The 114,459-nt window shown below is 69.3% G+C and carries 102 protein-coding genes, 2 tRNA genes, 1 pseudogene and 1 riboswitch (2 of these 106 running past the window's edge); of the genes and pseudogenes, 52 read left to right on the top strand and 53 right to left on the bottom strand.

From position 1 onward, the window contains the following. The 8 genes from rnpA to ACIRQH_RS07795 all read left to right on the top strand — a co-directional run. Positions 1-44: the 3' portion of a ribonuclease P protein component gene (gene rnpA / locus ACIRQH_RS07830; protein WP_358816842.1), read on the top strand. The gene continues 328 nt to the left of window position 1, outside the view; 44 of the gene's 372 nt are visible here — the last part of the coding sequence; its start codon lies off the left edge, out of view; the stop codon is at positions 42-44. Beyond that, a complete protein-coding gene (yidD, locus tag ACIRQH_RS07825) occupies positions 41-394 on the top strand; it encodes a membrane protein insertion efficiency factor YidD (RefSeq protein ID WP_081218337.1) in 354 nt (117 codons plus the stop codon). The genes rnpA and yidD overlap by 4 nt, the downstream gene beginning before the upstream one ends. A gap of 3 nt (positions 395-397) precedes the next feature. Further along, a complete protein-coding gene (gene yidC / locus ACIRQH_RS07820) occupies positions 398-1,672 on the top strand; it encodes a membrane protein insertase YidC (RefSeq protein ID WP_358816841.1) in 1,275 nt (424 codons plus the stop codon). 15 nt (positions 1,673-1,687) lie between these two features. Further along, on the top strand, positions 1,688-2,197 hold the full coding sequence (locus tag ACIRQH_RS07815; protein WP_358816840.1) for a R3H domain-containing nucleic acid-binding protein: 510 nt from the start codon (positions 1,688-1,690) through the stop codon (positions 2,195-2,197). Positions 2,198-2,399: 202 nt separating this feature from the next. Further along, complete coding sequence (gene rsmG / locus ACIRQH_RS07810) at positions 2,400-3,116, top strand: 16S rRNA (guanine(527)-N(7))-methyltransferase RsmG (RefSeq protein ID WP_358816839.1); 717 nt, start codon at positions 2,400-2,402, stop codon at positions 3,114-3,116. Positions 3,117-3,479: 363 nt separating this feature from the next. Then, entirely contained in the window at positions 3,480-4,553 is a 1,074-nt protein-coding gene (locus tag ACIRQH_RS07805) for a ParA family protein (RefSeq protein WP_388868506.1), read from the top strand. Then, positions 4,550-5,644 carry a ParB/RepB/Spo0J family partition protein gene (locus ACIRQH_RS07800; protein ID WP_388868297.1) on the top strand — a complete coding sequence of 365 codons (1,095 nt, stop codon included), beginning with the start codon at positions 4,550-4,552 and terminating at the stop codon, positions 5,642-5,644. The genes ACIRQH_RS07805 and ACIRQH_RS07800 overlap by 4 nt, the downstream gene beginning before the upstream one ends. 327 nt (positions 5,645-5,971) lie before the next feature. Then, positions 5,972-6,589 carry a GNAT family N-acetyltransferase gene (locus tag ACIRQH_RS07795; protein WP_358816837.1) on the top strand — a complete coding sequence of 206 codons (618 nt, stop codon included), beginning with the start codon at positions 5,972-5,974 and terminating at the stop codon, positions 6,587-6,589. Positions 6,590-6,745: 156 nt separating this feature from the next. On the opposite strand, the gene trxA is transcribed toward ACIRQH_RS07795, so the two are convergent. The 4 genes from trxA to sigM all read right to left on the bottom strand — a co-directional run bounded on the left by trxA (position 6,746) and on the right by sigM (position 9,893). Continuing rightward, positions 6,746-7,078, bottom strand: coding sequence for a thioredoxin (trxA, locus tag ACIRQH_RS07790; RefSeq protein ID WP_081218330.1), 333 nt, complete (start codon positions 7,076-7,078; stop codon positions 6,746-6,748). 43 nt (positions 7,079-7,121) lie between these two features. Next, on the bottom strand, positions 7,122-8,087 hold the full coding sequence (trxB, locus tag ACIRQH_RS07785) for a thioredoxin-disulfide reductase (RefSeq protein WP_387315529.1): 966 nt from the start codon (positions 8,085-8,087) through the stop codon (positions 7,122-7,124). A 238-nt stretch (positions 8,088-8,325) separates the two neighbouring features. After that, complete coding sequence (locus tag ACIRQH_RS07780) at positions 8,326-9,222, bottom strand: anti-sigma factor family protein (RefSeq protein WP_388868288.1); 897 nt, start codon at positions 9,220-9,222, stop codon at positions 8,326-8,328. Continuing rightward, positions 9,219-9,893 carry an RNA polymerase sigma factor SigM gene (gene sigM, locus ACIRQH_RS07775; protein ID WP_404225008.1) on the bottom strand — a complete coding sequence of 225 codons (675 nt, stop codon included), beginning with the start codon at positions 9,891-9,893 and terminating at the stop codon, positions 9,219-9,221. The genes ACIRQH_RS07780 and sigM overlap by 4 nt, the downstream gene beginning before the upstream one ends. Here sigM and ACIRQH_RS07770 point away from each other — a divergent pair. Continuing rightward, positions 9,849-9,989, top strand: coding sequence for a hypothetical protein (locus tag ACIRQH_RS07770; RefSeq protein WP_404225031.1), 141 nt, complete (start codon positions 9,849-9,851; stop codon positions 9,987-9,989). The two genes, sigM and ACIRQH_RS07770, sit on opposite strands and share 45 nt — an antisense overlap. Here ACIRQH_RS07770 and ACIRQH_RS07765 read toward each other — a convergent pair. The 3 genes from ACIRQH_RS07765 to ACIRQH_RS07755 all read right to left on the bottom strand — a co-directional run bounded on the left by ACIRQH_RS07765 (position 9,979) and on the right by ACIRQH_RS07755 (position 16,532). Continuing rightward, positions 9,979-11,700, bottom strand: a complete 1,722-nt coding sequence (locus tag ACIRQH_RS07765) for a serine/threonine protein kinase (protein ID WP_404224712.1) — start codon at positions 11,698-11,700, stop codon at positions 9,979-9,981. The genes ACIRQH_RS07770 and ACIRQH_RS07765 overlap by 11 nt on opposite strands. A 118-nt stretch (positions 11,701-11,818) precedes the next feature. Beyond that, the gene (gene murJ / locus ACIRQH_RS07760; RefSeq protein ID WP_388930086.1) at positions 11,819-14,065 is read right to left on the bottom strand and encodes a murein biosynthesis integral membrane protein MurJ; all 2,247 of its coding nucleotides are present in this window, start codon (positions 14,063-14,065) and stop codon (positions 11,819-11,821) included. Between the two features lie 46 nt (positions 14,066-14,111). Further along, a complete protein-coding gene (locus ACIRQH_RS07755; RefSeq protein WP_404224710.1) occupies positions 14,112-16,532 on the bottom strand; it encodes a DUF6049 family protein in 2,421 nt (806 codons plus the stop codon). 221 nt (positions 16,533-16,753) lie between these two features. Here ACIRQH_RS07755 and ACIRQH_RS07750 point away from each other — a divergent pair, with 221 nt between their 5' ends. Then, entirely contained in the window at positions 16,754-18,220 is a 1,467-nt protein-coding gene (locus tag ACIRQH_RS07750; RefSeq protein WP_388868277.1) for a CCA tRNA nucleotidyltransferase, read from the top strand. A 104-nt stretch (positions 18,221-18,324) separates the two neighbouring features. Here ACIRQH_RS07750 and ACIRQH_RS07745 read toward each other — a convergent pair whose 3' ends face one another. The 4 genes from ACIRQH_RS07745 to ACIRQH_RS07730 form a co-directional block, all read right to left on the bottom strand. Then, the gene (locus ACIRQH_RS07745) at positions 18,325-18,825 is read right to left on the bottom strand and encodes a hypothetical protein (RefSeq protein ID WP_404224708.1); all 501 of its coding nucleotides are present in this window, start codon (positions 18,823-18,825) and stop codon (positions 18,325-18,327) included. A gap of 114 nt (positions 18,826-18,939) precedes the next feature. Next, complete coding sequence (locus tag ACIRQH_RS07740; RefSeq protein WP_358818877.1) at positions 18,940-20,202, bottom strand: MFS transporter; 1,263 nt, start codon at positions 20,200-20,202, stop codon at positions 18,940-18,942. Positions 20,203-20,283: 81 nt separating this feature from the next. Further along, positions 20,284-21,366 carry an inositol-3-phosphate synthase gene (locus ACIRQH_RS07735; RefSeq protein WP_388868271.1) on the bottom strand — a complete coding sequence of 361 codons (1,083 nt, stop codon included), beginning with the start codon at positions 21,364-21,366 and terminating at the stop codon, positions 20,284-20,286. A gap of 43 nt (positions 21,367-21,409) precedes the next feature. Then, positions 21,410-22,093 carry a PadR family transcriptional regulator gene (locus ACIRQH_RS07730; protein WP_355872091.1) on the bottom strand — a complete coding sequence of 228 codons (684 nt, stop codon included), beginning with the start codon at positions 22,091-22,093 and terminating at the stop codon, positions 21,410-21,412. A gap of 374 nt (positions 22,094-22,467) precedes the next feature. Here ACIRQH_RS07730 and ACIRQH_RS07725 point away from each other — a divergent pair, with 374 nt between their 5' ends. Beyond that, the gene (locus ACIRQH_RS07725; protein ID WP_358818875.1) at positions 22,468-25,194 is read left to right on the top strand and encodes a transglycosylase domain-containing protein; all 2,727 of its coding nucleotides are present in this window, start codon (positions 22,468-22,470) and stop codon (positions 25,192-25,194) included. Between the two features lie 118 nt (positions 25,195-25,312). After that, positions 25,313-26,821, top strand: coding sequence for a glycosyltransferase family 87 protein (locus tag ACIRQH_RS07720; RefSeq protein ID WP_388868268.1), 1,509 nt, complete (start codon positions 25,313-25,315; stop codon positions 26,819-26,821). A gap of 95 nt (positions 26,822-26,916) precedes the next feature. Here ACIRQH_RS07720 and ACIRQH_RS07715 read toward each other — a convergent pair whose 3' ends face one another. The 3 genes from ACIRQH_RS07715 to ACIRQH_RS07705 all read right to left on the bottom strand — a co-directional run bounded on the left by ACIRQH_RS07715 (position 26,917) and on the right by ACIRQH_RS07705 (position 29,674). Next, on the bottom strand, positions 26,917-27,948 hold the full coding sequence (locus tag ACIRQH_RS07715) for an alanine racemase (RefSeq protein WP_081218316.1): 1,032 nt from the start codon (positions 27,946-27,948) through the stop codon (positions 26,917-26,919). Between the two features lie 129 nt (positions 27,949-28,077). Next, a complete protein-coding gene (gene femX / locus ACIRQH_RS07710; protein ID WP_358818874.1) occupies positions 28,078-29,199 on the bottom strand; it encodes a peptidoglycan bridge formation glycyltransferase FemX in 1,122 nt (373 codons plus the stop codon). Positions 29,200-29,362: 163 nt separating this feature from the next. Beyond that, positions 29,363-29,674 (bottom strand): hypothetical protein, encoded by a 312-nt coding sequence (locus tag ACIRQH_RS07705; protein WP_358818873.1) that lies wholly within the window; start codon positions 29,672-29,674, stop codon positions 29,363-29,365. A 288-nt stretch (positions 29,675-29,962) separates the two neighbouring features. Between ACIRQH_RS07705 and rpsF the strand changes: the two genes are divergently transcribed. From rpsF to rplI, 4 genes are all read left to right on the top strand, one after another. After that, positions 29,963-30,253, top strand: coding sequence for a 30S ribosomal protein S6 (gene rpsF / locus ACIRQH_RS07700; protein WP_358818872.1), 291 nt, complete (start codon positions 29,963-29,965; stop codon positions 30,251-30,253). A gap of 77 nt (positions 30,254-30,330) precedes the next feature. Then, entirely contained in the window at positions 30,331-30,942 is a 612-nt protein-coding gene (locus ACIRQH_RS07695) for a single-stranded DNA-binding protein (RefSeq protein WP_404224704.1), read from the top strand. Between the two features lie 57 nt (positions 30,943-30,999). Then, positions 31,000-31,236 carry a 30S ribosomal protein S18 gene (gene rpsR / locus ACIRQH_RS07690; protein WP_003949403.1) on the top strand — a complete coding sequence of 79 codons (237 nt, stop codon included), beginning with the start codon at positions 31,000-31,002 and terminating at the stop codon, positions 31,234-31,236. An 18-nt stretch (positions 31,237-31,254) separates the two neighbouring features. Then, complete coding sequence (rplI, locus tag ACIRQH_RS07685; protein WP_358818870.1) at positions 31,255-31,701, top strand: 50S ribosomal protein L9; 447 nt, start codon at positions 31,255-31,257, stop codon at positions 31,699-31,701. A 164-nt stretch (positions 31,702-31,865) separates the two neighbouring features. Here rplI and ACIRQH_RS07680 read toward each other — a convergent pair whose 3' ends face one another. Next, positions 31,866-33,203, bottom strand: a complete 1,338-nt coding sequence (locus ACIRQH_RS07680) for an MATE family efflux transporter (protein ID WP_404224701.1) — start codon at positions 33,201-33,203, stop codon at positions 31,866-31,868. A 460-nt stretch (positions 33,204-33,663) separates the two neighbouring features. Here ACIRQH_RS07680 and dnaB point away from each other — a divergent pair, with 460 nt between their 5' ends. Together dnaB and ACIRQH_RS07670 are read left to right on the top strand one after the other, a co-directional pair. Then, positions 33,664-35,139: a replicative DNA helicase gene (gene dnaB, locus ACIRQH_RS07675; RefSeq protein ID WP_358818868.1), complete on the top strand. Its 1,476-nt coding sequence runs from the start codon at positions 33,664-33,666 to the stop codon at positions 35,137-35,139. Between the two features lie 71 nt (positions 35,140-35,210). Continuing rightward, on the top strand, positions 35,211-36,596 hold the full coding sequence (locus ACIRQH_RS07670) for a serine hydrolase domain-containing protein (RefSeq protein ID WP_404224699.1): 1,386 nt from the start codon (positions 35,211-35,213) through the stop codon (positions 36,594-36,596). Between the two features lie 143 nt (positions 36,597-36,739). Here ACIRQH_RS07670 and ACIRQH_RS07665 read toward each other — a convergent pair whose 3' ends face one another. After that, positions 36,740-37,192, bottom strand: a complete 453-nt coding sequence (locus ACIRQH_RS07665; protein WP_404224697.1) for a GNAT family N-acetyltransferase — start codon at positions 37,190-37,192, stop codon at positions 36,740-36,742. 9 nt (positions 37,193-37,201) lie between these two features. Beyond that, on the bottom strand, positions 37,202-37,690 hold the full coding sequence (locus ACIRQH_RS07660) for a MarR family transcriptional regulator (protein WP_358818865.1): 489 nt from the start codon (positions 37,688-37,690) through the stop codon (positions 37,202-37,204). A 140-nt stretch (positions 37,691-37,830) separates the two neighbouring features. Here ACIRQH_RS07660 and ACIRQH_RS07655 point away from each other — a divergent pair, with 140 nt between their 5' ends. Together ACIRQH_RS07655 and ACIRQH_RS07650 are read left to right on the top strand one after the other, a co-directional pair. Next, entirely contained in the window at positions 37,831-39,039 is a 1,209-nt protein-coding gene (locus tag ACIRQH_RS07655; protein WP_388868253.1) for an MFS transporter, read from the top strand. A gap of 97 nt (positions 39,040-39,136) precedes the next feature. Beyond that, on the top strand, positions 39,137-39,562 hold the full coding sequence (locus ACIRQH_RS07650; protein ID WP_358818863.1) for a heme-binding protein: 426 nt from the start codon (positions 39,137-39,139) through the stop codon (positions 39,560-39,562). Positions 39,563-39,665: 103 nt separating this feature from the next. Here the strand turns inward: ACIRQH_RS07650 and ACIRQH_RS07645 are convergent, their stop codons facing one another. Continuing rightward, complete coding sequence (locus ACIRQH_RS07645) at positions 39,666-40,532, bottom strand: GNAT family N-acetyltransferase (RefSeq protein ID WP_404224694.1); 867 nt, start codon at positions 40,530-40,532, stop codon at positions 39,666-39,668. A 794-nt stretch (positions 40,533-41,326) separates the two neighbouring features. Here ACIRQH_RS07645 and ACIRQH_RS07640 point away from each other — a divergent pair. Beyond that, positions 41,327-43,075 carry a globin domain-containing protein gene (locus tag ACIRQH_RS07640; RefSeq protein ID WP_404224692.1) on the top strand — a complete coding sequence of 583 codons (1,749 nt, stop codon included), beginning with the start codon at positions 41,327-41,329 and terminating at the stop codon, positions 43,073-43,075. Between the two features lie 35 nt (positions 43,076-43,110). Here the strand turns inward: ACIRQH_RS07640 and ACIRQH_RS07635 are convergent, their stop codons facing one another. The 5 genes from ACIRQH_RS07635 to ACIRQH_RS07615 all read right to left on the bottom strand — a co-directional run bounded on the left by ACIRQH_RS07635 (position 43,111) and on the right by ACIRQH_RS07615 (position 46,885). Then, positions 43,111-43,593 carry an NUDIX hydrolase gene (locus tag ACIRQH_RS07635; RefSeq protein ID WP_358818860.1) on the bottom strand — a complete coding sequence of 161 codons (483 nt, stop codon included), beginning with the start codon at positions 43,591-43,593 and terminating at the stop codon, positions 43,111-43,113. Positions 43,594-43,695: 102 nt separating this feature from the next. Further along, positions 43,696-44,601, bottom strand: coding sequence for a LysR family transcriptional regulator (locus tag ACIRQH_RS07630; RefSeq protein WP_358818859.1), 906 nt, complete (start codon positions 44,599-44,601; stop codon positions 43,696-43,698). 215 nt (positions 44,602-44,816) lie between these two features. Next, positions 44,817-46,004, bottom strand: coding sequence for a cystathionine gamma-lyase (locus ACIRQH_RS07625; protein WP_388868240.1), 1,188 nt, complete (start codon positions 46,002-46,004; stop codon positions 44,817-44,819). Next, complete coding sequence (locus ACIRQH_RS07620) at positions 46,001-46,492, bottom strand: low molecular weight protein-tyrosine-phosphatase (RefSeq protein ID WP_404224689.1); 492 nt, start codon at positions 46,490-46,492, stop codon at positions 46,001-46,003. Before ACIRQH_RS07620 ends, ACIRQH_RS07625 begins: the two co-directional genes overlap by 4 nt. Before the next feature lie 9 nt (positions 46,493-46,501). Further along, on the bottom strand, positions 46,502-46,885 hold the full coding sequence (locus tag ACIRQH_RS07615; RefSeq protein WP_358818856.1) for a phage holin family protein: 384 nt from the start codon (positions 46,883-46,885) through the stop codon (positions 46,502-46,504). 82 nt (positions 46,886-46,967) lie between these two features. Here ACIRQH_RS07615 and ACIRQH_RS07610 point away from each other — a divergent pair, with 82 nt between their 5' ends. The 4 genes from ACIRQH_RS07610 (at position 46,968) to ACIRQH_RS07595 (ending at position 49,496) form a co-directional block, all read left to right on the top strand. Continuing rightward, the gene (locus tag ACIRQH_RS07610; protein WP_358818885.1) at positions 46,968-47,285 is read left to right on the top strand and encodes a cupin domain-containing protein; all 318 of its coding nucleotides are present in this window, start codon (positions 46,968-46,970) and stop codon (positions 47,283-47,285) included. A gap of 164 nt (positions 47,286-47,449) precedes the next feature. Continuing rightward, positions 47,450-47,662, top strand: coding sequence for a DUF5326 family protein (locus ACIRQH_RS07605; protein WP_267051322.1), 213 nt, complete (start codon positions 47,450-47,452; stop codon positions 47,660-47,662). A 560-nt stretch (positions 47,663-48,222) separates the two neighbouring features. Further along, positions 48,223-48,960 carry an IclR family transcriptional regulator gene (locus tag ACIRQH_RS07600; RefSeq protein ID WP_388868503.1) on the top strand — a complete coding sequence of 246 codons (738 nt, stop codon included), beginning with the start codon at positions 48,223-48,225 and terminating at the stop codon, positions 48,958-48,960. A gap of 98 nt (positions 48,961-49,058) precedes the next feature. After that, the gene (locus tag ACIRQH_RS07595; RefSeq protein WP_081218297.1) at positions 49,059-49,496 is read left to right on the top strand and encodes an SsgA family sporulation/cell division regulator; all 438 of its coding nucleotides are present in this window, start codon (positions 49,059-49,061) and stop codon (positions 49,494-49,496) included. An 89-nt stretch (positions 49,497-49,585) separates the two neighbouring features. Here ACIRQH_RS07595 and ACIRQH_RS07590 read toward each other — a convergent pair whose 3' ends face one another. Then, on the bottom strand, positions 49,586-51,211 hold the full coding sequence (locus ACIRQH_RS07590) for a YibE/F family protein (protein WP_404224686.1): 1,626 nt from the start codon (positions 51,209-51,211) through the stop codon (positions 49,586-49,588). A gap of 71 nt (positions 51,212-51,282) precedes the next feature. Continuing rightward, positions 51,283-51,439, top strand: a riboswitch (TPP riboswitch). Between ACIRQH_RS07590 and thiC the strand changes: the two genes are divergently transcribed. Next, positions 51,432-53,252, top strand: coding sequence for a phosphomethylpyrimidine synthase ThiC (thiC, locus tag ACIRQH_RS07585; RefSeq protein WP_358818854.1), 1,821 nt, complete (start codon positions 51,432-51,434; stop codon positions 53,250-53,252). (Overlaps the previous riboswitch by 8 nt.) A gap of 88 nt (positions 53,253-53,340) precedes the next feature. Here thiC and ACIRQH_RS07580 read toward each other — a convergent pair whose 3' ends face one another. Next, entirely contained in the window at positions 53,341-53,736 is a 396-nt protein-coding gene (locus tag ACIRQH_RS07580; RefSeq protein WP_358818853.1) for a VOC family protein, read from the bottom strand. Continuing rightward, the gene (locus ACIRQH_RS07575) at positions 53,733-54,095 is read right to left on the bottom strand and encodes a DUF1801 domain-containing protein (RefSeq protein ID WP_404224684.1); all 363 of its coding nucleotides are present in this window, start codon (positions 54,093-54,095) and stop codon (positions 53,733-53,735) included. Before ACIRQH_RS07575 ends, ACIRQH_RS07580 begins: the two co-directional genes overlap by 4 nt. 182 nt (positions 54,096-54,277) lie before the next feature. Here ACIRQH_RS07575 and ACIRQH_RS07570 point away from each other — a divergent pair, with 182 nt between their 5' ends. Continuing rightward, complete coding sequence (locus ACIRQH_RS07570) at positions 54,278-55,165, top strand: LysR family transcriptional regulator (protein WP_388930069.1); 888 nt, start codon at positions 54,278-54,280, stop codon at positions 55,163-55,165. Positions 55,166-55,310: 145 nt separating this feature from the next. Next, on the top strand, positions 55,311-56,843 hold the full coding sequence (locus ACIRQH_RS07565) for a VWA domain-containing protein (RefSeq protein WP_404224682.1): 1,533 nt from the start codon (positions 55,311-55,313) through the stop codon (positions 56,841-56,843). Between the two features lie 127 nt (positions 56,844-56,970). Here ACIRQH_RS07565 and ACIRQH_RS07560 read toward each other — a convergent pair whose 3' ends face one another. From ACIRQH_RS07560 to ACIRQH_RS07550, 3 genes are all read right to left on the bottom strand, one after another. Next, a complete protein-coding gene (locus tag ACIRQH_RS07560) occupies positions 56,971-57,834 on the bottom strand; it encodes a hypothetical protein (protein ID WP_404224680.1) in 864 nt (287 codons plus the stop codon). A gap of 181 nt (positions 57,835-58,015) precedes the next feature. Further along, positions 58,016-59,182 (bottom strand): metallophosphoesterase, encoded by a 1,167-nt coding sequence (locus tag ACIRQH_RS07555; RefSeq protein ID WP_388930208.1) that lies wholly within the window; start codon positions 59,180-59,182, stop codon positions 58,016-58,018. Between the two features lie 186 nt (positions 59,183-59,368). Next, the gene (locus ACIRQH_RS07550; RefSeq protein ID WP_358818847.1) at positions 59,369-60,481 is read right to left on the bottom strand and encodes a LacI family DNA-binding transcriptional regulator; all 1,113 of its coding nucleotides are present in this window, start codon (positions 60,479-60,481) and stop codon (positions 59,369-59,371) included. A 468-nt stretch (positions 60,482-60,949) separates the two neighbouring features. On the opposite strand from ACIRQH_RS07550, the gene hisC reads away from it, so the two are divergent. The 6 genes from hisC (at position 60,950) to ACIRQH_RS07520 (ending at position 71,628) form a co-directional block, all read left to right on the top strand. Beyond that, positions 60,950-62,026 carry a histidinol-phosphate transaminase gene (hisC, locus tag ACIRQH_RS07545; RefSeq protein WP_358818846.1) on the top strand — a complete coding sequence of 359 codons (1,077 nt, stop codon included), beginning with the start codon at positions 60,950-60,952 and terminating at the stop codon, positions 62,024-62,026. 386 nt (positions 62,027-62,412) lie between these two features. Continuing rightward, positions 62,413-63,921, top strand: coding sequence for a cytochrome ubiquinol oxidase subunit I (locus tag ACIRQH_RS07540; RefSeq protein WP_358818845.1), 1,509 nt, complete (start codon positions 62,413-62,415; stop codon positions 63,919-63,921). Between the two features lie 20 nt (positions 63,922-63,941). Then, positions 63,942-64,949: a cytochrome d ubiquinol oxidase subunit II gene (gene cydB, locus ACIRQH_RS07535; RefSeq protein ID WP_404224677.1), complete on the top strand. Its 1,008-nt coding sequence runs from the start codon at positions 63,942-63,944 to the stop codon at positions 64,947-64,949. Positions 64,950-65,001: 52 nt separating this feature from the next. Beyond that, positions 65,002-68,550, top strand: a complete 3,549-nt coding sequence (gene cydD, locus ACIRQH_RS07530; protein ID WP_404224675.1) for a thiol reductant ABC exporter subunit CydD — start codon at positions 65,002-65,004, stop codon at positions 68,548-68,550. A 182-nt stretch (positions 68,551-68,732) separates the two neighbouring features. After that, positions 68,733-70,454, top strand: a complete 1,722-nt coding sequence (locus tag ACIRQH_RS07525; protein WP_388868208.1) for a GAF domain-containing protein — start codon at positions 68,733-68,735, stop codon at positions 70,452-70,454. 130 nt (positions 70,455-70,584) lie between these two features. Beyond that, positions 70,585-71,628: a M23 family metallopeptidase gene (locus ACIRQH_RS07520; RefSeq protein ID WP_404224672.1), complete on the top strand. Its 1,044-nt coding sequence runs from the start codon at positions 70,585-70,587 to the stop codon at positions 71,626-71,628. A 164-nt stretch (positions 71,629-71,792) separates the two neighbouring features. Here ACIRQH_RS07520 and ACIRQH_RS07515 read toward each other — a convergent pair whose 3' ends face one another. The 7 genes from ACIRQH_RS07515 to ACIRQH_RS07485 all read right to left on the bottom strand — a co-directional run bounded on the left by ACIRQH_RS07515 (position 71,793) and on the right by ACIRQH_RS07485 (position 79,212). Then, positions 71,793-72,680: a Cof-type HAD-IIB family hydrolase gene (locus ACIRQH_RS07515; RefSeq protein WP_404224670.1), complete on the bottom strand. Its 888-nt coding sequence runs from the start codon at positions 72,678-72,680 to the stop codon at positions 71,793-71,795. Positions 72,681-72,798: 118 nt separating this feature from the next. Continuing rightward, positions 72,799-73,701, bottom strand: coding sequence for an LLM class flavin-dependent oxidoreductase (locus tag ACIRQH_RS07510; protein WP_388868202.1), 903 nt, complete (start codon positions 73,699-73,701; stop codon positions 72,799-72,801). A 173-nt stretch (positions 73,702-73,874) separates the two neighbouring features. Further along, positions 73,875-74,423, bottom strand: coding sequence for an RNA 2'-phosphotransferase (locus ACIRQH_RS07505; RefSeq protein ID WP_404224668.1), 549 nt, complete (start codon positions 74,421-74,423; stop codon positions 73,875-73,877). A gap of 182 nt (positions 74,424-74,605) precedes the next feature. Next, the gene (locus ACIRQH_RS07500; protein ID WP_404224666.1) at positions 74,606-75,550 is read right to left on the bottom strand and encodes a MerR family transcriptional regulator; all 945 of its coding nucleotides are present in this window, start codon (positions 75,548-75,550) and stop codon (positions 74,606-74,608) included. 64 nt (positions 75,551-75,614) lie between these two features. Next, on the bottom strand, positions 75,615-76,544 hold the full coding sequence (locus ACIRQH_RS07495) for a metal-dependent hydrolase (protein WP_404224664.1): 930 nt from the start codon (positions 76,542-76,544) through the stop codon (positions 75,615-75,617). A gap of 59 nt (positions 76,545-76,603) precedes the next feature. After that, entirely contained in the window at positions 76,604-78,373 is a 1,770-nt protein-coding gene (locus tag ACIRQH_RS07490; protein ID WP_404224662.1) for an SDR family oxidoreductase, read from the bottom strand. After that, entirely contained in the window at positions 78,370-79,212 is an 843-nt protein-coding gene (locus ACIRQH_RS07485) for a M24 family metallopeptidase (RefSeq protein WP_404224660.1), read from the bottom strand. Before ACIRQH_RS07485 ends, ACIRQH_RS07490 begins: the two co-directional genes overlap by 4 nt. A 256-nt stretch (positions 79,213-79,468) precedes the next feature. On the opposite strand from ACIRQH_RS07485, the gene ACIRQH_RS07480 reads away from it, so the two are divergent. The 6 genes from ACIRQH_RS07480 (at position 79,469) to ACIRQH_RS07455 (ending at position 83,849) form a co-directional block, all read left to right on the top strand. Further along, positions 79,469-80,485: an ABC transporter ATP-binding protein gene (locus ACIRQH_RS07480; RefSeq protein ID WP_358818882.1), complete on the top strand. Its 1,017-nt coding sequence runs from the start codon at positions 79,469-79,471 to the stop codon at positions 80,483-80,485. Then, positions 80,475-81,380 carry an ABC transporter permease subunit gene (locus tag ACIRQH_RS07475; RefSeq protein WP_358818834.1) on the top strand — a complete coding sequence of 302 codons (906 nt, stop codon included), beginning with the start codon at positions 80,475-80,477 and terminating at the stop codon, positions 81,378-81,380. Before ACIRQH_RS07480 ends, ACIRQH_RS07475 begins: the two co-directional genes overlap by 11 nt. After that, entirely contained in the window at positions 81,377-82,288 is a 912-nt protein-coding gene (locus ACIRQH_RS07470) for an ABC transporter ATP-binding protein (protein ID WP_356432900.1), read from the top strand. Before ACIRQH_RS07475 ends, ACIRQH_RS07470 begins: the two co-directional genes overlap by 4 nt. Before the next feature lie 10 nt (positions 82,289-82,298). Beyond that, the gene (locus tag ACIRQH_RS07465) at positions 82,299-83,018 is read left to right on the top strand and encodes an ABC transporter permease (protein ID WP_358818833.1); all 720 of its coding nucleotides are present in this window, start codon (positions 82,299-82,301) and stop codon (positions 83,016-83,018) included. 207 nt (positions 83,019-83,225) lie between these two features. Next, positions 83,226-83,489: a hypothetical protein gene (locus tag ACIRQH_RS07460; protein ID WP_358818832.1), complete on the top strand. Its 264-nt coding sequence runs from the start codon at positions 83,226-83,228 to the stop codon at positions 83,487-83,489. Positions 83,490-83,762: 273 nt separating this feature from the next. Continuing rightward, positions 83,763-83,849: transfer RNA gene (locus ACIRQH_RS07455), tRNA-Ser, on the top strand. A 115-nt stretch (positions 83,850-83,964) separates the two neighbouring features. Here the strand turns inward: ACIRQH_RS07455 and ACIRQH_RS07450 are convergent. From ACIRQH_RS07450 to ACIRQH_RS07410, 9 genes are all read right to left on the bottom strand, one after another. After that, a complete protein-coding gene (locus tag ACIRQH_RS07450) occupies positions 83,965-84,819 on the bottom strand; it encodes an HAD family hydrolase (RefSeq protein ID WP_358818831.1) in 855 nt (284 codons plus the stop codon). After that, positions 84,816-86,093, bottom strand: a complete 1,278-nt coding sequence (gene serS / locus ACIRQH_RS07445; protein WP_358818830.1) for a serine--tRNA ligase — start codon at positions 86,091-86,093, stop codon at positions 84,816-84,818. Before serS ends, ACIRQH_RS07450 begins: the two co-directional genes overlap by 4 nt. A gap of 657 nt (positions 86,094-86,750) precedes the next feature. Further along, positions 86,751-87,686: a prephenate dehydratase gene (gene pheA / locus ACIRQH_RS07440; protein ID WP_358818829.1), complete on the bottom strand. Its 936-nt coding sequence runs from the start codon at positions 87,684-87,686 to the stop codon at positions 86,751-86,753. 139 nt (positions 87,687-87,825) lie between these two features. Then, positions 87,826-89,190, bottom strand: a complete 1,365-nt coding sequence (efeB, locus tag ACIRQH_RS07435) for an iron uptake transporter deferrochelatase/peroxidase subunit (RefSeq protein ID WP_388930058.1) — start codon at positions 89,188-89,190, stop codon at positions 87,826-87,828. Between the two features lie 8 nt (positions 89,191-89,198). Continuing rightward, the gene (locus ACIRQH_RS07430; RefSeq protein ID WP_404224656.1) at positions 89,199-91,301 is read right to left on the bottom strand and encodes a copper resistance CopC/CopD family protein; all 2,103 of its coding nucleotides are present in this window, start codon (positions 91,299-91,301) and stop codon (positions 89,199-89,201) included. Positions 91,302-91,314: 13 nt separating this feature from the next. Then, positions 91,315-91,815 carry a copper chaperone PCu(A)C gene (locus ACIRQH_RS07425; RefSeq protein ID WP_404224654.1) on the bottom strand — a complete coding sequence of 167 codons (501 nt, stop codon included), beginning with the start codon at positions 91,813-91,815 and terminating at the stop codon, positions 91,315-91,317. Beyond that, complete coding sequence (locus ACIRQH_RS07420; protein ID WP_388868175.1) at positions 91,812-92,465, bottom strand: SCO family protein; 654 nt, start codon at positions 92,463-92,465, stop codon at positions 91,812-91,814. The genes ACIRQH_RS07425 and ACIRQH_RS07420 overlap by 4 nt, the downstream gene beginning before the upstream one ends. Before the next feature lie 199 nt (positions 92,466-92,664). Next, the gene (locus tag ACIRQH_RS07415) at positions 92,665-93,408 is read right to left on the bottom strand and encodes a YcnI family protein (RefSeq protein WP_404224652.1); all 744 of its coding nucleotides are present in this window, start codon (positions 93,406-93,408) and stop codon (positions 92,665-92,667) included. A gap of 213 nt (positions 93,409-93,621) precedes the next feature. Beyond that, on the bottom strand, positions 93,622-94,458 hold the full coding sequence (locus ACIRQH_RS07410) for a hypothetical protein (RefSeq protein ID WP_388868169.1): 837 nt from the start codon (positions 94,456-94,458) through the stop codon (positions 93,622-93,624). Between the two features lie 252 nt (positions 94,459-94,710). Between ACIRQH_RS07410 and ACIRQH_RS07405 the strand changes: the two genes are divergently transcribed. Next, positions 94,711-95,166 carry an ATP-binding protein gene (locus ACIRQH_RS07405; RefSeq protein ID WP_358818822.1) on the top strand — a complete coding sequence of 152 codons (456 nt, stop codon included), beginning with the start codon at positions 94,711-94,713 and terminating at the stop codon, positions 95,164-95,166. A 16-nt stretch (positions 95,167-95,182) separates the two neighbouring features. Here ACIRQH_RS07405 and ACIRQH_RS07400 read toward each other — a convergent pair whose 3' ends face one another. From ACIRQH_RS07400 to ACIRQH_RS07385, 4 genes are all read right to left on the bottom strand, one after another. Continuing rightward, a complete protein-coding gene (locus ACIRQH_RS07400; protein ID WP_404224650.1) occupies positions 95,183-96,715 on the bottom strand; it encodes an MFS transporter in 1,533 nt (510 codons plus the stop codon). Positions 96,716-96,868: 153 nt separating this feature from the next. Continuing rightward, positions 96,869-98,290: a PLP-dependent aminotransferase family protein gene (locus tag ACIRQH_RS07395; protein ID WP_388930052.1), complete on the bottom strand. Its 1,422-nt coding sequence runs from the start codon at positions 98,288-98,290 to the stop codon at positions 96,869-96,871. Between the two features lie 161 nt (positions 98,291-98,451). Then, positions 98,452-99,939 carry an aminopeptidase P family protein gene (locus tag ACIRQH_RS07390; RefSeq protein WP_388868161.1) on the bottom strand — a complete coding sequence of 496 codons (1,488 nt, stop codon included), beginning with the start codon at positions 99,937-99,939 and terminating at the stop codon, positions 98,452-98,454. A 99-nt stretch (positions 99,940-100,038) separates the two neighbouring features. After that, on the bottom strand, positions 100,039-101,550 hold the full coding sequence (locus tag ACIRQH_RS07385; protein WP_358818880.1) for a PP2C family protein-serine/threonine phosphatase: 1,512 nt from the start codon (positions 101,548-101,550) through the stop codon (positions 100,039-100,041). 483 nt (positions 101,551-102,033) lie between these two features. Here ACIRQH_RS07385 and ACIRQH_RS07380 point away from each other — a divergent pair, with 483 nt between their 5' ends. After that, a complete protein-coding gene (locus ACIRQH_RS07380; RefSeq protein ID WP_358818819.1) occupies positions 102,034-102,699 on the top strand; it encodes a bifunctional DNA primase/polymerase in 666 nt (221 codons plus the stop codon). Between the two features lie 131 nt (positions 102,700-102,830). Continuing rightward, positions 102,831-103,340: a hypothetical protein gene (locus ACIRQH_RS07375; RefSeq protein WP_388868158.1), complete on the top strand. Its 510-nt coding sequence runs from the start codon at positions 102,831-102,833 to the stop codon at positions 103,338-103,340. 233 nt (positions 103,341-103,573) lie between these two features. Here ACIRQH_RS07375 and ACIRQH_RS07370 read toward each other — a convergent pair whose 3' ends face one another. The 3 genes from ACIRQH_RS07370 to ACIRQH_RS07360 form a co-directional block, all read right to left on the bottom strand. Beyond that, complete coding sequence (locus ACIRQH_RS07370; protein WP_404224648.1) at positions 103,574-104,539, bottom strand: DUF5926 family protein; 966 nt, start codon at positions 104,537-104,539, stop codon at positions 103,574-103,576. 128 nt (positions 104,540-104,667) lie between these two features. Beyond that, complete coding sequence (locus tag ACIRQH_RS07365) at positions 104,668-105,297, bottom strand: ATP-binding protein (protein ID WP_404224646.1); 630 nt, start codon at positions 105,295-105,297, stop codon at positions 104,668-104,670. Between the two features lie 127 nt (positions 105,298-105,424). Continuing rightward, complete coding sequence (locus ACIRQH_RS07360; RefSeq protein ID WP_358818815.1) at positions 105,425-106,234, bottom strand: glycerophosphodiester phosphodiesterase; 810 nt, start codon at positions 106,232-106,234, stop codon at positions 105,425-105,427. 256 nt (positions 106,235-106,490) lie between these two features. Between ACIRQH_RS07360 and ACIRQH_RS07355 the strand changes: the two genes are divergently transcribed. After that, positions 106,491-108,008 carry a S1C family serine protease gene (locus ACIRQH_RS07355; RefSeq protein WP_388930047.1) on the top strand — a complete coding sequence of 506 codons (1,518 nt, stop codon included), beginning with the start codon at positions 106,491-106,493 and terminating at the stop codon, positions 108,006-108,008. Positions 108,009-108,071: 63 nt separating this feature from the next. Continuing rightward, positions 108,072-108,158, top strand: a tRNA-Ser gene (locus ACIRQH_RS07350). Positions 108,159-108,270: 112 nt separating this feature from the next. On the opposite strand, the gene ACIRQH_RS07345 is transcribed toward ACIRQH_RS07350, so the two are convergent. Further along, positions 108,271-109,146: a bifunctional DNA primase/polymerase gene (locus ACIRQH_RS07345; RefSeq protein WP_388868152.1), complete on the bottom strand. Its 876-nt coding sequence runs from the start codon at positions 109,144-109,146 to the stop codon at positions 108,271-108,273. A gap of 383 nt (positions 109,147-109,529) precedes the next feature. On the opposite strand from ACIRQH_RS07345, the gene ACIRQH_RS07340 reads away from it, so the two are divergent. From ACIRQH_RS07340 to ACIRQH_RS07310, 7 genes and pseudogenes are all read left to right on the top strand, one after another. After that, positions 109,530-109,838, top strand: a complete 309-nt coding sequence (locus ACIRQH_RS07340) for a hypothetical protein (protein WP_388868149.1) — start codon at positions 109,530-109,532, stop codon at positions 109,836-109,838. 279 nt (positions 109,839-110,117) lie between these two features. Continuing rightward, positions 110,118-111,314 carry an acyl-CoA dehydrogenase family protein gene (locus tag ACIRQH_RS07335; RefSeq protein ID WP_404224643.1) on the top strand — a complete coding sequence of 399 codons (1,197 nt, stop codon included), beginning with the start codon at positions 110,118-110,120 and terminating at the stop codon, positions 111,312-111,314. Between the two features lie 72 nt (positions 111,315-111,386). Beyond that, positions 111,387-111,533 carry a hypothetical protein gene (locus ACIRQH_RS07330; RefSeq protein ID WP_388868143.1) on the top strand — a complete coding sequence of 49 codons (147 nt, stop codon included), beginning with the start codon at positions 111,387-111,389 and terminating at the stop codon, positions 111,531-111,533. Continuing rightward, positions 111,530-112,675 (top strand): bifunctional MaoC family dehydratase N-terminal/OB-fold nucleic acid binding domain-containing protein, encoded by a 1,146-nt coding sequence (locus ACIRQH_RS07325; RefSeq protein WP_404224641.1) that lies wholly within the window; start codon positions 111,530-111,532, stop codon positions 112,673-112,675. The genes ACIRQH_RS07330 and ACIRQH_RS07325 overlap by 4 nt, the downstream gene beginning before the upstream one ends. 1 nt (position 112,676) lies before the next feature. After that, the gene (locus tag ACIRQH_RS07320) at positions 112,677-113,762 is read left to right on the top strand and encodes an acyl-CoA dehydrogenase family protein (RefSeq protein WP_404224639.1); all 1,086 of its coding nucleotides are present in this window, start codon (positions 112,677-112,679) and stop codon (positions 113,760-113,762) included. Positions 113,763-113,890: 128 nt separating this feature from the next. Then, a pseudogene (locus ACIRQH_RS07315) lies at positions 113,891-114,253 on the top strand (acyl dehydratase); the annotation flags it as partial. A 170-nt stretch (positions 114,254-114,423) separates the two neighbouring features. Continuing rightward, positions 114,424-114,459, top strand: partial view of a lipid-transfer protein gene (locus tag ACIRQH_RS07310; RefSeq protein WP_358818808.1) — the start only. Its footprint extends 1,131 nt past the window's final position; only the first 36 of its 1,167 coding nucleotides appear in the window; its start codon is at positions 114,424-114,426; its stop codon lies beyond the right edge, outside the window.

Genomic DNA, 114,459 nt, shown 5'->3' with positions numbered 1-114,459 from the left:
TGGATGCCGCCATCGAGCGGCTACTGGGAGGGGGCGCGCGATGAAGTACCCACTGCTTGCTCTGATCAAGATCTATCAGTGGACGATCAGCCCGTTGCTCGGGCCGGTCTGCAAGTACTACCCGTCGTGCTCCCACTACGGCTACACAGCCATCGACCGGCACGGTGCGATCAAGGGAACGGCACTTACCGCCTGGCGCATCCTCCGGTGCAATCCGTGGTCGCTGGGCGGTGTGGACCATGTTCCGCAACGCAAGCGTCCGCGGTGGCACGAATTGCTGCGTAACGCCTGGCGTGCACGCAAGGGCGGGAACTCCGCCGCCGAACCGGCCACCGGGGAGACCACTGCCCCGAGCCCGGCCGCCGAGACCCCGTCCCATGCTCAAGGAGCCTGATTAGTGGACACGATTGCCAGTCTTTTCAGCTTCATCACGACACCCGTTTCCTGGGTCATCGTCCAGTTCCACTCCGTGTACGGGCAGATCTTCGGCCCTGACACGGGCTGGGCCTGGGGCTTGTCCATCGTGTCCCTGGTGATTTTGATCCGTATCTGCCTGATCCCGCTCTTTGTGAAGCAGATCAAGGCCACTCGGGCCATGCAGACGCTGCAGCCCGAGATGAAGAAGATCCAGGAGCGCTACAAGAACGACAAGCAGCGCCAGTCCGAAGAGATGATGAAGCTGTACAAGGAGTCGGGTACCAACCCGCTCTCCTCGTGCCTTCCCATCCTGGCCCAGTCGCCGTTCTTCTTCGCCCTGTACCACGTGCTCAACGGCATCGCGACGGGCAAGACGATCGGCGTCATCGACGATCAGCTGCTCGCCAGCGCACGTCAGGCCCACATCTTCGGTGCCCCGCTCGCCGCGAAGTTCACGGACAGCGCCGACAAGGTCGCTGCTCTTGGTGCCACGATCACGGACGTCCGAGTCGTCACCGCGATCATGATCGTGATGATGTCGGGTTCGCAGTTCTACACCCAGCGTCAGCTGATGACGAAGAACGTCGACACCACGGTGAAGACGCCCTTCATGCAGCAGCAGAAGATGCTGATGTACGTCTTCCCGGTCATGTTCGCCGTCTTCGGCATCAACTTCCCGGTCGGTGTCCTCGTCTACTGGCTGACCACCAACGTGTGGACCATGGGCCAGCAGATGTACGTCATCCGCAACAACCCGACCCCGGGTTCGAAGGCTCAGGCCGCCTACCTGGAGCGCCTGCAGAAGCACGTCACGAGCCACGGCAAGACACGCCGGCGCAGCGAGAAGGCCATCGTCAAGGCCATCGTCTCGAAGGGCCGCGACCGCAACGAGTTCGAGCGCAAGTTCATCAACGGTCTCACCAAGGCGGGTCTCGTGGCCCAGCCCGACGGGGTCGTGACGAAGGGTGACAGCGCGACGGTCGTAGAGACCGAGGACGGCACCACGACGACGGCTCCGGCGGCTCCCAAGCGTCAGCAGCCGAAGCGGCAGTCCAAGTCGCAGCGCCAGTCGGCCGTGACCGCCGGCGGGGCCAAACCCGAGGACGAGTCCGAACCGAAGACGTCGCTGAGCAAGTCCGACGAGCCACAGGACGCCAAGCCCTCCGCGGCGAAGCCCGCCGCCGGTACCCGCAGCAAGGCCCAGTCCGGACAGCGCAAGGGCCCACAGCGGCCCAAGTCCCCGTCCAAGAAGTAAGAAGGAGTCCATCCCGTGACGGAAGGCACCACCTCCGCCGCCGCTGAGGGCGACACCCTGACCCGCCTGGAGCAGGAAGGCGAGATCGCGGCGGACTACCTCGAGGGTCTGCTCGACATCGCCGACCTCGACGGCGACATCGACATGGACGTCGAGGCCGACCGCGCCGCTGTCTCGATCATCAGCGACTCGGCCGGCCGCGACCTGCAGAAGCTGGTCGGCCGCGACGGCGAGGTGCTGGAGGCACTCCAGGAGCTCACGCGTCTGGCCGTGCACCGGGAGACCGGGGACCGCAGCCGGCTGATGCTGGACATCGCGGGCTTCCGCGCTCAGAAGCGTGAGGAGCTCTCCGAGCTGGGAGCCAAGGCCGCCGCCGAGGTCAAGAGCTCCGGCGAGCCGGTCAAGATGGACCCGATGACGCCCTTCGAGCGCAAGGTGGTGCACGACGCGGTCAAGGCCGCGGGCCTGCGCAGCGAGTCCGAGGGCGAGGAGCCGCAGCGCTTCGTCGTCGTGCTCCCCGCCTGATCGGTACGTACGCTCCCTCGGCCCCGTCTGTTGCGCAGACGGGGCCGAACTTTGTCAGCCTGGTAGTCCCCCTGAAGCTGTGTCCCCTACGTGGAACGCCGGCCGCGGTACCCGCACCTGCGGTCCTCGACAGCTGTTAGTCCCTGGTAGTCCTGGTGATCAGCGCCCAGAGCGCTCAAGCGGTACGGAAGGACGGTCCCCCGTGACGGAGGCAGCGGAGCTTCCCCCCGCGCCGGAGCAGGCGCGCGAGGTATTCGGCGATCGCTTCACGGACGCGGTCCGGTACGCGGAGCTGCTGGCCGAGGCGGGAGTGCAGCGCGGGCTGATCGGGCCCCGTGAGGTGCCCCGGCTCTGGGAGCGGCACCTGCTGAACTGCGCGGTGCTCTCCGAGGTCGTGCCCGAGGGTGTGACCGTGTGCGACGTCGGCTCCGGTGCCGGACTGCCCGGTATCCCGCTGGCGCTCGTCAGGGAAGACCTCAAGATCACACTGCTTGAGCCGCTTCTGCGCCGGACGACTTTCCTCACCGAGGTCGTGGAACTCCTCGGACTTGACCATGTGACCGTCGTGCGCGGCCGGGCCGAGGAGGTCATGGGCACGCTCCAACCGGTGCACGTGGTGACGGCCCGGGCGGTCGCCCCGCTCGACCGGCTCGCCGCCTGGGGAATCCCGCTGCTCCGCCCCTACGGCGAGATGCTCGCCCTCAAGGGGGATACGGCCGAGGAGGAGCTGAAGGCCGCTTCCACCGCGCTCAGCAAGCTCGGTGCGGTGGAGACCTCCGTTCTGCATGTGGGCGAGGGGGTCGTGGACCCGCTGTCCACCGTCGTGCGCGTCGAAGTGGGCGAGAGTCCCGGCGGTGTGCGTTTCGCTGCCAAGCGGGCCAAGGCTGCCAGGACGGGTCGAACGCGCCGCCGCCGCTGACGACGGGCGGTATCGACACCTCTGCTCCCGGTTCCCTGGGTAAGGGAGCCGGGAGTTCTGCTGTCTCGTGGAGAGGAGTTCTTTGTCACTCCCGCGGAGCCGTCCTCGGGGCGAGCCGTACTCCACACAAGCAGCCAAACCTCCCCATCTCGGAGTGTCGCGCCGCGATGGCCCGAGCGGCTAGGCATCGTGTTTCACGTGAAACGTCGCTCACTGTTGCACGGCATCATCAGTCGCGGCCGCGCTGCGGCCGAACCTCGCGACCGAAAGCCTCTCGGTTCACTCGGAGAGGGTGCGGAGTTGTCCACAGAGGTGGATTTCTCCACAGAACAACGGGCCTCGCTGGTTCACGACCCCGATCGCATGGGAGGCTCTGTTCATTGCGAGCCTGAAGTCGAGGAGAGTGAATCCTTGCGGTCCGACGCCAACATCGCGGGACCGATGACCGATCCGGTCCCCGGTCCCCGTACCGAGTCGATGGGGGAGGATGTTTCACGTGAAACACCGCCCCCTATGGACGACACTCCCATCGGTCGTGCTGCCCAACTGGCTGTGGAGGCGCTAGGTCGCGCCGGCGAGGGCCTGCCACGGCCCGAGCAGACCCGAGTCATGGTGGTCGCCAACCAGAAGGGTGGGGTGGGTAAGACCACGACCACGGTCAATCTTGCTGCCTCGCTGGCCCTGCACGGCGGCCGCGTCCTGGTGATCGACCTCGACCCTCAGGGCAATGCCTCCACCGCGCTGGGCATCGACCATCACGCCGAGGTCCCGTCGATCTACGACGTGCTGATCGACAGCAGGCCGCTCTCCGAAGTGGTTCAGGCGGTCCCTGATGTCGAGGGTCTGTTCTGCGCTCCCGCGACGATCGATCTCGCCGGTGCGGAGATCGAGCTGGTGTCGCTGGTGGCTCGCGAGAGTCGACTGGAACGGGCGATCCTGGCGTACGAGCAGCCGCTGGACTACATCCTCATCGACTGCCCGCCGTCGCTCGGTCTGCTGACCGTCAACGCACTCGTCGCCGGCGCCGAGGTCCTCATCCCCATCCAGTGCGAGTACTACGCACTGGAAGGTCTGGGCCAGCTTCTGCGCAACGTCGACCTGGTGCGCGGGCACCTCAACCCCAACCTTCACGTCTCGACGATTCTGCTCACCATGTACGACGGCCGGACGCGTCTGGCGTCCCAGGTCGCGGATGAGGTGCGCAGCCACTTCGGCAAAGAGGTACTGCGGACGAGCATTCCGCGCTCGGTCCGCATCTCCGAGGCTCCGAGCTACGGGCAGACGGTCCTGACCTACGATCCGGGTTCGAGCGGTGCTCTCTCGTACCTGGAGGCCGCCCGAGAGATCGCCCTCCGCGGAGCCGGAGTGTCGTACGACGCACAACATGCCCATGCGGGCGCACGGAACGATCGGAACACGGTGGAGGGGATCCAGTGAGCGAGCGACGAAGGGGGCTGGGACGGGGTCTTGGCGCATTGATCCCCGCGGCTCCGACAGGTGAGCGTGTGGGCGGTTCAGGGAGCGGGGCGTCCATGACGCCGGCTTCCGGCCCCGTCCTCACCGCGGAGCGCGGGGTGGCGGCGGCCAAGGTGACGACACTGCCGCCTGTTTCACATGAAACCGAGGAGCCGTCGTCGAGCGGGTCTGCGGATGAGTTGCAGGCGCCGGTCGGTGTTCACTTCGCCGAGCTGCCCCTGGACTTCATCACTCCGAACCCGCGCCAGCCGCGTGAGGTCTTCGACGAGGACGCCCTGGCCGAACTCGTCACCTCCATCAAGGAGGTCGGGCTCCTCCAGCCGGTCGTCGTGCGGCAGGTCGGTCCGTCGCGCTTCGAGCTCATCATGGGTGAGCGGCGCTTCCGGGCCTGTCGCGAGGCGGGACTTGAGGCCATTCCCGCGATCGTCCGTGCCACGGACGACGAGAAGCTCCTCCTGGACGCGTTGCTGGAGAACCTGCACCGTGCCCAGCTGAACCCGCTGGAAGAGGCAGCCGCCTACGACCAGCTGCTCAAGGACTTCAACTGCACGCACGACCAGCTGGCCGACCGGATCGGACGCTCCCGTCCGCAGGTCTCCAACACGCTGCGTCTGCTGAAGCTCTCGCCGTCCGTTCAGCGTCGTGTCGCCGCCGGGGTTCTCTCCGCCGGTCACGCGCGTGCCCTCCTCTCCGTCGACGACTCGGAGGAGCAGGACCGCCTGGCCCACCGCATCGTGGCCGAGGGCCTCTCGGTGCGAGCCGTGGAGGAGATCGTCACCCTCATGGGGTCGCGTCCGCAGTCGGCTCAGCGTGCCAAGGGTCCGCGGGCCGGCGGCCGGGTCTCTCCCGCGTTGAGTGAGCTGGCGACCCGTCTGTCGGATCGCTTCGAGACGCGGGTGAAGGTCGACCTGGGGCAGAAGAAGGGCAAGATCACTGTCGAGTTCGCTTCGATGGAAGACCTTGAACGCATCCTCGGCTCCTTCGCTCCTGGCGAGGGACCGGTCCTTCAGAAGAGCCTTCTGGACGACGGTTCCGACGACACGGAGGCCTGAGTCGGCTTCCGGTGGACCGATCTCTGGTCGGTCCACCGGCGCGGAGCGGGCCGTGTCCGGTGCTCACCGGACACGGCCCGCTCTTTGCTTTCTGTCGGTATCGATGGAATCGCATCGTGGATACGATGCGATGGGTATGGCGCATTCACCTGGCAGCACCTTCATAGGGGAGGCGGGGGCCATGCACACCGTGAGCCGTACCGGACTGGTCACCGCAGGGCTGGGCCTGGGGGCCGTCGGAGGGTTCGTCGGCAGCCTGCTCAAGGAGCGGAGCCATCTGACATCCGCCCGTGACGCCGCGGGGGAAGGAAGCGAGGAAGATCCTTCATGGGGCGTCGGCTCGTACCGCTCACGCTGGACAACCTTCCGGACCTTCCCCAGCGTTGTCGGTCGTGTGTCTTCTGGGAGCTGGATCCCGTCAGTGGTGAGGCCGCGGTAAAGGCGGGCACGGCAGCCTCGGAGAAGGAGGCGTGGATCTCCGCGGTGCTGCTGGACTGGGGATCCTGTGGCCGGGTGGTCTACGTGGACGACGTCCCGGTGGGCTTTATCCTCTACGCGCCGCCGGCGTACGTCCCCCGGTCCACGGCGTTCTCCACAAGCCCTGTGTCGCCGGACGCGGTTCAGCTCATCACGTCGTTCATCATGCCGGGGTACCAGGGGCAGGGGCTGGGCAGAGTGATGGTCCAGACGGTCGCCAAGGATCTGCTCCAGCGAGGCTTCAAAGCGATCGAGGCTTTCGGCGACGCTCGGTGGAAGGAGCCGGCCTGTGTGCTCCCTGCCGACCACCTTCTCGCGGTGGGATTCAAGACGGTGCGGCCCCATCCCACCTACCCTCGCCTGAGGCTGGAGCTGCGGACGGCGCTCTCCTGGAAGGAAGACGTGGAGATGGCGCTGGACCGCCTTCTCGGAGCCGTACAGAAGGAACCGGTCCTCCGCCCCCTGTGACGTCCGTTGGGGGCGTGTCGCCTGATTGCGCCGGCCCCCCGGGCACCACTAACACCGCGAGCGGCGCGAGGCGGGACAAGCAAAGGGGCCGACCTCTTCAGGTCGGCCCCTTCGTGTTTCACGTGAAACATGCGCCGCGTGGGCGGACGCCTTCGACTACTCGGCGATGAAGTCCTCGAGGTCCCGCACGATCGCGGCCTTCGGCTTCGCGCCGACGATGGTCTTGGCGACCTCGCCACCCTGGTAGACGTTCAGGGTCGGGATCGACATGACGCCGTACTTGGCGGCCGTGCCCGGGTTCTCGTCAATGTTGAGCTTGACGATCTCGATCTTGTCGCCGTACTCGGCGGCGATGGCCTCCAGCGACGGGGCGATCTGACGGCAGGGGCCGCACCAGGCGGCCCAGAAGTCCACCAGAACGGGCTTGTCGTTCTTGAGGACGTCCTGCTCGAAGGAGTCGTCAGTCACGTTCTTCAGGGTGCCGGCCACGGCGGGCTCCTTAATTCGTTGTTGCGGTGGGGCGGACGGGGGATCAGACGGTGGCGGCCGCGGTGGCCGCCTCGCTGTCGGCGAGGGCAGCGAGGTAGCGCTCGGCGTCGAGGGCGGCGGAGCAGCCGGTGCCGGCCGCAGTGATCGCCTGGCGGTAGGTGTGGTCGACGACGTCACCGGCGCCGAAGACACCGGTCAGGTTCGTCCGGGTCGACGGCGCGGCGACCTTCAGGTAGCCCTCACCGTCGAGGTCGAGCTGACCCTTGAAGAGCTCGGTGCGGGGGTCGTGACCGATCGCGATGAACAGACCTGTCACCGGCAGGTCCGAGGTCTCACCGGTCTTGAGGTTGCGCAGCGTCAGGCCGGCGAGCTTCGGGTCGCCCTTGATCTCGGCCACCTCGCTGTCCCACACGAACTTGATCTTCGGGTCGGCGAAGGCGCGCTCCTGCATCGCCTTGGAAGCACGGAGGCTGTCCCGGCGGTGCACGATGGTCACGGACTTCGCGAAGCGCGAGAGGAAGGTGGCCTCCTCCATCGCGGTGTCGCCACCACCGATCACGGCGATGTCCTGGTCCTTGAAGAAGAAGCCGTCACAGGTGGCGCACCAGGAGACACCACGTCCGGAGAGCGTGTCCTCGTTGGGAAGACCGAGCTTGCGGTGCTGCGATCCTGTGGTGACGATGACGGCCTTGGCGCGGTGCACCGTACCGGCGGTGTCCGTGACGGTCTTGATCTCACCCGTCAGGTCGACGGCGACCACGTCGTCCGGGACCAGCTCAGCACCGAAGCGCTCGGCCTGGGCACGCATGTTGTCCATCAGGTCCGGGCCCATGACACCGTCCTGGAAGCCGGGGAAGTTCTCCACCTCGGTGGTGTTCATCAGCGCACCGCCTGCGGTGACGGCGCCCTCGAAGACCAGCGGCTTCAGCGACGCGCGCGCGGTGTAGAGCGCCGCCGTGTAGCCGGCGGGCCCGGACCCGATGATGATCACGTTACGGACGTCGCTCACGGCTTCATTCCTCGTCTCTGGAGACTGCTGCGTTCCGGTGGGAGCCTCACTCAGTACTCTCACCCCACCCAACGGATCCTAAGGGGCTTCAATTCCCGCTGTGTCCGGGCACACGGAGATGGGCTTCCGCACAGAGATACCAAGCGCCATCCGGGCAGGAGGGCACCCGATTCCCCGGGCGCCCTGAAGGGGGCTCCGGGATGTCTGAGTGGTGTCGGGAACTGCTTGGCCAGCGCGCTCAGGACCGGGCGTACGACCGCGTCAGCAGCAGTTTGCCGGGCTTCGGGGAGGCCTGCGTCGCGCAGGAGGCATCGACGATGCGGGCCGTGACCTTCCTGCTGTCGGAAGGGTCGGTCAGCACGAGAAGGAACACGTCCTTCCCCCGGTACGTGCCCGCTTCGGCGCCGAGAAGGGTTCCACTGTCTCCGGCACCCTGCTCGACGCAGTCCGGAACGGGAAGCGTGGGTGTCATGAAAGTGCCGACGCCGCCGTCCTCCGACTGCGCACCCCATGGCTTGGCACTGCCGGAGGGTGCGGGTGCCTTCTTGTTCTTCGCGAGAAGGTCCGAGACGTCGCTCTTCAGTGACCCTTCAGAGAAGGTGTCCTGCGCGTTCGACTCCTGCTGACGGGCGCTGGGGTTGTCCTTGTCGGAGTCGTCACCACCCAGCGTCTGCACGAGGATGACGCTCACTCCCAGCGCGGCGGCGGCAAAAGCGGTACCGAGGAGCGCGATCGTTCCGCGTCGGCCGCGGCGGGCCCGATGGGGACGGCCCGGTCCGGTCCCGGCGCGCGGATGGCCGGAGGGGCGATCCGTCGTCGATGTTTCACGTGAAACATGAGTGTCGGGAGCGTCCGTGACCGAGGCCTCATCGGGTGCCGTCGCACTCAACAGGGCTTCCGCGGCCAACGCGGCATCGATCCGCCCGGCCACATCGTCCGGCATGCGTGGAGGGCCGGGCAGGGTGCCGAGCAGCCCCCGGATCTCCTCCAGGGAGTCGTACACGTCGGCGCAGAGGGCGCAGTCGTCGAGATGCCGCCGCACGTCATGCGATCGGGACGGCGGAAGCAGACCTTCGGTGAGGTCGGAGATCTCGGCGACGTCCGGGTGCCCGGTCGTATCCGTCGTGGATGTCACGCTCGCCCACCTCCGCCCTTCACAGCAGCTGAATCGCTCGGCCCCGCGTCACGGGGGCCCGCGTCGTGCGGCCCCGCTGCCGGTGGGACGGATGTCCCCTGCGTCCGGTTCCTTCCCCCGCCCGACTTCTTCGTCCCCTCCTCGTCCGTGCTCTCCGTCCGGAGATGTGTGAGGAGGGGGAGGAGTCTGGCTCTGCCACGAGCACAGCGGCTCTTCACGGTGCCGGTCGGCACATCGAGCACGCGAGCCGCCTCCGCCACGGGATAGCCCTGCATGTCCACCAGGACGAGGGCGGCACGCTGGTCGGCGGGGAGCGTGCTCAGCGCGGCTATGAGTTCGCGGTGCAGGTCGTTGCGTTCGGCCGGAGCGGAAGCCGACTCGTGCGGTTCTAGGAGCTGCTCCAGGCGCTGGGTGTCGTCGACGGGGGAGGTCCGCCTTGACGCTGCCTTGCGGGCCCGGTCCAGGCACGCGTTCACCGTGATGCGGTGCAGCCAGGTCGTGACGGCCGACTGTCCGCGGAAGGTGTGCGCGGCCCGGTAGGCGGAGACGAGGGCGTCCTGGACGGCGTCAGCGGCCTCCTCGCGGTCTCCCAGCGTTCGCAGAGCCACGGCCCAGAGGCGGTCGCGATGACGTCTTACAAGCTCGCCGAAGGCATCAGGATCGCCGGCCACGTGACGGGCGAGGAGATCCTGATCGCTTGCTTCACCGAACGCGGCTTCATCGGCCATCGGACCCCCTCCCCCTCGTCTACGAGCGTCAGCCGGTGAACTTCACGTCCGTGACGGCTTGTTTGTAGCCGGCGCTGCTGTAGCCGTCGCTGGGAGCGTTCGGCACGTCGGTGATCCACAGGAGGACGTACTGCGTCTTCACCGACTTGGACGCCTTCACCTCCATCGTGGTGCCGGTCGTGGTGGCCGTGCCGATCTCCTTCAGCCCGTCGACGGATGTCGCGGGCGCCAGAGAATCGGCTGCGTAGAGGTGGACGGTCGTGTGGTCGCCCGCGTAACGAAGCCCTATCGAGGCGCCCGACAGCGCCTGGGCCGAACCCAGGTCGTAGACGATGCCCACGCCGGGCTTGTACGGCGCGAGCTTGGGTCCGGCGTTGTATTTCTTGGTGCGCCAGTACGTGTTGCTGTCTCCGTCGAAGGTCTTGGCCACGTCTCCGGCGGCCTGCGCGGAACCCTCGGCCACGTACTCCTGCGCTTGCTGGATCTTGATCGGCCTGACCGGCTTGGTCTGGTCGCCGTTCTTGTCGTTGCCGTCCGTCGTGTGCGTCTGCTTGGTGTCGTCGGACTTGTTGCCCCGGTCCATCAGCGCGTCGGCGAGCTGCCAGCTGCCCAGCCCCAGCGCGGCGATGAGCAGCGCGGACACGGCCCACTTGAGAGCCTTGCCGGTGCGGCTGTGCAGCGGCGGGGGCGGGGCCGCCACGGGCTGAGTGGCGCCGGGAGGTCCCTGGCGGCCGTAGGTGCCCTGCTGGTACGACGTGCGCTGGTACTCGGGCGGGGCGGTGAACGCGGGCTCCGGCGGGCGGATGCGGGGCATCTCGCTGATCGCCTTTACGAGCTCCTCCGGAGTCGTGCACGGAGACTCGTGCCGGGAAGCGGTCGCACCGTCGTTGGCGAGCGCGCGCATGGCGAGCTCCGACAGGCCGCGGTGGACTCCGGCGCGCACCTGGTCGGGTGCGATCAGGCCGACACCCTTGGGCAGCCCCGAGAGGCCGTAGGCATCGCTCTCGTACGGCCAGCGCTGGGTGAGCGAGGCGTACAGGAGTGCGCCGATCGCCTCGGTGTCCGTGCGCTGGGGAATATCGGAACTGATCCCACGCAGCGCGGCGTTCACGGCGAGCCCGCGGAGGCGCCACTGACCGGACGACGTGCGCAGCACAGCACCTGGCGTGAGACGCAGATGGGCGAGGCCCTCGCGGTGCGCGGCCGCCATCGCCTGGGAGACCTGACTGACCATCTGGTAGGCCTCGTGCACCTCGAGGGGGCCAGAGGCGAGGAGTGCGGTCAGCTCTGTGGCGTCCGGCAGCCATTCGTGGACCACATAGACGAGGTCGTTCTCCTCGACGGCGTCCAGGACCTGGACGAAGCGTGGATCGCCCAGCAGGGCCGAGGAACGGGCCGCCGCGAGTACAGAACGGGCCCTCGGATGGTCGGCGGGCAGCAGATGGACACCGACGGCACGGCGGAGCTTCTCGTCCACCGCACGCCAACTGCTGAAACCCTCCAGACGGGTGACGCACTCTTCGAGGCGATAGCGCCTCGCGAGTTTGTGACCACTGTGCAGTTCGGGCGGTGAGGCCTTTCCGGGACTCTCGGTCCCGCCGCTCCCCTGTGCCTCTTCGCTGTCCGTTTCCCGCTCCCGCTCCCGGTCCTGGGCCACCCCGTCGGACGTGGACTGGTCCGCCTTCGCGGTCAGCGGTTCGTCACCGCTGTTGTCTGCCACGTCGACGGCAGACGTGCTCCGTTCCGCCACCGTCGTCCCTGCCTCCCCATCCATTGCGCACTGTCCGACGCAGAAACCAATTGTGCCCACAGTCCGGCGCTATGCACGACACGCGGCGACGGACGATGGTTGTGCGCTTACCCCCGCCTCAGCGCCCCAGGCGCCCGCGGACCATTCCGACCATCGAATTGAGCTCTTCGATACGCATCTTGCGCGCCGCGACGTAGAACACGCCCAGCAGGGCGATCGATCCGGCGACGAGTGCCGCGATCGAGCCGATCGCCCCGTGTCCGAGAACCCGGGTGATGGCGAAGCCGACGGCGCCGCCAGCCACGGCGCCCGGGATGGACGCCAGGCAGAGACGCGCGTACGTACGCAGCACTCGCGCGCCGTCCAGGTCGCCGCCCAGCCGCCTGCGCAGCCGCTGCCAGGCCACTCCGACACCCACGGCGTACGCCAGACCGTAGGCGCCGGCCATGCCGACGACGGCCCACTGGGCGGGCAGCACCACGTAACAGACGGCGGACGCGGCGGCGTTGACGCCGGCCACGATGACCGTGTTGTAGAACGGCGTGCGGGTGTCCTCGTAGGCGTAGAAGCCGCGCAGGATCACGTACTGCACCGAGAACGGGATGAGACCGAGCGCGAAGGCCATGAGCACGTAGCCCTGGGACTCGGCGGCCTGAAGGCCGCTGGAGCCGAAGAGCAGGGTGCACATGGGGATGCCCAGGGCGATGAACATGAAGGACACGGGGACGATCGCCACCGCCGAAGTCCGCAGACCCTGAGAGATGTCGTCGCGTACAGCGCCCGGGTCACCGTCGTGGGCCGCTCGCGAGATGCGCGGAAGCATGGCCGCCATGACGGACACCGTGATGATCGCCTGGGGCATGCCCCAGATCAGCTGGGCGTTGGAGTAGGCCAGGATGCCCGTTCCGCCCTTGCCGGAGGCCTTCTGCGCCGCGGTCGCGAGCTGGGTGACGACCAGGACACCCGCCTGGTTGGCGAGGACGAAGAGCACAGTCCACTTGGCGAGCTGCACCGCCTTGCCGAGACCGTGGCCCCGCCAGTCGAAGCGCGGACGGAACCGGAAGCCGGCCTCGCGGAGGTACGGAACCATCGCCACGGCCTGCACGACGAGGCCGAGCAGGGTGCCGATGCCCAGGAGGCGGATGCCGTCCGGCGGGATGTTGCTCACCGTCATGCCGGAGTGCCGCGCGGTCCCGTAGACCCAGAGGAACGTTCCGAAGGTGAAGATCATGACGATGTTGTTCAGGACCGGGGTCCACATCATCGCGCCGAACTTCCCGCGGGCGTTGAGGATCTGGCCCATGACCACGTGGACGCCCATGAAGAAGATCGTGGGCAGGCAGTACCGGGCGAAGGTGACGGCGACGTTGTTGGCCGCCGGATTGCTCGCGATGGAGTCCGACATCAGTTGGATCAGCAGCGGCGCAATGAAGACCGCAGCGGCGACGATTACACCCAGCGCAACCATGACGAGCGTCAGCAGGCGGTTGGCGTACGCCTCGCCCCCGTCGTCGTCTTCTTTCATGGATCGCACCAGTTGGGGCACGAACACGGAGTTGAGTCCGCCGCCCACCGTCAGGATGTAGATCATCGTCGGCAGCGTGTACGCGACGGTCCAGGCGTCACCAAGTGTCGCCGCGCCGAGAGCGGCCGTGATGATCATGGTGCGGACGAAGCCGGTGAGACGGGACACCAGGGTGCCCGCCGCCATCACCGCGCTGGACTTCAGCAAGCTCGAGGACCGGCTGCCCGGCTTTGCGGCCGCAGCCGGTGGCGGGGCCATCGGGGGCTCGGCGACAGGCGGAGCCGGCTCGGGAGCCGGGGCCGGAACGCCGGTCGGGGCATAGGCGTTGCGGACGCCACCCTGCTGCTGGTCGCGGAAGAGGTGCGCGAAAGCGTCGGGTTCATGCTGCTCCTCGCCTGCCTGGGTGACCAGGTCGTCCACCCCCACGTACTGGGTGGTCCGGGCGTCGTCGCCGTACGGCAGGTGCCGCGTCGGCCCCGCCGGCTCGGGAGGGGGCGTCTGGGCCCACACTCTCGGGTCGGGGGCGTATTGCGGCGTGGGCGGCTGGGCGTAGAGCGGCTGCTGAGGGTAGTACGAGCCGGGGGGCGGCGGAGGGTGCGCGGCGCGGTCGTAGAGCGCCTCCGCCACCGGGTCCTGCGCCGAGAGGTCCTGCCCTCGGTAGGGATCCTGGTCGTAGGCGTCCTGGAGGTACATGTCCGCGGGATGCCCCGGCGGCATCCGGCCGGGTTCCGGCGTGCCCTCGGGGTAGCCGGAGCGGCCCGCGTCCTGGTCCGGGTACTCCTCGGGATAACCCGAGGACCCCGCGCCCTGGCCGCGGTCACCGTCGTACGGCGCGTTCATGGTTACCCCACCTCATCGTCCCCGGGCCCACCGGCCACGACATCGTTCAACGGTCCACTCTCTCACCCGTGCCGGACGGGTCGGCGCTTTCCGATGCGGTGTCCGGCGTCGGGTCACTCGGGTGCTCCGGGTCGTCAGCCCCCGCCTTCGGGCCGGACATGCTCTCAGGACCGGCCTCGGAGTCGTCGGTGTTCTCCGTCTCTACGGTGCCGTCCGCGTCCTTGTTCACGTCCTCGTCCTCCGGACCGTCCTCCGGGCCCTCCTCGGTCTGCCGGGCCGCCGCGCGCTTGCGCTGCGTGTACATCCGGAAACCGGCGAGCACGAGGAGCAGGACACCGCCTCCGATGACGAGCATGACCGTGGAGGTGATCTCGGTGACCTTGACCTCGAAGGGCACGGGATCGCCATAGGGCTGCCCGTCCTCGGTGTAGAGCTGCGCGACGACCTTCACCGGGCCGTTGGCCTTGGTGGAGGTGGGGAACTTCACCGACTGACTGTGCTCACCCGCGACCTTGATCGACTGCTCGTAGTACGGGCCGTTGCCGATCTTGAGACGGGTCGGCTGCTGCGAGGTGAGGCGCAGCGTGAGGTGGTCGACACCCTGGACGAGGTTGTTCTGGACGGTGACGGGGATCGTGGCGCTACGACCGGAGAGCTGCGCGTCCGACTTCTCGATCAGATGCACCAGCCCGGTGAGCCCGTCCAAGTAGGAGTCCACACCGTCGCGGAAGGCCTTGCCCTCGGCGGGCCGGCCGCGCCAAGACGTCGACATCCCTCGGTCTATGGCCAGGCCGAACGGCGTGACCACGCGCGACCTGTCGGTCAGGATCACCTTGAACTTGTCGAGCTTGGTCTGCGTGCTCTGCATCCAGTCGAAGGCCGAGGCCGGCAGTTGCTGATTCTTCAGGGCGGACGGGTACGAAGAGGCGGAGGGCACCCGCGTGGTGGCGCCCGGGTCCGGCTTGGCCTTGGCGGCAGCCGCCAGCCCCTGCAACTCGGACCAGCTCCCCTGCTGGAGCGTCCTCAGTGCCTCGGCCATGGTCTGCGCCTGGCTGGCGGTGGGCATACGCTGCGGCGCGACGACGATGCTGCGCTGGTCCGCGTCCTGGAGGTTGATCATCAAGCTCTGAGCGAGGAACTTCTGGACGGCGAGTGTGGAACTGCCGGCCTTGAGCATGTCGCCCTGGAACGCGGTCGACAGCCGCTCGTCCGCGACGACCGCCGTCGTGCCGCCCCCGATGGGCCGGGCGGCACTCGGCGTGTACGCCAGTCCGCCCGTCTCACGCAGACTGTCGCTGCGGGCGATCACCTTGTCCGCCCCTGCCGAAGTCGCCACATTCACGATGGACGGGTCGATCGCCCCGTCCACCGGCCAGGTGAAGTCCGTATTGGGCTTCACGTGGACGATCGAGTCGACCGTGTCGGAAGCCACATCGGTGGCGTCTTTCAGGCGGCTCAGGGAGCCGGTGATTTTGCCGCTGTGGGCGAGAGACGCGATATCGGGGTCGGCGAAGGGGAGCGCGACGATCTTCTGTCCCTGGACCGTCTTCTCCAGTTTGTCGAGCCAGGCCTTGGCCAACGCCCGGTTCTTCTCGCTTCCGGCCACGGTCGTGCCGTCGGCCTGCTGGACGCGGTAGCCGCCCCTCATGGCATCGACCGAGGCCAGCACATCCGGGTCCAGCACCCACGTGACGTCGAGCCCACTGCCCAGCGACAGGAGCTGGTCCAGCCGGCCGCCCGGGGCGATCTCCTTGGCCAGGTCGTCGTTCTTGAAGACACGCGTCTGCTGCTCGTCCGAGCCGGTCTCGGCCGTGAGGTGCACCGAGGAGATCAGCGGCCAGAGGTACGTCGTCTTCGTCTTAGTGTCCGCCGCGTCGGGCTGCCACGGAAGGAACGTCCGCTTGATGCCGAGCACCTGGTCCCACTGCTGGGCCGTCGTCCGGCCCGTGAGCGAGACACCCACCTGGTAGACCCCGTCGTCACCCAGGTCGAGATCCTTGACGGGTACCGAGATGCTGAAGTTATGCGAGCTGCCCGCGGTGAGCCGGGCGACCTTCTCGACGTACTTGCCGCCGACCTCCGCAGCATCGAGACCCGGCTGGAAGCTGGTGAGCTTCGCGGCGGTGTCGATGGCGGAGCGTGTGGTCAGCGGGGACGAGCCCACACGGATCCCCACGTGGGCGTCGGTGACGGTCTGCTTGGTCCTGTTGGTGACCGAACCGGAGACCGTGACCGTGTCGCCGTCCGTGGGCGCACTGGGGCTCAGCGAGTCGATACTGACGTCCACCCCGCCCGACCCCGCGGCATCGGCCACAGAGGCCTTCTCAGCGGCTTGTGCGGGCGCGCTGAGGGGCAGCTGTAGCAGCCCGGCCAGCAACGGCGCTCCGGCCAGCAGTACACCGCTGCGCCGGAGCCACCGACGGGCAGGTGAGGGACTCGTCCCCTGGAAGTCTGCCGCCTCGGCCACGCGCTCGCCCGTCCCTCGTCGTCGTCAGTGGTCGTCGGAATGTGCGTCCACGCATGGTAACGATGCGCGCTGAGGGTAAGTGCCGCGGAGTGGTCCACAAGATCGGCGGAGAGCGCCGACTGTCCTGTATGTGGGCCTATCTATGCCCGTGAAAAGGGGGACGGCGGTACAAGTTTTATCGAGGCGCTTCCCGGCGTCCCGGCCACGTACCCTTTTCTGTTGTGCCGAACGCCAATGAAGACAATCCCAGCGCCCTGAGTCAGGTGCAGCGCCGCGCGGTGAGTGAACTGTTGCGGGTGTCCCCTGTCGCCGACGAGCTCGCCCGCCGTTTCCAGGAGGCGGGGTTCTCGCTCGCCCTGGTCGGTGGCTCGGTCCGGGACGCGCTCCTCGGCCGGCTCGGCAATGACCTGGACTTCACGACGGACGCCAGGCCCGAGGACGTGCTGAAGATCGTCCGGCCGTGGGCGGACGCCGTGTGGGAGGTCGGGATCGCCTTCGGCACTGTGGGTGCGCAGAAGGATGCCCGCGTGGGTGATGTGGAGCAGGCGTTCCAGATCGAGATCACCACCTATCGCTCCGAGGCGTACGACCGGACCTCACGCAAGCCGGAGGTGTCCTACGGCGACTCCATCGAGGAAGACCTCGTCCGTCGGGACTTCACCGTGAACGCGATGGCTGTCGCGCTGCCGGAGAAGGAGTTCATCGACCCCCACGGCGGACTGGAGGACCTGGATGCGCGCGTACTGCGCACCCCCGGCACTCCGGAGGCCTCCTTCTCCGACGATCCGCTGCGCATGATGCGGGCCGCACGGTTCGCCGCGCAGCTCGACTTCGAGGTGGCGCCCGAGGTCGTTTCGGCCATGACGGACATGGCGGCACGTATCGAGATCGTCTCTGCGGAGCGGGTGCGGGACGAGCTGAACAAGCTCATCTTGTCCGCCCACCCCCGCAAGGGCCTCACGCTGCTCGTCGACACGGGCCTCGCCGAGTACGTGCTGCCTGAGCTTCCCGCGTTGCGGCTCGAGAGTGATGAGCACCATCGTCACAAGGATGTGTACGAGCACACACTGATCGTCCTGGAACAGGCGATGGCGCTGGAGGAGGACGGGCCCGACCTGGTCCTCCGGCTCGCCGCACTGCTGCACGACATCGGGAAGCCGCGGACCCGTCGCTTCGAGGACGACGGCCGGGTCTCGTTCCACCACCACGAGGTCGTCGGCGCCAAGATGACCAAGAAGCGGATGACGGCGCTCAAGTACTCGAACGACCTCGTGAAGGACGTCTCGGATCTGGTCGAGCTGCATCTGCGGTTCCACGGCTACGGCACCGGCGAGTGGACCGACTCGGCCGTGCGGCGCTACGTGCGAGATGCCGGGCCGCTCCTCGGTCGCCTTCACAAGCTGACCCGTTCCGACTGCACCACACGGAACAAGCGCCGCGCTGCCGCCCTCTCCAGGGCCTACGACGGACTGGAGGATCGCATCGGCCAGCTCCAGGAACAGGAAGAACTCGACGCGATCCGTCCGGACCTCGACGGCAACCAGATCATGGAGATCCTGGACATCGGACCTGGTCCCGCGATCGGGCAGGCGTACAAGTTCCTGCTGGAGCTGCGTCTGGAGAACGGCCCGATGGGGCATGATGCGGCGACTGCGGCACTCAAGGAGTGGTGGGCCGAACAGAGCTGAGGCACGACGCCCGTCGTCGATGTTTCACGTGAAACATCGACGACGGACAATGCGGCGGGGCGGTGTTTCACGTGAAACACCGCCCCGCCGCATAAGCAGGGGACCTACTTCGCGGAGTACTCCGACAGGCAGAGGGTGAAGTCGTCGCTGCCGCCCGTCTCCGTGTACTCGGCGTACTTGGTGCGGTCGCAGCCAGAGTTGTCGCTCTTCTTCTGGGCCACCTTGTACTTCGCCTTGGAGTTGCTGCAGTCGATGACCTTCAGGCCCGGGTCCGTGGCATTGTCCGGATTGCTGATGCTCATGCAGTCGCCGACCTTCGCCGTGTCCGGGTCGTGTCGGCTCGCCAGCCACCCCACGCCGGCGGCTATGACCGCACAGACGACGATGCCGATCCGCAGGTACTGCTTGAAGCCCCGCTTAGGGCGCTGCGGCGTGACCGGGGCGAAGCCGGCGGTCTGCTGCTGGGGGAAGCCAGGCTGGCCGGGCTGCTGCGGGTAACCCTGCGGCGGCTGTTGGCCGTACGGGTTCTGGCCCTGGGGCGGCGGGCCGTAAGGCTGCTGGCCCTGAGCGAACGGGTTCTGGCCCTGAGGCGGCGGTGTGGTCACTGGGAGTCCCCCCATTGGAACGCTGGCGCGTGGCGCGTATAAGACGCACGTAAGTTATCGGGCCCCAGTGACAACGCAGTAGCCAGGATTGGCTCTGTGGCACTGATGTGACACTTACTGAAGTTCAAAGCGAGCCAAAGCGGCTGCAATGCATGCGTAGATCGCCGCCACCGTCGCGACGAGGGCTGTCGACCGGCCGTCAGAAGGCAGCATCAGCGCGGCCACTCCGGCCGCTCCCACGAACGCGACATTGAACAGGACGTCGTAGATGGAGAAGATCCGGCCGCGGAAGCCGTCGTCCACCGAGGACTGCACGATCGTGTCCGTAGCGATCTTCGCGCCCTGAGTGGTCACTCCCAGCACGAAGGCGGCGACCAGTACCGGTGTGGGCGCGAAAGGAAGGCAGAGCGCGGGTTCCAGGATCGCGGCGGCAGCGGCGCAGACGGCGATCCAGCGGCCGGGGCCCAGCCGCCCTGCCGCCCAAGGGGTCACCAGGGCCGCGACGAAGAACCCTGCCCCCGAGACGCCCACGGCGACGCCCAGGAGGGCGAGCCCGTCGTCCGATCCGGACGCCCACGCATAGCGGCAGAGCATCAGCAGCATGACGGTCAGGGCGCCGTAGCAGAAGCGCATGAGCGTCATCGCCATCAGCGCCCAGGCCGCCTCCCGCCGCGGGGGCTGGGCGAGGTGACGTACACCTGCGGCGAGACCGCGTGCTGTGCCGGCGAGAGCCTGGGCGATACGGAGGTGGACCAATTCGCGATCAGGTCCGAGGAGTTCCGGAGCGATGCGGGTCGCGGCGAGGGCGGCGCAGAGATACAGAGAGGCTCCGACGAGGACCACCGCCGCGTCGGAGTCCGCGACGAGCAGTCGTACGGCGAACGCGATTCCTCCGCCCATGGTCGCGGCCAGTGTTCCGGCGGTGGGGGAAAGGGAGTTGGCCAGCACCAGCCGATCGGCGTCGACGACACGGGGAAGTGAGGCCGACAGCCCGGCCAGGACGAAGCGGTTGACCGCCGTGACGCAGAGCGCCGAGAGGTAGAAGAGCCAGTCGGGGACATGGCTCAACATCAGAACGGCGGTCACGCACGCGAGCGCTGTGCGCAGGAGATTGCCGTACAGAAAAACCTGCCGACGGCGCCACCGGTCCAACAGGACACCCGCGAAGGGGCCGATGAGGGAGTACGGAAGCAGCAAAACCGCCATGGCGGAGGCGATGGAGGCCGCCGAGGTCTGGTTCTCCGGGGAGAAGACGACGTAGGTGGCGAGCGCGACCTGGAAGACACCGTCGGCGCCCTGTGACAGCAGCCGTACGCCGAGCAGGCGCCTGAATCCCTGGAAGCTCAGGAGGACGCGCAGATCACGCACGACAGCCATGGCGCACAGCCTCACATACGGGGAAGGTCCCCGAGCACAGTGCCCGGGGACCTTCGACAGCAAGCACGAAAGAGCTGTGCTTTAGCGCTCGACCTCGCCCTTGATGAACTTCTCGACGTTGGCGAAGGCCTCGTCGTCGAAGTACTGGACCGGCGGGGACTTCATGAAGTAGCTCGACGCGGAGAGGATCGGGCCGCCGATGCCGCGGTCCTTCGCGATCTTCGCGGCGCGCAGGGCGTCGATGATGACACCGGCCGAGTTCGGGGAGTCCCAGACCTCGAGCTTGTACTCCAGGTTCAGCGGGACGTCACCGAAGGCACGGCCCTCGAGGCGGACGTACGCCCACTTGCGGTCGTCGAGCCAGGCCACGTAGTCCGACGGACCGATGTGGACGTTCTTCTCGCCCATGTCGCGGTCGGGGATCTGCGAGGTGACGGCCTGCGTCTTCGAGATCTTCTTGGACTCGAGGCGGTCGCGCTCCAGCATGTTCTTGAAGTCCATGTTGCCGCCGACGTTGAGCTGCATGGTGCGCTCAAGACGGACACCGCGGTCCTCGAACAGCTTCGCCATCACACGGTGCGTGATGGTCGCGCCGACCTGCGACTTGATGTCGTCGCCGACGATCGGGACGCCCGCCTCGGTGAACTTGTCCGCCCACTCCTTGGTGCCGGCGATGAAGACCGGGAGAGCGTTGACGAAGGCGACCTTGGCGTCGATGGCGCACTGGGCGTAGAACTTCGCCGCGGCCTCGGAACCGACGGGCAGGTAGCAGATCAGGACGTCGACCTGCTTGTCCTTGAGGACCTGGACCACGTCGACCGCGGCCTCGGCGGACTCCTCGATGGTCATGCGGTAGTACTTACCGAGACCGTCCAGGGTGTGGCCGCGCTGAACCGTGACGCCCTTGTTCGGGACGTCGCAGATCTTGATGGTGTTGTTCTCACTGGCACCGATGGCGTCGGAGAGGTCGAGGCCGACCTTCTTCGCGTCGACGTCGAACGCGGCGACGAACTCGATGTCACGGACGTGGTAGTCGCCGAACTGGACGTGCATCAGGCCGGGTACCTTGGTCGCCGGGTCGGCGTCCTTGTAGTACTCGACGCCCTGAACCAGCGAGGCGGCGCAGTTGCCTACGCCGACGATGGCTACGCGAACCGAACCCATTCCGGTTGCTCCCTGTGTCTATCGGTGAAACCCCGGATGGGTCTCACGTTGCGGTGTCGTCGGACGGATCCGGCCGGGTGCTGTCCCGGTGCCGGGGCAGGCCGCCCGTCTCTCCAGATGTGTTGTCCTGCTGAGCGGAGCCTTCGGAGGCGGAGGTCTTGATGTCCCGTCCGGCTCGCTCACTCTCGATGAGCTCGTTCAGCCAGCGCACTTCGCGCTCCACGGACTCCATTCCGTGGCGCTGGAGCTCAAGCGTGTAGTCGTCGAGGCGCTCCCGGGTGCGCGCCAGTGAGGCGCGCATCTTCTCGAGGCGCTCCTCCAGACGGCTGCGGCGACCTTCCAGTACGCGCATGCGTACATCGCGTGAAGTCTGCCCGAAGAAGGCGAAGCGAGCAGCGAAGTGCTCGTCCTCGTAGGCGTCGGGCCCCGTCTGCGCGAGAAGTTCCTCGAAGTGATCCTTACCTTCTGCCGTCAATCGATAGACGATCTTGGCGCGACGTCCCGCGAGCGTTGCCGTGAGGGCGTCTTCAGGTGTGGATCCTGATTCCTCGATCAACCAGCCGTTGGCGACCAGCGTCTTGAGGCAGGGGTAGAGCGTTCCGTAGCTGAAGGCACGGAAGACACCCAGTGACGTGTTGAGTCGTTTGCGCAGCTCATAGCCGTGCATCGGGGACTCGCGGAGCAGGCCGAGTACGGCGAACTCGAGGATCCCGGCACGCCGGCTCATCGTCGCCTCCTCCCTGTCGCTGCCTCGTCGGCACGACGTTTATGCCGCGCTGATGTATCGACTCGATACATCAGCACGATAGAACGCCTCTGCGGATGCGACAAGAGGGGCCATGGTGAACGGCGTCACATCACTGATTCATACGAAGCAAGTTGCCTGATTTGGGGTGAACTTCGGTGCTAGGCAGGTTTTGACGGTGCGTAGTCTGTGCGGCATGCACACCACCGGGAACCGAGTGACGACTGAGGACGTCATCGTCTTTGGTGCAGTACGGGTGAATGCGCGATCGATCGCATCCGTACTTCGGGGGGACCGGAAACCAGCCGCCGTTTCCAGGCGCGCAAAGGTGCGCCTGCCCGAGGAGTAATCGTTCGATGAGCGAGCACCGTCGCAAACCGTCGCAGCCGCAGGGCGGCGGACGTGCCGCGGCCCGACGCGGTCAGCCCGACCCGTCCGCAGGCCGCCGCGCGGCACCGCGAGGCGCCACCGGGTCTCCTTCCGACTCCTACGAGTCGGGGGGTGAAGAGCGCCCGTACGGCAGTCGTGCCGAGGCACGGCGAGCCGCACAGAAAGGCAGCGGCGGCCGTCGCCGAGCCGCCGAGGGCGCCGGACGTGGCGGCCCCGGAGGCCCTGGAGGTGGGGGCGGCCGACGTGGTGGTCCCCCGGGGCCCAGCGGGCCGGGACGCGGTCGTGGCCGCGCCCCTGAACCCTCCAAGAAGCGCATCATCGACTACCCGCGCGCCGGCAAGTACGGCGCCGCGCGCTGGGTGCCGTCCTGGAAGCTCGTGACGGGCCTCTTCATCGGCTTCTGCGGCAGCCTTGTCGCGGTCGCAGGTGTCGCGTACGCCCTGGTGGGCGTCCCGGACGAAGCCAAGACCGCGACGGCGCAGAACAACGTCTACTACTGGTCGAACGGCGATCAGATGGTCGCGACGGGTGGTGAGACCAACCGCCAGATCATCGGCTACGCGCAGATCCCCAAGGAGATGCGGTACGCGGTCATGTCGGCCGAGAACAAGACGTTCGAGGACGACAGCGGCGTCGACCCGATGGGTATCGCCCGTGCCTTCGTGAACATGGCCAAGGGCGGTCAGACACAGGGTGGTTCCACCATCACCCAGCAGTACGTGAAGAACGCCATGCTGGACGATCAGTCGCAGACGATCTCCCGCAAGTTCAAGGAGCTGTTCGTCTCCGTCAAGGTCGGTGCCTCGGTGCCGAAGGAAGACATCATGGCCGGCTACCTGAACTCGGCCTACTACGGACGGAACGCCTACGGTATCCAGGCTGCCGCGCGCGCCTACTTCAACGAGGAAGCCACAAAGCTGGACCCGAGCCAGTGTGCCTTCCTGGCGGCCGTGCTGAAGGGTGCCACCTACTACGACCCCGCCGGTTCACCGTCGATCGACCCGGCCGCCACGGCGGCGAACAACCGCAAGCGCGCGGAGTCCCGCTGGAAGTGGATTCTCGACGAAGAGGTGAAGGACAAGCGCCTGACACCGGCGGAGCGCGGCAAGTACACCAAGTTCCCCGATCCTCAGAGCCCGCGGTCGAACGCCGCGCTGGGCGGGCAGATCGGCTACCTGGTCGACCTGGCCAACTCGTACATCGTCAACAACAGCGACAAGACCGGGATCACCGAGACCAAGCTCCGGCAGGGCGGCTACGAGATCCACACGACCTTCGAGAAGAAGAAGGTCGACGCCCTCGAGGCCTCGGTGAAGAAGGTGCAGAAGGCCAACATCAAGGAGAAGCTGCGCCCGAAGACGGACAAATACGTCCAGTTCGGTGGAGCATCCGTCAACCCCGCGAATGGCGCCATCGAGGCCATTTACGGCGGCACGGACGCGACGAAGCACTTCACCAACAACGCCGACCAGACAGGCGCGCAGGTGGGCTCGACGTTCAAGCCCTTCGTTCTGGCGGCGGCCATGACCTGGGGCGCCAGGAATCCTGACGGGCTCAAGGATCAGGCGCAGGACGATCGCACCATCGTGTCCCCGAAGAGTCTCTACAGCGGCAAGAACAAGCTGAAGATCAAGGACTACGACGGGACGGACTGGCAGGACGACAAGGGCAAGGAGTGGCTGCAGCAGAACGACGGCCAGCAGTCGTACAACCCTCCGAGCTACAAGATCGACCTGCGTGAGGCGATGCGTGAGTCCGTCAACTCCGCCTATGTGCAACTGGGCATGGATGTCGGCCTCGACAAGGTGAAGGACTCTGTTCTTCGCGCCGGCATCAAGGAATCCAGCCTCGCCAGCTCCAGGTTCCCGTCCTTCTCCCTGGGCACCTCGTCCCCGAGTGCGATCCGCATGGCAGGGGCGTACGCCACCTTCGCGGCCAGCGGCCAGCAGCGTGACCCGTACTCGGTCGAGAAAATCACGAACAAGGACGGCAACGTCTTCCAGCACGATGACGTCGAGAAGACCCAGGAGGCCTTCACCTCGAAGGTCGCCGACAACGTCACCGACGTACTGAAGACCGTGGTCGAGAAGGGCACCGGCACCAACGCCCAGCTGAAGGGCCGCCAGGTCGCGGGCAAGACCGGTACGACGGACGGCAACAAGTCCGCCTGGTTCGTCGGCTACACCCCGCAGCTTTCCACGGCGATCAGCATGTACCGCCTGGACGACGACGAGACGAAGAAGGACCGCAAGTTCCTTCAGATGTACGGCACGGGTGGCGAGAAGACCATCCACGGCGCCTCGTTCCCGTCACAGATCTGGCGGGACTACATGGAGGTCGCGCTCAAGGGCGAGAAGGCGGAACCCTTCCCCAAGCCCGAAGAGATCGGCACGGTGCTCAACGACACCCCGAGCCCGACGCCGACCCCGACGGTCAGCGAGAGCGAGTCTGCGAGCCCGACCCCGACCCCGACGCCGACTCCGACGCTCACGTCACCTTCGCCCTCGGCGAGTGAGACCTGCGGCAAGTTCGACTGGTCCTGCAGCAACAATGGCGGGACGGACAACGGTGGCACCGACAACGGTGGCACCGACGGAGGCGTGACCTCGACGCCGACGGAGTCCGCGACCGACGGGACCAGCAGAGGAAACACCAACGGCAATAACGGGGGCCTCTTCGGGGGCACTGGATAGTCGTCACCGTGTGTGTTTCACGTGAAACACACCGTTTCACGTGAAACGGGGGCCGTCGCACCGATCAGGTGCGGCGGCCCTCAGCGCATTCCTGGACGCGTACGGCAGGATGTGCGGCATGCCCAGTGCAGAGACGACGCGCGTGAGCGCGCACGAGCCGGAGCTGGTGCGGCCGACCAAGGATGACGAGGTCGCCGCCAGCGGCAGCGAGCTGATCGGCGGCCCCATCGGGCGACGAGCCCTGCTCGGGACGTCCTGGTGGACGCCCGTGCGGGTCGTCGCCCTGATCGCGATCGGCGTGTTCGCCCTCGGCATGGTCCAGAAACTGCCCTGCTATGACGGGGGCTGGTTCTTCGGGGCCAGTTCGCAGTACACGCATGCGTGCTACTCGGACATCCCGCACCTCTACCAGGGCCGTGGATTCGCCGATGGGCTCGTGCCCTACTTCGACAAGCTCCCCGGTGACATGGACTACCTCGAGTACCCGGTGCTGACCGGCGTGTTCATGGAGGTCGCGGCCTGGCTCACCCCGGGAAGCGGGAGCATCCAGGACCAGGAGCAGATCTACTGGATGGTCAACGCGGGAATGCTGATGGTGTGTGCGGCGGTCATCGCCGTGTGCGCCGCCCGCACCCACCGCCGGCGCCCCTGGGACGGCCTTCTGGTGGCTCTCGCGCCTGCCTTCGCGCTCACGGCCACCATCAACTGGGATCTCCTCGCTGTGGCCCTCCTGGCCGCCGCGATGCTGATGTGGTCGCGGGGGCGCGCCCTGGCCTTCGGCATCCTGGTCGGACTCGCCACTGCAGCCAAGTTCTATCCGTTCCTGGTGCTCGGTCCGCTGTTCCTGCTGTGCTGGCGTGCCGGAAAATGGCGTGAGTTCGGAACGGCGCTTCTCGGGGCCGTCGGTGCCTGGCTCGTGGTGAACCTTCCGGTCATGTACTTCGCGCCCGAAGGGTGGTCGAAGTTCTACACCTTCAGCCAGGAGCGCGGGGTCGACTTCGGTTCCGTCTTCCTGTTCATCTCACAGTGGCTGAAGATCACGATCACCCCCGACACGGCCAACACGTGGGCGCTGGTCATGATGCTGCTCCTCTGTGCGGGGCTGAGCGCCGTCACGCTCACAGCCCCCCGCAGGCCCCGATTCGCACAGCTCGCGTTCCTGATCGTCGCGGCCTTCATCCTGACGAACAAGGTCTACTCACCGCAGTACGTGCTGTGGCTGGTCCCTCTCGCCGCACTGGCCCGGCCGCGCTGGCGGGACTTCCTGATCTGGCAGGCATGCGAGGTCGCGTACTTCCTGGGCATCTGGATGTACCTCGCGTACACGACCAGCGGGGACGCTCACAAGGGTCTGCCGACCGACGGGTACCAAGTCGCGATCGCCGTCCACCTGTTGGGGACGCTCTACCTCTGTGCGGTGGTGCTCCGGGACATCTTCATGCCCGAACGCGACGTGGTGCGGCGAGCCGGCGACGACGATCCGTCGGGCGGGATCCTGGATGGCGCCGAGGACGTGTTCGTCCTGGGCGCGGCGGCCCATCCACCGCGGCACGCGGCGCACTTCGACGGGCAGCCCCCGGTCGAGTGGGGTGGCAGGAGTGGGCCTCCTGGAGGCAGTTCGCTCTGAGCGAACAGACTCGGGAGAGGTCATGCGAAAGGCCGTCCACGGAGCCCGTGGACGGCCTTTCGCATGCGTTGGAGCGGTACGGAACGGATTCGGTGTCAGCGCTCGACGACCCGGTCGTACTGCGTCGTGGTGTGCCGCAGGTGTGCCACGAGTTCGTCGCCGACCTTCGGCTCCGAGGCGTCGGAGGGCACGAAGAGGATCGACACCTGCATGTGCGGGGGCTCCGCGAACCAGCGCTGCTTGCCCGCCCAGACGAACGGCGCGAGGTTGCGGTTCACCGTGGCCAGGCCGGCGCGAGCGACGCCCTTGGCGCGCGGCATGACGCCGTGCAGCGCCTTGGGGGCCTCCAGGCCGACCCCGTGCGACGTACCGCCCGCCACGACCACGAGCCAGCCGTCAGAGGCGGCCTTCTGCTGCCGGTAGCCGAAGCGGTCGCCCTTGGATACGCGTGTGACGTCCAGGACGGCTCCGCGGTACTCGGTGGCCTCGTGGTCTCCCAGCCACAGCCGCGTGCCGATGCGGGCGCGGAAGCGGGTCTGCGGGAACTGCTGCTGAAGTCGAGCGAGTTCGTCCGCCTTGAGGTGGCTGACGAACATCGTGTGCAGCGGCAGGCGGGCCGCACGGAGGCGGTCCATCCAGCCGATGACCTCCTCGACGGCGTCCGAGCCGTCGGTGCGGTCCAGCGGCAGGTGGATGGCGAAACCCTCAAGCCGCACGTTCTCGATGGCGGCGTGCAGATGCGGCAGGTCCTGCTCGCTCACCCCGTGCCGCTTCATCGAGGACATGACCTCGATGACCACGCGGGCTCCCACGAGACCGTAGACGCCGTCGATGGACGACACCGATCGGATGACACGGTCGGGCAGCGGCACGGGCTCCTCGCCACGCCTGAACGGCGTCAGCACCAGGAGGTCGCCGCCGAACCAGTCCTTGATCCGGGCAGCCTCGTACGTGGTGCCCACGGCGAGGATGTCCGACCCCAGACGGGTGGCCTCGTCCGCGAGCCGTTCGTGGCCGAAGCCGTAGCCGTTGCCCTTGCAGACGGGGACCAGCCCCGGAAACTGCTCGGACACCTGCTTGTGGTGTGCCCGCCAGCGCGCGGTGTCGACGTAGAGCGTGAGCGCCATGGCCGGTCCCGGAACCTTTCTCGTGGCTGCCGTGTGTTCAGAGGTACGAAAGGCGATTGTCGCTGATTTGCCGGACCGATGGGGAGGTGCCGGGCCGGATCAGGGGCCGGGCACGTGTTCCGGGTCGGTTCAGCGACGCGACATGTAGATGTCGAGTGCCTTGTGGAGCAGCTTGTTGAGCGGGAAGTCCCACTCGCCGAGGTACTCGGCCGCCTCGCCGCCGGTGCCCACCTTGAACTGGATGAGGCCGAAGAGGTGGTCGGTCTCGTCCAGCGAGTCGGAGATGCCGCGCAGGTCGTAGACCGTGGCGCCCAGCGCGTACGAGTCGCACAGCATGCGCCACTGCATCGCGTTCGAGGGTCGGACCTCGCGACCGATGTTGTCCGAGGCGCCGTAGGAGTACCAGACGTGGCCGCCCACGACGAGCATCGTCGCCGCTGAGAGGTTCACGCCGTTGTGGCGCGCGAAGTACAACCGCATGCGGTTCGGGTCCTCGGTGTTGAGGGCCGTCCACATGCGCTGGAAGTACGACAGCGGGCGCGGCCGGAAGTGGTCGCGGACCGCGGTGATCTCGTAGAGCCGCTGCCACTCCTCCAGGTCGTGGTAGCCACCCTGGACGACCTCGACCCCGGCCTTCTCGGCCTTCTTGATGTTGCGGCGCCAGAGCTGGTTGAAGTTCTTGTGGACCTCTTCCAGCGAGCGGTTGGCGAGCGGCACCTGGAAGACGTAGCGGGGCTGGACGTCACCGAAGCCGGCGCCGCCGTCCTCGCCCTGCTGCCAGCCCATGCGGCGCAGTTTGTCGGCCACCTCGAAGGCCCGCGGTTCGATGAAGTCGGCCTCGATGTCGCGCAGGCGCTTCACGTCCGGGTTCTGGATGCCGCCCTTGATGGATGTGGCCTCCCAGCGCCGGATGATCACCGGCGGGCCCATCTTCACGGAGAAGGCGCCCTGTTGCTTGAGATGCGCGAGCATCGGCTGAAGCCAGTCGTCCAGGTTCGGCGCGAACCAGTTGATGACCGGGCCCTCGGGAAGGTAGGCCAGGTAGCGCTTGATCTTGGGCAGCTGGCGGTACAGCACCAGGCCCGCGCCGACCATCTCGCCGGTCCTGTCGTCGAACCAACCGAGGTTCTCGGAGCGCCATTCGGCCTTTACGTCTGCCCATGCGGGGACCTGCATGTGACTGGCCGCGGGCAGGCTCTGGAGGTACGCCAGATGTTGCTCACGGCTGATGGTCCTCAGGGTCAGGCTCATTAGGGGCGCTCCTCGGGCTGGTGTGTCCCCATGGGTACAAGGGCTCCGGCTCTCGCGCCGAAGCCTACTGCGCCCTGCGAGCGCCCCGTCTGGCCGTATGGAACCTGAGCCCCGGGAAGAGAGCGTGGAGCGTCCCGGGGTCAGGGGAAAACGGACGTTCGACTCAGAACGTCCCGCCGAAGAGGCCGCCGTGGGCCAGACCGAGGTAGAAGCCGACCCCTGAGAGGCCGAGTCCCAGGATCAGCCCGAAGCGCTCCCGGGTCGTCACGGAGATGAACTGCCCGTAGGCGCCGCTGAGGATCCCGAGGAGGCCGGCCCAGGAGCTGATCAGATGGAGGCTGTGGAACATCGACGTGACGAAGGCCAGGATCCCGAGCACCAGAGTCACCGCGAGCAAGGTGTCCTGGAGGGGATGGGGCTTGCCGTCCGTGGCGAAGAGTGAGCCGGTGGTGTTCGGTCGCAATACCTGTGCCATAAGGCACCTCCTGCGGAAGGCGGCGCATCGTAGCGCCATACACACCCGATGTGTACAGACTGGGGGTCAACCCGGTCGGATTTCAACCGGAAGCCGGGGTGCAGGTACTCTGTACTCTCTGCACCGGTGTCTGCCCAGGCTCATGGCCAGGTCACGACAGGGATTGCCGCTCGGTTTCACCGACGGGGACCCCGATTGTCAGTGGCGGCCGATACCGTTGCGTACGCATCACAACCCTCCTGCCACGGAACGACCGTGGCCGCTGAGTCCAAAGGAGGTGGGTTCCACATGCGTCACTACGAAGTGATGGTCATCCTCGACCCCGAGCTGGAGGAGCGCGCTGTCGCTCCCCTGATCGAGAACTTCCTCTCCGTCGTCCGTGAGGGCGCCGGAAAGGTCGAAAAGGTCGACACCTGGGGCCGTCGTCGTCTCTCGTACGAGATCAAGAAGAAGCCCGAGGGCATCTACTCGGTCATCGACCTGCAGGCCGAGCCTGCGGTCGTCAAGGAGCTCGACCGCCAGATGAACCTGAACGAGTCGGTCCTCCGGACCAAGGTCCTCCGTCCCGAGACTCACTGAGCTTTCCAGCTCAGCTGAACTCGGGCATCGAGTAGCAGCACCAGCAGCCAGCAGCAAACCCGCCGAGAGGTACCCCCATGGCAGGCGAGACCGTCATCACGGTTGTCGGCAATCTTGTCGACGACCCCGAGCTGCGCTTCACCCCTTCCGGTGCGGCGGTCGCGAAGTTCCGTGTCGCGTCCACTCCCCGCACCTTCGACCGCCAGACCAACGAGTGGAAGGACGGCGAGAGCCTGTTCCTGACCTGCTCGGTTTGGCGTCAGGCGGCGGAGAACGTCGCAGAGTCGCTCCAGCGAGGCATGCGCGTCATCGTGCAGGGCCGGCTGAAGCAGCGGTCCTACGAGGACCGTGAGGGCGTCAAGCGCACGGTCTACGAGCTGGACGTCGAGGAAGTCGGCGCCAGCCTGAAGAGCGCCACGGCCAAGGTCACCAAGACCACAGGTCGAAGTGGCCAGGGCGGCCAGGGTGGTTACGGCGGCGGCGGTGGCGGCGGCCAGCAGGGCGGTGGCTGGGGCGGTGGCTCCGGCAGCGCTCCGCAGGGCGCCGGCGCTCCCGCCGACGACCCCTGGGCGACCGGCGCTCCCGCCGGTGGCAACCAGGGCGGCGGCGGTGGCGGTGGCGGCTGGGGCGGGAACTCCGGCGGTGCCGGCGGTTCCGGCGGCGGCTACTCGGACGAGCCCCCCTTCTAGGCCCTCGGGCCGAGGGTGGGTCGTACCCCCACTTCTTGATCACACAGGAGATACACCATGGCGAAGCCGCCTGTGCGCAAGCCGAAGAAGAAGGTCTGCGCTTTCTGCAAGGACAAGGTCACGTACGTGGACTACAAGGACACGAACATGCTGCGGAAGTTCATTTCCGACCGCGGCAAGATCCGTGCCCGCCGCGTGACCGGCAACTGCACGCAGCACCAGCGTGACGTCGCCACGGCTGTGAAGAACAGCCGTGAGATGGCGCTGCTGCCCTACACGTCCACCGCGCGATAAGGGAAGGGTGACCGACAAATGAAGATCATCCTCACCCACGAGGTCTCCGGCCTCGGTGCCGCGGGCCACGTCGTCGACGTCAAGGACGGCTACGCTCGCAACTACCTGATCCCGCGGAACTTTGCGATCCGCTGGACCAAGGGCGGCGAGAAGGACGTCGAGCAGATTCGTCGTGCTCGCAAGATCCACGAGATCGCCACCATCGAGCAGGCCAACGAGATCAAGGCCCGCCTCGAAGGTGTCAAGGTCCGCCTGGCCGTTCGCTCCGGCGACGCCGGTCGTCTCTTCGGTTCCGTCACCCCGGCCGACGTCGCTTCGGCGATCAAGGCTTCCGGTGGCCCCGAGGTCGACAAGCGCCGCATCGAGCTGGGCTCGCCCATCAAGACCCTGGGCGCCCACGAGACGTCCGTGCGTCTGCACCCCGAGGTTGCCGCCAAGGTCAACATCGAGGTTGTCGCTGCCTGAGTGCAGCGCTCGGCATAGCTGAGAGAAGGGCCGCATCCCTCGGGATGCGGCCCTTTGCGTTGCTGCGATCGGATCGTGGAGAGCCCCCACCTTCGGCTGGTGTGCCGTTTCACGTGAAACCCGTCGTCGTTTCACGTGAAACGACGACTTAGATCAATGCGCTGTCAGCGCGTTGCGCCTGTGACGATCCAGCGGCCCGAGCGCGAACGCAGCCACAGGGTCAGCATGCGCATCGCCATCATCAGTGCCATCGCTCCCCAGAGCGCGGTCAGTCCGCCGCCGAGCCCCGGAACGAGCAGGGCGACAGGCGCGAAGACCGCCAGCGTCAACAGCATCGCGCGGGCCAGATACGGTCCGTCCCCGGCACCCATCAGGACTCCGTCCAGCACGAAGGCGACGCCGCAGATCGGCTGCACGAGCGCCACGACCACCAGGGCCGGCAGCGCCGCATCCTGCACACCCGCGTCGCCGCTGAACAAGGGAAGGAACACGGAGCGCGTCGCGACGACCAGCACACCGAGGACGGTACCGGTGGCGATGCCCCACTGGATCATGCGTCGGCAGGCATCGCGGGCGCCGAGTGTGTCGCCCGCGCCCAAAGAGCGTCCGATGATGGCCTGGCCCGCGATGGCGATGGCGTCGAGAGCGAAAGCGAGCAAGCTCCACAGCGACAGGATGATCTGGTGTGCGGCCATGTCGGCGTCCCCCAGCCGAGCGGCGACGGCCGTGGCGATCAGCAGGATCGCCCTGAGTGACAGCGTACGGACGAGCAGGGGCGCCCCGGCCTGTGCGCAGGCACGTATCCCTCCGGCGTCGGGTCGAAGGGACGCGCTGTGTTTCCGGGCTCCTCGCACGACGACATAGAGGTAGACGGCGGCCATGCCCCACTGAGCGATGACGGTGCCCCATGCGGAGCCGGCGATACCGAGGCCGACTCCGTAGACGAGGAGTCCGTTGAGGGCCGCGTTGGCGACGAAGCCGCCGACGGCGACATAGAGCGGAGTCCGTGTGTCCTGAAGCCCACGCAGTACCCCTGTGGCGGCGAGCACGACGAGCATGGCGGGAATGCCGAACGCCGAGATCCGCAGATACGTCGTTGCGTACGGAGCTGCGGTGTCGGAGGCACCGAAGAGCGTCATCAGGGACGGCGCCGTGGGGAGAGTGACGGTGATGACGGCCACACCGATGAGCAGGGCGAGCCAGATGCCGTCCATCCCCTGTTTGATCGCGGCTCCGAGATCACCGGCGCCGACGCGGCGGGCGACGGCCGCGGTGGTGGCGTATGCGAGGAAGACGAAGACGCCGACGGCCGTCATGAGGAGAGCGGAGGCGACGCCGAGGCCGGCCAGTTGGGCGGTGCCCAGATGGCCGACGATGGCGCTGTCGGCCATGACGAAAAGAGGCTCGGCGACGAGGGCGCCGAAGGCCGGAACGGCCAGCGTGACGATCTCTCGATCGTGCCGACGTCGGACGGTCCTGGACGCCGCGGGAGCCTGTGTCATGAGCACCAATCTAATCTTCCACAGGTAAGAGATGCAATTACCAAAGGACCCTTACCGTGAGCTTGGCACGGCGTGTCGCGCCGGACCGTTTGAAGCGATCTTGATCCGACAGGAAAAGTTTTTCTTCTGCACAGCCGGTGGACGGGAAAGTCGCAGCTCAGAGCATGTCCTCCGAGAGGGGTGAGGGCTTGTTCACAGGGCTGTCCACCGAGTCGTGCACAGGTTTTGTGGGGTTCTCCACAGCATCGGAGCCGTCGTCCACATGGCCTGTGGATAACCAGATTGGCTGACGGTGCCCGCGGGCCTAACGTGGTGCGGCACCCGTTCTCTCCTCCGTGCTCGGAATCCACGCAAAAACGACGCCTGAGAAGCGGAGTTGGGCAGCTCAGTTGTCAGTGCCGTGCCGTAGAAATATGGGGCACGGCTAGGTCCGCTCCGGCGGACGGGAGGAGGTGGCTCGGTGAGTATTTCCGAGCCCTTGGACGACCCCTGGGCGGACAGTGGTCCCAGTGATCGTCTACCTTCGTCCCGCCGGCGTGGCAGCGGCGGCCGAGGCCGCGACGAGCAGCACGACCGCGATCGGGACAATGGCTCGTGGGAGAGCGGCGGTTCGTCGTTCGAGCGGGTCCCCCCGCAGGACCTGGACGCCGAACAGTCCGTCCTGGGCGGCATGCTCCTGTCGAAGGACGCGATCGCCGACGTGGTCGAGGTTCTCAAGGGTCACGACTTCTACCGGCCGGCGCACGAGACGATCTACGGGTCGATCCTCGACCTGTACGCGAAGGGCGAGCCTGCCGACCCCATCACGGTCGCGGCCGAGCTCACCAAGCGCGGCGAGATCACCAAGGTCGGCGGCGCACCGTATCTGCACACGCTGGTGCAGACCGTCCCGACCGCGGCGAACGCCGAGTACTACGCGGAGATCGTGCACGAGCGCGCGGTCCTCCGGCGTCTGGTCGAGGCAGGCACCCGCATCACCCAGATGGGATACGCGGCCGACGGCGACGTCGACGAGATCGTCAACAGCGCCCAGGCCGAGATCTACGCCGTCACCGAGCAGCGCACCACCGAGGACTATCTGCCGCTCGGCGACATCATGGAGGGCGCGCTCGATGAGATCGAGGCGATCGGATCCCGCTCGGGGGAGATGACCGGTGTGCCGACCGGCTTCACCGACCTCGACTCCCTCACGAATGGTCTGCACCCAGGCCAGATGATCATCATCGCGGCCCGTCCCGCCATGGGTAAGTCGACGCTGGCTCTGGACTTCGCCCGGGCCTGTTCCATCAAGCACAACATGCCGAGCGTGATCTTCTCGCTCGAAATGGGGCGCAACGAGATCGCGATGCGCCTGCTCTCCGCCGAGGCGCGCGTGGCTCTGCACCACATGCGGTCGGGCACGATGACCGACGAGGACTGGACCCGGCTGGCCCGCCGTATGCCGGACGTCTCGGCCGCACCGCTCTTCATCGACGACTCCCCGAACCTGTCGATGATGGAGATCCGCGCCAAATGCCGCCGCCTCAAGCAGCGCAGCGACCTGAAGCTCGTCATCATCGACTACCTCCAGTTGATGCAGTCGGGCGGCAAGCGTTCCGAGAGCCGCCAGCAGGAGGTGTCCGACATGTCGCGAAACCTGAAGCTCCTCGCCAAGGAGCTGGAGCTGCCGGTGATCGCGCTGTCGCAGCTGAACCGTGGCCCCGAGCAGCGCACCGACAAGAAGCCCATGGTCTCCGACCTGCGTGAATCCGGCTCCATCGAGCAGGACGCGGACATGGTCATCCTGCTCCATCGCGAGGACGCGTACGAGAAGGAGTCGCCGCGCGCCGGCGAGGCCGACATCATCGTCGGCAAGCACCGTAACGGCCCCACCGCGACGATCACGGTGGCCTTCCAAGGCCACTACTCCCGCTTCGTGGACATGGCACAGACCTGATCCGGAAGTCTGTGGAGCCACGCCGGACAAATCCGCTCGACGTCCGGTGACAGGACGGGTGGACTGGTGCCATGACGACACCTCAGGACGATCTGCTCCCCGGCACGCGCCGAGCCCTACTGCACCGCATCGCCGTCGCGCAGAGCGAGGGCCGGGCGCCGTCCCTCGTCGCGGCCGTGGTCCGCGGAGGGAAGGCCGTGTGGCATGGGGCGCGGACCTCGGTGGATGGTCACGGGCCGGACGAGAACGTGCAGTACCGGATCGGTTCCATCACCAAGACGTTCACGGCCGTGCTCGTACTGCGGCTGAGGGACGAAGGTCTCCTGGACCTCGGCGACCCATTGGAGAAGCATCTGCCGGGGACCGGCGTGGGAGAGATCACCATCGCTCAACTCCTCGCGCACACCGGGGGGTTGGCTGCCGAGTCGCCCGCACCCTGGTGGGAGCGCACACCCGGCTCGCTCCGTCCCGATCTTGCCGACGTGCTGGGCGAGCAGCCCTTCCGGCACCCCGCCGGCCGGCGCCACCACTACTCGAATCCCGGCTACACACTGCTCGGCGCCCTCGTGGAGGAAGTACGAGGTGCTCCCTGGGAGGACGTGCTGCGCCGCGAGGTGCTCGAACCACTCGGCCTGCACCGTACGAGCGGGTGCCCGCAAGCTCCTCACGCGGGCGGCTGGGCGGTCCATCCCTGGGCCGACGCGATGATGCCCGAGCCCGCGGAGGACCTCGGGCGGATGGCTCCGGCCGGACAGCTGTGGTCCACCACTGGGGACTTGGCCCGCTTCGCCGCCTTCCTGGTCGAGGGCGACGACCGGGTGCTGAGCGCGGAGTCGGTGCGGGACATGCGGGCGCCCGCGGCTCCGTCCGAGACCGCGGACCTGGCGGTAGGAACCTCCTACGGTCTCGCGATGCAGATCCTGCATCGTGACGGACGGACCCTGGTCGGGCATTCCGGATCCCTGCCGGGCTTCCTCGCTGGACTGGTGATCAGCGTGGACGACGACGTGGCGGCCATTGTGCTGTCCAACTGCACTTCAGGTCCCGCCACGTTCACCGTCGCCGCCGACCTGGTGCGGATCGTCGCGGACGCGGAGCCGAGGATCCCCGAACCCTGGCGGCCGATGGCCGAGGTCGACCGTGCGGTCCTGGAACTCGCGGGTCAGTGGTACTGGGGGACACATCCCTTTGGTCTGCGCGTGCCGGCGGCCGGAGGGCTGGTGCTGGGGCCGCTGTCCGGCATCGGCCGAGGTGCCCGCTTCAAGGCGAACGGAGACGGGACGTGGACCGGGCTCGACGGTTACTACGCTGGAGAGCTTCTGCGGTCCGTCCGGCGGGATGACGGCTCGGTGAGTCATCTGGACCTCGGGTCGTTCGTGTTCACACGTCAGCCGTACGACGAGGAGGCCCCGGTGCCCGGTGGAGTGGACGTGGATGGCTGGCGGGGGATCCGGTAGGGACCGCGTTGGAGGGGTGGCCTGTTTCACGTGAAACAGGCCACCCCTTCGCATGAGGGGGATGGGGAGCCGGCGCCTTGAATGGCCGTCGCGTGTGCTCTGTGGCGCGCGCGAGGGGCCATTCAATATCCCGGCTCCTTGCTTCAGAGCGACCGTTTGAAGCCGACGTGAGACGCCTCGAAGCCCAGCCGTTCATAGAAGCGGTGGGCGTCGGTGCGGGAGGCGTCGGAGGTGAGCTGGACCAACTGGCAGTCCTGGCGGCGGGATTCCTCGATCGCCCACTCGATGAGCTGCGTACCGAGACCGCTCCCGCGCTCATCTGCGTGAATGCGAACGCCCTCGATGACCGAGCGCGTCGCTCCCTTTCGGGAGAGCCCAGGAATCACCGTGAGCTGCAGAGTGCCGACGACGCGCCCCTCTCGGGCGGCGACGACGACGTGCTGGTTCGGGTCGGCACTCAGACGCTCCAAGGCGCCCAGGTACGGGGTCAGGTCGTCGGGTGATTCCCGCCGCGCGCCCAACGGGTCGTCGGCAAGCATCGCGACGATTGCGGGCACGTCGGCGGCGCCGGCGGCTCGTATTTCAAGATCTGCCATGAGCGCACCCTACGAGGACACGCCTACCGAAGGCATCGGCTGTACGGGCACGCTCGCCGACTCCACGACGCGGACCAGCGGTGCCAGTTCCGGATTCTCGGCGGCGTCGTCGAGCGCCTCACGAAGGGCGGCGTCGTTGGTCGGCCGTGCCGCGGCGAGCAGCTCCAGGCCCGTCTCGCTGACGTTCGTGTAGATGCCGCGGCGGTCGGTCGGGCAGAGATAGCGGGCGAGCAGCCCTCGGTCCTCGAGGCGGGTGACCAGACGTGTGGTGGCGCTCTGGCTCAGCACGACCGCGTCCGCGACCTGCTTCATCTGCAGATGGCCGCCCTCGCCATCGTGCTGCCGGCTGAGCACGTCGAGCAGGGAGTACTCGCGCACGCTGAGCCCGTGATGGGCCTGCAAGGCCCGCTCGATGTGCGCCTCGATCCTCCCGTGCAGCAGGGAGAGTGCGCACCATCCCTGAGCGAGGGCGGTGAGCGCGGGGTCCGTGGCTGTCATGGCGTTTCCTCCGTACCGGAGCGGCTGAAACCAGGATAGAGCACGAACGCAATAGCCCGCTGTTGCTCATAGCCCGCGTGTGCAACTATTGTGAACGCACGCAAAGCGCTCCTGCAATCTTCTGGAAGGTGGACCCCACCATGCCTCTCGCGCTTCTGGCCCTCGCGATCGGGGCCTTCGGAATCGGAACGACCGAGTTCGTCATCATGGGCGTCCTGCCCGAGGTCGCCGGAGACTTCGGCGTCTCCATCCCCACCGCCGGACTGCTGGTCACCGGCTATGCACTCGGAGTGGTGATCGGAGCGCCGATCATGACCGCACTGGGCACGAAGGTGTCCCGCAAGCGAATGCTGATGGCGCTGATGGGGCTCTTCGTCCTCGGGAACCTGATCTCCGCCGTGGCTCCGGTCTTCGGCCTGATGCTCGTAGGTCGGGTGGTCGCCTCCCTCGCCCACGGTGCCTTCTTCGGCATCGGATCCGTGGTCGCCGCCGAACTCGTCGCGCCCGAGAAGAAGGCCGGCGCGATCGCGATGATGTTCAGCGGCCTCACGATCGCCAACGTCGTCGGTGTACCGCTGGGCACGCTGATCGGACAGTCCGCGGGCTGGCGGGTCACGTTCGCGGGCGTCGCGGTGCTCGGACTGATCGGGCTGGTGGGCATCGCCAAGCTTGTCCCGGAGATGCCGAAGCCCGAGGGCGTGCACCTGCGCCATGAGCTGGCCGCCTTCAAGAACGTCCAGGTGCTGCTCGCCATGGCGATGACCGTGCTCGGTTTCGGCGGAGTCTTCGCCGCCATCACCTACATCGCACCGATGATGACGAACGTGGCGGGCTTCGCCGACGGATCCGTCACCTGGCTGCTCGTCCTCTTCGGTCTCGGCATGGTCGGAGGCAACCTCGTCGGGGGCAGGTTCGCCGACCGCGCCCTGATGCCGATGCTGTACGTGTCCCTCGGCGGCCTCGCCGTTGTGCTGGCCCTGTTCACCGTCACCGCACACAACAAGATCCTCGCGGCCGTCACGATCGCTCTGATCGGAGCTCTCGGCTTCGCGACCGTTCCCCCGCTGCAGAAGCGCGTACTCGACCAGGCGCACGGCGCCCCCACGCTCGCTTCGGCCGTGAACATCGGCGCCTTCAACCTCGGCAACGCTCTCTCGGCCTGGCTCGGCGGGATCGTGATCGCCGCCGGTCTCGGCTACACAGCCCCCAACTGGGTCGGCGCTGTTCTCGCCGCCGGCGCACTCGTCCTGGCCGTCCTCTCGGCTGCTCTGGAGCGGCGGGCAGCCGCCCGCGGCACTGTCGTCGCCGACGGGACTCCCGCGGATCAGCGGACTGCCGTCCACTCCTGAGCGGAAGCGAGTCGGCCCGGGCAAGGGCCGTCCCAGGGCCGTGGAATCAGCACCGTCTCAACACCCGGAACAGAACACCCCACAAGGAGAAGCCCCAATGAGCACAACCGTCACCGCTGTCGCCCCCCTGACCATCGAGGATGCCGAGGTCCTCGTGACCGCGGCTCGGCGTGCCGCCGAGACCGCCGGCGTGCGAGTCAGCGTCACCGTTCTCGACGCCGGCGGGCACCTGCTCGCCTTCCGTCGCGATGATCAGGCCGTCCTGATCTCGGGCGAGACCAGCACCCGCAAGGCCTACACAGCCCTTCAGCTGGGCTCGGCCACCGCCGATCTGGTCGACGCCGTGCAGCCGGGCGGTCTCTTCCACACCCTGCCGACCGCGCTTGACCGTCCCCTCCTGTTCATCGCGGGTGGCGTGCCCCTGCACCGCGAAGGCCGTCTGATCGGTGCGATCGGAGTAGGCGGCGGCATGCCCGACCAGGACCACGGCTTCGCCGTCGCCGCGGTCGAGTCCCTCGTCTGACCTCAGGCTGTCGCTGCACCCTCCGGGCGCTCGACAGACCAGAAGTGCCGGATCCCACCATGCGTCGGGGGTCCGGCACTTCTGTCGTGACCTGGGGTGCGTTCTAGCCGGCGGCCACCGTGAGCGGTGCGAAGCGACGCGTCCAGTCGCCCGGCAGATCAGGGATCCCATACGTCATCACCGAGTTGAACGACAGGGAGGCCAGCCCGCGCTCCTTCAGCCAGGCCAGCAGTTCCTCGTGCCGTACGTCGATGTCGGTGCGCAGCGGGCCGTCGGTGTGGGCGGCGAGGGAAGCGATGAGAGCCTTCGCCGTTCCGGTGTCCATGGCGACCAGAGGCCCCACGACGTGGTTGTCGAGGTTGGGCCAGGCCGACGCGTAGCCGATGATGCGGCCGTGCTCCTCGGCCACCCGCAATTGGGCGGCGAACGCCGGCAGCCGAGTGATCATGGGGGTCCGGTCGGTTCCGAAGACCTCCTCGTCAAGCCTGAGGATGGCGGTGAGGTCCTCGGCCGTGGCCGGGCGCGTGGAGACCCCTGGATCCGGGCCGCCGGGGCTGAACACTCCACGGACCATCTCGGCCCGGCCGCTGACTTTGAACCCCAACTCGTCGTACAGCGGACGGCCGTACACCGTGGCGTGCAGGGTCAGCGGTGTGGTCCCCATCTCGGCGATGACATGCCGCATCAAGCGTCGGCCGACGCCCTGTCGTGAGTGCCGCTCGGCGACCAGGACCATGCCGATCGCCGCCAGTTCAGGACGCTCGGGCGGTCCGTATCTGGTCACCACGCAAGCGGCGACGAGGCCACCGGCGGGGTCGTCGATGCCGTACCCCGTTCCTGCCGTGAGCAACAGGCTCCATTTGTGTTCCTCTCGGGGCCAGCCCCGGTCCTCGGACAAGTCGGCACAGGCGGAGAGGTCACGGCGCGTCAGGCGGCGAACGGCCAGAGCGGTGAGTGGTGAGGTCGACACGCACGTCAGGCTGTCTGACGTGGCCCTCTTTCGTCCACCGCTTTCCCGGCGCCCAACCACATGCCGCCAGCTGTGGACCAAGTAGCGCGCGAGTGGACGTTTCACGTGAAACGTCCACCCGCTAGGCGCGCTGCCACTCGGCGGGGGTGCTCAACTCGGCGGCGAAGGTGCAGATCGCGAACCGGCTCTGTGAAGAGTTCGGGATGAGCCGAACCGCCTGCATCGCCTACGGCGCCCCCCGCTTAGACAGAGGCCTTTTCGGTGTCGCCCCGGCGTCCGTCGCGTTCAATGCGGATCGGCGTCCGCGCCGTCTCGCCACTCACTCCCCGTGAGCCAGAATCTGTGGGACGCCTATCAATTGGTCTACCACGCACGGTAATTGAGGTAATTGACGGTTCCGGCACTCCTTCATTCGCGAAGAGCGAAGAGGGGACTTGTGCAGGGACCTACTGCCGGTATGGTCGACTCCGGTTCGCGTCCGCCGAGATGTGTACACGTCGTGGTGGAACGAACGCAGGCCAAAGCAGCGTAACGGGATGGAGAGATCGAAGACCCGTATTTTCCGTTATGCGGTCGGGTGTAGACCCGGAGTGGGATGCTGCCGTGAGCGCAGTGCGGCCAATGTCACATTCTCGCCTTACTTGTCCGTACAGGGTGAGAATCCGGGTTCAATGTGGCCGCATTGGGTCAACGGGACTCGGGAAAGAGAACACGCCGTCTGCGGGGGAAAGCAGGCATCTTCCGATCGTGGAGGTGCGCAGACCGACCGAAAGATGTTCGAGGCGAGGCAGAACATGGACGCTCCGACCACCACGTCGGCCGACAACGGCACTTCAGGCGGCAACGGCGGGGGCGGCTGGTTCACACCACGCAAGGAGCCCGAGGCTCCCAGCGGGGACCAGGCGCCGTCGGACGGCCGCCGGCTGGCCGCGATGCGCCCGATGGGCCGTTCGGCCGCGGTGCCCGAGGAACAGGCACAAGCCGCCCCCCAGCAGGCAGCCCCTGAGCAGGAAACGTCCGCGCAGGAACGAATATCCACAGGCGAAGCAGCCATGGCTCGGCACGGCGCAGGTCCGGCGTTCCACTCGGGAGCTCCGGCAGCGACACGGCCCGACGGGACGCCCCACCGCACCCTGGGCCCTCACGAGTCGGCGCTGTCCGGGACGCGTCCTTCGCCGTCGACACAGCCCGAGACGGGCCCTCTGCCAGCATCGCGTTCGGGGGCCCGGCAGTTCGAGCCGGAGCCCGCTCACGAAGCCGTACGGCACCGCTCCGGTGCCGGACAGCCGGAGCGCCACGCTGCGCGGCCCTCAGAGGTCTCCGGGTCCGGAGGCGGGGCCACGCAGCCGTTCCGCGGCGCGCCCGCGCCCGACGTCCGGCCGGAGCCGCGAGCGCAGGCACCGCAGCCCGCTGCCGCGCCTCGGCCGTCCCCCGACGCCGTGCTGGTCCGCCGGACCATGGCGGAGGTCGGCCCGGTCGCCGACAAGGTCACGTCGTACTTCTACGCGCTGCTCTTTGTGCGCCACCCGGAACTCCGCCCGCTCTTCCCCGCCGCGATGGACACCCAGCGGGACCGGCTGCTCAAGGCACTGCTGACCGCGGCCGAGCACATCGACAACACCGATGTCCTCGTCTCGTATCTGCAGAACCTCGGGCGCGGACACCGCAAGTACGGAACCCGGCCCGAGCACTATCCGGCCGTCGGTGAGTGCCTCATCGGTTCCCTCAGTCACTACGCCGCGGCGGTCTGGGATCCGGAGACGGAGGCCGCCTGGGTGCGCACCTACACGACGATCTCCCAGGTCATGATCGACGCAGCCGCCGCCGACGAGTTGCGGGCTCCCGCGTGGTGGTACGCCGAGGTGGTGTCCCACGACCTGAGGACACCGGACGTCGCCGTCATCACCGTCCGGCCCGATAAGCCGTACCCGTTCCTCGCAGGCCAGTACACGAGTGTCGAGACGCCGTGGTGGCCGCGGGTGTGGCGGCACTACTCCTTCGCCTCGGCCCCCCGCTCCGACGGACTGCTGACGTTCCACGTGAAAGCCGTTCCGGCCGGCTGGGTCTCCAACGCGCTCGTGCATCGTGCCCGGCCCGGCGACGTCGTCCGGCTCGGCCCTCCGGCCGGATCGATGACCGTCGACCACACCACCGACAGCGGCCTGCTCTGCCTCGGTGGCGGAACCGGCATCGCGCCCATCAAGGCACTGGTCGAGGATGTCGCCGAGCATGGGCACCGACGCCCCGTCGAGGTCTTCTACGGGGCACGCACGGATCACGACCTGTACGACATCGACACGATGCTGCGGCTCCAGCAGAGCCACCCCTGGCTCGCGGTGCGCCCGGTGATCGACCAGCAGGCACACCTGCAGCTGCCGGACGTCGTGCGCGAGTACGGGCCGTGGAACGAGTACGACGCCTATCTGTCGGGTCCGCCCGGCATGATCCGCAGCGGTGTCGACGCGCTCAGGGACATCGGCATTCCGCCCGACCGCATCCGCCACGACTCGGTGGAGGAACTCGTCGCCGTGGTGGGCGACTGACCGACGGCGCCCTGATCCGGCACCGACTGCGTGGGTCAGCCCAGGTCAGGTGCATGCATGGCGCGGACGCCCTCGATGTTGCCGTCGAGGTAATGCCTCAGCGAGAGCGGCACGAGGTGGACCGAGGCGATGCCGACGCGGGTGAACGGCACCCGGACGATCTCGTACTCGCCGCAGGGCTCATCCACCTCCGGACCGTGCCGCAGGGACGGATCCATGGACTCCAGGTGGCAGACAAAGAAGTGCTGGACCTTCACGCCGGTCGCACCAACGTCGTCGCCGATGTGCTCGACGGTGTCCACGAAACAGGGAACCACGTCGATGATCTTGGCGCCGAGTTCCTCGTACACCTCGCGGTGAAGAGCCTCGACGACAGTCGTGTCCTCCGGTTCGACCCCGCCACCCGGGGTGAGCCAGTAGGGATCGACACCGGGCTTGGTGCGCTTGATGAGGATCAGGTCGTCACCATCGAGCAGGACGGCACGGGCGGTGCGCTTGACCACGGGTCGGACGGTCATGGGAGGAATGTGGCCCGGCTGGTTCCACGTGAAACATCCCCGCGGCGCGATTTCACGTGAAACCTCCGGAAGTCCTGGCCGCGATCCCGAGGGGCCGAGCCTTCAGCTCCAGTCGGCGGCCGCTCGCAGCAGCCACTCGTGGGCCCGGGCGATGTGCGGCATCGCGAGCGTGCCCGTCCGGACGACGAGGAAGTACGTACGCAGGGGCGGCACCGCGGGATCGAGAAGCGCCACGACGTCACCGCGCTCGATGGCGTCGGAGCAGAGATAGGCGGGCAGAACGGCGAGGCCGGCACCCGCGGCTGCGCAGGCGAGGACGGCTCGTAGATCGGGGACGACGACCATGCCCGAGGAGGCCGGACGGCAGTCGAAGACCGAGGCCCAGTAGCGGGCGACGAGCGGCAACGACTCGTGGACCTCGACGACCGGGACGTCCTCCAGCGCGCGGGCGCCCTTGCGGCGGAGCTTGCCCGGGCCGATTTCCGCGGCCCAGCGCGGGGCGGCGACCAGGACGTGTTCTTCGTCGCAGAGCGGAGTCGCGGTGAGGAGCGCACCCCGTGGACGCGCCGTTGTGATGGCCAGATCATGATGTCCGGCGGCGAGGCCTTCCAGCGTCTCCTCCGCGTTGCCGAAGGAGGCGCGCAGGGCGAAGCCCTGGCCGTCCTCCCCGGTCAGCTCCGTGAGGGCGGGCAGCGCCCGTTCGGCGGTGAACTCCGGAGGCCCCGCGAGGTGCAGTGTGCGGACGTGGGAGTCCTCGTCGAGGCCGGTCTCGGCGATCTCGACGAGGGCGTCGAGATGTGGCGCCGCCTTGTGCGCCAGCTCGTCGCCGATGGTCGTGGGGGTCACCCCGCGGGCCTGACGCAGGAACAGGGGCCGCCCCAGCTGCCGCTCCAGGGTGCGGATCTGTGAGGTCACGGCCGGCTGCGAGAGCCCGAGCAGCGCGGCGGCGCGGGTGAAGGAACCGGCCCGGTGCACAGTCACAAAAGTGCGCAGCAAGGCCAAGTCCATGGTGCCCCTCCCCTCCCAGCACCCCCGCGTGAGCCTCAACTATAAATAAGTCGATAGGTCTCTGTCGCTACTGTGATTGGACACTGACACAGAGTCAACTAGCCTTGTGCGCGCGGTTCTTCGCGTGCAGAACCGGGGCGGTCCGAGCCACGAGGGGGGAGGCTCGGACCGCCCGTTGTACGGAGCGGGCGTACTGATCCCGCCGTCATGCTCCCCTACTCCGCGGATGCATCCAGAGCCCGCAGCACGTCCGCCACCAGGTCCTCGGGGTCCTCGGCGCCCGCCGAGAAACGGATGAAGCCTTCCGGGACGGCGTCCCCGCCCCAGCGCCCGCGCCGTTCGGCCGTCGACCGCACCCCGCCGAAACTGGTGGCGTCGTCCACCAGGGTCAGCGCGTCGAGGAAGCGGTCCGCTTGCTCGCGCGTGGGCAGCGTGAAGGACACCACGCAGCCGAACCGGCGCATCTGCTGCGAGGCGATCTTGTACGAGGGGTCGTCGGGCAGGCCGGGGTAGCGCAGACCGGCCACCTCGCGCCGCTCCCGCAGCGCCTCGGCGATCGTCCGGGCGTTGGCGGTCTGCCGGTCGGCGCGCAGCTGCAGCGTGGCGAGCGAGCGGTGGGCCAGCCAGGCCTCCATCGGTCCCGGGATGGCGCCGACCACCTTGCGCCAGCGCCGGACGGGTGCCATCAGAGCGGCGTCCCGTCCGGTGACGTACCCCAGGAGAATGTCGCCGTGACCGGTCAGCATCTTGGTGCCGCTGGCCACGGAGAAGTCGGCGCCGAGTTCCAGCGGACGCTGTCCGAGCGGGGTGGCCAGCGTGTTGTCGACGGCCACGAGGGTGCCCTGCGCGTGGGCTGCCTCCACGAGGCGCCGCACGTCGCACACGTCGAGCCCGGGGTTGGACGGCGTCTCGATCCAGAGCAGCTTCGCCCCGTCGAGCAGCTCCAGCTGGGCGTCCCCGGCGGTGGGTGCGGTGCGCACCTCGACACCGAACGCCGTCAGCTGCTCGCGCACGAGCGGCAGCACCTGATAGCCGTCGTCGGGCAGGACGACGACGTCGCCGGCACGCAACTGGGAGAAGAGCACGGCGGAGATGGCGGCCATGCCCGACGGGAAGGCGAGCGTTTCGACGCCATCCTGCCCGGGCGCCTCCAGCTCGCCGATGGCGCGCTCCAGGAGCGTCCACGTCGGGTTCTCGTCGCGCCCGTACGTGTACGGGCCGGTCGGTTCACCTGGCAGGTGGAAGTGCGCGGCGAACACCGGGCCGGGCAGCGTGGGCTCGTACTTGACGGGCTCGGGCAGTCCGGCACGCACCGCGCGGGTGCCGTCACCCCGCAGTGCCGTGCCCTCGCTCCGTCCCGGCGCGTCAGCGCCGCTTCCCGTGACGAAATCCCCAGACGTCATGCCGCTCGTCCCTCCACTTGCTCTCGTACCGCGGCGAGCAGTCCTGGGCTCGCCGCCTCCACCATCTCAAGACATTCGTCGAAGCCATCAATATGTCCGTAATACGGATCGGGGACGTCCAGGTCGTCGCCCGCCGCGGGATCGTAGGACCGCAGCAGCCGGACCTTCTCGGCGTCCTCGACGGTCGGCGCCAGCCGGCGCAGCGACTTGAGGTGGCCCGCGTCGAGCGCTACGACGAGGTCGAGACGGGAGAACCACGAGACCTGGAACTGCCGGGCCGCGTGGTCGCTCTCGTAGCCGTTGGCCTCAAGCACGGCGACCGCGCGCTCGTCGGCGCCATCACCCTCGTGCCAGCCGCCCGTGCCCGCGCTGTCGACCTCGACCAGTTCGGCCAGCCCGGCGTCCGTCACATGGGCGCGGAAGACGGACTCGGCCATCGGTGACCGGCAGATGTTGCCGGTGCAGACGAAACAGACGCGATAGGACATGGGACTCTCTCAGTCGTCGTCGCCGTCGGGCAGGACGATGTTCAGCGCCCAGGACACGACGGAGATGATCAGGCCGCCCAGGACGGCGGTCCAGAAGCCCTCCACGTGGAAGCTCAGGTCGAACTTGTCGGCGAGCCACGAGGTGAGCAGCAGCATCAAGGCGTTCACCACGAGGGTGATCAGGCCGAGCGTGAGGATGAAGAGCGGGAAGGTCAGTACCTTCACCACCGGCTTGACCAGGAAGTTCACCAGTCCGAAGACCAGGGCGACGAGCAGCAGGGTGCCTATCTTCTTGCCCGTGCTGTCGCCCGTGAGGGTGATCTTGTCGAGCAGCCACACGGCAACGGCCAGGGCCCCCGCGTTGGCGATCGTCTTGACTACGAAATTCTTCATGTGTCTGATCGTGGCAGACGAGATCGACAAGCACGTAGCGGCTGTGGACAAGGCCCGCGGTGCACGACAGCGGACGAGGACGATGAAGGCATTCCGGCTGGACGAACTGGAGGCGGAACGCGCCGCCAACGACGGGGCCTACCTGCAGTTCCTGCGTGAGCGGAACATGTCGGTCGGGCTGTACGCCCTCGACGCGGGGGAGCACGACCCTCAGAACCCGCACGCCCAGGACGAGGTGTACTTCGTGGTGAGCGGCCGCGCGTCGATCACGGTCGGCCTGGAGACCACCCCGGTGGCGCGCGGCAGCGTCGTCTACGTACCCGCCGGGATCGCCCACAAGTTCCACCACATCACCGAGGATCTCCGGGTCCTGGTGATGTTCTCTCCCCCCGAGAGCTGACCCGGCGTCTCAGGGTTCCCTAGGGGGACGGTCAGGGGAGGACAAGGGGCGCGAGGCCCCCGTGCGGCCCCCTCGGCGACCTAGCATCGACGCAGGACATCAGAGAACCCGGAATCAGCGTCCCGATGTTGGGACCACGGGCGAGAAGAGGCAAGGACAAGGCGATGCGAGAGATCTTCGACGGTATGCCGTGGTGGGTGAAGTGGGTCGCGGTGCCGGTCATCGCCCTGGTGGTGTTCGGTGGCCTGATAGCGAGCGTCGTCGGTTTCGTCATCGGCCTGCTCTTCAAGCTGCTCGTCTTCGTCGCGCTGGTCGGCGGACTGATCTACATCGTGCGGAAGTTCATGTCGGGTTCGTCCTCGCGCAGCGACTGGTGAGGCGCGAGGGGGTGAGCGATCGGTAACGGTACGGGGGGAAAGGGAACCCAAGGTTCCCTCGGGCGAGGGAAGTTTCCGGCGAGGACGGCTGTGAGCGGCGGCCGACGGTTAAAGTCCGGAATTCGACGCGGGGGTCGATCCCCGCGGGCAGCGCACACCCCCTCCCGTGTTCCCCCGCACGGGCGGTCCTCCTCGCGCTTCGGGAGTGCCCCTTGTCCACGGTTGACACCGCACCCGCACCATCCGTCGCTCCACCCCTCCAGCGATCGGGCGAACCCGCGGCGGCTCGTGTCCCGCCGGTGCAACCGCGTACGTCCCCAGGGGAGACTCCCCTGCCCCGTTCGTCGCCGGTCACCCCGGCCCCCTCGGGGGAGCAGACCACTCCGCCTGCCTCGACGGCCGAGTCTCCCGCACCCCGTACACCGCAGGGGGGCGCGTCCACGGGAAGCGCGCGTCCGCCGGCCTCCGCTCCGCGCACCCCTGCGTCCGGAGCGGTACGCACCGCGCGTGTTCCTTCCCCGGAGCCGGAAGCCGCACCCCTGGACCCGCACCCCACCACGCTGATCGGCTCGGTGCAGCGGGCCATGCGCCTGCTCGAGGCGGTCTCCTCGCGCGACCAGGGAGCCCCCGCCAAACAGCTCGCCAGGGAGGCCGGACTCGCGCTGCCGACCGCGTACCACCTGCTGCGCACCCTCGTCCACGAGGGCTATCTGCGCCGCGACAAGGGGCTGTTCTTCCTCGGCGACGCCGCCGAACGTCTGAGCAGCAGCGGAGCCCAGCAGAAACGTCGCAGCACGGTGAGCGAGACGCTCGCCCGCTGGCGGGACGCGATCGGAGCCCCCGTCTACTACGCGGTCTACCGCGAGGGTGAGATCGAGGTCGTGTGCGTAGCCGACACTCCCGCGAACCCCGCGGTCGAGGAGTGGGCGGACTTCCGCGAGACCGGGCACGCGCACGCGATCGGCCAGTGCCTGCTGTCCCAGTTGGACGAGAAGTCGCGGCGCAACCACCTCGCCCGATACCCGGTGCAGTCACTCACGCCGTACACGGTGCGTGACGAAGACCGTCTGCTGCGGCGCCTCGAACGGACCGCGCGCATGGAACCGGTGATCGAGCGGCAGGAATACGCGCTGGGCGCCGTCTGCGCCGCCATCCCCATCACTGTGGGCAGTACTGCCGGGTCAATCGCCCTTTCCCTGCCCTCACACCAAGCCGACCGACTGCTCCTCGCGACGCGGAAGTTGCAGAGTGAAATCGGCCTGGTCCTGGGGTCACTCGGCATCTCTATCAGTATCTGAAAACTCACTCCTTGTGATCTGTCGTGCACGTTGAGCAATATTTCAGCTGTGCCAGGGGACGATTCCTGGCCAGGTGACAGCGAACGACGGGGTAGGCGATGCGCGAGTCGGTGCAGGCAGAAGTCATGATGAGCTTCCTCGTGTCCGAGGAGCTGTCCTTCCGCATTCCGGTGGAACTGCGCTATGAGACCCGCGATCCGTACGCCGTGCGGTTGACCTTCCATCTGCCCGGTGACGCGCCGGTGACCTGGGCGTTCGGGCGGGAGCTGCTCATTGACGGGGTGGGCCGGGCATGCGGTGACGGCGATGTGCACATCGCGCCGGCCGACCCGGAGGCGTTCGGCGAAGTACTGATCAGGCTTCAGGTCGGTTCCGACCACGCCCTGTTCCGGTCGGGGACGGCGCCGCTCGTCGCTTTCCTCGACCGTACGGACAAGCTTGTGCCGCTCGGTCAGGAGCGGTCGCTCGACGGGTTCGACACCTACCTGGACGACGCGCTCGACCGCATCCTGGCCGAGGAGCAGAGCGCAGGCTGAAACCTCGTCACCCCCGGGCGGAGTAACGCTTCCTCAGCAGGGGGCGCCTGCCACCTGAGGGCCAGGTACACGCGTCCGTCAACGGCGGTTCAGTGCTTGCGGCGGCGGCCCTTCCCGCTCCTCGCCGGCATCCTGGCGCCCGCGGGTTCCACCGAGACGGCCGGGCCTGCCTCACGGTCGGCGGCGACCACCAGAGCGGCCAGCGCGGTCGTCACCGGCACCGCGGCGACCAGGCCGATCGATCCGACCAGCGTGCGCACGATCTCCTCGGCGACCAACTCGCTGTTGGCGACGGTGCCCACGCTGCTCTGCGCGATCGAGAAGAGCAGCAGCAGCGGCAACGCGGCGCCCGCGTATGCCAGGACGAGCGTGTTGACCACGGACGCGATGTGGTCGCGGCCGATCCGGATGCCCGCCCGATACAGGCCGCGCCAGCCCATCGTGGGATTCGCCTCGTGCAGTTCCCAGATCGCCGACGTCTGTGTCACCGTCACGTCGTCGAGCACACCGAGCGAGCCGATGATGACTCCGGCCAGCAGCAGACCGCTCATGTCGATCGACGGGTACAGGCCGTGGATCAGGCCGGTGTTGTCGTCCGTGTTGCCGGTCAGGACGGCCCAGTCGATGAAGACCGAGCCCAGGATGCCGATCAGCAACAGGGACAGCAGGGTGCCGACCACCGCCACGGATGTTCGGGCCGATAGTCCGTGGCACATGTAGAGCGCGATCAGCATGATCGCGCTGGACCCGACGACCGCCACGATCAGAGGGTTCGACCCCTGCAGGATCGCGGGCAGGATGAAGAAGTTCAGGATCATGAAGCTGATGGCCAGGGCGATCAGCGCCATGACGCCGCGCATCCGGCCCACCACCACGACGACCACGGCGAACAGGCCCGCCAGCAGGGTCAGGGGCAGCTTCCGGTTCGCGTCCGTCACCGAGTACTGCAGGTCCTTGGGGGCCGAGGGCTCGTACGCGACGATGACTTTCTCGCCCTGGTGCAACTGCCGTGACTGGTCCGGCTGGACGATCTCCGTGAACGTACGGCCCTTGTCCTTGCCGGTGTCGATGCGGATGGTCGCCCGCTTGCACTCACCCGTCGCCTGCTGCTGTGCGGAGGAGCCCTCGGCCGTGGAGGTGTCGCCGGTCGGCGTCTCCCCCGAGGCGTTGACGGACTTGCAGTCCACCTGGACGATCTTCGTGACCGTCGCGTTCTGGGTCTGCCGGTCGAAGCCGACACCGGTGCGTTCGTGAGCCGGTGCGCCACCGGGCCACAGCACCACGAGACCCACGGCGACCGCGGCCGCGAAGGGGATCAGCACCGCGGCGATGACCTTGCGCAGATGCTTCGACACAGGCGCCGCAGGGCCGTGGTTGTGGCTGTGCGAGTGCCCGTGTCCACCGCCGGGGCCTGGTACGTGCCCGCCGCCCGGTCCGTGACCGTCACCCGGACCCGGTTCACCAACTGACCCTCGGCCGTGGCCGTCACCGGGACCCTGCCCTTGGAGGTCACCGTGACCGGGGCCGGCGTCTCCGCTGCCCGGTCTCGGACCGGGACCGTTTCCGGGTCCGGAACGGTGCCCGTATCCCTGGCCATCGGCCGGCCCAGGTCCGTGCCCACGACCGTTGCCGGGACCACGTCCGCGGCCGTCGTCCGAGCCCGGACGGCGCGGTGGCTCGGGCGGTGGGAACGAGGGCTGCTGGGTCGTGGTCACCGACCGATCATCCCAAGAACGGCAAGGGCCCCCTGTTCACCGCGCCAGATATGACGCTAGCGTGGAGTCACCTTTGCACACGCGGGAGCTCGGAGCACCGGGCTGAGAGGGCGCTGACCTCCGTCTTCGCGATGTTTCACATGAAACATCGGCGAACGGAAGCCGCTGCGTCGACCGCCGAACCTGTTACCGGGTAATGCCGGCGTAGGGAGTAGGTCTCATGACCAACAAGGACGTACGCACGCCTGCCTCCAGCCAGACGGACGGCACTTCTTCGCCGTCTCCGAACGATGAGGCCGAGAAGTCCATCGGCTGGCACAAGGCGTACGTCGGGGGTACGCGCCCCGATCTGCGCGTGCCGGTCCGTCAGGTGCACCTGACCAATGGGCAGTCCGTGACGCTGTACGACACCTCCGGCCCGTACACCGATCCGAGCATCGATACGGATGTGCGCCGGGGGCTGGCGCCGCTGCGGGAGAACTGGATCATCGCTCGCGGTGACACCGAGGAGTACGCGGGTCGTCCCGTCCGTCCGGAGGACGACGGGATCAAGCACACATCACCGCGCGGCGGTCTGCGCAATCTCGACGCGGTCTTCCCGGGCCGGCCGCGTCAGCCCCGACGGGGACGTTCCGGGCAGGCGGTCACGCAACTCGCGTACGCCCGCCGCGGCGAGATCACCCCCGAGATGGAGTTCGTCGCCGTCCGCGAGAACGTCGAGCCCGAGGTCGTGCGTGAGGAGATCGCCGCCGGCCGGGCGGTAATGCCCGTGAACGTCAACCATCCCGAGATCGAGCCGATGATCATCGGCAAGCGGTTCCTGGTGAAGGTGAACGCCAACATCGGCAACTCCGCCGTCACTTCCTCCATCGAGGAGGAGGTCGAGAAGATGACCTGGGCGACCCACTGGGGCGCCGATACTGTCATGGACCTGTCTACCGGGCGGAACATTCACACCACCCGTGAGTGGGTGCTGCGCAACTCCCCCGTCCCCATCGGAACCGTGCCGCTGTACCAGGCGTTGGAGAAGGTCGACGGCCGTGCCGAGGAACTCACCTGGGAGATCTACAAGGACACGGTCATCGAGCAGGCCGAGCAGGGCGTGGACTACATGACGGTCCACGCAGGCGTCCGCCTGGCGTACGTGCCGCTCACCGCGAACCGCAAGACCGGCATCGTCTCGCGCGGCGGCTCGATCATGGCGGCCTGGTGCCTCGCGCACCACCAGGAGTCCTTCCTGTACGAGAACTTCGAGGAGCTCTGCGAGATCCTCGCCGCGTACGACGTCACCTACTCGCTCGGCGACGGTCTACGGCCCGGCTCCATCGCGGACGCCAACGACGCTGCGCAGTTCGCGGAGTTGAGGACGCTCGGGGAACTCAACACGATCGCGAAGCGTTTTCATGTACAGACGATGATCGAAGGCCCGGGCCATGTCCCGATGCACAAGATCAAGGAGAACATCGACCTTCAGCAGGAGATCTGTGATGAAGCTCCGTTCTATACGCTCGGCCCGCTGACCACCGACGTCGCGCCCGCGTACGACCACATCACCTCCGGCATCGGTGCCGCCATGATCGCCTGGTGGGGCACGGCCATGCTCTGCTACGTGACGCCCAAGGAGCACCTGGGGCTGCCCAACCGTGACGACGTCAAGACCGGCGTCATCACCTACAAGATCGCCGCTCATGCGGCCGATCTCGCCAAGGGCCACCCCCGTGCGCAGGACTGGGACGACGCGCTGTCCGATGCCCGCTTCGAGTTCCGGTGGGAGGACCAGTTCAATCTGGCTCTCGACCCGGACACGGCACGGGAGTTCCACGACGAGACACTGCCGGCCGAGCCCGCCAAGACGGCCCACTTCTGCTCGATGTGCGGACCGAAGTTCTGCTCGATGAAGATCAGCCAGAGCATCAACGAACGGTTCGGCGGCGACAAGTCTGCGGGTGCCTCGGAGGCCGAGATCTCCGAGGGCATGCTCCAGAAGTCCCGGGAGTTCGCGGAGGCGGGCAACCGCGTCTATCTGCCGTTGGCCGACTGACCTGTTCCGCCGGTCGCGGTCCTGGACACCGAACCCCCGGGCCGCGACCGGCGGGCTGTCGATCGGCAGGCGGTCGGGCGCCGGCGGGTCATGCCGTGGTGTCCTGCGGATACCAGCGCAGTTCCACGGTGTTGCCGTCCGGGTCGCGGACGTAGAGCGAGGTTGCCGTACCCCGAGCGCCGAAGCGCGGGACGGGTCCGTCGAGGACGGTGAAGGTGTCGGATGCGACCACCTCGTCCCAGTCCAGCGGTTCCACCGTGAGACAGATGTGGTCGACGTTCGACTCCCCTCGGGCGCCGGCGACCAGGTCGATGATGGTCTCCTCGGTGACCCGCACCGACGGGAACGGGGCCTGACCGACGCGCCACTCGGCGACGCGGACCGGTTCCAGGCCGAGGAGACCGATGTAGAAGTCCAGGGACCGTTCGACGTCCTCGACGGTGAGGACCAGGTGGTCGAAGGCCGTCACACGCACGGGGCTCATGACGTCTCCAGCGCCACGGCGAGGCGGAGCCACTCGGTGAACAGTGCCGGGTCGACCTCGTCGACACGGCTGAGCTTCACGGAGGCCATCCGGCGGGACCCGGCCACCAGCCGGCCCGAGGGGTCGGCCACGTCCTGACCGCGCCAGAGACCGAAGGTGATGTAGGTCGTATAGCCCTTGAGCAGGCAGACCGGGGTCCGGCCGGGTCTGTCGCCGAGGCTCCAGGTGGGGTGTCCGTGCCACAGGGCACCGGATGCTTCGGGGAGGGCGCAGTCGATGACGGGGCGGACCTTCTCGGCGATCTCGCGCAGCGGACCGTCGAGGTTGTCCATGTAGGAGGTGATCTCCGAGGCAGTCATGTGGTTCCCGTTCAGGAGATAGGGCCCCAGGAGGGGGCTCGGATGAAAGGTGAGGAGACGAGGACCTGGCCGGGGTGTCCCGAAAGGCCGTGGCGACGCCTTCTACGATCCGCCGTACGGCGACTGCCATCAAGGCAGGATCGGCGCACGACCGTTGAGCCAGATTTAACGCCGGAGGAATCGTGCTGGAGCGGCTGGAGATCGAGACCTTCCTGGCGCTGGCCGAGGAGCTGCACTTCGGCCGCACCGCCGAGCGCTTGCTGATCACGACCGGACGTGTCAGCCAGGTGATCAAGAAAATCGAGCGTCAGGTGGGCGGCGCGCTGTTCGAACGTAACAGCCGCTCGGTCCGGCTCACCCCGATCGGACGCCGCCTGGCCGACGACCTGGTGCCCTTGGTCGCCGCGATGGACGAGGCGCTGCGACGGGCAAGGGACGCCAGCCGTGGGGTCACAGGGGAGTTGCGGGTGGCCTTCCTCGGTGAGTGGACGGCACCCGCACTGCTCAGAGCGGTCGCCCTGTTCGGGGAGCGGCACCCGGACTGTCGGGTCGATGTGCGGGAGGTCCAGCTGGCCACCTCACGCGCAAGCCTGGTGGACGGTTCGATCGACCTCCTGCTCGCGTCGTACCCCTTCGACGGGATGGCGTGCGGTCCCGCGCTGCTGCGGGAGGGACGGGTGCTCGCCGTGGCGGCCGGTCATCCGCTCGCCGGCGAGGAGGGCGTGTCCGTCGAAGTGCTCGCTGAGTATCCCGTGGTCCAGTACCCGCACGTGACCTCGGCGGGGTTCAAGCGGGACCGTACGCCGGACCGGACTCCGTCGGGCAGACCCGTTCCGAAGGGGCCGGTCGGCGAGTCGTTCTCGGAGATGCTGACCCTCGTCGCGATGGGCCGGGGCGTTCTGCCGGTCGGGGAGCACTCCCGGCAGTACTACCCGCGGCCCGATGTCACCTACGTGCCCCTGCTCGACGCGCCGCCGATCGAGAGGGGGCTGATCTGGAGGGAGGCCAACGCCACCGAGCGGCTGCGCGCGTTCGTACGGGCGGCGACGGACGCGACCACGTCACTCTGAGCTGAGCCGAGCCGATACCGAGGGGCCGAGCCCGGGAGCCGGCGCCGCTGCCCCGGGCGGGGAGAAGGGCCGGCGGATGGAGGCGCGTGCGCCCGGTTGTGTATCGGGCGGGCCCGATGCCCGCTTCTCTGGGCAGACTGGGCGTATGACAGCGACATCGATGAGCAAGGGCGGCAACCTTCCTGTCGCCGTCGAGGCGGTGCAGGTCGAGCTCGGGTGGTCCGGGGCTTCCGGCGCGCCGGACGCCGATGCCTCGGCGCTGCTGCTCCGTGCCGACGGGCGGGTGAGGGACGACGGTGACTTCGTTTTCTACAACCAGCCTCAGCACGCCTCGGGTGCCGTGCGTCATCTGGGGAAGCGACGGGACGGCGGCGCGACGACGGACACTCTCGGAGTGGATCTGGCGGCCTTGGCGCCGGAGATCGAGCGGGTCGTGCTCGGCGCGTCGGCGGATGGGGGCACCTTCGGCCAGTTGTCCGGTCTGCGGCTGCGGTTGCTCGACGCCGGGACGGGCCGGGAGCTGGCGCTGTTCGAGATGGAGGCCACGACGGAGACGGCGTTCATCGGTGGCGAGCTGTACCGGCGGGCCGGTCAGTGGAAGTTCCGCGCGGTGGGACAGGGGTACGCGTCCGGACTCGCGGGCCTGGCCTCCGATTTCGGGATCAGTGTGGACGAGGAATCGGATGCCGCGGGGGCGGCGGCGCCCGCGCCCACCTCCGTGTTCCCGTCCGCACCCGCTGCCCCGGCACCTCCGCCGGCCGCCGCGACGTGGCCCGCACCGACAGCACCGACAGCACCGGCCGCCCCCGCTGCGCCCGCCGCCTCGCCGTATGCGAGCGCTCCGCCGCCGTCCGCCCCTCCCGTACCGCCCCGGTCGCCGGTGGCCCCTGCCCCGGCCGCCGCCTCCGCTCCGCGTCTGGTCAAGGGCGAGGAGCGGTTGCCGGTGGACATGCGCAAGCGGCTTTCCCTGCGTAAGGAACAGGTGGCGGTCAGCCTGCGCAAGCATGGAGCGGAGGGAGTGACGGCGCGCGTCATCCTGGTTCTGGATGCCTCCGGGTCCATGTCCTTCCTGTATTCGAAGGGTGTAGTGGCGGACGTCGTGGAGCGGATGGCCGCGGTGGCCGCGCAGCTCGACGACGACGGTGAGATGCAGGCATGGACGTTCGCCTCGAACCCGGCCCGGCTGCCGGACCTCGCGCTGGGGGAGCTTCCGCAGTGGTTGGAGCGTCATGTCCGGGTCGGTGAACTGACGCTGTTCCGGCGGAAGAAGCCGCGTAAGGGCCTGCTGCCGGGCCAGGTGGACATGCGAGCGGTGGGGATCCAGAACGAGGAGCAGAAGGTGATCGCGGAGGTGCGGACGTATGTCCGTGAGCACCCGGCCGCCGCACCGACGCTGGTGCTCTTCTTCTCCGACGGAGGCGTCTACCGCAACAAGGAGATCGAGACCGAGCTGCGGGAGGCGGTGGACGAACCGGTCTTCTGGCAATTCGTGGGTCTGGGGCGTTCCAACTACGGCGTGCTGGAGCGGTTCGACACCCTGCCGGGCCGGCGCGTCGACAACGTGGGCTTCTTCGCCGTCGACGACATCAGCGACCTACCGGATGCGGAACTCTACGACCGGCTGCTGTCCGAGTTCCCGTCGTGGATGCGCGAGGCCCGGCGGCTGGGCATCGTCTGAGACCACGACAGGGCGAGTGGGTCGGCCGGAGGACCGGCCGTCACCCGACCCGAGGCAGCCCTACGGGCCCACGCGCCTGCGCGGGCCCCCTTCTCCCGTGGTCCCCCCGGCCGTCGGCCGTCCGGGGTCACTCGGGCTGGTGTTCCGGCCCCCCGAAGTCCGGGCTCGAGAAGTCCGGGCTGGAGAAACTCGGGCGCGGACCGGCCGCCGGTCCGCCGTCGGGGCTGCTGAACCCCGGCCGGTCGTAGCCCAGGTGCGGGATGCGGCTGGGCGCCGGTGTGGCGCGGTCCAGGGCCACCGAGCCCGGATCCGCGAGGGCTTCCCGGAAGAACGGCAGGATGCCGCGCTCCAGCAGGGCGTCGTGCCAGGCGTCCCTGGCACGGGTGACCTGTTCGTTCAACTCGCCGCCCGCTCCCGCCAGGAGCGAGGACGAACTGTTGCGCAGGGCGGTCAGCAGCAGTCCGGCCGCGGCGACGAGGATCGCCGCCGCGGTGACCGCGCCGAAGACCCACCCGGTGGTCAGGAGGGTCTGGGCGATGGCCGGCTCGGGGTCGAGCATCTTGAGGATGTAACCCACGAGCAGGAATATCACCGCGGCCGTCCCGGCGAGGACGGGGGCGAGCACCGCGACGACGGCGATGGCGCCGGCGCCGGCGGTCTCGGTGACCTCGCCCACGGTGGCGGCGAGCCCCATCGCGCCGACGCCCCGCTCCGGAGAGCCGGTCTCCTCGCTCACGACCGGGGCGGACGGCACCGGGCGGCGCAGTTCCTCGCGGACCTTCACGTAGTGCGCGTACTCGTCCGCCGCGGCCGTCGTGATCAGGGCGGTGGCGTTGAGCGCCATGGTGCGCAGTTGTTCGAGGTTGAGCCGCTGGCCGACAGCGGCGAGTTCCGGGCGGTGTGGTGCGGAGCGCAGCGCCTCATCGAGGATCCGCTCGTAATCCTGGCGGTCCTCGCTCAGCAGGTGCTGCGGAACGCTGTTCATCTGCATCCCCCGATGCTCCGTAGGGCTGATGGCTCGCACGCTGACGAGCCGTTGGGCAGAAACGGAGGGGAGCCTGCTACGGATAAGCCGATGGTAGAGCGGTGACGGCACGCCGTGACAGGGGGTTTCAAGAAATTGGCCCCTGGCCGGCGCGCTCCACCCGGAGGGAGGCCTGCCCGGTGAACGGTCAGATATCCAACGGAAGTTGCTGGACCAGTAGCTTTCCGGCCATGGTCACTCCGCCGTCCATGGCGATGGCGAGCCCGTCGGCGTAGAGGTGTGGCCCCTCGACCACGGGGCCGGCGCTGTCCTCGCCCTCCTCCGTGCCTACCTCGCCCAGCAGGTACGGAATGGGGCTGTGACCGTGGACGATGCGTGTGCCGCCGTAGGTGCCGAGCAGTTCGCGGACGGCTTCGGCGCCGCCGTCGTCGCGGAAGGCGAAGCGCTTGGTGAGCTTGCGGAACACGTCCCAGCACTCGTCGGCGTCGTTGCGGGTGAGGGTCTCCCGGACGGTGTCGTTCACCGCTTCGATCGAGTCGCCGTAGTCGAGGTAGGCGGTCGTGTCGGAGTGCACCAGGAGGTGTCCGTCGACGAGTTCCATGGCGTCGAGGCGGGCCATCCATTGGAGGTGATGGTCCTGGAGGCGGTCCATGTCCGTCTTCTGGCCGCCGTTGAGCAGCCAGGCGGCCTGGAAGGTGGCGGTGCCCGCGCCGGAGTTGACGGGGGTGTCGGCGAACCGCTTGGCGCCGAGCAGCAGCAGCTCGTGGTTGCCCATGAGCGCCTTGCAGTAGCCGCCGGCCGCGGCCGCCTCGGCGGAGAGCCTCATCACGAGGTCGATCACGCCGATGCCGTCCGGGCCGCGGTCGGTGAAGTCGCCGAGGAACCACAGGCGTGCGGTACCCGCGGACCAGTTGCCCGCGGCGTCGAGGAGACCCTGCTCCTGCAGCGCGGCGACCAGGTGGTCGAGGTAGCCGTGCACGTCGCCGACGACGTACAGCGGCCCGTGGCCCTCGTCGGGCGCCGGGGCGACCGCGGGGTCGACGGAGACCGGAACCGTGTCATCTCGGTTGATGACCGGCAGGTCGCGCTGTGTGGGCGTGTATCCCTCGGGGAATTCTCCCGGGAGCTCGCCCGGGAAGTCCTCGGTGGAGTCCATGACCGCGTACGGCGAGGGCCCTCCCGACGGGTACAGCCCGGACTGCCCGACCGGTCCGGCGCTCTCGCCCTGAGGCGTGTTCTGCGCGTACGGACCGGTCTCGTGGACGTAAGCGGGAACCCGGAAGTCGCGCAACGTCGCCGTCCGCATCACCTCGGGTCCCTGACCGGCCCCCTGAGTCATCGACCCCTCCACCACCATCGCGCCGCATCTGCACCTGTTCGGACTGCCTGGTCGCAGCGGCCCGCGGTGTCGTCCGCCCATCATAGGAATGCGGATCGCGCCATGTGATGACCCAGGGGTGGTGAATCGGAACAGGAGCCCGGTCCACCGTGGTTTTCGCCCGAATTGGGCGGGGCTTTCCCCGCCCTTGTCGCTTCGGGGTCAGCCCTCTTCGGGTGATCGGGGCGGACTGACCGTCGTCCGGGGCGGCCTGCGCTGCGACGAGGTCCGCACGATGAGCTCCGTCGGTATCACCTGCTCGACCGGTTGGTCCGATTCGACCCCTTCGATGGCGTCGATCAGGAGCTGGACGACGGCTGTGCCGATTCTGCGCGGTTTGAGGGAGAGCGTCGTGATAGGCGGCTCGGTGCTGGCGTAGACCGTGGACTCGCTGCAGCACACCAGAAGCAGGTCGTCGGGTACGCGCAGACCGTAGCGGCGGGCCGCGGCCAGCAGGTCCGTGCCGTTCGGGTCGAAGAGACCGTAGACGGCGTCCGGGCGGTCGGGCCGCGCGAGGAGACGGTCGGCGGCGATGGCTCCGGCGCACGGATCGTGCGCCGGATAGGCCTCGTACACCGGATCCTGGCCCACGCGCTCGCACCAGCGCAGGTAGGCGGTCGTCGAGAGGTGGGTGTAGGTGTCCGTGGTGGTGCCGGTGAGCAGTCCGATGCGGCGCGCGCCGGCGGCGGCCAGGTGGTCGAGGATGCCGAGGACGGCGGCCTCGTGGTCGTTGTCCACCCAGGCGGTGACCGGGAGCGCTCCGGCCGGGCGGCCGTCGGAGACGACGGGTAAGCCCTGGCGGACCAGCTCGCTGACGACGGGGTCGTGGTCGGACGGGTCGATGACCACGGTGCCGTCCAGGGCCACGTTCGACCACACGTCGTGTCGGGAGGTCGCGGGGAGGATGACCAGGGCGTATCCCCGCGCGAGGGCGGCCGAGGTGGCGGCTCTCGCCATCTCGGCGAAGTACGCGAACTCGGTGAAGGTGAAAGGTTCATCCCCGTACGTGGTCACGGTCAGGCCGATGAGGCCGGACTTGCCGGTACGGAGGGTTCGGGCCGCCGCGGACGGGCGATAACCCAGTCGGTCGGCGACCTCGCGGACATGGCGTCGGGTGGCGTCCGGGAGCCGGCCCTTGCCGTTGAGGGCATCGGACACGGTCGTGATGGAGACCCCCGCGGCCGCGGCCACGTCTCTGATACCCGCCCGGCCCGGTCGACCGCCTCGGCGGGTTGTCTCCGCCCGGCTCACCTGGTGCTTCCCTGCTGCTGTCATGGCGAGCCGATAGTAGGGCTCATGCGGTGGGGTAGTGCGGACGCATATGCACGCGTTGACAGGCACGTTTCTGCATGGTCAAAAAGTGCTAACTTCCTTGGAAACCAAGGTAGTTGAACGATCCAATGCCAGTACGTGACTTGTCGGCGCGCATGGGCCTGCCAAGTGGGCCATGTTTCGAAGAGGTCTCAACTCACCTGTACGAGGGATGCGCGCCACGGCGCGGGCCACCGGCGCATGTGATGAACGCCGACGCGCCCCCCTATTCGTACAAGTTCGTACAAGGATGCCCGGCGGTTCGGACGGCATCCGGATGCCGCTCCCCTCCCGTGATGGATCACGGTGTGGAAGGCCGGACGGTGCCCGGTTGTCCACAGGCCATTCGCAGCGGAGCCGAATCCTCATAAGGTGAGAAGCATTGGTAGCCGGTGGCGGTCTGAGCCGCTGGTGGTCACGAGGAGGACTGCGGTGAGCGAGACGAGCCCCAAGCTGCGTGCCGAGCTGGCGGGGATCCCCAGCTACAAGCCCGGCAAGCCCGCCGCGACCGGTGCCGTGGCGTACAAGCTGTCCTCCAACGAGAACCCGTATCCGCCGCTGCCCGGTGTCATCGAGAGCGTCACCGCCGCGACCGACTCGTTCAACCGCTACCCGGACATGGCGTGCACCGGGTTGATGAACGAGCTGGCGGACCGTTTCGCCGTTCCCGTCTCCCACCTCGCGACCGGCACCGGCTCGGTCGGTGTCGCGCAGCAGCTGCTGCAGGCCACGAGCGGCCCCGGCGACGAGGTCATCTACGCGTGGCGCTCCTTCGAGGCGTACCCGATCATCACGCAGATCAGTGGCGCGACCTCGGTGAAGGTGCCGCTCACGCCGGACGAGGTGCACGACCTGGACGCGATGGCCGACGCGATCACGGACCGGACCCGGCTGATCTTCCTCTGCAACCCGAACAACCCGACGGGTACCGTGGTGCGCCGGGCCGAGCTGGAACGCTTCCTCGACCGGGTGCCGAGCGACGTGCTGGTCGTGCTCGACGAGGCGTACCGCGAGTTCATCCGGGACGTCGAGGTGCCGGACGGCGTGGCGATCTACCGCGACCGGCCCAATGTCTGTGTGCTGCGCACCTTCTCCAAGGCGTACGGTCTGGCCGGCCTCCGTGTCGGGTTCGCGATCGCCCATGAGCCGGTGGCGGCTGCGCTGCGCAAGACGGCCGTGCCGTTCGGTGTGAGCCAGCTGGCGCAGGACGCCGCCGTGGCGAGCCTGCGGGCCGAGGACGCACTGCTCGGCCGGGTCGGCTCCCTCGTCTCCGAGCGCAGCCGGGTGGTCGACACCCTGCGCGGTCAGGGCTGGACGGTTCCCGAGACGCACGCCAACTTCGTGTGGCTGCGCCTGGGGGAGCGGACGGTCGACTTCGCGGCCCACTGCGAGCAGGCGGGTGTCGTCGTGCGTCCGTTCGCGGGCGAGGGCGTCCGCGTGACCATCGGTGAGACCGAGGCGAACGACATCTTCGTGAAGGCGTGCGAGGCGTTCCGTCAGGAGCTGTAGTCATCCGGACGGGGATGGTACCGGCGGGCGCCGGTACCATCCCCGTCGCCTTTCTCCGGCCGTTCACCTGGACACCCGGGTCCGGGTTCACCTCGCCGAGGCGCCCGGCGCGGACCCTTCCGGCCGACCGGGGTTCCGTCCGCTGTCGGCCGCATTCGTCGTATGCGCGATCTTCGGTCGTAAGGTCCCGATCCGTCGGGTCGATCACCGCCGCCGTCGCCGTTCCCGCTGAGGGACCCCCCACGTGTCAAGGCTCGAACGGGCATGCGTCATAATTGCTTGTGAATGTGAACGCGTTCACAAACGTGTCCTGGTTGCTCCCGTGATGTCCGTGATGAAGCGGGCAAACTGCCGCTGTGACCACGGTGACGTAAGGAGACTGCGACGTGGAATTGGCTCTGGCGCCGGAAACTTTGGCGCGATGGCAGTTCGGTATCACCACCGTCTACCACTTCCTCTTCGTCCCCCTGACGATCTCGCTCGCCGCGCTCACCGCCGGCCTGCAGACGGCCTGGGTGCGGACCGAGAACGAGAAGTACCTCAGGGCGACCAAGTTCTGGGGCAAGCTCTTTCTGATCAACATCGCGATGGGCGTCGTCACCGGCATCGTGCAGGAGTTCCAGTTCGGCATGAACTGGTCCGACTACTCACGCTTCGTGGGCGACATCTTCGGCGCTCCGCTGGCCTTCGAGGCCCTGATCGCCTTCTTCTTCGAGTCGACCTTCATCGGGCTGTGGATCTTCGGCTGGGACAAGCTCCCGAAGAAGATCCACCTGGCCTGCATCTGGATGGTCTCGATCGGCACCATCCTGTCGGCGTACTTCATCCTCGCGGCCAACTCGTGGATGCAGCACCCCGTCGGTTACCGGATCAACAAGGTGAAGGGGCGCGCGGAACTCACCGACTTCTGGCACGTGCTGACCCAGAACACCGCGCTCACCCAGGCCTTCCACACCCTCACGGCGTCCTTCCTGACCGGCGGCGCCTTCATGGTGGGCATCGCCGCCATCCATCTGGCCCGCAAGAAGCACATCGGCGTCATGAAGACGTCGCTGCGGCTCGGCCTTGTCACCGTCGTCATCGGGGGTCTGCTCACGGCGGTCAGCGGCGACACGCTCGGCAAGGTCATGTTCAAGCAGCAGCCCATGAAGATGGCCGCCGCCGAGGCGCTGTGGGACGGCCAGAACTCGGCTCCGTTCTCGATCTTCGCGTACGGAGACGTGAGCAAGGGCCACAACTCCGTCGAGCTCTCCGTCCCGGGGATACTGTCGTTCCTCGCCGACGACAACTTCAACTCGTACGTCCCGGGCATCAACGACACCAACAAGGCCGAGCAGCAGAAGTACGGGCCCGGCGACTACCGGCCCATCATCCCGGTCACCTTCTGGGCGTTCCGCTGGATGATCGGCTTCGGCATGGCGTCCTTCGCGATCGGCCTGTTCGGACTCTGGCTGACCCGCAAGAAGTTCATGCTGCCGCAGCATCTGAGGGTCGGTGAGGACGAGGTGCCACATCTCGTCCTCTTCAAGAACAAGGCACTCGGCCCGAAGTCGACCACCTGGGGCTGGCGCATTGCCATCTGGACCCTGGGCTTCCCGCTGATCGCCAACTCCTGGGGCTGGATCTTCACGGAGATGGGCCGTCAGCCCTGGGTGGTGTACGGCGTTCTGCAGACCCGGAACGCGGTCTCCCCCACCGTCTCGCAGGGCGAGGTCCTCACGTCGATGATCGTCTTCACGACGCTCTACGCGATCCTCGCCGTCATCGAGGTGAAGCTGCTCGTGAAGTACGTCAAGGCGGGACCGCCCGAGCTGACGGAAGCCGACCTCAACCCGCCCACCAAGATCGGCGGCGACTCCCATGACGCCGACAAGCCGATGGCCTTCTCCTACTAGGCCCAGGGAGCTGCTGAGTCATGGAACTTCACGACGTCTGGTTCGTCCTCATCGCGGTCCTGTGGACCGGCTACTTCTTCCTGGAGGGCTTCGACTTCGGAGTCGGCGTCCTCACGAAGCTGCTGGCCCGGGACCGCACCGAGAAGCGGGTGCTGATCAACACGATCGGTCCCGTGTGGGACGGCAACGAGGTGTGGCTGCTCACAGCGGGCGGCGCGACCTTCGCGGCCTTCCCGGAGTGGTACGCCACGCTCTTCTCCGGCTTCTATCTGCCGCTGTTGATCATCCTGGTCTGCCTGATCGTGCGCGGTGTCGCCTTCGAGTACCGGGCGAAGCGTCCCGAGGAGCACTGGCAGCGCAACTGGGAGACCGCGATCTTCTGGACCTCGCTGATCCCGGCGTTCCTGTGGGGTGTGGCCTTCGGCAACATCGTGCGGGGCGTCAAGATCGACCGGAACTTCGAGTACGTGGGCAACTTCTGGGATCTGCTCAACCCGTACGCGATCCTCGGCGGCCTGGTCACCCTGACCCTGTTCACCTTCCACGGGACGGTGTTCGTGGGCCTGAAGACGGTCGGCGACATCCGGGAACGGGCTCGCAAGCTCGCCCTGCAACTCGGCCCGATCACGGCCGTGTTGGCGCTGGCCTTCCTGCTCTGGACCCAGGTCGACAACGGTGACGGCGGATCGCTGGCCGCGCTGATCGTCGCCGTGGTGGCGCTAGTCGCGGCACTGGTGGCGGTCAACGCCGGTCGGGAGGGCTGGGCGTTCATGTTCTCGGGAGTCACCATCGTGGCAGCGGTCGCGATGCTCTTCCTGACGCTGTTCCCGAACGTCATGCCGTCCTCGCTCAATGACGACTGGAGCCTCACGGTCACCAACGCGTCGTCGAGCCCGTACACCCTCAAGATCATGACCTGGTGTGCCGGCATCGCCACGCCGATCGTTTTGCTCTACCAGAGCTGGACCTACTGGGTGTTCCGCAAGCGCATCGGTACGCACCACATCGCCGCGGATGTGTCGCACTGAGTCCCACGTAGTGGGCACGTTTCACGTGAAACGTGCCTGATGAGCCAAGGGTGTGTTTCACGTGAAACCAATCGATCCGCGGCTGCTTCGGTACGCCCGAGCCACCCGCCTCTTCCTCCTGGCGGTCGTGGCGCTGGGTGTCGTCGGAGCGGCGCTGGTCATCGCCCAGGCGATACTCATCGCCGAAGTGGTGGTGGGTGCCTTCCAGCACGGCTTCTCCGCGACCGAACTCCGTTCGCCGTTGATGCTGTTGGTGGCGGTCGCCATCGGGCGGGGCGCGGTGGCCTGGCTCACCGAGCTGGCCGCTCACCGGGCGAGCGCCGCGGTCAAGTCCGAGCTGAGGGGGCGGTTGCTGGAACGGGCCGCACTCCTCGGCCCCGGGTGGCTCAGCGGCCAGCGGACGGGTTCGCTGGTGGCCCTCGCCACGCGGGGTGTCGACGCTCTCGACGACTACTTCTCGCGCTACCTGCCGCAACTCGGACTCGCGGTGGTCGTCCCCGTGGCGGTGCTGGCGCGCATCGTCACCGAGGACTGGGTGTCGGCCGCGATCATCGTCGGCACGCTTCCCCTGATTCCCCTTTTCATGATCCTGATCGGCTGGGCCACCCGCACACAGATGGACCGCCAGTGGCGCATGCTGTCGCGCCTCTCCGGACACTTCCTGGACGTCGTCGCGGGACTGCCGACGCTGAAGGTGTTCGGCCGGGCCAAGGCGCAGGCCGAGTCGATCCGGAAGATCACCGGCGAGTACCGACAGGCGACCATGCGGACGCTGCGGATCGCCTTCCTGTCCTCCTTCGCTCTGGAGTTGCTCGCCACCATCTCGGTCGCTCTCGTCGCCGTGACCATCGGTATGCGGCTCGTCCACGGCGAGATGGACCTGTACGTGGGGCTGGTCATCCTCGTCCTGGCGCCCGAGGCGTATCTGCCGCTGCGCCAGGTGGGGGCCCAGTACCACGCCGCGGCCGAGGGGCTCGCCGCCGCGGAGGAGATCTTCGCCGTGCTGGAGACCCCGGCACCGGCCGCCGGATCGCTGCGCCTGCCGGCGGGGGAGCTCGGCTTCGAGAGCGTGACCGTGCGCTATCCGGGGCGCCTCACGAACGCGGTCTCGGACGTCTCCTTCACCGTCGCGCGCGGTGAGACGGTCGCTCTCGTCGGGCCCAGCGGCGTGGGCAAGTCGACGCTGCTGAACGTCCTGCTCGGATTCGTGGAGCCCACAGCGGGCCGGGTGCGGGCCGGGGGAGTCGATCTCTCCGAGGCCGACCTCGGGGAATGGCGCTCCCGGATCGCCTGGGTACCGCAACGACCGCATCTGTACGCCGGGTCCATCGCCGAGAACGTACGGCTCGCACGCCCCGACGCGGACGACGCGGCGGTACGCGGGGCCCTCGTCGACGCGGGCGCGGCCGGATTCGTCGACGCGCTGCCGGACGGGGCGGACACACTTCTCGGCGAGGACGGCGCCGGCCTGTCGGCCGGACAACGTCAGCGCCTCGCGCTGGCCCGGGCGTTCCTCGCGGACCGGCCCCTGCTGCTCCTCGACGAGCCGACCGCCTCGCTCGACGGAGCGACGGAGGCGGAGGTCGTCGAGGCCGTCCGGCGTCTCGCCGTCGGGCGGACCGTACTCCTGGTGGTGCACCGGCCGGCCCTGCTCGGGGTGGCGGACCGGGTGGTCCGTCTGGAGGCCGCCTCGCCCGCGGATGCCCGGCTCGCGGAGCCGGCCACCGACTCGGTCACGGAATCCGCCCTCATCGGGTCCGGGGATGTGCGGCAGGCCCGGGGCATCGAACCGAACGGATCGGGCGCGTTGGAGGGAGAGGGGCCCGCGGCGGTGCCGACCAGGCGCGGTGGCGTGCTCGCCCGCGTCCGGGCGATGGCCGCTCCCCGACGGGGGCCGCTCGCGCTCGCCCTGCTCCTGGGCAGCCTCGCGCTGGGAAGCGCCGTCGGTCTGATGGCGACCTCCGGGTGGCTCATCTCGCGGGCCTCCGAGCAGCCGCCGGTGCTCTATCTGATGGTCGCTGTCACAGCCACCCGGGCATTCGGTATCGGGCGGGCCGTGTTCCGGTACGCGGAGCGGCTCGTGTCCCACGACGCCGTGCTGCGGATGCTGGCCGACACCCGGGTGGCCGTCTACCGGCGCCTGGAACGCCTCGCGCCCGCCGGACTGCGCACCACCCGGCGCGGCGATCTGCTGTCGCGGCTCGTCGCCGATGTCGACGCGCTGCAGGACTACTGGCTGCGCTGGCTGCTGCCGGCCGGAGCGGCGGCCATGGTGTCCGCCGTCTCCGTCGGCTTCACCGCCTGGCTGCTGCCCGAGGCCGGGGCGGCTCTCGCCGTCGGACTGCTGGCGGCCGGCGTCGGTGTTCCGCTGGTGACCGGCGTCGTGGCACGCCGCGCCGAGCGACGGCTGGCTCCCGCCCGCGGAGCGCTGGCGACCCAGGTGGCCGACCTGCTCACCGGCACCGCCGAGCTGACCGTCGCGGGCGCCCTGCCCGCCCGTACCGCCGAAACCCGGCGGGCCGACAGCGTCCTGACCCGCATCTCCTCGCGTGCCGCCACCGCGACCGCCCTCGGTGACGGACTCACCGCGCTCCTCTGTGGCCTGACCGTCGCGGCCACCGCTCTGGTCGGCGCCCAGGCCGTCGCCGCCGGACGACTGGACGGCGTACTGACGGCCGTCGTCGTCCTCACCCCGCTGGCCGCTTTCGAGGCCGTCATGGGGCTGCCGCTCGCCGTGCAGTACCGGCAGCGGGTGCACAAGAGCGCGGAGCGCGTGTACGAGGTGCTGGACGCCCCCGATCCCGTACGGGAACCGGAGCGGCCGCGGCAGGCGCCCGCGTCACCGTTCCCGCTGCGCCTGGAAGGGGTTCGGGCCCGCCACGCCGGACAGGGCCGGGACGCGCTGGCCGGCCTCGACCTGACGCTCGACGAGGGCCGCAGGATCGCCGTGGTCGGCATCTCCGGGGCGGGCAAGACGACGCTCGCCCAGGTACTGCTGCGGTTCCTGGACACCGAAGCGGGGACGTACACGCTGGGCGGCGTGGACGCGTACGGGATGGACGGGGACGCCGTGCGCCGGCTGGTCGGGCTGTGCGCGCAGGACGCACACCTCTTCGACAGCACCGTGCGCGAGAACCTGCTTCTCGCCCGCAAGGACGCGACCGAGGCCGGACTGCGCGACGCGCTCGGGCGGGCCAGGCTCATCGACTGGGTGGACGGACTGCCCGACGGGCTGGACACGCTGATCGGCGAGCATGGGGCACGTCTCTCCGGTGGCCAACGCCAGCGGCTCGCCCTCGCTCGTGCGCTCCTCGCCGACTTCCCCGTCCTCGTCCTCGACGAACCGGCGGAACATCTCGACCTGGCGACGGCCGACGCCCTCACCGCCGATCTGCTGGCCGCGACCGAGGGCCGTACGACGTTGCTGATCACGCACCGGCTCGCCGGGCTCGACGCGGTGGACGAGGTGATCGTGCTCGCGGACGGCCAAGTGGTCCAGCGCGGAGGCTTCACGGAGCTGTCGGCCGTCGAGGGACCGCTGCGGGAGATGGTGGAGCGGGAGACCGCCGGAGATCTGCTGGTGGGTGTGGCGGCGGGATGACCGCGGCCTTGGCCGTCCCGGCGCGCCGGGGATCTGCTCCGGCTGTCCCCGGATCCGGGCCGTGTGGGTTCGCCCGAGCAGTCCCGGATCCCCGGTGGGGTGAATGCTCCCGAGGGGTCCCGGACGGCACCGCCTCCCGTGGCCGACTTTCCCTGGCAAATAGGACTAACTAGGCTCGGAGCATGTCAGCAGCTTCCGCTTCTCCCGCTCCGGACGGCGGCACCGGCGTGCCGGACCGGGCGGACAGCCCGGGTCCCGGTGGGCCGGACGCCGAACTGGCCGCTCGGGTGCCGCGTTTGCTGGAGGCGATGCGTTCGGTCGGCTCGGGACTGGAGCTGCACTCGACGCTGGACCGGATCTGCGAGACCGCCGCCGACCTCACGGACGCGCGCTACGCGGCCATCGGCGTCGTCTCGGAGAGCGCCCACGGGCTCGCGGACTTCGTCTTCCACGGCGTCGACCAGGGGACGGCGCAGCGCATCGGACGGCTCCCCGACGGACACAAGGGCCTGCTGGGCGCGCTCGTCCACGACCCCGGTCCGGTCCGCCTCACGAATTTGGCCGAAGACCCGCGCTCGTGCGGATTCCCCGCCGACCATCCCCCGATGAGCAGTTTTCTCGGGGTGCCGATCACGGTGCAGGGGGAGATCTTCGGCAATCTCTACCTGGCCGAGAAGCGCGGCGGCGGCGCCTTCGGGGACGACGACCTCAACATGGTCCGGGTACTGGCGACGGAGGCGGGTATCGCCATCGGCAACGCCCGGCTCTACGAGGCGGCCAAGCAGCGCGAGCGCTGGATCGACGGCTCGGTGGCCGTCACCACCGCCCTGCTGGCCGGCGGCGACGCCGAGGATGCCTTGCAGGTCGTCGCCGAACAGGCACGCCGGCTCTCCGGATCCGCGGCCGGGATCGTGCTGCTGCCCGCCGAGGACGGCGGGCTGGAGATCGTCGCCGTCGCCTCGGAACACCCCTCGAAGGCCCTCGGCGTGGTCGTCCCGCCGGAGAGCCAGGTGGTCGCCGAACTCCGCGAGGGCGAGCCGGTGTTCGTCGAGGACGCGGCCACCGACCCGCGCATGCTCACGGATCTCGCCAGCGCCTACGGGCCGGTGATGCTGCTTCCCCTGCAGAGCGACGGCCGGGTCGTCGGGGCCCTCGTCACCCCGCGGAGCCGCGGGGAGCGCCCGTTCTCCGAGTCGGAACGGACGCTCGCCGCCCAGTTCGCCTCACAGGCGGCCCTTGCGCTGATGATGGCCGAGGCACAGCGGGACCGGGAACGGCTCGCGGTCTACGAGGACCGCGACCGGATCGCCCGTGATCTGCACGACCTGGTCATCCAGCGGCTGTTCGCCACCGGGCTGATGCTGGAGAGCGCGCAGCGCCGGTCGAACGTGCCCGAGGTGCAGCGGGGCGTCGGCAAGGCGGTCGACGAACTCGACATCACCATCCAGGAGATCCGTACCGCCATCTTCGCCCTGCAGCAGGGTCCCGCCGAGGTGCCCTCGGGCCTGCGCACCCGGGTCCTGCGCGAGATCAACATGGCCGCCGTCCCCCTCGGCTTCAAGCCCGGTCACCGCTTCGTCGGCGCCGTCGACACGGTGGTCGGCGAACTCACCGGCAAGAACCTCATCGCCGCCCTGCGCGAAGCCCTGTCCAACGCCTTCCGGCACGCCGGGGCGTCCCGCATCGAGGTCGCGGTCGACGCGAACGTCGTGCTGCCCGACGGGCGGCCGGCGGTGCGCCTCTCGGTCGCGGACGACGGTGTCGGCATCCCCGAGGGCGGCCGGCGCAGCGGCCTGAGGAACCTCAAGCGGCGTGCCGAGTCGCTGGGCGGCGCCAGTTGGTACGGGCCAGGGCTCGCCCGGAACGGGGGCGGTACGACGGTGGTGTGGCAGGTGCCGCACTGAATCGCCGTGTGCACAGGGAACGTTGTGGCGGCCCCGTGACGCCCGTTCGCTGAGCCATTGGTGACGGTCCGTCCCCCAGGTGCACCTCTAGAACAGGCCGGGTCCGGCGGGGCGGGACACGATCGCTTGCATGCGCTCCTCTCGTCGCCATCCCCTGCTCGCACCGGCGCTGTTGTGTGCGGTCGCGGTGCTCGCCGCCCGTCCGACGGTGGCACAGGGAGACGCGGCGGAACCCGGCGTCAGCGCCCAGGTGGCGCGGCTGTACGACGATGCCGCCGTGGCGACGCGGCAGTACGAGGCGGGGCGGCGGGACGCGGATGCGCAGCGTGGCCGGGCGGAGCGGGCGGAGCAGCTGCTGACGCGGGAGCGGCAGGAGATCGCGGTGCTGCACGCGGACCTGGGCCGGATCGCGCGCGCCCAGTACCGGCAGGGCGGTGACCTCCCCTACACCGCGCAGATCCTCCTGGCGAAGGACCCCGACGACCTGATGCGCGGTCAGCGTGCCATCTGGCGGGCCGATCTGGCTGTCGGCAACTCCGTCGCGAAGAGCAGGCGGGCCGAGGACCGGCTCGCCGCCGACGAGGGGAAGGCGCGGTCGGCGTGGCAGACGCTGGAGAGACGGACCGGTGAACTCGCCGAGATGAAGGGGACCATCCAGGCGAAGCTGGAGGAGGCACAGTCGACGCTGCAGAGCCAGGCGGACGCCTCGGTGGCCGCCGGAGCATGCCGGGGGGCGGTCCGACTCGACCAGTCGGCTCCGGACTCGACGCGGTCATGGGTCACGCCGGTCGAGACGTACGAGCTGTCCGCGGGTTTCGGGAGTGGGGGTGACCGCTGGGCGAACCGGCACACCGGGCAGGACTTCGCCGTTCCCATCGGCACGCCGGTGCGCGCGGCCGGGGCGGGCCGGGTGGTGAAGGTGACCTGCGGCGGTGCCTTCGGCATCGAGATCGTGATCGAGCACCCGGGCGGTTACTACACGCAGTACGCGCACCTCGCCGCGGTGACCGTCGACCAGGGGCAGCAGGTGGCGGCCGGCCAGTGGATCGCGCAGTCCGGTACGACCGGCAACTCGACCGGCCCGCATCTGCACTTCGAGGTGCGGGTGACCCCGGAGATGGGGTCGGCGGTCGACCCGGTGCCGTGGCTGGCCGAGCACGGGGTGGTCGTGTAGGTCCGCCGGGCTCCGGCCGGGGGGAGGCGGTCGTGGCGCTCCACGTGAACCACAGATGCCTCCACCGCGTCCGTGAGGGCTTGGGGCGGTGCACCGCGCCGCCGGGTGTCTGTCGGTCACGGCGGCGGCCGGCCGACCCCGGGACCGCCCTCACCGGAAGGGGGCTACAGCCGCTCCGCCAGGATCCGCTCGATCACGATGGCCACACCGTCCTCGTTGTTCGGGGCGGTGCGCCCGGAGGCGGCGGCGATGGCGGCGGGATGGGCGTTGCCCATCGCGTACGAGCGGCCGGCCCAGGTGAGCATCTCGACGTCGTTCGGCATGTCACCGAAGGCCGCGACCTCCTCGGGGGCGATCCCGCGCTCGGCGCAGCACAGTTCGAGGGTGCTGGCCTTGGAGACGCCGGGGCCGCTGATCTCCAGGAGCGCGCTGGGGCTCGACCGGGTCACGTTGGCCCGGTTGCCGATGGCGGTGCGGGCGACGCTGAGGAAGTCGTCCGGGTCCATGTCCGGGTGGAACGCGAGCACCTTCAGGACGGGCTGGTCGGCGTCCAGCGCGTCCTTCGCGAGGAGCTTCTCGGCGGGCAGGACGATCTCCGGGGGTTCCATGTGCATCAGGGGATAGCCCGGTTCGAGATGAAGGCCGAACGTCCGCTCGACGGCGCACACCGTGCCGGGCGCGGCGGCGCGCAGCAGCTGGACGACGTCGAGGGCGGTGTCAGGTTCCAGTTCCCGGACCTTGACGAAGCGGTGGGCGCCGGGGCCGCCGTGCAGGTCGACCACGGCGGCGCCGTTTCCGCAGATCGCCAGGCCGTGCCCGTGGACGTGGTCGCTGACGACGTCCATCCAGCGGGCCGGGCGGCCGGTGACGAAGAAGACCTCGATGCCGGCCTGTTCGGCGGCGGCGAGGGCGGCGATCGTGCGGTCCGACACCGTCTTGTCGTCGCGCAACAAGGTGCCGTCGAGGTCCGTGGCGATCAGCCGGGTCGGGACGGTGGAGGCCGGAGTCTCGGGCCGGCGAGTCGCTGAGGTCACGCGCCCATTCTCCCGCATATGCGCGCACGGCCGTGCGGCGGTCCGCACACTTGAGTGGTTACCGTCCTCACCAGCACGATGACAGCCCGTTGGAGCCAGGCGTCGGTGCGATGGGGCGGGAGCGGTGCGACGGGTCTCAGGGGAGCTGCGCGACCGCCTCCATGGCGATCCGCTCGAAGATCTTCTGGTCGGCGGCGAAGTCCGAGTCGGGGATCGGCCAGTGGATCACGAGGTCGGTGAAGCCCAGTTCGGCATGACGGCCCGCGAAGTCGACGAACGCGTCGACGGACTCCAGCGGACGGGTCCGGTCGGGGGTGAAGCCGGTCAGCAGGACCTTGTCGAGCTCGGCCACGTCCCGGCCGATCCCGGCGCACGCGTCGGCCAGCTTGTCGACCTGTGCGCGAATGGCTTGAACCGACTGGTCCGGGGTGCCCGTCTCGTACAGCTTGGGATCGCCGGTGGTCACCCACGCCTGTCCGTGCCGGGCGGCGAGCTTCAGTCCGCGGGGCCCGGTGGCCGCCACCGCGAAGGGCAGCCGGGGACGCTGGACGCAGCCGGGGATGTCGTACGCCTCGTGCGCCGAGTAGAAGTTGCCGCTGTAGGAGACGACGTCCTCGGTGAGGAGACGGTCGAGCAGCGGGACGAACTCACCGAAGCGGTCGGCGCGCTCCCGCGGGGTCCAGGGGTCCTGGCCGAGCACGGTCGCGTCGAATCCGGAGCCGCCCGCGCCGATGCCCAGGGTGATCCGGCCGTTCGAGATGTCGTCGAGGGAGATCAGTTCCTTGGCGAGCGGGACCGGGTGCCGGAAGTTCGGTGAGGTCACCAGGGTGCCCAGGCGCAGTCGCTCGGTGACACCCGCGGCGGCTGTCAGCGTCGGGATGGCTCCGAACCACGGGCCCTCACGGAAGGTCCGCCACGAGAGGTGGTCGTAGGTGAACGCGGTGTGGAAGCCGAGCTGCTCCGCGCGCTGCCAGGTGGAACGCCCGCCTTCGTGCCAGCGGACGTGGGGCAGGATCACAGTGCTCAGACGCAGACTCATGAATCGAGCCTAAGCGGAACGGGACGTGATCGCGGACACCGGGAGATCCCCATGGCCCGGCGTTCCCGCACCGCCGATTCCCTGCGTCCCCGCATCGGCCCGTGGCCGGCGTCTCCGCGTCCCTGGGCCGACGTCTCCGTATCGCCCCGGCCCGGTCCCCCGGGGGGCCGGCTTCAGTGCGGGCCGGGAAACCGCAGGTAGCGCGGGGGTACGGCCTCGGTCAACCAGACGCCGTTGGCGCTGACGCGGAAGACGTGGCCGTCGCGTTGCATGGCGGCGGCGTCGACGGAGAGGACGACGGGCCGGCCGCGGCGGGCGCCGACGCGGGTGGCGGTCTCCCGGTCCGCGGAGAGGTGCACGGCGTGCCGCCTCATGGGCCTCAGGCCCTCGGCACGGATGGCGTCCAGAGTGCGGGCGACGGTCCCGTGGTAGAGGTACGCGGGCGGCGTCGCCTCGGGCAGGCCGAGGTCGACCTCCACGGAGTGGCCCTGGCTGGCCCTGATCCGGGCGCCCTCGACAGCGAAACGGCGCTTGTCGTTGTGGGTCACCACGTGATCGAGTTCGTCGCGCGTGAACCGGAATCCGTGTGCGGCAGCGGCGGTGATCAGGGTGTCGATCTCGACCCAGCCGCCCTCGCCGAGGGTGAGCCCGATCCGCTCGGGCTGGTGTCGCAAATGCTTCGACAGGTACTTCGACACCTTCACGGTGCGTCTGTCGTCCATCGGTTCATCCACTGGTCCGACTGTCGGATCAGCTGTCTGCTCATCGTTCTGTTCCTTCATGCGCCCAGCGTGCCTGGCGAGAGGCGGATCACGCATTTGATTTTGGCTCGCAGGTTTGATCCACAGCCAAGTGCTGTTATCCACAGGGGAATTGAGCATCCTGTGGACAACGCGCTTGCGCTTTAGGGTATTTCGTCAACGATGCTGCGATTGGCATGATTTGCGGCCAGCCCGTCCAAGGTGCGTGCCCGCAGCTCGCGTTCGGCGGCGACCGCGACGAACACCGCTGCCCCGGCCGTCCCAACAAGCCTTTCCACGGCGCGCATTGTCTCGGCCGGCATCTCCACCGTGCGCGTCTCGTTCCGTTGCTCTGGAGGCTCTTCCCTGGCCAGGTGCTGTCGCAGATGACGGGTGGCGAACGCCCGCATGGCTCGGGCGAGTTCGGCGTCCACGGTCTGCTGGGCGAGCGGTCGCAGCCGTCGGACGAGCGAGGCCGCTTCGGCGGCCTCCGTGTCACTCGGCGGATGTTCCCCCAGATAGCGTGCGAAGACGTGCTCGGTGGTGAACTCCAGGAAGCGCGAGGCGATGTGCTCGACCTGTCCCCTCAACTCCCGCAAGTGGACCGAGATCGCGGACAGCGGGACGCCCGCCTTGTGCAACTCCGAGGCAGCGGCGAGCTCTTGGGGGCTCGGCACGAGGAAGCTGTCCTCGTCCCCGGGAACGGGCTCCAGTACGCCCAGTTCCACCGCGTCCGCCACCGCCGCGTCGTCGTGGCGTCCACCGAACCGCTCGTCCAGTTCCGCCCGGGAGATCCGCCCGGCCTCCTCGTCGGTCCACGGCCCGTCGACCTCCGCGACCAGCCCGAGGACACCGCCGAGTCCGCGCCCCGCGTCCCATGCCTCCAGGAGCTCCTTGATCGACGCCAGCGTGTATCCACGGTCGAGGAGGTCCGCTATCTGCCGCAGCCTGGCCAGATGGGCGTTCGCGTACACGTTGGCGCGGCCGCGCCGCTCAGGGCGGGGGAGCAGCCCCCGGTCCTGGTAGGCGCGGATCGTACGGACCGTTGCACCGCTGCGGTGCGCCAGGTCCTCTATGCGGTACGCGGCCCCGCCCGGGTGCTCACTCATCTCTCCCGCCTTCCTGCCGTGCGCGTCTCCCCTGCCGCCTCTCCCCTGTCTACCCCGTCGGGTCCTACGCGGTCGCCGCCCGGGCGATCGCGCCCACTGCGGAGCGCGCGGCGGGAGACTGCGCGAGGTACTCCACCGCCCTGCGCAGCGAGCCCTCCCGCGACGGATGGTAGGACCGCCGCAGATAGCGCGGCACGGCTGCGCCGAGCTCCTTCCAGGTGGGCAACAACCCCTTGCGTACGGCTCTGTTGTGCTCGGCGAGCGAGTAGCGCAGGCGTCCTGCCAGCCGTGGGTCACGGCGAATGAGGTAGGTGGCGCCCCAGCCCCACAGGTACAGCATCATCGGTGCGGTGACGGCCATGCCCGCGATCCGGCGGGCGTACCGGGCGGCGCCCTCGCCGCCGCAGTGCTGGTACATGTCGAAGGCGACGGCGCGGTGTTCGACCTCCTCCGCGCCGTGCCAGCGCAGCAGGTCCAGCATGACCTCGTCGGCGTCGGCGAGATCGAGTCCCTCCGCCGCCAGCACCCAGTCGCCCAGCACCGCCGTGAACTGCTCGATCGCCGCGATCACCGAAAGCCGGAACCGCAGCCACTCCCCGGCCGGGATCGGAACTCCCCGGGGCGGCTCGTCGCCGAGCAGTTTCTCGAAGAGGAAGTCGACGTACTTGGTGAAGTCGGCGGTGTCGAGCCGCTGGGCGGCGAGGTGGTCGAGGACGTGGGCGTGCTGAACGCTGTGCGTGGCCTCCTGGCCCATGAACCCCTTGACGTCCTTGAGGAGTTCGGGGTCGCGGACCAGCGGCAGCGCCTCCTTGAAGACCTTCACGAACCACCGCTCCCCCGCGGGCAGCAACAGATGCAGCACGTTGATGACGTGGGTGGCGGTGGGCTCGTCCGGGATCCAGTGCAGCGGGGTGTCCTCCCAGTCGAAGGACACCCGCCTCGGGGCGATCGCGTAGTACCCGTCGTCCGGAGGACCGCTGGTCGACCTGTCCATGAACGCTCCCCCCGAAGACGCCGTCGAGCCGTCCGGCCCGTCTCCCCCTGCCCGGCCGGTCACAGCGGCGGCTCCAGCCGGGCGATCGCGCGCAGGGTCCGGGGCGCGAAGCGGTGCAGCAGGTGGGCGCCGCGCGCCTCCGGAGTGACCGGAACCACCGCTTCGTTGCGCACGACCGCCCGCAGGATCGCGTCGGCGACCTTCTCCGGCGGGTAGTTGCGCAGCCCGTACAGCCGCGTCGACCGCTTCTGGCGCCGCTTCTCCTCGGTCGCGTCGACTCCGGCGAAGCGCGCGGTCGCGGTGATGTTGGTGTTGACCAGGCCGGGACAGATCGCCGATACGCCGATGCCCTGGCCGGCCAGCTCGGCGCGCAGACACTCGCTGAGCATCAGGACGGCCGCCTTGGAGGTGCTGTACGCGGGCAGCGCCTTCGAGGGCTGGAAGGCTGCCGCCGACGCGGTGTTGACGATGTGGCCGCCCTGTCCGCGGTCGGCCATCTGCTTCCCGAAGAGGCGGCAGCCGTGGATCACGCCCCACAGGTTGACGTCGAGGACCTTCTTCCAGTCCTCCGGGGTGGTGTCGAAGAAGGAGCCGGAGAGCCCGATGCCGGCGTTGTTCACCAGCACGTCCACCACGCCGTACTCGGTGACGACCTTCTCGGCGAGCTTCTCCATAACCTGCTCGTCCGAGACGTCGACGGTCTCGGCCCAGGCCGCGGGAGAGCCGATGAGCCGGGACATCTCCGCCGTACGGGCCGCGCTCTCCGCGTCCCGGTCGACGGCCACCACCCGAGCGCCCGCCTCGGCGAAGGCGAACGCCGTGGCCCGGCCGATGCCACTGCCCGCACCGGTGACCAGCACCAGCTGCCCGCCGAACCGCTCCGCATACCGGCCGGTGGCCACCGTCGAGGCGGCGGGTACCCCCGACTCGCGCCCTTCGTTGGCGGTCACGAACTCGGTGATCCAGGCGGCCAGTTGGTCCGGCCGCGTGCGCGGAACCCAGTGCTTGGCCCGGATCGTGCGGCGCACCAGCTGCGGAGCCCACTCCTCCAGCCCGTCGTAGAGGCGCTCGGAGAGAAAGGCGTCCCCGAGAGGCGTGATGAGCTGCACGGGCGCGTGCGCGTACGCGTCGTCGCGGGGGCGGCTCAGCCGCGGCCGTACGTTGTCGCGGTACAGCCAGGCGCCGTGCGCCGCGTCGGTGGGCAGTGACGCGGTCGGGTAGTCGCCCGCCGGCACCTTCTCGACCCGCTCGAGGATCTTCGGCCAGCGCTTGCCCAGGGGGCCGCGCCAGGCCAGCTCCGGCAGAACCGGCGTGTGCAGCAGGTACACGTACCAGGACTTGGCGCCCTGGCCGAGGAGTTGGCCGGCCCTGCGGGGCGTGGGCCGCCTCATCCGCTGCTTGATCCAGTGGCCGAAGTGGTCGAGGGAGGGTCCGGACATCGAGGTGAAGGACGCGACCCGGCCCTGGGTGCGCGCGACGGTCACGAACTCCCAGGACTGCACCGAACCCCAGTCGTGCCCCACCAGGTGCACCGGCTCGTCGGGGCTGACCGCGTCGACGACCGCCAGGAAGTCGTCCGTCAGCTTCTCCAGCGTGAACCCGCCCCGCAGGGGCTGCGGTGCCGTCGAACGGCCGTGGCCCCGGACGTCGTACAGCACGACGTGGAAGCGGTCGGCGAGCCGGACGGCGACCTCGGACCACACCTCCTTGGAGTCCGGATAGCCGTGCACGAGCACGACCGTCGGCTGCCTGTCGTCGCCCAGCTCGGCGACGCACAGCTCGACCCCGCCCGTCCGCACCCAGCGCTCGCGCGCGCCCACGAGACTCACTTGTCCTCCGCCCAGCGCCGCACGTGCGGCAGATCGTCGTCGAGCCAGAACGCGCTCTGCTCGGGGTCCCTGGAGTCGGTGACGACCAGGATCTCCTCGAACTTCGCGCCCGTACCCCGGAATCCGAGGTGCGGTTCGACCGCCCACAACCCCGGCCGGGGCGGGTGGTCGGAGAAGGTGTACGGCGACCACAGAGGTGACCAGCCGTCCCGGTGCCCGCGCAGCGCGTCGCTCGCCAGCCCCTTCAGGGACTGCGTGCCGAACCCGAACAGGTGCGGTGACCACGGCCGCTCCCGCACCCGGTCCACCTTGTGCGCGATCACGCCGAACGGATACGCGCGGTGTCGGTTGGCGTACCCCTGGCGGACCATGAGCCGGTCCACGTCCTCGTAGATCTCGCGGAGCGGCCGCCGCTCGCGCACCTCGCGCAGGATCAGCTCCCGGTGCGCCTCAAGATCGGCGAGCAGCCTGTCCTGCACGGGGTTCAGCCCGAGCGAGCCCGAATAGCCGATGTCCGCCGTGAAACCCTTGTACACCGGAGCCATGTCGAGGATGAAGGGCATCCCCGGCTCCAGCCGGCGGTTGGTGGGGAAGAACTGGAGGGGGATCCGGAAGCCGACGAACGCCGTGCGGTCGCCGAACCAGGCGAAGGGCAGATGGAACCAGTCCCGCACCCCGCGCTCGCGCAGCCACACCCGCTGCATCCGCGCCGCCTCACGCTCGGTGACGCCGGGCTTCAGCTGCGCCGCGACCGCCTCCGCGCACTCGTAGGCGAGACGCTGAACCTCTCTGAACCCCCGCAGCTCCACGGAGAGTTCGCCCGCCACTGCCGTCGTCATGCCACCGCCCCACCCTGTCCACACCGACTGCGGTACGTGCCCGTAACTTGACACTGGTGAATGTGACAGTTGTTAGAGGCCGCGTCAATAGACCGGTGCCCGGCCTGTGGACAACCGGATGGATGTGGATAACCGACGCGCGGTTGGTGTACCTCAGGGGGACCCCTAAGGACCCGTACGACTGGAGGCTGACACGGATCCACCTCCACGGGCTGACGACCCCTGTGGTCTGCGCCACTACCTTCGAATCGTGACTGTGATCGCGACCGAAAGCCTGAGCAAGCGGTTCCCCCGGGTGACCGCGCTTGACCGGCTCTCCGTGGACGTCGGACCCGGTGTGACCGGACTCGTCGGAGCCAACGGAGCCGGCAAGTCCACACTGATCAAGATCCTGCTGGGTCTGTCCCCCGCCACCGAGGGCCACGCACGCGTGCTCGGCCTCGACGTCGCCACCGAAGGCGCCGCCATCCGTGAGCGGGTCGGGTACATGCCCGAGCACGACTGCCTGCCGCCCGACGTCTCGGCCACCGAGTTCGTCGTCCACATGGCGCGCATGTCCGGGCTCCCGCCGGCCGCGGCCCGCGAGCGCACCGCGGACACCCTGCGCCACGTCGGGCTCTACGAGGAGAGGTACCGCCCCATCGGCGGCTACTCCACGGGCATGAAGCAGCGTGTGAAACTCGCGCAGGCCCTTGTCCACGACCCCCAACTGGTCTTCCTTGACGAGCCGACCAACGGCCTCGACCCCGTCGGCCGCGACGACATGCTCGGACTGATCCGCCGCATCCACACGGACTTCGGCATCTCGGTCCTGGTCACCTCGCACCTGCTGGGCGAACTGGAGCGCACCTGCGACCACGTCGTGGTCGTCGACGGCGGCAAGCTGCTGCGCTCCAGCTCCACCACGGACTTCACCCAGACGACCACGACCCTCGCCATCGAGGTCACCGACACCGACGAGCACCCGGACGGCACCCGCGCGGTCCGCGAGGCGCTCCACGCGCGCGGGGTCGAGACGCACGACGGCAGCGGCCTGCCGGGCGCCGGACACATCCTGCTGCTGACCACCGAGAGCGAGGACACCTACGACCTCGTGCGCGACCTGGTCGCCGACCTCGGCCTCGGCCTGGTCCGCATGGAACAGCGCAGGCACCACATCGCCGAGGTCTTCAACGACAGCGACGAACAGCGGACCAAGGACGAGCACGCGGCGAGCGCGGACCCGCGCACCGGCGACGACCAGCGGAAGGAGGCTGTCGGCCATGGCAGTTGAGCAGCCCCTCACCCAGCCCGGTGAGCAGTCCCGCATCCACAACATCGGCTACCGCAACTACGACGGCCCGCGCCTCGGCCGCGCGTACGCCCGCCGGTCCCTGTACTCGCAGTCCCTGCGCGGCGCCTACGGACTCGGCCGCTCGGTCAAGTCCAAGGTCCTGCCGATGCTGCTCTTCGTGGTGATCTGCGTCCCCGCACTGATCATGGTCGCGGTCGCCGTCGCCACCAAGGCGAAGGACCTCCCCGTCGACTACACGCGCTACGCGGTGATCATGCAGGCGGTCATCGGCCTGTACGTCGCCTCGCAGGGTCCCCAGGCGGTCTCCCGCGACCTACGCTTCAAGACCGTGCCGTTGTACTTCTCGCGCCCCATCGAGACCGCCGACTACGTTCGCGCGAAGTACGCGGCGCTCGCCTCGGCGCTGTTCATCCTCACTGCGGCCCCGCTGATCGTGCTCTACGTGGGCGCGCTCCTCGCCAAGCTCGACTTCGCCGACCAGACGAAGGGCTTCGGACAGGGGCTGGTCTCCGTGGCGCTGCTGTCGCTGCTCTTCGCCGGCATCGGCCTGGTCATCTCGGCCGTCACCCCGCGCCGCGGGTTCGGCATCGCGGCCGTCATCGCCGCGCTGACCATCTCTTACGGAGCGGTCTCCACCGTCCAGGCCATCGCCTTCCAGCAGTCCAGCAGCGGGGCCGTCCCGTGGCTCGGGCTCTTCTCGCCCATCACGCTCATCGACGGTGTGCAGACGGCCTTCCTGGGCGCCTCCTCCGCCTTCCCCGGAGAAGTGGGCCCCTCGTCCGGCCAGGGCGTCGTCTACCTCGTCGTCGTCCTGGGTCTCATCGCCGGCTGCTACGGCCTCCTGATGCGCCGCTACCGAAAGGTCGGGCTGTGACCACCCTCAACATCGACCACGTCTCACGCTGGTTCGGCAACGTGGTGGCGGTCAACGACATCACGATGACGATCGGCCCCGGCGTCACCGGCCTGCTCGGCCCGAACGGAGCCGGCAAGTCCACCCTCATCAACATGATGGGCGGCTTCCTCGCCCCCTCGACGGGCACCGTCACCCTCGACGGTCGCCCGACCTGGCGCAACGAGGACATCTACCGGCACATCGGCATCGTCCCCGAACGCGAGGCGATGTACGACTTCCTCACCGGCCGCGAGTTCGTCGTCGCCAACGCCGAACTGCACGGTCTCGGCGCCAAGTCCGCCCAGCGGGCGCTGGCCACCGTCGAGATGGAGTACGCGCAGGACCGCAAGATCTCCACGTACTCCAAGGGCATGCGGCAGCGCGTGAAGATGGCGTCCGCGCTGGTCCACGACCCGTCGCTGCTGCTGCTCGACGAACCGTTCAACGGCATGGACCCGCGTCAGCGCATGCAGCTCATGGAGCTGCTGCGCCGTATGGGCGACGAGGGCCGCACGGTGCTGTTCTCGTCCCACATCCTCGAGGAGGTCGAGCAACTCGCCTCCCACATCGAGGTGATCGTCGCCGGACGGCACGCGGCGAGCGGCGACTTCCGGCGGATCCGCCGCCTGATGACCGACCGCCCGCACCGCTACCTGGTCCGCTCCAGCGACGACCGGGCGCTGGCGGCCGCACTGATCGCGGACCCGTCGACGTCCGGCATCGAGGTCGACCTCGCCGAGGGCGCGCTGCGCATCCAGGCCGTCGACTTCGGCCGCTTCACCGCCCTGCTGCCCAAGGTCGCGCGCGAGCACGGCATCCGGCTGCTGACGGTGTCGCCGTCCGACGAGTCCCTGGAATCCGTCTTCTCGTATCTTGTCGCGGCGTAGGAGGCCGAAGATGTACGACCCCACAGTCGCCCGGCTCACCTACCGCGGCCTGCTCGGCCGCCGCAGGGCCCTCATTCTCGGCGTCCTGCCCGTCCTGCTCATCGTCATCTCGGTGGCTGTCCGCAGCTTCTCCGGGGCCGACGACCAGGTGGCCTCCGACCTGCTCGGCGGGTTCGCCCTCGCCACCATGGTGCCGATCATCGGCGTCATCGCCGGCACGGGCGCCATCGGGCCCGAGATCGACGACGGCTCGGTGGTGTACCTGCTCGCCAAGCCCCTGAAGCGGCCCACGATCATCTTCACCAAACTGATCGTCGCGATCGCCGTGACCATGGCGTTCTCGGCGTTGCCCACTTTCATCGCGGGCATGATCCTGAACGGCAACGGCCAGCAGATCGCCGTCGCCTACACGGTCGCCGCGCTCGTCGCCTCGATCGCCTACGCCGCGATGTTCCTGCTCCTCGGGACCATCACCCGGCACGCCGTGGTCTTCGGACTCGTCTACGCCCTTGTCTGGGAGGCCCTGTTCGGCTCCCTGGTGTCCGGCGCGCGCACCCTCAGCGTCCAGCAGTGGGCGCTCGCCGTGGGCCACAAGGTGACCGGCGGCGACCTCGTCACCTCGGACGTCGGCCTGCCGACCGCGACGGTCCTGCTGGTCGTCGTCACCGTTCTCGCCACCTGGTACGCGGGGCAGCGGCTGCGGTCGTTGACGCTGGCCGGCGAGGAGTGAGACACCCGCTGTGAGCGTGGGAGGTCCGCGCCCCCGGGACCGGGTGAGCGCCGGGGCCTGAGCGCCGACACCACGAAAAGAGGCTCCCCGCGCGCGTGCCGCCGATCACCGGCCACGCGCGCGGGGAGCCTCTTTTTTCTTGACGGGGGCTTCACCTCGGTCCGGGCAGACTGAGCGAACGGGGACGTACGGCCAGGAGGAACGGGGATGGCAGCAGAGGAACCGAGGGGTGACGGCCGCGAGCAGGCCGGTGACGGGTCCGGGGCCGCGGCCGGCGAGCCGTGGGACGACCTGGTGCTCGACGAGGACTTCGTCCGGTCCGCGGAGACGACGGAGCCGTCGGCCCGGGCACGCATGCTCGCCGCCCGCTGGCGCGAGGAAGGACCCGAACCGGAGCCGTGGCGCTCGGACGAGCCGCCCGCGGGATGGTTCTTCAGCAAGAGCCGTCGGCGCAGATGGCGCCGCAGGTGAGACCCGCGGCCGCCCCCTGGGGAGGCGGCCTTTAATCAGTGGCGCTCAAGTCGGCCGACAGGCACAGTAGTTGTGTCCACGCCGTCGGATCCGTCCGGCGCCACACTCTGGGAGAGGAGCGCGACGATGTTCATCAGGAGCAGTTCGTCGAGTTCCCGACAGGGCAGCCCGCGGCGGGTTCCGGAGTAGTTACCCCTCCGTCGAACCCGCTCCGCACGGGGGGCTGCCCGGGGCGGCCGCTTCGAGCGCGCGTGTCGCGCGGGCCGCCCACCCGGAGGATTGGCCGAGTGGGAAGGCACCGGCTTGCTAAGCCGTGGTCGGGGGTGAAACCCCGCGCGCGTTCGATCCGCGCATCCTCCGCAACACGTTCCGCCGCAGCAGCGCCCACGCGGCTGCGGCGACGATCACCATCGCGCGGTAACCCCTGCGGTCATCACCGCGGGCGCCGCCGGTGCCGCGCGGCGCGCGGCAACCGCTATGGCTGCGCCAGCAGCCTCTCGAGGACGACCGCGATGCCGTCCTCCTCGTTCGTGGACGTCACCTCGTCAGCGACCGCCTTGAGGTCGGCGTGGGCGTTGGCCATGGCCACGCTGTGCGCGGCCCACGCGAACATCGGGATGTCGTTCGGCATGTCGCCGAAGGCGATGGTGTCCACGGCTTTCGCGCCGAGGCGGCGGGCCGCCAGCGACAGTCCCGTCGCCTTGGAGAGGCCGAGGGGGAGGAGTTCCACTATCCCCGCGCCCGCCATCGTGACGCCGACCAGCCCGCCCGCGACCTCCGTGGCCACGGCCGCGAGCTCGTCGTCCGAGAGCGTCGGGTGCTGGACGTACACCTTGTTCAGCGGCGCCGACCAGAGGTCCGCCGCCTCCCTGATGGACACGACCGGCAGCGGCCCGTCCTGCACCCGGTAGCCGGGGCCGACCAGCACCTCGCCGTCGAGTCCGTCACGGCTCGCCGCGAGCAGCAGCGGGCCGACCTCCGCCTCGATCTTGGCGAGCGCGAGACCGGCGAGCTGCCGGTCCAGGGTCACCGAGGTGAGCAGGCGGTGCTCCCCCGCGTCGTACACCTGGGCACCCTGACCGCAGACCGCGAGGCCTTGGTAGCCGAGGTCGTCGAGGATGTGACGCGTCCAGGGCACCGCGCGCCCGGTGACGACGATGTGCGCCGCGCCCGCCGCGGTGACCGCGGCGAGCGCCTCACGCGTACGCGCCGAGACCGTCTCGTCGGAACGCAGTAGCGTCCCGTCGAGGTCGGTCGCGACGAGCTTGTACGGGAACGTCCGCGTGCCCGTGGCCTCGGACGGACCCGTGGACCCAGTGGTACCGGTCACTTGGAGATCGGCTCCAGAAGCTCACGGCCGCCCAGGTAGGGGCGCAGTACCTCGGGCACCCGCACCGAACCGTCGGCGAACTGGTGGTTCTCCAGGATCGCCACGATGGTGCGGGGCACGGCACACAGCGTGCCGTTCAGCGTCGACAGCGGCTGGACCTTCTTGCCGTCACGCATGCGGACGGACAGGCGCCGGGCCTGGAAGCCGTCGCAGTTCGAGGCCGAGGTCAGCTCGCGGTACTTGCCCTGGGTCGGGATCCACGCCTCGCAGTCGAACTTGCGGGAGGCCGAGGAGCCCAGGTCGCCGCTCGCCACGTCGATCACCTGGAAGGGCAGTTCGAGGCCGGTCAGCCACTGCTTCTCCCAGTCGAGGAGACGGCGGTGCTCGTTCTCCGCGTCCTCGGGGTCGACGTACGAGAACATCTCGACCTTGTCGAACTGGTGCACGCGGAAGATGCCGCGGGTGTCCTTGCCGTAGGTGCCGGCCTCGCGGCGGAAGCACGGCGAGAAGCCGGCGTAACGCATCGGCAGCTTGTCGGCGTCGAGGATCTCGTCCATGTGGTACGCCGCGAGGGGGACCTCGGAGGTGCCGACCAGGTAGTAGTCGTCCTTCTCCAGGTGGTACACGTTCTCCGCGGCCTGGCCGAGGAAGCCGGTGCCCTCCATGGCGCGCGGGCGGACCAGCGCGGGGGTCAGCATCGGCGTGAAGCCGGCCTCGGTGGCCTGCGCGATCGCCGCGTTGACGAGGGCGAGCTCCAGGAGCGCGCCGACACCCGTCAGGTAGTAGAAGCGCGAGCCGGACACCTTGGCGCCGCGCTCGACGTCGATGGCGCCCAGCGACTCGCCGAGCTCCAGGTGGTCCTTGGGCTCGAAGCCCTCGGCGGCGAAGTCGCGGATGGTGCCGTGCGTCTCCAGGACGACGAAGTCCTCCTCGCCGCCGACCGGGACGTCGGGGTGCACCAGGTTGCCGAGCTGGAGGAGAAGGCGCTTGGCCTCCTCGTCGGCCTCGTGCTGTTCGACGTCGGCCGCCTTGACGTCGGCCTTGAGCTGCTCGGCCTTCTTCAGCAACTCGGCGCGCTCTTCGGGGGAGGCCTTGGGGATCAGCTTGCCGAGCGACTTCTGCTCGGAACGCAGCTCATCGAAGCGGACGCCGGACGACCTGCGCCGCTCGTCGGCGGAGAGAAGGGAGTCGACGAGCGCGACATCCTCTCCACGGGCGCGCTGGGAGGCGCGAACACGGTCGGGGTCCTCACGGAGCAGGCGAAGGTCAATCACCCCTCAAGGCTACCGGTGCGTGCTTCCGCCGAACGACTCGATATTCCGGTGCGTGAGGTCTGTCACGTTATGAGTGAAATGCCGGATCGAATCTCTTGATCACCGATCATCGTCAATGAAAGGGACCTTACTCCCTGAAACGGGGCAGGCGGCCGGTCGCCGGTTGACTGGATCTCCTTGCGGGAGGCGGGAATTGGGATCGGGTTGTCCACAGGAATCTGCGACTCGGGATAGTTATCCACAGGCTGTGTGGAAGATCTGTGGATGTCGGAATTGATCATTCCGATGGCACTTCTGCGGATGAGGAATTCCCGGTTCAAACCCTCTGTACACCCACTTTCGGGTGTAAATGATTCGCTCCATAGAGTTGATCAATGGAAAAGGGTGGACGAAGGGTGACGTGCGGGTCTGTGGAGGAACTTGGGCCCTGTAGGCCGATTTGTCGACGATGTAGTACTTCGTTGTCGACTTGTCCCCAGGTCGAGAAGCGCGCCTGTGGATAACTTCTGTGGATGGCGAAAATAGGCAGGTAGGACCGGGAGCGAAAACCCGGGTGGGTGTGGATCCGCCGGTCAGGACGTGTGAGGGTTCCGGGGCATGCGGATCCACCGGTAGAACCGGTGGGTTTCGGTCGATCGGACGTGGCGGCCCCGTCGGTCAGGAACGGCCGTCCTGGCAGCGCGCCAGCCAGTCCGACGCGGCTGAGAACTCGCTGTCCGACGTCCCGGGCCGCAGCGGCCGGACGTCCTTCAGTGCGACACCGGCACGCGGGTACGAACCGAGGAAGCGCACCTGGGGGCAGATTCGCTTGAGGCCCATCAGTGCCTCACCCACCCGGCGGTCGGTGATGTGGCCCTCGGCATCCACCGAGAAGCAGTAGTTGCCGATGCCCTGGCCGGTGGGGCGGGACTCGATCCGCATGAGGTTGACGCCGCGCACGGCGAATTCCTGCAGCAGTTCGAGCAGGGCGCCCGGGTGGTCGTCGCCGAGCCAGATGACCACGGACGTCTTGTCGGCGCCGGTGGGCGCGGCCGGCCTGGCCGAACGGCCGACCAGCACGAACCGGGTCTCGGCGTTCGCCGCGTCGTGGATCTCGGCGACCAGCGGTTCGAGGCCGTACGTCGCCGCCGCGAACTCGCCCGCGAACGCCGCGTCGTACCGGCCTTCCTGGACCAGCCGCGCGCCGTCCGCGTTCGACGCGGCCGACTCCCACAAGGCGTCCGGCAGGTGTGCGCCCAGCCAGTTGCGCACCTGGGGCTGGGCGACCGGGTGCCCGGTGACCGTCTTGACGTCCTTCAGGGTGGTGCCGGGCCTGACCAGCAGGGCGAAGGCGATCGGCAGCACGACCTCGCGGTAGATCATCAGCGGGTCGCCCTTGGCCAGCTCGTCGAGCGTGGCGGTGACACCGCCCTCGACCGAGTTCTCGATCGGGACGAGCGCACCCGCCGCCTGGCCGCCGCGCACCGCGTCGAGCGCGGCCGGCACCGACACCATGGGCACCAGCTCCCGCGTCGCGGCCTCGGGAAGCGTGCGGAGGGCAGCCTCGGTGAACGTTCCCTCGGGGCCGAGATAGGTGTAGCGCGTCGCCGACATACCGTCACCCTAATGGGCCTTGCCCCACGAGGCTCACGCCTGTGGAAACAGGGCACCCAGGGGTGAATCCACCCCGACCGGACGGACCGGAGGACGGGAACCGTGCCGAGCGGCCGGAGGACGGGAACCGCCGGGCCGCTCAGCCCTCCAGAAGCCGCTGCCCCACGTACTCTCCCCGCGCCGCTCCGCCCGGCACCGCGAACAGTCCGCTCGACTCGTGCCGGATGAAGTCGGAGAGCGCGTCGCCGCGGTCGAGTTTGCGCTGGACGGGGACGAAGCCGCGCAGCGGGTCGGCCTGCCAGCACACGAAGAGCAGGCCCGCGTCCGGCACTCCGTCCGTGTCGATGCCGTCGTGGAAGGAGAACGGACGGCGCAGCATGGCGGCACCGCCGTTCTGGTCGGGCCGGGTGATCCGGGCGTGCGCGTTGATGGGCACGACCAGATTGCCGTCGGCGTCGGACTTGTCGAGGTCCATCGCGGTTTTCTCGGTACCGCCGCTGAGCGGTGCCCCCGTGGACTTCCTCCGTCCGATGACGTCCTCCTGGGCCTTGCCCGAAAGCTTCTCCCAGTCGTCGAGCAGCATGCGGATCCGGCGTACGACCGCGTACGAGCCGTTCGCCATCCAGGCCGAATCGGCGGAGGCGGGCACGAAGATCCGCCCGTCGAAGTCGGGCTCGGACGGCTTCGGATTGCGCGTGCCGTCGATCTGCCCCATCAGGTTGCGGGCGGTCATCGGGGACGCGGTGGCACCGGGCGACCGGTTGAAACCGTTCATCTGCCAGCGCACCCGTGCGGCGCCGCCCGCGTCCTTCTGGAGCGCGCGCAGGGCGTGGAACGCGACCAGGGCGTCGTTCGCCCCGATCTGCACCCACAGGTCGCCGTTGCTGCGCCCCTTGTCGAGGTGGTCGGAGGAGAAGTCGGGCAGCGGGTCCAGTGCGACCGGACGCTGCTTCTCCAGACCCGTACGCGCGAAGAAACTGTGGCCGAAGCCGAAGGTGACGGTCAGCGACGAGGGGCCGGCGTCGAGGGCGACGTCGGTGTCGTCGTGGGCCGCGGCCTCACCCGTCATCAGCCGCTCCGCCGTCGCCGACCAGCGGCGCAGCAGGGCGGCGGCCTCCCGGCGGCCGGCGCCCGCCGTCAGGTCGAAGGCGACGAGATGGCCGCGCGCCTGAAGCGCGGTGGTGATGCCGGGCTGATGTTTCCCGTGAAACATCACCGCGTCCGCGCCGACCGAGGCCAGCGGAACGGTCCTGTCGGCGGAGGGGGCCGCGGCGTAGCCCACGGCGGCCCCGCCCGCGCCGAGGGCGAGCCCTGTCGCACCCGCGGTCCCGAGCAGCCGGCGCCGTGACATGACCCCTGTCGGAGCGCCCTTCGACGAGGCCGTCTGCGCCGACGGGCCGGCGGACGCCTCGGGAGCCGTCGCGCGGGCGGCCTCCGCGGAGGGGTCCTTCGCGGCGGCGTCGCGGGCGGCGGAGGGCGTCCCGGGAGTGGTGTGGTCAGCCATGGTCAGGTTCAGCCGATCTGCGCGTTCTTGTTCACGGTGACCTGGTCGATGTCCGAGGTGCGCACGGTCACCGCGATCTTCCAGTCGCCCGCCATGGGGATCTGTACATCACTTGCCGACCAGTGTCCCGTGGCGATCCGGTCGGGCGTCACGGGCAGCGGGCCGACGTCCTTCGCCTTGAGGGTGAGGGCGAGCTTCACCTCGGGCACGTCGAAGGCCCTGCCGTTCGGCCGGACCACGAAGACGTGCATCTCGTTGCCGCCGACCCGCGCCGGGTCGAAGGTGACCTCGGCCGTGCCCTTGCCGTCCTGGCCGCCCGTGTCGAAGGGGATCTTCAGCGACAGAGCTCCGGACCGCTGCGCGGCGGCGCCCGTGGCCTGCTGGACCGCCTCTTCGGTGCGTCCCGGCTCGGTGGTCGTCAGCGCGGTCGTGACCGCCAGCAGGACGACCGCGACGGCCGCCTCGGCGAGCACCGAGCGGCGCAGGCCCGTGCGGTTCGGGTCGGCGTCGCGGACGCGCTGGGCGCGCGCGGTGTCCACGGCGGCCTGCTGCCGGGCCAGTTGGGCGGCCCGCCGGGAGTCGGCGGGGACGGTGGCGGGCGTCCTGCGCGCCGACCGCTGCTCCACCAGGGCGGCCTTGGCGGCCCGGGGGACTCCCTCCGCGAGCCCGCCCGTCCAGCGCCGGGAGATCGAGGCGACGCCCACGAGCACGGCCACCAGGCCGATCTTGACGAGCAGCAGCTGCCCGTACGTCGTGTCGGTGAACGCCGACCAGGAGCCGACCTGCCGCCACGACTGGTAGATGCCGGTCGCCACCAGGACGAGGACGCTCCCGAACGCGAGGCGGGAGAAGCGGTGTACGGCCGCGGCCTCGATCTGCTCCTGCGCCGGCGTCCGGAACAGGGCCACCAGCAGCGTCGTCAGACCTCCGAGCCAGACGGCGACGGCCAGCAGGTGCAGCACGTCGACGGGCATGGCGATGCCCGCCTGGATACCGGTGGACGCGTGCTCGGCCATGGCCCAGCTCGCGGCGAGTCCCGCCGCCACGACCACACCGCCGATGGCGAGTCCGAAGGTGAGGTCCTTCTTCTCGGCGGCCAGGTCGGCCGCCTCGGTGGCGGGGTCGGGGGTGTGGTCCGTCTCCGCCCCCTCGGCGGTCTCCGGGGCGGCCGCCTTCGTGACCGCCGCCTTCCCGCCGCTCGCCCCGGCGCCGACGGTCTTCGCCCCGGTCGCCTTCGCGGCGGCGCCCTTGGCACGGCCGCCCTTGGTGCCGTTCGCCTTCTTGGTGGCGACGGCCAGCGCATCGGCCGCCGCGCGCGCGTCCTCGTCCCGCTTGGCGTACGCGCCGAACAGCACGGCGATGAACAGCGCCGCCGCGGCGAGCAGCAGCAGCCGTGACACCAGCGCCGCGCCCGCCTTCGTCTGCAGCACCTGTCCGAGCAGGTTCAGGTCGAAGACGTCGCCGACCTTGCCCGAGCCGACGTACGAACCGCGCAGGAGCAGCAGGGCGAGCGTGGAGACCGTCAGCGTGAGCCAGCCGGCGACCACGAGTCGCTGTACCGGCCGGATCCCGGAGCCGCGCTGCCAGCAGCCCAGCACGAACGCGGCGCCGCCGACGAGCAGGATGAACCCGGCGTACGAGAAGTAGCGGCCGGCACCGTAGAGGAAGCCCACCACTCCGCCGCCGACCGCCTGGCCGGACGCGGCGACGGAGGTCTGCGAGGGCGCGCCGATGGAGAAGGTGAAGGCGCCCGAGACGGGGTGACTGTCCGCCGACACCACCTGGTACGTCACGGTGAACGTCCCGTCGGGCAGGCCCGCGTGCAGCTTCACGCCGTACGTGCTGCCGCCCAGGTCGCTCGGACCGCCGGTGTCGACCCGCTTGCCCTTCGGGTCGAGGACCCGCAGCGAGCTGTCGTTCATCGAGACCTGCTCGGAGAAGGTGAGCGAGATCTGCGCGGGTGCCTTGGCGACCACCGACCCCTGCTTCGGATCGCTCCCGGTCAGCGCGGCGTGCGCGGAGGCGGGCGCGGCGCCCGCCAGGAGTGCGCCGGCGACGGCGAGGAACAGCAGCAGGAGGGTCCGGAAGCGGGGGGCGATGGTCGGTGTCACGGTGGTGCCTCCCTCAGTGCCCGGAGTCGGGGTTGTAGGTCGCGGACTTCACCGGCATGGAGATCCTCACCGTGCCGGACGTGGCGAAGTGCAGTTCCAGAGCCACCTTCTCGCCCTGTCGGGGCTTGTGGGTGAGCTTTGCGAACATGAGGTGGTTGCCGCCGCTCGCGAAGTCCAGGGTGCCGTGGGCGGGCACGGCGAAGGACTTCTCCTCCTCCATCGCGCCGTCCTTGGTGGAGTGGAGCGTCACGTCGTCCGACAGGTCACTGGTGACGGAGGTCAGCCGGTCGGCGCCACCGGAGTTGGTGACGGTGAAGAACCCCGCCGCCATGGTGGCCATGCTCGGGGCGGGCATGTAGGCACCGGTGATCCTGAGGTCGGGGCGGCCCGGGGAGGACAGCGATCCCGCGGAGTCGCCGTCGCCCGAGCCGCAGCCCGCGAGCGACACCGCCGCGGCTATGACCAGTGCGCCGAGAATGAGGGGCCGCGCCCGACGGCCGGAACGGCGCCTCACGGGGTCTTCCCCTCGACGATCTTGGGAAGGTCCTTGGTGTAGTCGTCGACCGTGGCGTCCTCGCCGTACAGCACATAGCCCCCGTCGGTCTTCGGCGAGAACGCGATGACCTGGGTGCCGTGCACGGAGACGAGCTTGCCGTTCTTGTCCTTCGAAGTCGCCTCGATGGAGATGCCCAAGGAGCGGGCACCGGCCTGGATGGTGGAGAAGTCGCCGGTCAGGCCGATGAAGTCGGAGTCGATTCCCTTGAGCCACGTGCGGAGCGCGGCCGGGGTGTCGCGGTCGGGGTCGGTGGTGACGAACACGACGCGCAACTTGTCCTGCTCGGCCTTGGGCAGCTGCTTCTTGGCGACGGCCAGGTTGTTCATCGTCAGCGGGCAGACGTCGGGGCAGTGCGTGTAGCCGAAGTAGACCAGCGTGGGCCGGCCCTTGGTCTGCGCGCGCAGGTCGAACTTCTTGCCGTTCGTGTCGGTGAGCACGAGGTCCGGCTTCTCGAACGGCGTGTCGAGGACCGTCGCGGCCTTGTCGGAGCCGGCGGCGACGGACACGTCGGCGACGGGCTTGTTGCTGTCGTCGCCGCTGCCGCAGGCGGAGAGGGTCAGAGCGGCGGCCGCGAACAGGGCGGCCACCACGTACGTCTTCTTGCGCATAGAAAAATGTCCCAGATGTGAGTGCCCGGGTGCGCACCGGGGGTCGTCCGCGGCCGAAGGGCCGGGTCCGGCAGGGCGGGAGGGCCGTGCCGGGCCCGGCCGAAGCCGGGCCGGACCGGTCCGGAGAGCCGCGTTCCCGCGGCCCTCCGGTGCGCACCGAGGCGGGTGTGTCCCCGTGCCTCAGACGCCGTGGGGTATCTCAGGTGTTCGTACGCCGACGGCTGGCGAACACGCCGTACGCCACGCCCAGCGCACCGACGGCGATGCCCACGACGCCGAGAACGCGCGCGGTCGTGTCGCTGCTGTCCGAGGAGGCGGGCGCCTGGTCGGTGTCCTTGGCGACGCCCTCGGACTTCTCCGTGTCGGAGGCGTCCTCGGCGCCGCCGGAGCCGTGATGGTCCTCGGTCGCGGCCGACAGGGCGAGCACCGGCGCCGGGTTCTCGGGCTCCTCGGCACCCTCCTTCTGCGGCTCGATCCAGCGCACGACTTCCTTGTTGTCGTACGTCTGGATCGCCTTGAAGACGAGCTGGTCGGTGTCCTCGGGCAGCGCGCCGACGGAGAGCGGGAACTTCTGGAAGAAGCCCGGCTGGATGCCCTTGCCGTCGGCGGTCCAGGTGACCTTGGTGACGGCTTCGTCGATCTTCTCGCCGTGCAGGGTCACCGGCTTGTCCAGCTTGGACTTGGTGACCTCGACGTTCCACCCCTGCACCGGCTGCGGCATGACCGAGGCGAGCGGGTGGTCCGCCGGGAGGTTCACCTCGAGCTTGGTGGTCGATGCGTCGTCGCGCTCGTTCGGAACCTTGAAGTTCACGACGGCGTAGCCGCCCTTGGCCGCTGCTCCGTCGGGCGAGACGCTGACGTGAGCGAACGCGGGCGCGGCGGACAGGGCGAGAACGGCCGAGGCGGCGACGGTGCCGACGGCGGCGATACGGGAAGCCTTCATGGAAGGGAACACTCCACTCTCAGTTCGATGGCGAAGAGGACGCGCGGACGCCTCGGTGTTCCGGAGCGGGGTGAGCCCGCGCCCGGGAGGACCTGGCGGGTACGCGCGCGTGCGGCACGACCGCGTCCCCTCCGGAAGACCCCGGGAGGCCCGTGACGCCCCGGGGGGATCGGGGACTTCGGGGCTTCCGGCTCGGTGAGGTGGCGCGTCGTGTCAGGCGGCGAGGGAGAGAGTGGAGACGGGCGGTCCGCGTCGGACCACCGTGTGCTGGAGCGCGGTCGTCCGCGGAGCGAGGAGAGTGCGGGGCGCGGTACGGCGCGGGCGTGCGATCTCCGGCGCCCCCTGAAGGCCCGTGCGCAGAGCGCGTACGAGCGTCAGGGCGGCGCGCAACGACCGTACGAGCGCCCCTTCGGCGACGCCCTGTGCCGACAGCCGCATGAGGCGGAGCAGCGCCAGATCGCCGCGGCGCAGCACCCATCCGGCGGCGACGGCCGCGAGGACGTGGCCGAGCAGCATCGGCAGGGAGGGCAGCATCGGCACCACGGCGCCTCCGGCGGCCGGCACCGCGTCGGTGGCGTGTCCCATGGACGACGTCATGCCGCCCGTGCCCGTGTCGAGCCTCGCGTCGGCGAGGATCTTCTGGGCGTGTGCGGGACTGATCGCCGCAGCGGTCGTACCGCACACCAGCCGGGCGGCCCGGGCCACGAGAGTGGCGTCGGACATCGGCATGCCCGAGGACATCGAGCCCATCGAGCCGGCGGCCGTGGTGCCCGCCTGCTCGCTGAGCCCGAAGAGCGTGTGCAACGCGGTCTGGCCGACCGCGAGGACGGCCACGATGCCGGGCAGCGCGCGCTCCCGTCCCGCCAGCGTGGCGGCGACCGTGAACATCGCGAGGAAGCCGACGCCCAGGGTCCAGAACGGGACCACGGCACAGGAGGCGATTCCATGACCGGCCGCGGCCAGCGCGACACAGACCGCGGCGAACACCGCGGCCCTGAGCATCCGGAGGTCGGCTCCGGAGGGCGCCGAACGCTGGTGGGGGGCAGTCATGGCGGGCTCATCATCGCACTGGGCCCACCCGTCACCCACGGCAGGTCCACAAGGTGAGGTTCGACCGGTCTGTCCGCAACGCCTCCTACGACCGGAACGTCGACCTCCGTGCGTCAACTCGCAACCGCATACACCGACCTCAGGCGCCCGCGCATCCGCCGTATGGGCGCCGTCCTTGAACGTATGCGATTGCGCACGCGTGCTTGCGGCAATACGTATCGGTATGTCGAGCCGCGGCCGGGAGGCTGGAGCATGAGCATCTGGTGGTCACTCCATCTGCGGCGCGAGGCTGCGAGCGTCCCGCTCGCCCGACGTCTGCTGCTCGGCACGATGGAGAGTGCCGGTGTCGACCCCGACGTCTCCTACGACCTCTCCGTCGCCCTCACCGAGGCCTGCGCCAACGCCGTCGAACACGGCGGGGACACCGCGTGGGGCGACGCCGACGAGGAGTACCGGGTGACGGCCTACCTCGACGGCGACCAGTGCCGCATCGAAGTCATCGACTCCGGCCCCGGCTTCCCCACCGGGAACGCCCGCCCTGCACTGCGCCCCGCCGACCAGGACGCCGAACACGGGCGAGGTCTCTGCCTGATCCAGCAACTGGCCGACCACGTCCACATCGGCAACAATCCGGGCCCGGGCGGCGCGGTGGTCAGCTTCGACAAGGTCCTCAAGTGGAGGGCGTCCCCCTCCCTGCTGCCCGCCTAGCACCGCGAACCGTCGCTCAGCACTCCGCGCCCTGCGCCGCGGCGACACCGGCCGACGCGAGCCGGACCCGGGTCCCGCCCGTCCCGCGGCCCGCTCCGCCCTCCCGGCGGTCCTGCGCACCCTCTCGGCGAGTGCCCTCGGACCTCTCCCGGTCCGTCCCCTCCTGCTGACCGGCCCCGCCCGGCTGCTCCGGGCTGCGTGAGGCCGCCCACCGTGTCGCCGGGCCCATCGCGTACGAGGCACCGAGCATGAGGCCACCGAGCAGCAGCCAGCCCGGCGTCCCCCAACCGACCAGCAGGGCCGTCAGGACGAGCGGGCCCATGGTCCGCGCAACTGTGACGCCCGTGCCGAAGAAGCCCTGGTACTCGCCCATGCGGTCGGCGGGGGCGAGATCGAACGCGAGCTGCCAGGAGCCCGCCGAGTGCTGCATCTCGGCGACGACCTGAAGCACCGCACCCGCAACGAGGACGGCCGCCGCGATCCAGGGGGAGACGCCGGACGACAGGGCGAACACCATGCAGGACGCCAGCATCACGAGCCCGGAGCGGCGTATCGAGCGGGTCGCCGTGACAAGCCCCGTGACACCGCGGGCCATCCGCACCTGGAACACCATCACCGCACCGGTGTTGAGCACGAACAGCGCGGAGACCAGCCAGACGGGTGCCTCGGTGCGCTCGGTGATCCACAGCGGAATGCCGAGACTGAGGAGCGGCATCCGCAGCAACAGAACGGTGTTGAGGAACGTGACCAGCACGTAGGGGCGGTCGCTCAGCACACCGGCCGCCGCACCCCGCTCACTCCCCCGACCGCTGTGACCGTCCCGACCGTCCCGAGGACTCGTGCCGACGCGACCGACGCGACCGACGCGACCGACGCGACCGACCCGGCCGACCCGGCCGGCCGGCCGGTCCACCCACGCGGGCTCGACCGACGGCAGCCGCCAGAGCAGGCCGGCGCACACCAGGAAACTCACCGCGTCCAGCGCGAACACCCCGAGGTACGCGGACCGGGTGCCGGCGTGCAGGGCGAGACCGCCGAGTCCCGCGCCCACCGCCAGCCCGGCGTTGAGCGTCGACTGGAGGTGTGCGAGAAGCCCGGTGCGCGCCCCGGCCGGTATCAGCGAGGCGAGCAGCGCCTGCCGGGCCGCCCCGAGCCCCGACTGCGCGGAGGCATAGACGCAGGCCGCGAGGACGAAGGGGAGGAATCCGCGGACGAGCAGGAAGGACGCGACCGCCGTGGCGGTGGCCAGCGCCAGCAGGACCGCGATGCCGCGCGGCCCGCGCCGGTCGGCGAGCCGGCCCAGCGGCACACCCACCAGCGAGCCGATCGCCCACGCCACGGTCAGCCCGAGTCCCACCCGCTCGGCGGACAGCCCGACGACGTGCGTGAAGTACAGCGCGGACGTCACGTAATAGGCGCCGTCACCCACGGAGTTGCTCAGCTGGGCGAGAGCGAGCACCCGCTGCGGTCCGGCGGGCGGCAACACCCGGCCCGCCCCGTTCCCTTTCACGGCCGAGCGCTCTGCGGATCGTGCGTCGCGAGTCGTCATGTCTTCGACGCTACGGACCAGATGGACCGCTCGGCAGGCCCATTCCTCATGTCTTTTCATGACCCAATTCACGGCCGGCCATGACATTCGTCAGACCCTGCGGTCAGCCGTCGAGCGCCCGGATCAAGCTGCTCCGGGTCAACGCGCCCTAAATCAGAACGCCCCTGCTCTCGCCGCTCCGCTCGGGCGGCCCGCCCGCCCCGCTCCCTCCAGCACCCGCCCGAGTGCCTCCAATGCCTCGGGATACATCCGCTCCCGCGGCGTCCCGTACCCGACGACCAGGCCCTGCGGGCGCCCGCTCCCCGGTGCGTGCCAGTGGTCGCCGAGCCGTCCCACCGCCAGCCCCTCCTCCTCCGCACGCGCCAGCACCTCCGCCTCGTCCGTCACTTCGACCAACGCGTGGAGTCCCGCGGCGATCCCCCGTACGCTCCTGCGCGCCCCCACCCGGTCCAGGAGCTGGTCCCGGCGGCGGCGGTAGCGGAGTCTGCACGCGCGCACGTGACGGTCGTACGCGTGGCTCACGATCATCTCGGCGAGCGCCAACTGGCCGATGGACTCGGTGTGGTGGTCGCTGTGCAGTTTGATGTCGGCGACCGGGTCGACCAGTTGGGGCGGCAGCACCATCCAGCCGAGGCGCAGTGCGGGGCCGAGCGTCTTGGAGGCGGTTCCGAGGTAGACGGCGTGGCCCGGCGCCATGCCCTGGAGCGCGCCGACCGGCTGCCGGTCGTAGCGGAACTCGCCGTCGTAGTCGTCCTCGATGATCAGCGCGTCCCGCGCGCGTGCCCAGTCGGTGAGCGCGCGCCGCCGCTCCGGGTGGAGCGTGACGCCGGTCGGGTACTGGTGGGCGGGCGTGAGGACGACCGCGTCCGCGCCGAGGGTCTCCAACCGGTCGGCGCGGGCGCCGTGTTCGTCGACGGGAAGCGGCACCACGGTGCCGCCGGCCTTGCGCACCACATCCCGGTGGAACGGCAGCCCCGGGTCCTCCATGGCCACCGTCCCGCCGTCCAGCACGCGCGTGAGGAGGGCGAGGCCCTGGACGTAGCCGGAGGTGATGACGATCCGCTCGGGCGGCGCGACCACCCCGCGGGCCCGCCCCAGGTAGCCCGACAGGGCGGTCCGCAGTTCGATGCGGCCCCGAGGGTCCCCGTAGTCGTACGCCAGGGAGGGCGCCGTGGCGATCGCGCGGCGCAGGGCCCGCAGCCAGGCCGCCGCCGGGAACGTGCCGACGTCCGGACTGCCGGGGCGCAGATCGAAACGGGGGGCACGCGCGTGTGGCGCCCGTTCGTCCGCCGGAGTGCCACCGGCCGGAAGGGACGCCACCTCGGTGCCCGAACCCTGCCGGGCCGTCAGATAGCCCTCGGCGATGAGCTGGTCGTACGCCGCCTTCGCCGTGCCCCGGGAGAGGCCGAGTTCGATGGCGAGGCGGCGCGTGGCGGGCAGCCGGGTACCGGGGGTGAGCCGTCCGGCGCGGACGGCGTCCCGCAGTGCCCGTTCCAGCCCGGCCCTGCGCCCGGCCGCCGCGTCCGGCTCCAGATGCAGATCCACCCCGACGCCGGACCAGAAGTCGTCGTCCACGAAAAGCCGCCCCCCTAGGCACACCGAAAACCCGCGTGCGCACCGATCCGCCCGCGGGCCACCGCAGTCCGGAGGCCGCCGTCACCCGGACACACCGCTGGCCGGGCACCCTGGAGGGCACCCGGCCAGCAGTCTCGTATCAGCCCTCGTGGGGCACTATGTCAGCCCTTGAGGGACGCCATCCAGGCCTCGACCTCGTCCGACCGGCGCGGCAGGCCGTCCGACAGGTTCCGGTTGCCGTCCTCGGTGACGAGGATGTCGTCCTCGATGCGGACGCCGATGCCGCGGTACTCCTCGGGCACGGTCAGGTCGTCCGCCTGGAAGTACAGGCCCGGCTCGACGGTCAGGCACATGCCCGGCTCCAGCGTGCCCTCGACGTACGTCTCGGTGCGGGCGGCGGCGCAGTCGTGGACGTCCATGCCGAGCATGTGGCCGGTGCCGTGCAGGGTCCAGCGGCGCTGCAGACCGAGCTCCAGGACGCGCTCGACCGGGCCCTCGACGAGGCCCCACTCGACGAGCTTCTCGGTCAGCACGTGCTGCGCGGCGTCGTGGAAGTCGCGGTACTTGGCACCCGGCTGGACGGCCGCGATACCGGCCTCCTGAGCCTCGTAAACGGCGTCGTAGATCTTCTTCTGGATCTCCGTGTACGTGCCGTTGACGGGCAGCGTGCGCGTGACGTCGGCGGTGTAGAGCGTGTGGGTCTCCACGCCGGCGTCGAGCAGCAGCAGGTCGCCGGAGCGGACCGGGCCGTCGTTGCGTACCCAGTGCAGGGTGCAGGCGTGCGGGCCGGCGGCGCAGATCGAGCCGTAGCCGATGTCGTTGCCCTCGACCCGCGCGCGCAGGAAGAAGGTGCCCTCGATGTAGCGCTCGCTGGTGGCCTCGGCCTTGTCGAGGACCTTCACGACGTCCTCGAAACCGCGGACGGTGGAGTCGACGGCCTTCTGCAGCTCGCCGGCCTCGAACGCGTCCTTGACCAGGCGGGCCTCGGAGAGGAACACCCGCAGCTCGTTGTCGCGCTCGCCGGTGACCTTGTCGGTCAGGGCGGCCTCGATGGCGGCGTCGTAGCCGCGCACGACGCGGACGGGGCCGGTGGCCTCCGACAGCGCGGCGGGCAGCTCCCGGACGTCCGAGGCGGGGATGCCGTACAGCTGCTCGGCCTCGGAGAGGGAGTGGCGGCGGCCGACCCACAGCTCGCCCTGGCCGGAGAGCCAGAACTCGCCGTTCTCCCGGTCGGAGCGCGGCAGCAGGTAGATCGTCGCCTTGTGGCCCTCGGTGGCCGGCTCCAGCACGAGGACGCCGTCCTCGGTGAGGTTGCCGGTGAGGTACGCGTACTCGACGGAGGCACGGAAGGCGTACTCCGTGTCGTTCGAGCGGGTCTTCAGGTTGCCCGCCGGGATCACCAGGCGCTCGCCCGGGAAGCGCGCGGAGAGTGCCGCGCGGCGGGCGGCGGTGTACTCGGCCTGCGCGATCGGCGTGAGGCCGCGCAGCTCGGTGTCGGCCCAGCCGGACTTCATGCTGTCGGCGAGCTCGTCGGACACGCCCGGGTACAGGCCGTTCTTCCGCTGCTTGATGGGCTCTTCCTCGCCCGCTTCGTCAGCGGTTTCGTCAAGCACGGCTTCCGGGGTCTCCGGTGTGAGCGCCTCCGACACGGTCTGCCTCCTAGTTACGACTCTGGACCTCCTCCATCGTACGGTCGCGCTGAAGGGGGCCCAGGGCCGGAAGGCCTGTTACACGAGGTGTCCGCGCGCTCACTCGAAGCGGGCCGCCAGGAGGACGACGTCCTCGTCGCTGTCCGCCTCGTCGAGACCGTCCGGCAGGACCGTGCGCAGGACGTGGTCGGCGATCGCCCCGGGGTCGTCCCGCACGGCCTTCGGGACGCCGGCCGCCGCCGCGTGCAGCCGCGCGAAGGCGCGGTCCATCGGGTCGCCCGTGCGGTGCAGCAGCCCGTCGGTGTAGATGAGCACGGTCTCGCCGCGTTCGGCGGTCATCTCGACACTGGGGGCCTCCCAGCAGGCGAGCATCCCGAGCGGCGCCGACAGGGAGGTCTCGACGAACTCGGTCCGTCGCGGGCCGATGACCAGGGGCGGGCTGTGGCCGGCCCCGGCGAGCGTGAGCTTGCGCAGGGCGGGCTCGCAGTAGGCGAACAGGGCGGTCGCCGAGCGGGCCGGCTCGGTGAGCCGGAGCAGCAGTTCGAGGTCGGAGAGCACCGCGACCGGATCCTCGCCCTCCATCACCGCGTACGCCCGCAGGGAGGCACGCAGCCGGCCCATGGCGGCGACCGCGCTGGGTCCCGAGCCGGTGACCGAGCCGACGGCGAGGCCGAGCGCGGCGTCGGGCAGCGGCAGGGCGTCGTACCAGTCACCGCCGCCCCGCGGTCCGGTGCGGTGCCGGGCGGCGAGCTGGACGCCGGAGACCCGCGGCAGTCGCGAGGGAAGCAGCTCCGCGGAGATCGTCGTCATGCACGCGCGCGTGCGCTCCAGCTCCAGGAGCCGCGCCAGGTGCTCGGTGGCGTACCGGGCGTACAGGCCGATGAGGTGGCGCTGCCGCTCGACCGGTTCGGCGGGTTCGTCGTAGAGCCAGACGGCGGCGCCCAGGCGGCCCGCGGCCTCGGTGGACAGGGGCAGCGCGTAGCTCGCGGCGTAGCCGAGGCGGGCGGCCACCTCGCGGTGGCGGGGGTCGAGCCCGTCCTCCGAGAGGAGGTCCGGCTGGGCGATCTCGCCCTCCCCGCCCGGCAGGCCGTCCAGGATCTGCCCGTACGACATGGAGCTGCGCGGGACGGTCTCGATGTGGCCGAGGTCCGCGCGGGCGAGGCCGAGGCCGATCGTGGTGTCGGGGCCGAGTCCGTCGCCCGGCTCCATGACGACGAGACCGCGCCGGGCACCCACGAGGGCGGCTCCCGCGCGCAGCAGTTCCTGGAGCGCCTGGTCCAGGGTCGAGGTGCGCGCCAGACGCTCGGTGAGTTCGTGGAGGGTGGTGAGATCCGAGACCCAGCCCGCGAGTCGATCTTGGAGAACCGCTCCGGGGCCGGTGGGCGGCGCGACCGAGGCGGCACCCGGGGGAGCAGGCGCGGGCGCGACAGTGTGTGCGGGCGAGGGAACCGTTGAATCGATTCCAGCCACTTTCGGAAGGTGAGGGGCGTTCATGACGTCCGGCTTTCCGGCCGGTGCGTATTGCTCGGTAGCATCGCAAACCCCCATGTAGTTCTGCGCCGCTAGCAGTGTCTCCACATGTACACGCACTCGTGAGGGGATGTCCAGCATTGTCCTGCTGGGATTCCTGGTGTCCATGAGACCGGCGGTAACCCTTGCGGGAAAACTAAGTTGGCCTAAAACTGACTCGGGTAACGGCTTATTGAGGTCGACTGGCCTCGTTCGACGGAGCGTCACAGCGGTCGTGATGGGTACGTACTCGGTGAAGGCCAGGGGCGGTTGAGATCCGCCCGGAACCTGGCGACGGACCCGGGCGTCTTAACCACCGACGACCGTGCCCCATCCTCCCGTGGCGGAGGCGGCAAGAAATACCGCGGGACGTAAAACGCCAGGCGCCGCCACCCCACGCCATGCCCATGCTTTGGATGTACGCAGTGTGGGCGCGGACGCAGCCACATGCTCGGCCCAGAGGGGTTCCCCTTGTCTCCAGCAGGGGTGTGATGCGCCAGCAGGTACGCACAGTGAAGAGATCGACACATGGTGTGATGTGATCCTCGGTGTTGCCAGGCGTGCAACGGAAAGGAACGAGCGCTCATGCGCGAGATCCTCGGAAGGCGACGCAGGCTCCTGTCCAGGCGAAACAACGGGAGGCCTGAGATGCTCAGCGCGGCCCTGACCTTCGCGACCGCATGGCAGTGGCCCGTCCTCCCGGGTGTGGCGGCCGACCCCCAGGGGCGCGCCCGCTGCGGATGCCCAGACCCGGAGTGCACGGTGCCCGGTGCCCATCCCTTCGACCCCGGCCTCCTCGCGGCCACCACGGACGAGCGCATGGTGCGCTGGTGGTGGAGCAACCGGCCCTCGGCGCCCATCGTGATGGCCACCGGGGGAAGCGCCCCGTGCGCGGTGAGCCTGCCGGCTGTCGCCGCGGCCCGCGCTCTCGACGGCCTCGACCGCGCGGGCATGCGTCTCGGCCCGGTCGTCGCGGCTCCCACCCGCTGGGCGATCCTCGTCGCCCCGTACTCGATGGAGCAGCTCGGCGAGCTGCTCTACGCCAAGGACTTCGTCCCCGGCTCCCTGCGCTTCCACGGCGACGGCGGCTACATCGCGCTGCCGCCGTCCGAGACCGGCCAGGGTCAGATCCGCTGGGAGCGCGCTCCGCTGCCCGGCTCGGCCGCGCCCTGGGTACCAGGTGTGGAGGCCGTGGTGGACGCTGTCGTCGAAGCACTCACTCGTACGGGTGTGAGCGCACCCGAGTTGTAAGGGCGTCCGGCGCGCGGTGAGCCGCGCGCCCGCCCGCGCTCGTTATCGTCCGACCTATGCAGCGCAATTCTGGGGGGCACGGGGCCTCGACGCCGCCGCGCGGCGGGCCTGACCCCCGAAGGGTTCGTCTCATGGCGCTGGTCGGCGTCGTGGCGTTCGTCCTCGCTCTTCCACTGGCCGTGGCGTCCGCCGGCTCCGTCGGCGACAACGATCCGGCTGCCGTGCGCGGGACGGCTCGCACCGACGACCGGCCGCGCTCTCCCGAACCCTCCCGGTCTCCCCTGCTGCTCGGCCTCGGACTGGCCACCGCCGCCCGGTGCGGTCCCGAACTCTCCTCGCCCGACGGCGTCGAGGCGCAGACCTGTGTCCTGACGCAGGGCGAGGAGACCTGGGCGCGCACCTACTACCGCAACGCGACCGGCGAAGAACTGAGCTCCCTGCTGAGCCTGATGGGCCCCGGAGGGCGCACGGTGCAGATCAACTGCACCGTGGACGCCGAGGACGATCCGGGGGCGTGCGAGACGCCCCGGGAGCGCACCGCGGGGGGCGCGCAGGCGTACACGGCGATCGCCGAGTTCGCGAAGGGATCCGGGCCCGACGGGCCGCTGTTGCTGCGCTCGGGGAGCAACTCGGCCTCGTAGCAAGGCTGTTGACCGCGGATCTGATTGCGGGCATGAAAAGACCCGGTTGCTGGCGACGGGGGATGCACCAGCAACCGGGCTACTCGAACGGTAACAAGAGATCGGCGGTTCGCAAATTCGATCTCGGCTATTCGGACACGGATTTACCTGTCACAACGGGGAGTTGTGACAGGAGTCACCCGCTTCCGAAGTCGCGACCAGCTGACCGGTCGGTCAGTTTCCGAGTCTGTGTGTCAGCTGAGAGTCACCTGTCGGTTGGTGAGGCCGCCCCGCGCGCGACGCTCGTCCGCCGTCAGCGGCTCGTCCGTGGCCAGAGCGGTGGTGAGGCGCTCGGCGAACTCCGCCGCCGGCTTCTCGACGTCGTCCGCCGTGACACCCGTCGGCAGGTCCCAGACCGGCACGGTGAGCCCGTGCGCGCGGAAGGAACCGACCAGCCGGGTGCCCTCCCCGAGGCCCGAACGTCCCGCCGCGTGGAGCCGCGCGAGGGCGTCCAGAAGCTGCTCCTCCTCGTGGGGCATGACCCAGCGCAGGTGGTTCTTGTCGGGAGTCTCGCACCAGTAGGCGGCGTCGACCCCGGAGAGCTTCACGGTCGGGATGGCCGCGGCGTTGGCCCGCTCCAGAGAAGCGGTCACCTCCGCCGTCGAGTTCTCCGCGTCGGGGACCCAGAACTCGAAGCCGGTGTGCACAACTGGCTCGAAGGAGCCTTCCGGGTCGAGCAGGTCCTGCAGGCGCGGACCGTCGGCCGGGGCGCGGCGGCCCTCGACCGGGGTGCCCGGCTGCGCGGTGAGCGCGCGCCGGAGGGTGTCGGCCAGGTCGCGGCTGATGTCGCCGGAGGCCGTGTCGTTCTGCAGGCCGAGCAGCACCGAGCCGTCGTCGCGGCGCAGCGCGGGCCAGGCCATCGGCAGGACGGTGGCGAGCGTGACGGAGGGAACTCCCTCCGGCAGGCTCTCCTTGAGATGCAGTTCGACCGTCGCGGCGGGCACCAGCTCGCGCAGCGCGACCCAGTCCCCCTCGCCCGGCAGGCCCTCGAAGGGGCGGTGCACCAGCTCGGTCACGGCGTGCGCTGCGGCTCGGCCGTGGCAGGCCTTGTAGCGGCGGCCGCTGCCGCAGGGGCAGGGCTCGCGAGCGCCGACAACCGGGATCTCTCCGTCCTGGAGCTGCGGCTGCTTGGCCCTCGTCTGGGGTCGCTTCTTGGCCATCGTGGGTGTCTCCCGATCACGGCTCGTCTCGTACGGGCGCGAGCCTAGCCGTTCGCGCGGAGGCCGACGGGACCCTGTGGACAACGCACCGCGTCGCACCGGCACCGGTGGTTCGGGCGGCGGGTGTCTCAGCCGAGGTCGTCGAAGGCGTCCGCGAAGTCCAGGCCGGATATCCCGGACACGGTCGGTGACGCGACGCGCGTAGCGAAATCGTCGCGTCTGCGGGCCGTTTCCACATCGTCCTGGATGACCACCCACACCGTGACCTCGCCGTGGATGTCGTCCCGGACACCCCAGTCCTTGGCCAGCGCGGTGATGATGTTCAGGCCACGGCCGCCACGAGCGGTGACCGAGGGCGTCGACGGAACAGGGCGGGTCGGACCACCGCCGTCCGTCACTTCGACCGTCAGCCGTCCCGCCGGTTCGACGCGCCAGGTCGCCCGCACGTCGCCGTCGCCGGAGAGCGCCTCGCCCAGGGGTCTGCCATGTCGGCAGGAATTGCTGAGCAGTTCGGAAAGGATCAGTACCGCGTCGGCGATGACCGTTTCCGCCACGCCACCGGAGCGCAGGTGATCCCGCATCCGATGCCTTGCTTCCCCCACGCCCGCAGGGCCATGGGGTACGGCCATGCTCGACGACGTGGGCACCTCCTGTGCCACCACCAACGCCACCCCCGAGACCTCCTTTGCCCCACGCCACGGAGTGGATGCCCCTTTGGACTGGACCGGAAACCGGCCAATCGACGTCTGCTGACGCACTTGTAACGATCGAATACGGAGCGAACGCGCCGGTGCACTCCCCGTGACGGGCGTCCGGTTTTCGATGGTTTTTGAGGGGCGATCGTGGTGCTTCACGTGCGGTGTCGGAGTCCGGGGAGGTCCGGGATCAGCGGCCCAGTTGACGCAGTACCGCGCGCGGGCGGTTGGTGATGATGGCGTCGATGCCCAGCTCAACGCAGAGGTCCACGTCCTCGGGCTCGTTCACGGTCCAGACGTGCACCTGGTGACCGGCCCGCTTGAGGCGCTCGATGTACCCGGGGTGGCTGCGTACGATCCGCATCGAGGGGCCCGCGATCCGGACACCCGCGGGCAGTCGTCCGTCCCGCAGCCGGGGGGAGACGAACTGGAGCAAATACACCGTGGGCAGGGTCGGGGACGCGGCCCGGACACGGTGCAGGGAGCGCGCCGAGAAACTCATCACACGGACCGGGGAGTCGGCGGCGGACACCGGAGAGTCCAGGCCGAAGCGCTTCAGCAGGACCAGCAGCCGTTCCTCGACCTGGCCCGCCCAGCGGGTCGGGTGTTTCGTCTCGATGGCCAACTCGACGCGGCGGCCGGCGTCGGCGACGAGTTCGAGCAGTCTCTCCAGGGTGAGGACGGAGGTGTCCTCGGGGCCTCCGGGGACGTGCTCCCAGTCGGGGGACTCGTCGCGGTTCTTCCAGGAGCCGAAGTCCAGAGCGGCGAGATCGGCGAGCTCCAGGGCTGAGACGGCGCCGCGGCCGTTGGACGTACGGTTGACGCGGCGGTCGTGCACGCAGACGAGGTGGCCGTCGGCGGTCAGGCGCACATCGCACTCAAGGGCGTCCGCGCCGTCCTCGATCGCCTTCTTGTACGCGGCCAGTGTGTGTTCCGGGGCCTCTTCGGAGGCTCCGCGGTGGGCGACCACCTGGATCGGGTGCTGTCGTGCGAGGGTCACCGCGTCATGGTGCCACCGTCGCGGGGTAGGCGTGAGGTGGGAGACATGACCCTTCCTCCTTTTAGTGACAAAGGTCCGTTATAAAGAGTCGCCCCGGACGCACAGGCACCGCTTATGGTGCTCTGACGCCCAGTGGGAAAAGCTGACGGCGTACAAAAGCACATGCACAGCTGAATCGCGCCGGGCCATCAGCAAGCGTGAGTGGGTGTGACCGAGTGCGACCGAGAACAACAGCCGTGGATCGAGGAGAAGAGCTGTGAGCACCGAGAACGAGGGCACCGAGGTACCCCCGGCCCCGTCCGCACCTCCTGTGCCGGTGGACACTCCCGCTGTTTCCGCGCAGGCCCCGCACGGCGGGAGTGCACCGACCGCTCCGATCCCCGCCGTCCCGCAGGGCGCCCCCGGCGCATCGGAGCACGCGTCGGCGCCCACGGGCGCTCCGGCGTACGCCTCGGCCGGCGCCGGGCACGGAGCCGGCCCCTACGGACAGGGCGCCGACCCCTACGCACAGAGCACCGGAGCCCAGGGCTCCGCCCCCGAAGGAGGCTGGCCGCCTCCGCCGCCCGCCACCCCGTCGTACGCCGACGGCGGCGGTTCGGGAACCGGAGGCTGGGGCTCCTCGTACCAGCAGCCCGCTCCGAAGCCGAAGAACGGCCGTGGCGGCCTGGTCGCCGCGATCCTGGTGGCCGCGCTGGTCGCCGGCGGAGTCGGCGGTGGCATCGGCTACGGCCTGGCCAAGAACAACGACGACTCCACCGGATCGACGACGGTCTCCGCCCCGAGCACCAGCGGCCAGGTGAAGCGCGCCTCGGGCACGGTCGCGAACGTGGCCGCCACGGCGCTGCCGAGCACCGTCACCATCGAGGCGCAGAGCACCAGCGGCGAGGGTGGCACCGGCACGGGCTTCGTCTTCGACACCCAGGGCCACATCCTCACCAACAACCACGTGGTGGCGGAGGCCGTCGACGGCGGCAAGCTGAGCGCGACCTTCCCGAACGGCAAGAAGTACGACGCCGAGGTGGTCGGTCACGCGCAGGGCTACGACGTGGCGGTCATCAAGCTGAAGAACGCGCCCGAGGGAGAGCTGAAGCCGCTCACCCTCGGCAACTCCGACCAGGTGGCCGTCGGCGACTCCACGATCGCGATCGGCGCGCCGTTCGGTCTGTCCAACACGGTGACCACCGGCATCATCAGCGCCAAGAACCGTCCCGTCGCCTCCAGCGACGGCAGCGCCAGCAGCAAGGCCTCCTACATGAGCGCCCTGCAGACCGACGCCTCGATCAACCCGGGCAACTCCGGTGGTCCGCTGCTCGACGCCTCGGGCGCGGTCATCGGCATCAACTCGGCGATCCAGTCGTCGAGCAGCGGCGGTCTCGGCGGCTCCGGTCAGTCCGGTTCCATCGGGCTGGGCTTCGCGATCCCGATCAACCAGGCGAAGAACGTCGCCCAGCAGCTGATCAAGAACGGCAAGCCGGTGTACGCGAAGATCGGCGCCTCGGTCTCCCTGGAGGAGGGCACGAGCGGCGCGAAGATCACCGAGCAGGGCGCGAGCGGCGCGGCGGCCGTCGAGTCCGGCGGGCCCGCGGCCAAGGCGGGCCTCAAGCCCGGCGACGTCATCACCAAGCTGGACGACATGGTGATCGACAGCGGTCCGACCCTCATCGGCGAGATCTGGACGCACAAGCCGGGCGACACGGTGAAGCTCACCTACACGCGCGACGGCAAGACCCACACCACGGACGTCACCCTCGCCTCGCGAGAGGGCGACAGCTGACCCGCGGGTCGGGCACCGGACCCGTTACTCTTGTCCCCGCGCCGCCGATCAACGGCAGCGCGGGGTGGGTTGCCCGAGCGGCCTAAGGGAACGGTCTTGAAAACCGTCGTGGCAGCGATGTCACCGTGGGTTCAAATCCCACACCCACCGCAGGTGAACGGCCCCTGACCGGGTTTTCGGTCAGGGGCCGTTCGCGTGCTCCCTGGTTCCGGCGCCGCCGGGTGCGTGGCCGTCACGCGTGGCCCCCGGCGATGGCGCGCCCTCAGCGCTGCCGGGGTGAAGGAGCCGTCATGCGGGCCGCGGAGGCGATCGTCGAGCGGGCCTCGGGTTCGGTGAGGCCGGTGCGGACGGCGGCCCGGACGAGTGGGGTGATCAGTTCCGGGCCGATGCCGTTCTCGTAGGCGCGGCAGGCGGCCCAGAAGAGGCGCGTGTTGCGCTGGCCCTCGTGTGCGGCGAGGACGAACTGGACGAGCCCCTGCCCCTGTTGCCCTGCCGAGGAGGGGGTCGGATGGTGCCTGCGGGGCGGTGGCAGCAGCAGGTCCAGGAGCTCGCGCGGGCAGGGCGCGGGCGCGAGCCGTCCGGTGCCGGGAGCCGTGCCGTACACGCCGTGTTCGGTACGTGAGCCGGGGCCGACGAGGTAGCCGCCGGCGCCGCGGATGTCGATGCCGGGGGCCAGCCTGCTCGCGGAGTTGGGGACGACCACGTCGGGCGGTCCGCTCAGCCACAGGTGCCGGCCGCCGCTCGGGGTCAGGACCACGACCGTCTCCGGGATCGTGAACAGATGGCGCAGGGCCAGTTCGCGCAGAGCGGTGGAGGAGTCCGTACCGGATTTGGTGTCGAGGTCGATGCCGATGAGGTGGTGCGGGTCGAGGCCGCAGGCGATGCCGTAGCCGATGGCCCAGGGGGCGGCGGCGAAGAGTTCGCGGATGCGCCGGGGCTCGGTCGAGGCGTCGTACACGCCGTGTCCGAAGCGCCCGCACTCGCCGTGGCAGGGGGTGGGTTCGGGGTCGTCGCGGTGGGGGGAACGCAGGGCCGGGAGCTTCGTTCGGGACAGCGGGATCACCGCCAGTCCGCGCTCGGCGGCGGACAGGGCGTGGGCCAGGGCCAGGGTGGTGGCCTGCCGGTCGATGGTGGCCATGGCTCTATGTTCGTACGAGTGTTCGAAAAAAGGAAGGGCTCGCCGAGCGCTGAGGTACCTGCAGTCGGCGATGGGCGAGATCGGCCGAAAATGTGCCGGAACGCTTCGGCTGTTGCGGCGCTTGGGGAGGGGTGAGGGTTGAACGGTCGGCTGCGTGCTGAGCAGGGGCTTTGTCGGGTGGAAGGGGGTTTATCGACTTGTCATCACGCTTGAGGGGGAATCATTGCTTCCGGGGTGGTTCGCGGGAGCCCCGTGGGCAACTCTGGAATCGCGACGTCGTGCACTTCACCGAGGCGGTCGGCCAACTGCCTTGGAACTAGCCGTACTTCCCGTACAGCCCGGTTCATCGCCGGTGCGTACAACCCGGTTCTGGAGGAATTCACATGGCAGGCATCCGTACCGCTCGCGTCCTCGCCGCCGTCGCGGCCCTTCCCCTGGCCGCCGCCCTCTGCACGGGCGTCGCGTCGGCGGACAACGGCGGCTTCGCGGGCAACGGATCGAACGCGGGAGTGGCGACCGTCAGTGGCGGCGTCGGGCACGACAACAACGGCAACTCCTCCACCACTCAGCAGCAGGCGGTCGGGGCCGGAGCCTCGAACCAGAACAACACCGCCCAGGTGAACGGATCCGCCTTCACGGCCATCAATCAGGGGAACTCGAACGTGCTGGTGAACTTCGTCAACCTCTGGTGAGCCACGGGCCGATGCGCTCTCATCGGCCCTGGGGTCTCCGCGTGGGGTAGTGCTCTGTGGGGTTTCACAGCGGCTGCGCGACGGTGCTTCGGTGCCGTCGCGCAGCCGTGTTTCCGGAGGAGTGGGGCCCCGGTGCGTGGGTGCGCGTCCGGCCGTTCGAGGGCGCCCGGCGGCCCGTCTTCCGCAGCTCCTGGCCCGATGCCCATGACCTTGACAGTGCACGGGATCTGACGGACAGTCAGAAACTCCTGTCCGTACGAGGTCCGGGAGGCCGCCGCCGTGCACCTCGCCCCCACCGAACGCCAGCAGCGGCTGCGCGCCGAACTCCGTGCGTACTTCCGGGACCTCATGCCGGACGGACCACCGCCCTCCGACGACCCCGTGGGGCAGCGTGAACTGCTCCGCCGCATCGGCGCCGACGGACTGCTCGGCCTCGGCTGGCCGGTCGCCTACGGCGGGCAGGGACGCGGCGCGGACGAACAGTTCGTCTTCTTCGACGAGGCCTACCGGGCGGGTGCCCCCGTCTCGATGGTCACGCTGAACACCGTCGGCCCGACCCTCATGAAGTACGGCAGCGAGGAGCAGAAGGAGACCTTCCTGCCCCGCATCCTGAGCGGCGACCTCGTCTTCGCCATCGGCTACTCGGAGCCGTCGGCCGGCACCGACCTCGCCTCACTGCGGACACGCGCCGTACGGGAGCCGGGTGCACCCTCGGATCCGGAGGGCGCAGGAGACGGGTACTGGCGGATCGACGGGCAGAAGATCTTCACCTCCAACGCCCAGAACGCCGACTGGATCTGGCTCGCCTGCCGGACCGACCCGGACGCGCCCAAGCATCAGGGCATCTCGATCGTCCTCGTCCCCACGGACGCGCCCGGCTTCTCCTGGACGCCGATCGAGACGGTCGGCGGCCAGACGACCACCGCGACCTACTACGACGGCGTGCGCGTTCCGGCCGCGAACCTGGTCGGCGAGGAGAACGCCGGCTGGGGACTCATCACCAACCAGCTGAACCACGAGCGGGTCGCCCTCGCCGCGATCGGCATGCAGGCCGAGGACTTCTACGCGGCCGCGCTGGAGGCGGCCCGGACGCCCGATCCGGTGACGTTGCGACGCCGGGTTGACGAGCCGTGGGTCCGTTTCCAGCTGGCCGAAGTACATGCCCGGTTGGCGGCATCGCGCCTGCTCAACTGGCGTTTGGTGGGGGACGTGGGGGCGGGCCGACTGGCGCCGGGAGACGCCAGCGGCGTGAAAGTCATGGGAACCGAATCCGCGGTCGCGGTGTACCGAATGTGTCAGCACATTGTGGGAGAGGACGCACTGGTCCGCTCCGGTTCACCGGGGGCGTTCGGGGCCGGCGAGCTGGAGCGGATGAACAGGGCGGCGCAGATCAACACGTTCGGAGGCGGGGTGAGCGAGGTGCAGCGGGAGATCGTCGCGACGATGCGGCTCGGGATGAAGAGGGGGCGGCGATGAAGCCGCGCGGGACGGAAGGCGGCGACGCGAGGACGGACGGCCGCGACAGGGGCGGACATGGGGCGGCCGGCCATGGCATGGGTGACCGTCGTGCGGGTGCGGGTGCGGGTGCGGGTGCGGGTGCGGGTGCGGATGCTGAGGGTGCGGCGGGTGGTGAAGGGTTCGCCGTGCACGGCGGGGCAGAAGATCGTGGGAATGTCGGCGACGAACTGCTGGTGAAACTACGGGAGTTCGAAGGGCGTGCGGCCACCGTCGGAGGTGTCGGCAGGGACCCGGTCAACGCACCGATGATCCGGCACTGGTGCGAGGCGATGGGGGACACGCATCCGGCGTACCGGGGGCCGAACGCGGTGGCTCCACCCACCATGCTCCAGGCGTGGACGATGGGCGGCCTCGCGGGTCACACGGGTCGGCCGGGCCGCTCCGATACGAACGACGAGCTGTTCGCGCTCCTCGACGGAGCGGGCTGCACCTCGGTGGTCGCCACCGACTGCGAGCAGGAGTATCTGCGTCCGCTGCGGCTCGGAGACGAGATCACCTTCGACTCGATGATCGAGTCCGTCTCCGAACGCAAGACGACCAAGCTCGGCACGGGGTACTTCATCACGACGCGCATGGACGTTCGCGCGGGAGGCGAACTCGCCGGGACGCACCGGTTCCGCATCCTCAAGTACGCGCCCGCGCGACGGAACCCGAGGGGTGAGGAAGGTGTTGCCGGGGCGGGGGGCTCGGGGGGAGCAGGGCAGTCCGCCGGCACCGGCGGCGCTGCGGCACCCGCCGGTGCCGTCGGCCGCGCTGCACCGGTCGAGCCCGCGGTGCCGGCCGATACCACCGGGTCCGCCGTACCGGTCGGCACCGCCGGCACGCCCCCGTCCGGGAGCAGTCGCCCGCGCCCCGTGGTCAACCGGGACAACGCCGGTTTCTGGGAGGGGGTCGGTCGGCAGCGGTTGCTGATCCAGCGCTGCACGGGATGCGGGACGCTGAGGTTTCCCTGGCTGCCCGGGTGCAACGCGTGCGGCGGCCCGGAGTGGGACACCGTCGAGGCGAGCGGTGAGGGGACCGTCTACTCGTACGTCGTGATGCACCACCCGCCGTTCCCCGCCTTCGACCCTCCCTACGCGGTCGGCCTGATCGAACTCGCCGAGGGCGTGCGGATGGTGAGCAACGTCGTGGGCGTGCCGCACGACCGTGTGCGGGTCGGGATGCCTGTGCGCCTCGAATTCCGGCAGTACGACGAGGAGTTGCTTCTGCCGGTGTTCCGGGCCAGGACGGGAAGCGAGGGTGACGCTGCTGCCGGCGAGCCGGCCACTTTGTCGGCGGCGCCCGGCGGTGTCGGCGTCCCGTCGGGCGGGGGGAGCTGACATGGACTTCACGCCCACGGAGGAGCAGGTGGCCGCCCGGGACCTGGCCGCGCGGATCTTCGGCGACCTCTCCACGCCCGAGCGGCTCACCGCGGCCGGGACGGACAGCGACACGGGACTGTGGAAGGAGCTGTGCGCCGCCGGGCTCGTGGCGGCCGTCGAGGACATCGGGCTCCTCGGGCTGGTGCTGCTGCTGGAGGAACAGGGCCGCACCACGGCGCAGGTGCCCTTTGCGGCGAGCTGCGTGTACGGGCAGCTCGCGATCGCGGCGCACGGTTCCCCCGAGCAACGCGAGCGGCTGCTGCCGGGAATCGCGGACGGGACGGTGGTGGTGGCCGGAGCGCTGCGCGGGCCGGGGTCGGTCGTCGCCACCGAGGGCGGCCGCTCGTCGAGTGCCCCGGCAGCGGGACGGCCGCTGCTGACCGGGACCGTCCCCGTGGTGCCCTGGCTGCGGGACGCCACACATGTTCTCGTGACCGACGACCGACGCGGGCTCTGGCTGGTGCGCACCGCGGAGGCGCCGGCGGGCGAACCCGTCGAGCTGACCGCGCCCTGGTCGGCGGGGCGCCTGACCCTCCAGGGGACACCGGGGGAGCCCCTCGGCACGGAAGGGGCGCACGAGGACGTGCTGGCCACGGCGCGCACCGCGTTCGCGGGACTGCAGGCCGGGGTGTGCGCGGGATCGCTGGCGCGCGCCGTCGCGTACACGAACGTGCGGGAGCAGTTCGGGCGCCCGCTCGCCGCCAAGCAGGGAGTCCAATTGCTCGCAGCCGACGCGTACATGGACATCGAAGCGATACGGGTGACGGCGTACGAGGCGGCATGGCGCCGTGACGAGGGACTGCCGTACGGGACGCACGCCCTGACCGCCGCCTGGTGGGCGTCCGAGGCCGGGCAGCGCGTGGTGCACGCGGGCCAGCACCTGCATGGCGGGGCGGGGGCCGACCTCGACCACCCGGTGCACCGTCACTTCCTCTGGGGGCGGCAGCTGGACGCGTATCTGGGGGGCGGGGGCGAAGTGCTGCAGGAACTCGGTGAGTTGCTCGTGAGAGGTGGGCCGATGGTGGAGGGGGAGGTGGCGACATGAAGGTGGAGCGGACCGTACCGGGCTCGGCGAGTCGGGCCGGCGTTTCCGGGCCGGGGTCCCGACACGGAGATCCGGGCGCGGCACCCGCGTCCGGCGACACGGGCTCCACGTACGGGGCCGGTGACGTACTGCCGCCGCTGGAGATCGAGATCACCCGTACGTTGGTCGTGGCCGGGGCGATCGCGTCGCGGGACTACCAGGACGTGCACCACGACGCGGAGCTGGCACGGGAGAAGGGCTCCCCGGACATCTTCATGAACATCCTGACGACCAACGGACTGGTCGGACGGTACGTGACCGATCACTTCGGGCCGACCGCCGTGCTGCGTGCGGTCGCCATCAGGCTCGGCGCCCCCAACCACCCGGGAGACACCATGGTGATGACGGGCTCGATCGAGAAGGTCGACGGCGACACGGTCACGGTGCGGATCCTCGGCACCAACAAGATCGGCCGGCACGTCATGGGCACGGTGACGGTGACCGTCCCGGGTCCGAGGACGACCGCACCGCCCTCCGCCCCGGTCAGTGCCTCCGCTGCCCTCGCCTCCACCACGGCCCGTACCTCCCCATCCACCCCTGAAGCCGAGTCCGCCCCCACCTCCGGTTCTGTTCCCGTGTCCTTCCTCGTCTCCGGCAAGGCGTCGGCCGAGGGCGGTGCCTCGTGAGTGTGCGAAGGAGGGACGGCCTCGGTGGGCGG

Origin of the sequence: Streptomyces sp. NPDC102279 (genome assembly GCF_044766365.1) — a bacterium.
Lineage (GTDB): Bacteria > Actinomycetota > Actinomycetes > Streptomycetales > Streptomycetaceae > Streptomyces.
The sequence above is the reverse complement of the archived record's forward strand: the minus strand, read 5'-3'. Positions and strand labels throughout refer to the sequence as shown.

Excerpts from the sequence above, each read along its gene's own strand:
- yidD (WP_081218337.1), top strand. The coding sequence starts at position 41 with ATGAAGTACCCACTGCTTGCTCTGATCAAGATCTATCAGTGGACGATC.
- ACIRQH_RS07805 (WP_388868506.1), top strand. The coding sequence starts at position 3,480 with ATGGGAGGCTCTGTTCATTGCGAGCCTGAAGTCGAGGAGAGTGAATCC.
- ACIRQH_RS07795 (WP_358816837.1), top strand. The coding sequence starts at position 5,972 with ATGGGGCGTCGGCTCGTACCGCTCACGCTGGACAACCTTCCGGACCTT.
- ACIRQH_RS07770 (WP_404225031.1), top strand. The coding sequence starts at position 9,849 with ATGACGTCTTACAAGCTCGCCGAAGGCATCAGGATCGCCGGCCACGTG.
- murJ (WP_388930086.1), bottom strand. The coding sequence starts at position 14,065 with ATGAACGCGCCGTACGACGGTGACCGCGGCCAGGGCGCGGGGTCCTCG.
- ACIRQH_RS07740 (WP_358818877.1), bottom strand. The coding sequence starts at position 20,202 with ATGGCTGTCGTGCGTGATCTGCGCGTCCTCCTGAGCTTCCAGGGATTC.
- ACIRQH_RS07735 (WP_388868271.1), bottom strand. The coding sequence starts at position 21,366 with ATGGGTTCGGTTCGCGTAGCCATCGTCGGCGTAGGCAACTGCGCCGCC.
- ACIRQH_RS07730 (WP_355872091.1), bottom strand. The coding sequence starts at position 22,093 with ATGAGCCGGCGTGCCGGGATCCTCGAGTTCGCCGTACTCGGCCTGCTC.
- ACIRQH_RS07725 (WP_358818875.1), top strand. The coding sequence starts at position 22,468 with ATGAGCGAGCACCGTCGCAAACCGTCGCAGCCGCAGGGCGGCGGACGT.
- ACIRQH_RS07720 (WP_388868268.1), top strand. The coding sequence starts at position 25,313 with ATGCCCAGTGCAGAGACGACGCGCGTGAGCGCGCACGAGCCGGAGCTG.
- ACIRQH_RS07715 (WP_081218316.1), bottom strand. The coding sequence starts at position 27,948 with ATGGCGCTCACGCTCTACGTCGACACCGCGCGCTGGCGGGCACACCAC.
- femX (WP_358818874.1), bottom strand. The coding sequence starts at position 29,199 with ATGAGCCTGACCCTGAGGACCATCAGCCGTGAGCAACATCTGGCGTAC.
- ACIRQH_RS07705 (WP_358818873.1), bottom strand. The coding sequence starts at position 29,674 with ATGGCACAGGTATTGCGACCGAACACCACCGGCTCACTCTTCGCCACG.
- rpsF (WP_358818872.1), top strand. The coding sequence starts at position 29,963 with ATGCGTCACTACGAAGTGATGGTCATCCTCGACCCCGAGCTGGAGGAG.
- ACIRQH_RS07695 (WP_404224704.1), top strand. The coding sequence starts at position 30,331 with ATGGCAGGCGAGACCGTCATCACGGTTGTCGGCAATCTTGTCGACGAC.
- rpsR (WP_003949403.1), top strand. The coding sequence starts at position 31,000 with ATGGCGAAGCCGCCTGTGCGCAAGCCGAAGAAGAAGGTCTGCGCTTTC.
- rplI (WP_358818870.1), top strand. The coding sequence starts at position 31,255 with ATGAAGATCATCCTCACCCACGAGGTCTCCGGCCTCGGTGCCGCGGGC.
- ACIRQH_RS07680 (WP_404224701.1), bottom strand. The coding sequence starts at position 33,203 with ATGACACAGGCTCCCGCGGCGTCCAGGACCGTCCGACGTCGGCACGAT.
- ACIRQH_RS07670 (WP_404224699.1), top strand. The coding sequence starts at position 35,211 with ATGACGACACCTCAGGACGATCTGCTCCCCGGCACGCGCCGAGCCCTA.
- ACIRQH_RS07665 (WP_404224697.1), bottom strand. The coding sequence starts at position 37,192 with ATGGCAGATCTTGAAATACGAGCCGCCGGCGCCGCCGACGTGCCCGCA.
- ACIRQH_RS07660 (WP_358818865.1), bottom strand. The coding sequence starts at position 37,690 with ATGACAGCCACGGACCCCGCGCTCACCGCCCTCGCTCAGGGATGGTGC.
- ACIRQH_RS07655 (WP_388868253.1), top strand. The coding sequence starts at position 37,831 with ATGCCTCTCGCGCTTCTGGCCCTCGCGATCGGGGCCTTCGGAATCGGA.
- ACIRQH_RS07650 (WP_358818863.1), top strand. The coding sequence starts at position 39,137 with ATGAGCACAACCGTCACCGCTGTCGCCCCCCTGACCATCGAGGATGCC.
- ACIRQH_RS07640 (WP_404224692.1), top strand. The coding sequence starts at position 41,327 with ATGGACGCTCCGACCACCACGTCGGCCGACAACGGCACTTCAGGCGGC.
- ACIRQH_RS07635 (WP_358818860.1), bottom strand. The coding sequence starts at position 43,593 with ATGACCGTCCGACCCGTGGTCAAGCGCACCGCCCGTGCCGTCCTGCTC.
- ACIRQH_RS07630 (WP_358818859.1), bottom strand. The coding sequence starts at position 44,601 with ATGGACTTGGCCTTGCTGCGCACTTTTGTGACTGTGCACCGGGCCGGT.
- ACIRQH_RS07625 (WP_388868240.1), bottom strand. The coding sequence starts at position 46,004 with ATGACGTCTGGGGATTTCGTCACGGGAAGCGGCGCTGACGCGCCGGGA.
- ACIRQH_RS07620 (WP_404224689.1), bottom strand. The coding sequence starts at position 46,492 with ATGTCCTATCGCGTCTGTTTCGTCTGCACCGGCAACATCTGCCGGTCA.
- ACIRQH_RS07615 (WP_358818856.1), bottom strand. The coding sequence starts at position 46,885 with ATGAAGAATTTCGTAGTCAAGACGATCGCCAACGCGGGGGCCCTGGCC.
- ACIRQH_RS07610 (WP_358818885.1), top strand. The coding sequence starts at position 46,968 with ATGAAGGCATTCCGGCTGGACGAACTGGAGGCGGAACGCGCCGCCAAC.
- ACIRQH_RS07605 (WP_267051322.1), top strand. The coding sequence starts at position 47,450 with ATGCGAGAGATCTTCGACGGTATGCCGTGGTGGGTGAAGTGGGTCGCG.
- ACIRQH_RS07595 (WP_081218297.1), top strand. The coding sequence starts at position 49,059 with ATGCGCGAGTCGGTGCAGGCAGAAGTCATGATGAGCTTCCTCGTGTCC.
- thiC (WP_358818854.1), top strand. The coding sequence starts at position 51,432 with ATGACCAACAAGGACGTACGCACGCCTGCCTCCAGCCAGACGGACGGC.
- ACIRQH_RS07580 (WP_358818853.1), bottom strand. The coding sequence starts at position 53,736 with ATGAGCCCCGTGCGTGTGACGGCCTTCGACCACCTGGTCCTCACCGTC.
- ACIRQH_RS07575 (WP_404224684.1), bottom strand. The coding sequence starts at position 54,095 with ATGACTGCCTCGGAGATCACCTCCTACATGGACAACCTCGACGGTCCG.
- ACIRQH_RS07565 (WP_404224682.1), top strand. The coding sequence starts at position 55,311 with ATGACAGCGACATCGATGAGCAAGGGCGGCAACCTTCCTGTCGCCGTC.
- ACIRQH_RS07560 (WP_404224680.1), bottom strand. The coding sequence starts at position 57,834 with ATGCAGATGAACAGCGTTCCGCAGCACCTGCTGAGCGAGGACCGCCAG.
- ACIRQH_RS07550 (WP_358818847.1), bottom strand. The coding sequence starts at position 60,481 with ATGACAGCAGCAGGGAAGCACCAGGTGAGCCGGGCGGAGACAACCCGC.
- cydB (WP_404224677.1), top strand. The coding sequence starts at position 63,942 with ATGGAACTTCACGACGTCTGGTTCGTCCTCATCGCGGTCCTGTGGACC.
- ACIRQH_RS07525 (WP_388868208.1), top strand. The coding sequence starts at position 68,733 with ATGTCAGCAGCTTCCGCTTCTCCCGCTCCGGACGGCGGCACCGGCGTG.
- ACIRQH_RS07520 (WP_404224672.1), top strand. The coding sequence starts at position 70,585 with ATGCGCTCCTCTCGTCGCCATCCCCTGCTCGCACCGGCGCTGTTGTGT.
- ACIRQH_RS07515 (WP_404224670.1), bottom strand. The coding sequence starts at position 72,680 with ATGCGGGAGAATGGGCGCGTGACCTCAGCGACTCGCCGGCCCGAGACT.
- ACIRQH_RS07510 (WP_388868202.1), bottom strand. The coding sequence starts at position 73,701 with ATGAGTCTGCGTCTGAGCACTGTGATCCTGCCCCACGTCCGCTGGCAC.
- ACIRQH_RS07505 (WP_404224668.1), bottom strand. The coding sequence starts at position 74,423 with ATGGACGACAGACGCACCGTGAAGGTGTCGAAGTACCTGTCGAAGCAT.
- ACIRQH_RS07500 (WP_404224666.1), bottom strand. The coding sequence starts at position 75,550 with ATGAGTGAGCACCCGGGCGGGGCCGCGTACCGCATAGAGGACCTGGCG.
- ACIRQH_RS07495 (WP_404224664.1), bottom strand. The coding sequence starts at position 76,544 with ATGGACAGGTCGACCAGCGGTCCTCCGGACGACGGGTACTACGCGATC.
- ACIRQH_RS07485 (WP_404224660.1), bottom strand. The coding sequence starts at position 79,212 with ATGACGACGGCAGTGGCGGGCGAACTCTCCGTGGAGCTGCGGGGGTTC.
- ACIRQH_RS07475 (WP_358818834.1), top strand. The coding sequence starts at position 80,475 with ATGGCAGTTGAGCAGCCCCTCACCCAGCCCGGTGAGCAGTCCCGCATC.
- ACIRQH_RS07465 (WP_358818833.1), top strand. The coding sequence starts at position 82,299 with ATGTACGACCCCACAGTCGCCCGGCTCACCTACCGCGGCCTGCTCGGC.
- ACIRQH_RS07460 (WP_358818832.1), top strand. The coding sequence starts at position 83,226 with ATGGCAGCAGAGGAACCGAGGGGTGACGGCCGCGAGCAGGCCGGTGAC.
- pheA (WP_358818829.1), bottom strand. The coding sequence starts at position 87,686 with ATGTCGGCGACGCGCTACACCTATCTCGGCCCCGAGGGAACGTTCACC.
- efeB (WP_388930058.1), bottom strand. The coding sequence starts at position 89,190 with ATGGCTGACCACACCACTCCCGGGACGCCCTCCGCCGCCCGCGACGCC.
- ACIRQH_RS07420 (WP_388868175.1), bottom strand. The coding sequence starts at position 92,465 with ATGCGCAAGAAGACGTACGTGGTGGCCGCCCTGTTCGCGGCCGCCGCT.
- ACIRQH_RS07415 (WP_404224652.1), bottom strand. The coding sequence starts at position 93,408 with ATGAAGGCTTCCCGTATCGCCGCCGTCGGCACCGTCGCCGCCTCGGCC.
- ACIRQH_RS07410 (WP_388868169.1), bottom strand. The coding sequence starts at position 94,458 with ATGACTGCCCCCCACCAGCGTTCGGCGCCCTCCGGAGCCGACCTCCGG.
- ACIRQH_RS07405 (WP_358818822.1), top strand. The coding sequence starts at position 94,711 with ATGAGCATCTGGTGGTCACTCCATCTGCGGCGCGAGGCTGCGAGCGTC.
- ACIRQH_RS07400 (WP_404224650.1), bottom strand. The coding sequence starts at position 96,715 with ATGACGACTCGCGACGCACGATCCGCAGAGCGCTCGGCCGTGAAAGGG.
- ACIRQH_RS07385 (WP_358818880.1), bottom strand. The coding sequence starts at position 101,550 with ATGCTGGACATCCCCTCACGAGTGCGTGTACATGTGGAGACACTGCTA.
- ACIRQH_RS07380 (WP_358818819.1), top strand. The coding sequence starts at position 102,034 with ATGCGCGAGATCCTCGGAAGGCGACGCAGGCTCCTGTCCAGGCGAAAC.
- ACIRQH_RS07375 (WP_388868158.1), top strand. The coding sequence starts at position 102,831 with ATGGCGCTGGTCGGCGTCGTGGCGTTCGTCCTCGCTCTTCCACTGGCC.
- ACIRQH_RS07370 (WP_404224648.1), bottom strand. The coding sequence starts at position 104,539 with ATGGCCAAGAAGCGACCCCAGACGAGGGCCAAGCAGCCGCAGCTCCAG.
- ACIRQH_RS07345 (WP_388868152.1), bottom strand. The coding sequence starts at position 109,146 with ATGGCCACCATCGACCGGCAGGCCACCACCCTGGCCCTGGCCCACGCC.
- ACIRQH_RS07340 (WP_388868149.1), top strand. The coding sequence starts at position 109,530 with ATGGCAGGCATCCGTACCGCTCGCGTCCTCGCCGCCGTCGCGGCCCTT.
- ACIRQH_RS07330 (WP_388868143.1), top strand. The coding sequence starts at position 111,387 with ATGGCATGGGTGACCGTCGTGCGGGTGCGGGTGCGGGTGCGGGTGCGG.
- ACIRQH_RS07320 (WP_404224639.1), top strand. The coding sequence starts at position 112,677 with ATGGACTTCACGCCCACGGAGGAGCAGGTGGCCGCCCGGGACCTGGCC.